The organism is Streptomyces sp. NBC_00038 (assembly GCF_026343635.1).
In the GTDB taxonomy this organism is placed as follows: Bacteria; Actinomycetota; Actinomycetes; order Streptomycetales; family Streptomycetaceae; genus Streptomyces.
Genome location: NZ_JAPELQ010000003.1, coordinates 1 through 109,503 on the forward strand (window position 1 = coordinate 1; position 109,503 = coordinate 109,503).

General features: G+C 71.8%; 94 protein-coding genes and 3 pseudogenes. 23 read left to right on the forward strand and 74 right to left on the reverse strand.

Annotated features, from left to right (window positions below; genetic code table 11):
* Positions 1-608 precede the first annotated feature (608 nt).
* The gene (locus OG219_RS47625; RefSeq protein WP_266838017.1) at positions 609-905 is read left to right on the forward strand and encodes a DUF1778 domain-containing protein; all 297 of its coding nucleotides are present in this window, start codon (positions 609-611) and stop codon (positions 903-905) included.
* Entirely contained in the window at positions 902-1,288 is a 387-nt protein-coding gene (locus tag OG219_RS47630; RefSeq protein ID WP_266838019.1) for a fic family toxin-antitoxin system, toxin component, read from the forward strand. Before OG219_RS47625 ends, OG219_RS47630 begins: the two co-directional genes overlap by 4 nt.
* Positions 1,289-1,505: 217 nt before the next feature.
* Here OG219_RS47630 and OG219_RS47635 read toward each other — a convergent pair whose 3' ends face one another.
* The 19 genes and pseudogenes from OG219_RS47635 to OG219_RS47725 form a co-directional block, all read right to left on the reverse strand.
* Positions 1,506-2,018 carry a DinB family protein gene (locus tag OG219_RS47635; protein ID WP_266838021.1) on the reverse strand — a complete coding sequence of 171 codons (513 nt, stop codon included), beginning with the start codon at positions 2,016-2,018 and terminating at the stop codon, positions 1,506-1,508.
* An 84-nt stretch (positions 2,019-2,102) separates the two neighbouring features.
* Positions 2,103-2,309: pseudogene (locus OG219_RS47640) on the reverse strand (ATP-binding protein); the annotation flags it as partial.
* 178 nt (positions 2,310-2,487) lie between these two features.
* Entirely contained in the window at positions 2,488-4,974 is a 2,487-nt protein-coding gene (locus OG219_RS47645; RefSeq protein WP_266838023.1) for a DEAD/DEAH box helicase, read from the reverse strand.
* Positions 4,975-5,136: 162 nt separating this feature from the next.
* Positions 5,137-5,433, reverse strand: a complete 297-nt coding sequence (locus tag OG219_RS47650; protein ID WP_266838025.1) for a DUF1330 domain-containing protein — start codon at positions 5,431-5,433, stop codon at positions 5,137-5,139.
* A gap of 52 nt (positions 5,434-5,485) precedes the next feature.
* Positions 5,486-6,019: an anthrone oxygenase family protein gene (locus OG219_RS47655; protein ID WP_266838027.1), complete on the reverse strand. Its 534-nt coding sequence runs from the start codon at positions 6,017-6,019 to the stop codon at positions 5,486-5,488.
* Between the two features lie 3 nt (positions 6,020-6,022).
* On the reverse strand, positions 6,023-6,625 hold the full coding sequence (locus OG219_RS47660) for a TetR/AcrR family transcriptional regulator (protein ID WP_266838029.1): 603 nt from the start codon (positions 6,623-6,625) through the stop codon (positions 6,023-6,025).
* 112 nt (positions 6,626-6,737) lie between these two features.
* Entirely contained in the window at positions 6,738-7,229 is a 492-nt protein-coding gene (locus OG219_RS47665; protein ID WP_266838031.1) for a nuclear transport factor 2 family protein, read from the reverse strand.
* Positions 7,230-7,296: 67 nt separating this feature from the next.
* Positions 7,297-7,524, reverse strand: a complete 228-nt coding sequence (locus tag OG219_RS47670; protein ID WP_266838033.1) for an acyl-CoA carboxylase subunit epsilon — start codon at positions 7,522-7,524, stop codon at positions 7,297-7,299.
* A 10-nt stretch (positions 7,525-7,534) separates the two neighbouring features.
* A complete protein-coding gene (locus OG219_RS47675; RefSeq protein WP_323183379.1) occupies positions 7,535-9,049 on the reverse strand; it encodes an acyl-CoA carboxylase subunit beta in 1,515 nt (504 codons plus the stop codon).
* A gap of 89 nt (positions 9,050-9,138) precedes the next feature.
* On the reverse strand, positions 9,139-9,939 hold the full coding sequence (locus OG219_RS47680) for a 4'-phosphopantetheinyl transferase superfamily protein (protein ID WP_266838037.1): 801 nt from the start codon (positions 9,937-9,939) through the stop codon (positions 9,139-9,141).
* On the reverse strand, positions 9,936-10,286 hold the full coding sequence (locus tag OG219_RS47685; RefSeq protein WP_266838039.1) for an acyl carrier protein: 351 nt from the start codon (positions 10,284-10,286) through the stop codon (positions 9,936-9,938). The genes OG219_RS47680 and OG219_RS47685 overlap by 4 nt, the downstream gene beginning before the upstream one ends.
* A gap of 111 nt (positions 10,287-10,397) precedes the next feature.
* Entirely contained in the window at positions 10,398-11,297 is a 900-nt protein-coding gene (locus OG219_RS47690) for an alpha/beta hydrolase (RefSeq protein ID WP_266838041.1), read from the reverse strand.
* Entirely contained in the window at positions 11,294-12,829 is a 1,536-nt protein-coding gene (locus OG219_RS47695; RefSeq protein WP_266838043.1) for an FAD-dependent monooxygenase, read from the reverse strand. The genes OG219_RS47690 and OG219_RS47695 overlap by 4 nt, the downstream gene beginning before the upstream one ends.
* Positions 12,830-12,860: 31 nt before the next feature.
* Positions 12,861-14,471, reverse strand: a complete 1,611-nt coding sequence (locus OG219_RS47700; protein ID WP_266838045.1) for an NAD(P)/FAD-dependent oxidoreductase — start codon at positions 14,469-14,471, stop codon at positions 12,861-12,863.
* Between the two features lie 5 nt (positions 14,472-14,476).
* Positions 14,477-16,030 (reverse strand): FAD-dependent monooxygenase, encoded by a 1,554-nt coding sequence (locus OG219_RS47705; RefSeq protein WP_266838046.1) that lies wholly within the window; start codon positions 16,028-16,030, stop codon positions 14,477-14,479.
* Positions 16,031-16,032: 2 nt separating this feature from the next.
* On the reverse strand, positions 16,033-16,971 hold the full coding sequence (locus tag OG219_RS47710) for an aromatase/cyclase (RefSeq protein WP_266838048.1): 939 nt from the start codon (positions 16,969-16,971) through the stop codon (positions 16,033-16,035).
* A gap of 28 nt (positions 16,972-16,999) precedes the next feature.
* On the reverse strand, positions 17,000-17,782 hold the full coding sequence (gene fabG, locus OG219_RS47715; RefSeq protein ID WP_266838050.1) for a 3-oxoacyl-ACP reductase FabG: 783 nt from the start codon (positions 17,780-17,782) through the stop codon (positions 17,000-17,002).
* A 29-nt stretch (positions 17,783-17,811) separates the two neighbouring features.
* On the reverse strand, positions 17,812-18,084 hold the full coding sequence (locus OG219_RS47720) for an acyl carrier protein (protein WP_266838052.1): 273 nt from the start codon (positions 18,082-18,084) through the stop codon (positions 17,812-17,814).
* A 325-nt stretch (positions 18,085-18,409) separates the two neighbouring features.
* The gene (locus OG219_RS47725) at positions 18,410-19,036 is read right to left on the reverse strand and encodes a hemerythrin domain-containing protein (RefSeq protein ID WP_266838054.1); all 627 of its coding nucleotides are present in this window, start codon (positions 19,034-19,036) and stop codon (positions 18,410-18,412) included.
* 299 nt (positions 19,037-19,335) lie between these two features.
* On the opposite strand from OG219_RS47725, the gene sigJ reads away from it, so the two are divergent.
* Positions 19,336-20,292, forward strand: coding sequence for an RNA polymerase sigma factor SigJ (gene sigJ, locus OG219_RS47730; RefSeq protein WP_266838056.1), 957 nt, complete (start codon positions 19,336-19,338; stop codon positions 20,290-20,292).
* Positions 20,293-20,305: 13 nt separating this feature from the next.
* Here sigJ and OG219_RS47735 read toward each other — a convergent pair whose 3' ends face one another.
* The 15 genes from OG219_RS47735 to OG219_RS47805 form a co-directional block, all read right to left on the reverse strand.
* Positions 20,306-21,658: a cation:proton antiporter gene (locus OG219_RS47735; protein ID WP_266838058.1), complete on the reverse strand. Its 1,353-nt coding sequence runs from the start codon at positions 21,656-21,658 to the stop codon at positions 20,306-20,308.
* A 25-nt stretch (positions 21,659-21,683) separates the two neighbouring features.
* Positions 21,684-22,094 carry a nitroreductase family deazaflavin-dependent oxidoreductase gene (locus tag OG219_RS47740; RefSeq protein WP_266838060.1) on the reverse strand — a complete coding sequence of 137 codons (411 nt, stop codon included), beginning with the start codon at positions 22,092-22,094 and terminating at the stop codon, positions 21,684-21,686.
* Positions 22,095-22,163: 69 nt separating this feature from the next.
* A complete protein-coding gene (locus tag OG219_RS47745; protein ID WP_266838062.1) occupies positions 22,164-22,721 on the reverse strand; it encodes a flavin reductase family protein in 558 nt (185 codons plus the stop codon).
* Positions 22,722-22,842: 121 nt separating this feature from the next.
* Positions 22,843-24,342 (reverse strand): FAD-binding oxidoreductase, encoded by a 1,500-nt coding sequence (locus tag OG219_RS47750; protein WP_266838064.1) that lies wholly within the window; start codon positions 24,340-24,342, stop codon positions 22,843-22,845.
* Between the two features lie 107 nt (positions 24,343-24,449).
* Positions 24,450-26,087, reverse strand: coding sequence for an MFS transporter (locus OG219_RS47755; protein ID WP_266838066.1), 1,638 nt, complete (start codon positions 26,085-26,087; stop codon positions 24,450-24,452).
* 112 nt (positions 26,088-26,199) lie between these two features.
* Positions 26,200-27,012, reverse strand: coding sequence for a dienelactone hydrolase family protein (locus OG219_RS47760; RefSeq protein WP_266838068.1), 813 nt, complete (start codon positions 27,010-27,012; stop codon positions 26,200-26,202).
* A gap of 27 nt (positions 27,013-27,039) precedes the next feature.
* Positions 27,040-27,303, reverse strand: a complete 264-nt coding sequence (locus OG219_RS47765; protein WP_266838070.1) for a hypothetical protein — start codon at positions 27,301-27,303, stop codon at positions 27,040-27,042.
* 233 nt (positions 27,304-27,536) lie between these two features.
* Entirely contained in the window at positions 27,537-27,902 is a 366-nt protein-coding gene (locus OG219_RS47770; protein ID WP_266838072.1) for an antibiotic biosynthesis monooxygenase, read from the reverse strand.
* Between the two features lie 37 nt (positions 27,903-27,939).
* A complete protein-coding gene (locus tag OG219_RS47775) occupies positions 27,940-28,545 on the reverse strand; it encodes a nitroreductase family deazaflavin-dependent oxidoreductase (protein WP_266838074.1) in 606 nt (201 codons plus the stop codon).
* 45 nt (positions 28,546-28,590) lie between these two features.
* On the reverse strand, positions 28,591-30,285 hold the full coding sequence (locus OG219_RS47780) for an NAD(P)/FAD-dependent oxidoreductase (RefSeq protein ID WP_266838076.1): 1,695 nt from the start codon (positions 30,283-30,285) through the stop codon (positions 28,591-28,593).
* Positions 30,286-30,344: 59 nt separating this feature from the next.
* Positions 30,345-31,562, reverse strand: coding sequence for a ketosynthase chain-length factor (locus OG219_RS47785; protein ID WP_266838078.1), 1,218 nt, complete (start codon positions 31,560-31,562; stop codon positions 30,345-30,347).
* Positions 31,559-32,818 carry a beta-ketoacyl-[acyl-carrier-protein] synthase family protein gene (locus tag OG219_RS47790; RefSeq protein ID WP_323183380.1) on the reverse strand — a complete coding sequence of 420 codons (1,260 nt, stop codon included), beginning with the start codon at positions 32,816-32,818 and terminating at the stop codon, positions 31,559-31,561. Before OG219_RS47790 ends, OG219_RS47785 begins: the two co-directional genes overlap by 4 nt.
* A 28-nt stretch (positions 32,819-32,846) precedes the next feature.
* The gene (locus OG219_RS47795; RefSeq protein WP_266838082.1) at positions 32,847-33,176 is read right to left on the reverse strand and encodes a TcmI family type II polyketide cyclase; all 330 of its coding nucleotides are present in this window, start codon (positions 33,174-33,176) and stop codon (positions 32,847-32,849) included.
* Between the two features lie 265 nt (positions 33,177-33,441).
* Positions 33,442-34,362, reverse strand: coding sequence for a hypothetical protein (locus OG219_RS47800; protein WP_266838084.1), 921 nt, complete (start codon positions 34,360-34,362; stop codon positions 33,442-33,444).
* Between the two features lie 175 nt (positions 34,363-34,537).
* The gene (locus OG219_RS47805; protein ID WP_266838086.1) at positions 34,538-35,293 is read right to left on the reverse strand and encodes a response regulator transcription factor; all 756 of its coding nucleotides are present in this window, start codon (positions 35,291-35,293) and stop codon (positions 34,538-34,540) included.
* 330 nt (positions 35,294-35,623) lie between these two features.
* Between OG219_RS47805 and OG219_RS47810 the strand changes: the two genes are divergently transcribed.
* The 3 genes from OG219_RS47810 (at position 35,624) to OG219_RS47820 (ending at position 38,599) form a co-directional block, all read left to right on the forward strand.
* On the forward strand, positions 35,624-36,916 hold the full coding sequence (locus tag OG219_RS47810; RefSeq protein ID WP_266838088.1) for a KR domain-containing protein: 1,293 nt from the start codon (positions 35,624-35,626) through the stop codon (positions 36,914-36,916).
* A 238-nt stretch (positions 36,917-37,154) separates the two neighbouring features.
* On the forward strand, positions 37,155-37,943 hold the full coding sequence (locus OG219_RS47815; RefSeq protein ID WP_266838192.1) for a response regulator transcription factor: 789 nt from the start codon (positions 37,155-37,157) through the stop codon (positions 37,941-37,943).
* Positions 37,940-38,599, forward strand: coding sequence for a sensor histidine kinase KdpD (locus OG219_RS47820; protein ID WP_266838090.1), 660 nt, complete (start codon positions 37,940-37,942; stop codon positions 38,597-38,599). The genes OG219_RS47815 and OG219_RS47820 overlap by 4 nt, the downstream gene beginning before the upstream one ends.
* A 46-nt stretch (positions 38,600-38,645) precedes the next feature.
* Here OG219_RS47820 and tnpB read toward each other — a convergent pair whose 3' ends face one another.
* Both tnpB and OG219_RS47830 read right to left on the reverse strand, forming a co-directional pair.
* Complete coding sequence (gene tnpB, locus OG219_RS47825) at positions 38,646-40,097, reverse strand: IS607 family element RNA-guided endonuclease TnpB (RefSeq protein WP_266838092.1); 1,452 nt, start codon at positions 40,095-40,097, stop codon at positions 38,646-38,648.
* Positions 40,094-40,669, reverse strand: a complete 576-nt coding sequence (locus OG219_RS47830; RefSeq protein ID WP_266838094.1) for an IS607 family transposase — start codon at positions 40,667-40,669, stop codon at positions 40,094-40,096. Before OG219_RS47830 ends, tnpB begins: the two co-directional genes overlap by 4 nt.
* Before the next feature lie 250 nt (positions 40,670-40,919).
* Here OG219_RS47830 and OG219_RS47835 point away from each other — a divergent pair, with 250 nt between their 5' ends.
* The 3 genes from OG219_RS47835 (at position 40,920) to OG219_RS47845 (ending at position 45,510) form a co-directional block, all read left to right on the forward strand.
* Positions 40,920-43,301: a LuxR C-terminal-related transcriptional regulator gene (locus tag OG219_RS47835; RefSeq protein WP_266838096.1), complete on the forward strand. Its 2,382-nt coding sequence runs from the start codon at positions 40,920-40,922 to the stop codon at positions 43,299-43,301.
* Entirely contained in the window at positions 43,298-44,944 is a 1,647-nt protein-coding gene (locus tag OG219_RS47840; RefSeq protein WP_266838098.1) for an AMP-binding protein, read from the forward strand. The genes OG219_RS47835 and OG219_RS47840 overlap by 4 nt, the downstream gene beginning before the upstream one ends.
* A 68-nt stretch (positions 44,945-45,012) precedes the next feature.
* Positions 45,013-45,510, forward strand: a complete 498-nt coding sequence (locus tag OG219_RS47845; protein WP_266838100.1) for an NUDIX hydrolase — start codon at positions 45,013-45,015, stop codon at positions 45,508-45,510.
* Positions 45,511-45,558: 48 nt separating this feature from the next.
* Here OG219_RS47845 and OG219_RS47850 read toward each other — a convergent pair whose 3' ends face one another.
* The 4 genes from OG219_RS47850 to OG219_RS47865 all read right to left on the reverse strand — a co-directional run bounded on the left by OG219_RS47850 (position 45,559) and on the right by OG219_RS47865 (position 51,674).
* Positions 45,559-46,962, reverse strand: coding sequence for an MFS transporter (locus tag OG219_RS47850; protein WP_266838101.1), 1,404 nt, complete (start codon positions 46,960-46,962; stop codon positions 45,559-45,561).
* Between the two features lie 153 nt (positions 46,963-47,115).
* Positions 47,116-48,387, reverse strand: coding sequence for a cation:proton antiporter (locus OG219_RS47855; protein ID WP_266838103.1), 1,272 nt, complete (start codon positions 48,385-48,387; stop codon positions 47,116-47,118).
* Between the two features lie 340 nt (positions 48,388-48,727).
* Positions 48,728-49,783 carry a 2-oxoacid:ferredoxin oxidoreductase subunit beta gene (locus OG219_RS47860; RefSeq protein ID WP_266838105.1) on the reverse strand — a complete coding sequence of 352 codons (1,056 nt, stop codon included), beginning with the start codon at positions 49,781-49,783 and terminating at the stop codon, positions 48,728-48,730.
* Positions 49,773-51,674 carry a 2-oxoacid:acceptor oxidoreductase subunit alpha gene (locus OG219_RS47865; protein ID WP_266838107.1) on the reverse strand — a complete coding sequence of 634 codons (1,902 nt, stop codon included), beginning with the start codon at positions 51,672-51,674 and terminating at the stop codon, positions 49,773-49,775. Before OG219_RS47865 ends, OG219_RS47860 begins: the two co-directional genes overlap by 11 nt.
* Before the next feature lie 277 nt (positions 51,675-51,951).
* Here OG219_RS47865 and OG219_RS47870 point away from each other — a divergent pair, with 277 nt between their 5' ends.
* Positions 51,952-53,229 (forward strand): NAD(P)/FAD-dependent oxidoreductase, encoded by a 1,278-nt coding sequence (locus OG219_RS47870; RefSeq protein WP_266838109.1) that lies wholly within the window; start codon positions 51,952-51,954, stop codon positions 53,227-53,229.
* Between the two features lie 77 nt (positions 53,230-53,306).
* Here the strand turns inward: OG219_RS47870 and OG219_RS47875 are convergent, their stop codons facing one another.
* The 16 genes from OG219_RS47875 to OG219_RS47950 all read right to left on the reverse strand — a co-directional run bounded on the left by OG219_RS47875 (position 53,307) and on the right by OG219_RS47950 (position 71,517).
* Complete coding sequence (locus OG219_RS47875) at positions 53,307-53,984, reverse strand: sigma factor-like helix-turn-helix DNA-binding protein (RefSeq protein ID WP_266838111.1); 678 nt, start codon at positions 53,982-53,984, stop codon at positions 53,307-53,309.
* Between the two features lie 147 nt (positions 53,985-54,131).
* Positions 54,132-55,085 carry an RNA polymerase sigma-70 factor gene (locus OG219_RS47880; protein ID WP_266838194.1) on the reverse strand — a complete coding sequence of 318 codons (954 nt, stop codon included), beginning with the start codon at positions 55,083-55,085 and terminating at the stop codon, positions 54,132-54,134.
* Positions 55,086-55,454: 369 nt separating this feature from the next.
* Entirely contained in the window at positions 55,455-56,969 is a 1,515-nt protein-coding gene (locus tag OG219_RS47885) for an MFS transporter (RefSeq protein WP_266838113.1), read from the reverse strand.
* Between the two features lie 211 nt (positions 56,970-57,180).
* Positions 57,181-58,662, reverse strand: coding sequence for a DUF6851 domain-containing protein (locus OG219_RS47890; RefSeq protein WP_266838115.1), 1,482 nt, complete (start codon positions 58,660-58,662; stop codon positions 57,181-57,183).
* A 145-nt stretch (positions 58,663-58,807) separates the two neighbouring features.
* Positions 58,808-59,947, reverse strand: a complete 1,140-nt coding sequence (ispG, locus tag OG219_RS47895) for a flavodoxin-dependent (E)-4-hydroxy-3-methylbut-2-enyl-diphosphate synthase (protein ID WP_266838116.1) — start codon at positions 59,945-59,947, stop codon at positions 58,808-58,810.
* 14 nt (positions 59,948-59,961) lie between these two features.
* Complete coding sequence (locus OG219_RS47900) at positions 59,962-61,803, reverse strand: 1-deoxy-D-xylulose-5-phosphate synthase (RefSeq protein WP_266838117.1); 1,842 nt, start codon at positions 61,801-61,803, stop codon at positions 59,962-59,964.
* An 86-nt stretch (positions 61,804-61,889) separates the two neighbouring features.
* Positions 61,890-62,798, reverse strand: a complete 909-nt coding sequence (locus tag OG219_RS47905; protein ID WP_266838119.1) for an aromatic prenyltransferase — start codon at positions 62,796-62,798, stop codon at positions 61,890-61,892.
* A 39-nt stretch (positions 62,799-62,837) separates the two neighbouring features.
* Positions 62,838-63,257: a hypothetical protein gene (locus tag OG219_RS47910; protein WP_266838121.1), complete on the reverse strand. Its 420-nt coding sequence runs from the start codon at positions 63,255-63,257 to the stop codon at positions 62,838-62,840.
* 157 nt (positions 63,258-63,414) lie between these two features.
* A complete protein-coding gene (locus OG219_RS47915; RefSeq protein WP_266838123.1) occupies positions 63,415-64,329 on the reverse strand; it encodes an aromatic prenyltransferase in 915 nt (304 codons plus the stop codon).
* A 14-nt stretch (positions 64,330-64,343) separates the two neighbouring features.
* Entirely contained in the window at positions 64,344-64,997 is a 654-nt protein-coding gene (locus OG219_RS47920) for an undecaprenyl diphosphate synthase family protein (RefSeq protein ID WP_266838125.1), read from the reverse strand.
* Between the two features lie 31 nt (positions 64,998-65,028).
* Complete coding sequence (locus OG219_RS47925; RefSeq protein WP_266838196.1) at positions 65,029-66,039, reverse strand: methyltransferase; 1,011 nt, start codon at positions 66,037-66,039, stop codon at positions 65,029-65,031.
* Positions 66,040-66,160: 121 nt separating this feature from the next.
* Entirely contained in the window at positions 66,161-67,759 is a 1,599-nt protein-coding gene (locus tag OG219_RS47930; protein WP_266838127.1) for a class I adenylate-forming enzyme family protein, read from the reverse strand.
* A gap of 96 nt (positions 67,760-67,855) precedes the next feature.
* Positions 67,856-69,013: a DegT/DnrJ/EryC1/StrS aminotransferase family protein gene (locus OG219_RS47935; protein ID WP_266838129.1), complete on the reverse strand. Its 1,158-nt coding sequence runs from the start codon at positions 69,011-69,013 to the stop codon at positions 67,856-67,858.
* A gap of 4 nt (positions 69,014-69,017) precedes the next feature.
* Entirely contained in the window at positions 69,018-69,557 is a 540-nt protein-coding gene (locus OG219_RS47940) for a cupin domain-containing protein (protein ID WP_266838131.1), read from the reverse strand.
* Between the two features lie 66 nt (positions 69,558-69,623).
* Complete coding sequence (locus tag OG219_RS47945) at positions 69,624-70,640, reverse strand: type III polyketide synthase (RefSeq protein WP_323183378.1); 1,017 nt, start codon at positions 70,638-70,640, stop codon at positions 69,624-69,626.
* 112 nt (positions 70,641-70,752) lie between these two features.
* On the reverse strand, positions 70,753-71,517 hold the full coding sequence (locus tag OG219_RS47950; protein ID WP_266838135.1) for an AraC family transcriptional regulator: 765 nt from the start codon (positions 71,515-71,517) through the stop codon (positions 70,753-70,755).
* A 505-nt stretch (positions 71,518-72,022) separates the two neighbouring features.
* On the opposite strand from OG219_RS47950, the gene OG219_RS47955 reads away from it, so the two are divergent.
* Positions 72,023-73,342, forward strand: coding sequence for a multidrug effflux MFS transporter (locus tag OG219_RS47955; protein ID WP_266838137.1), 1,320 nt, complete (start codon positions 72,023-72,025; stop codon positions 73,340-73,342).
* Between the two features lie 67 nt (positions 73,343-73,409).
* Here the strand turns inward: OG219_RS47955 and OG219_RS47960 are convergent, their stop codons facing one another.
* The 5 genes from OG219_RS47960 to OG219_RS47980 all read right to left on the reverse strand — a co-directional run bounded on the left by OG219_RS47960 (position 73,410) and on the right by OG219_RS47980 (position 81,226).
* Positions 73,410-73,769 (reverse strand): DUF3099 domain-containing protein, encoded by a 360-nt coding sequence (locus OG219_RS47960; protein WP_266838139.1) that lies wholly within the window; start codon positions 73,767-73,769, stop codon positions 73,410-73,412.
* 143 nt (positions 73,770-73,912) lie between these two features.
* A complete protein-coding gene (locus OG219_RS47965) occupies positions 73,913-75,673 on the reverse strand; it encodes a ubiquinol-cytochrome c reductase cytochrome b subunit (RefSeq protein WP_266838141.1) in 1,761 nt (586 codons plus the stop codon).
* Positions 75,674-76,007: 334 nt separating this feature from the next.
* Complete coding sequence (locus OG219_RS47970; protein WP_266838198.1) at positions 76,008-77,528, reverse strand: NAD(P)/FAD-dependent oxidoreductase; 1,521 nt, start codon at positions 77,526-77,528, stop codon at positions 76,008-76,010.
* Positions 77,529-77,777: 249 nt separating this feature from the next.
* On the reverse strand, positions 77,778-79,220 hold the full coding sequence (gene pcaB, locus OG219_RS47975; RefSeq protein ID WP_266838143.1) for a 3-carboxy-cis,cis-muconate cycloisomerase: 1,443 nt from the start codon (positions 79,218-79,220) through the stop codon (positions 77,778-77,780).
* Entirely contained in the window at positions 79,217-81,226 is a 2,010-nt protein-coding gene (locus tag OG219_RS47980) for an FAD/NAD(P)-binding domain-containing protein (RefSeq protein ID WP_266838145.1), read from the reverse strand. Before OG219_RS47980 ends, pcaB begins: the two co-directional genes overlap by 4 nt.
* 461 nt (positions 81,227-81,687) lie before the next feature.
* Between OG219_RS47980 and OG219_RS47985 the strand changes: the two genes are divergently transcribed.
* From OG219_RS47985 to OG219_RS48030, 10 genes are all read left to right on the forward strand, one after another.
* On the forward strand, positions 81,688-82,326 hold the full coding sequence (locus OG219_RS47985; RefSeq protein WP_266838147.1) for a hypothetical protein: 639 nt from the start codon (positions 81,688-81,690) through the stop codon (positions 82,324-82,326).
* Positions 82,323-82,508 carry a hypothetical protein gene (locus OG219_RS47990; RefSeq protein WP_266838149.1) on the forward strand — a complete coding sequence of 62 codons (186 nt, stop codon included), beginning with the start codon at positions 82,323-82,325 and terminating at the stop codon, positions 82,506-82,508. Before OG219_RS47985 ends, OG219_RS47990 begins: the two co-directional genes overlap by 4 nt.
* Before the next feature lie 394 nt (positions 82,509-82,902).
* Positions 82,903-83,907, forward strand: a complete 1,005-nt coding sequence (gene mvk / locus OG219_RS47995; protein ID WP_266838151.1) for a mevalonate kinase — start codon at positions 82,903-82,905, stop codon at positions 83,905-83,907.
* Complete coding sequence (gene mvaD, locus OG219_RS48000; RefSeq protein WP_266838153.1) at positions 83,900-84,952, forward strand: diphosphomevalonate decarboxylase; 1,053 nt, start codon at positions 83,900-83,902, stop codon at positions 84,950-84,952. Before mvk ends, mvaD begins: the two co-directional genes overlap by 8 nt.
* On the forward strand, positions 84,949-86,040 hold the full coding sequence (locus OG219_RS48005; protein WP_266838155.1) for a phosphomevalonate kinase: 1,092 nt from the start codon (positions 84,949-84,951) through the stop codon (positions 86,038-86,040). The genes mvaD and OG219_RS48005 overlap by 4 nt, the downstream gene beginning before the upstream one ends.
* Positions 86,033-87,175 (forward strand): type 2 isopentenyl-diphosphate Delta-isomerase, encoded by a 1,143-nt coding sequence (gene fni / locus OG219_RS48010; protein ID WP_266838158.1) that lies wholly within the window; start codon positions 86,033-86,035, stop codon positions 87,173-87,175. The genes OG219_RS48005 and fni overlap by 8 nt, the downstream gene beginning before the upstream one ends.
* Complete coding sequence (locus OG219_RS48015; protein ID WP_266838161.1) at positions 87,172-88,233, forward strand: hydroxymethylglutaryl-CoA reductase; 1,062 nt, start codon at positions 87,172-87,174, stop codon at positions 88,231-88,233. Before fni ends, OG219_RS48015 begins: the two co-directional genes overlap by 4 nt.
* 3 nt (positions 88,234-88,236) lie before the next feature.
* Complete coding sequence (locus OG219_RS48020; RefSeq protein ID WP_266838163.1) at positions 88,237-89,406, forward strand: hydroxymethylglutaryl-CoA synthase; 1,170 nt, start codon at positions 88,237-88,239, stop codon at positions 89,404-89,406.
* Positions 89,407-89,561: 155 nt separating this feature from the next.
* Positions 89,562-90,539 (forward strand): 3-oxoacyl-ACP synthase III family protein, encoded by a 978-nt coding sequence (locus tag OG219_RS48025; RefSeq protein ID WP_266838200.1) that lies wholly within the window; start codon positions 89,562-89,564, stop codon positions 90,537-90,539.
* 69 nt (positions 90,540-90,608) lie between these two features.
* Positions 90,609-91,199, forward strand: coding sequence for a malonic semialdehyde reductase (locus OG219_RS48030; RefSeq protein ID WP_266838165.1), 591 nt, complete (start codon positions 90,609-90,611; stop codon positions 91,197-91,199).
* A 92-nt stretch (positions 91,200-91,291) separates the two neighbouring features.
* On the opposite strand, the gene OG219_RS48035 is transcribed toward OG219_RS48030, so the two are convergent.
* The 12 genes and pseudogenes from OG219_RS48035 to OG219_RS48090 form a co-directional block, all read right to left on the reverse strand.
* The gene (locus OG219_RS48035) at positions 91,292-91,615 is read right to left on the reverse strand and encodes a DUF6059 family protein (RefSeq protein WP_266838202.1); all 324 of its coding nucleotides are present in this window, start codon (positions 91,613-91,615) and stop codon (positions 91,292-91,294) included.
* Positions 91,616-91,886: 271 nt separating this feature from the next.
* Positions 91,887-92,033, reverse strand: a complete 147-nt coding sequence (locus OG219_RS48040; RefSeq protein ID WP_266838204.1) for a surface protein — start codon at positions 92,031-92,033, stop codon at positions 91,887-91,889.
* Positions 92,034-92,185: 152 nt separating this feature from the next.
* A pseudogene (locus OG219_RS48045) lies at positions 92,186-92,390 on the reverse strand (S-adenosylmethionine synthetase N-terminal domain-containing protein); the annotation flags it as partial.
* A gap of 210 nt (positions 92,391-92,600) precedes the next feature.
* A complete protein-coding gene (locus tag OG219_RS48050; RefSeq protein WP_266838167.1) occupies positions 92,601-96,011 on the reverse strand; it encodes a condensation domain-containing protein in 3,411 nt (1,136 codons plus the stop codon).
* A gap of 748 nt (positions 96,012-96,759) precedes the next feature.
* A complete protein-coding gene (locus tag OG219_RS48055) occupies positions 96,760-97,713 on the reverse strand; it encodes an aromatase/cyclase (RefSeq protein ID WP_266838170.1) in 954 nt (317 codons plus the stop codon).
* 204 nt (positions 97,714-97,917) lie between these two features.
* Positions 97,918-98,667: a thioesterase II family protein gene (locus OG219_RS48060; protein WP_266838173.1), complete on the reverse strand. Its 750-nt coding sequence runs from the start codon at positions 98,665-98,667 to the stop codon at positions 97,918-97,920.
* Between the two features lie 509 nt (positions 98,668-99,176).
* Entirely contained in the window at positions 99,177-99,998 is an 822-nt protein-coding gene (locus OG219_RS48065) for an AfsR/SARP family transcriptional regulator (RefSeq protein ID WP_266838174.1), read from the reverse strand.
* A gap of 533 nt (positions 99,999-100,531) precedes the next feature.
* Positions 100,532-100,807 (reverse strand): annotated as a pseudogene (locus tag OG219_RS48070) (transposase); the annotation flags it as partial.
* 369 nt (positions 100,808-101,176) lie between these two features.
* Complete coding sequence (locus OG219_RS48075) at positions 101,177-102,022, reverse strand: AfsR/SARP family transcriptional regulator (protein WP_266838177.1); 846 nt, start codon at positions 102,020-102,022, stop codon at positions 101,177-101,179.
* A gap of 312 nt (positions 102,023-102,334) precedes the next feature.
* A complete protein-coding gene (locus OG219_RS48080; protein ID WP_266838179.1) occupies positions 102,335-102,985 on the reverse strand; it encodes a ScbR family autoregulator-binding transcription factor in 651 nt (216 codons plus the stop codon).
* Positions 102,986-103,057: 72 nt separating this feature from the next.
* Positions 103,058-104,647, reverse strand: a complete 1,590-nt coding sequence (locus OG219_RS48085) for an acyl-CoA carboxylase subunit beta (RefSeq protein ID WP_266838182.1) — start codon at positions 104,645-104,647, stop codon at positions 103,058-103,060.
* A gap of 123 nt (positions 104,648-104,770) precedes the next feature.
* Positions 104,771-104,959 (reverse strand): acyl-CoA carboxylase subunit epsilon, encoded by a 189-nt coding sequence (locus tag OG219_RS48090; RefSeq protein WP_266838184.1) that lies wholly within the window; start codon positions 104,957-104,959, stop codon positions 104,771-104,773.
* A 333-nt stretch (positions 104,960-105,292) separates the two neighbouring features.
* On the opposite strand from OG219_RS48090, the gene OG219_RS48095 reads away from it, so the two are divergent.
* Positions 105,293-106,303 carry a ScbA/BarX family gamma-butyrolactone biosynthesis protein gene (locus tag OG219_RS48095; RefSeq protein ID WP_266838186.1) on the forward strand — a complete coding sequence of 337 codons (1,011 nt, stop codon included), beginning with the start codon at positions 105,293-105,295 and terminating at the stop codon, positions 106,301-106,303.
* A 1,342-nt stretch (positions 106,304-107,645) separates the two neighbouring features.
* Here OG219_RS48095 and OG219_RS48100 read toward each other — a convergent pair.
* Entirely contained in the window at positions 107,646-108,512 is an 867-nt protein-coding gene (locus tag OG219_RS48100; protein WP_266838188.1) for an NAD(P)H-binding protein, read from the reverse strand.
* A gap of 207 nt (positions 108,513-108,719) precedes the next feature.
* Here OG219_RS48100 and OG219_RS48105 point away from each other — a divergent pair, with 207 nt between their 5' ends.
* Entirely contained in the window at positions 108,720-109,385 is a 666-nt protein-coding gene (locus OG219_RS48105; RefSeq protein WP_266838190.1) for a ScbR family autoregulator-binding transcription factor, read from the forward strand.
* Positions 109,386-109,503: the final 118 nt, after the last annotated feature.

Below are 109,503 nucleotides of genomic sequence, written 5' to 3' on the forward strand. Positions count from 1 at the left end.
CCCGCAGGAACGACGCGCCGACGCTACGCGTCGGAACCCGTCTCCGCTCCGCGGAGACGGCTCGGTCCCTCCGGGACCGGGATCCGCTCCGCGGATCAAGTCGGTTTCGTCGGTCCGGTGCCCCGATCGCTCCGCGATCGTGACTCCTCCCCGACTGGCCTGTGCTACCAAGTACAACTTGACTGTTTCTGAGGCTAGTTAGAGAGACGTCCACTCCGTGGCCGACTCTCGCCGGCTGGGAAAGGGGCGGAGAGGCGGCTTCTTGTCTGCGGGAATCGCCTCGCTTACTTTCATTGGACAAGTGATCGAGTATGCAGTCGAAGACTCTGGAGAGTCGAGTGCTTCCTTAGCTACATAACTTTGGAAGATTCGAGTTCTGCCTCTCCCCCGCTCCTCGGCCTTGCGCAGCTTGGTGCCGCGTGCGGTACCAAGCGAGGTCCTGGCGCACCGGGTGGCGCTGCGTCCGTCTCGTCTGGGGGCCCGTTCGTCTCTGCTCCCCTCTGAGGGAGCTACGGATCTTGCGGTGACATGAAGCCGCGCAGCAGGGGGTGCAAGCCGCTCGGGTCTTTGATTCCGGAAGGCGTGGTACCGCTGGTACCTTGGGTGCCATGTCGGAACCCAAGGCGATGAATCTGCGTTTCCCCGACCCCCAGAAGCGGGCCGCCATCGCGGCTGCCGCAAAACAGGAGGGGGTCAGCATGCAGGAGTACATCCTCTCGGCCGCCTACGAACGTGCGACCGCTGTCGAACAGCAGTTCCTGGACGGCTTCAGGGCGTCGATGGCCCGCAGCGGTTCGGCCTTCGCGGCCGAGCCCAGCAGTGTGGACCCCAGCGCCGAGCACCGGGCTGCCGAGCAGCAGGCGCTCCAAGAGCTCGATCGCCAGGAGCGGGGCCACGCCGCGTGACTCAGCCGGAGCCGCTACACCCGCTCGACGTCACGTTCCTGTTGCACGCCGCCGAGTTGCTCAACGGTGATCCTCAGGTCGACGACTACGGACCGCTCTACGCCGCTGTCGCCCGGGTCAACGCCCGGGCGATGGAGCGCGACATCTACGGGTCCCTGTACCTCAAGGCGGCTGCGTTGCTGCAGACGCTGGCGAAACTGCCCTGCCTGGAGCACTCGAACGAGGCTTTCGCCTGGCACGCGGTTGAGGCCTACCTCGCCCTCAACGAGCGTCGGCTCGAGTACCCGCCCAAGGCGGCCGTGGCACTCGTACGCGACACCGCTTCCGGGACGATCGGTGTCGCCCGGATCGCCCGCCAGCTACGCGACTGGACCGCCTCCTGATCTACGCCGCAGCCCGGGCGTGCTGCTGGAGAGGATGCGGGTCGTCCATCGGGCCTCCATGGCCGGCTACCTCACGCAGCGTGCTGAACTCGCCGCCACAGCAGGGCCGTTGCCGGTCTCTTCGGTGAACCCGCTCTTACGTGTCGTTGAGGGAGCAGGCCCTCCGGATGTCTTGAGTCAGAAGCCGATCGGGGCGAAGCCCCGGTTGGTATTGGCGTCAGCCCCAGTTGTGATCTCCGGTGAAGCCGTCGATGGACTCGCGCAGGACGTCGGCATGACCCGCGTGCCGGGAGACTTCTTCAAGCATGTGGATCAGTGCCCAGCGCAGTGAAACGGTGACGCCGTCGAAGAACGCGAAGGCGGTGCCGGTGGCGTCGATGTCGAGGCTCTCGATCGCCTCGTCGGCGGCAGCCCGGGCGCGGGCATAGAAGTCCAGGATGTCTTTGGCCGACTCGTCAGCAGCCACGCGCCAGTCGGACGCCTCGTCGCCTTCGGCTTCGAAGGGAAGGGGATCGCACTCGCGGCCGAACGTCAGGCAGAACCAGCCGAGTTCGGCGCCGGCGAGGTGCTTGAGCAGCCCGATCAGGCTCGTGCCCGACGGAGTCACCGGGCGGCGCAGTTGGTCGTCGTCGAGGCCCTCAAGTTTCCATAGGACCGCGTCGCGGTGTCGGTCCAGGGCGGTGTGCAGGCTTTCCTTCTCGCCTCCGGTGAACGGCACGTGCTTGACCATGCCCAGACCCTAGTGGCTGGGAGGTGCATTGATCCCGGTTCTGTCGCCGCAGGGGAGAGTTTCTGCCATCGTCGTGACGACGATAGCGATGGCGACGCTGCTCTTCTCCGTCAGCACCTGAAACAGCAGCTCAGCGCCCCTGCGGTCCGGCTCCATGTAGCCCAGCTCGTCTATGCAGAGAAGATCGACGCGCCCGTAGCGGGCGATGGTTTTGGTCAGGATCTTCTCGTCCGCAGCTTCGCCCAGCTCGTTGACCAGCTTGGTGGCGAGTGTGTAGCGGACCCGGAAGCCAGCCATCGCTGCCTCATCCCGCAGAGCACGTCAATGCTCCCACTGCAAGCCCCCGGCGTTGTCAGAACCCAGAGACATCGCCCTCCGGTGAAACCGGACGTTCCCCGCTCTGAGCAACAAGTGGTGTCAGCCCCCACGTACAAAACCAACAGTAGGTCCCGTGCATCAAAGTGTCAGGTCAGCGCCCATCACGGCGGTCTGGTCTCGCATCCTGCGGCGTCGGCCGATCCTCTCGTCTCCCGGCACCTGGCAGGAGAGGAGTGGTGCCGTGGTCAGGGGCGGGGCCCGGATCGATGTCGTGCTCGGCGAGAGTGGCGGACAGCAACTCCGCTTGGCTGGTGGGGAGTTGGCTGGCGTTCAGTTTGGTGCGGGCCTTGGCGAGCCACGGGCCGATCATGACGCGCTCGCCGTCGACCTCGATCCACTCGCGGGCGCCGGGAGTGCGTCCCCAGCGCCGGACGAACAGTTGGAGGATCTCGGCGGTCTGCGCGAACGTGCGCCGCCGCGACGTGCCTGCGGTGCCTTCCTGGTCGAGGGTGACGCGGTCGGGGGTGAGACCGATGCGGGCGAGCAGGTCGCGCCGGCCGGGATCGAGGGTGGGCCAGGTCGTGAACTGACGGTGCAGCCAGCTGCCCGCCTTCACCCCATGGATGACCGTGTCGCGGCGCAGCGTGCTGGGGTGGTTGCCGGCTTCGAGGTGGCGGCGTAGCAGGTGGTATTTGCGGTGCCAGTCGGGGCCGTTGGGGAGTTTCCAGTCCGGGTCGAGGGCGGTGAGCTGGGCGTTGCGGTCGGCGGTGAGGCGGTCTTTGCGGGCCAGGGCTCGCTGGTCGACGAGGAACTGTCCGCCGGGTGCTTGTGCGGGGATGGCGAGGTGGCCGTGCTCGGCGTGGTAGGCCTCGACGGTGGCCATGTGTCCCTGCCAGGCGGCTTCGTGGTCATCCCAGATCATGCCGAGGGTGTCGAGTTCGGCGGTCCACGGCTCGTCGAGAGCCCCGGCTTGGTAGGCGGTGCGCTGGCCGGTGATGAACGAGCCCAGGCGGTAGCCGTAGGCGTCCTCGTAGTCGGATGGCACTCGCAGGTGGGCGTGTTCGGTGTGGTAGCGGATGGCGGCGGCGAGGCCTGCGCGGCGGGGGGCTGAGAGGACGGCGCCGTTGGAGGGCCAGGCGAGCAGGTTCAGGGCGCGGGCGATCGCTGATGGGTCGAGGGTGTGGTCGAAGCGGAAGCGGTGGGTGATGTAGGTGTGGGTGTCGTGGGCGGGGTGCTGGTGTTTGCCGCGGGGGGCGCGGGCGGCGATGGTCTGGTCGTGGTGGCGCAGGGCGGCGGTGACGAGCCAGAGTGCTTCGTAGGGGGTGCCGAGGAGGTCGGTGGGGTCGGCGCCGGGCGGGATGTAGGCGGGGATGACGAGGCTGGCTGTCTTCGTCTTGAGGGTGGGGGGTTTGCGCAGGGCGCGGCCGAGGGCTTGGACGATGCGGCGGACGCTGGTGGTGCGGTCGGCGAAGACGATGCCGTCGACGGCGGGGAGGTCGACGCCTTCGCCGAGGACTTTGGCGTTGGCCAGTAGGCCGCGGTCGGCGTTGGTGAAGCGGGCGATGATGTCGGCGCGCTGGTGGGGGTTGTGGGTGCCGTCGATGGACTGTACGACGATTTCGTCCGCCCAGTCGGGGCGCAGTTCGGTGGGGAGGGTGCGCAGGGTGTGGGCGAACTGGGTGGCGAAGTCGGCGGCGTCGGCGATCTGCTGGAAGTAGACGAATACGTGCCGCAGGTCCTGTTCGCGTATGGCTTTGAGGATGGCCAGGTGGAGGGCGGTGGTGCGGCGCGCGGTGGGCCCGGCTTGCGGGTCGGTGAGCGCGGTGCGCAGTTCGGTGTCGGTGATGGTGGGGACGAGGAGCTGGTAGTCGGCCAGGACGCCGTCGTCGATGGCGTCGGCATGGGAGTAGGTGTGCAGGCGGGGGCCGAAGATCTGCGGTTGGTCCATGGTCGCCAGTAGGGATGGGTCGTCCCAGGCTGGGGCGGTGGCGGTGGTGCGTTTGGGCTGTGGGCCGGTGGTGGGCGGTTCGGTCAGGCGTGGGGCTTCCCATACGTAGGGGGTGGCGGTGAGGTAGAGGCGGCGCTCGGCGGGGATGCGGTTGTTGTCGTGGAGTGCGGTCCAGTTCTTCTCCCAGGTGCCGGCCGTGGCGTGGGCTTCGTCCACGATCAGCAGGTTGAAGACGGGGGCGGGGAAGATCGCGGAGTGCTGGGTTTCTTCGATCTTGGACAGTGAGTCGTAGGTGAAGAACACCGTGGCCGTCTTGTGGCGGCCGAGCCAGTAGGCCAGGTACTCCCCCGCGTTGGTCGAGTCGACCTTGGCTTCGGCGAGGAGTGGGTGGGAGGCGGCGTTCAGCGAGGAGACGGTGATCATCGGTTCGTGGCGGCCGTCTGCGCGGGCGGCCGCCGCCCATTGCGCGATCAGGTCCAGGCTGGGTACCGCCACTGCCAGGTGGCGTACGCCGAGTTCCTCGGCGACGCGTAGTGCGAAGAGGGTCTTGCCGGTACCGCAGGCGGAGACGGCGTGTCCGCGGGTGCGTGGGCGGCGGAGGTGGCGGACCGTGCTGGTGAGGCCCTCCTGCTGGTCCGTGCGTAGGACCAGACGCGCGGTGTGTTCTGCGGTGGTGGGGCTGGAGGTCATTGCGCGGATCCTCGGCATGCGGCACGGCGGTCTAGGCGTTCATTCTCGCGTACGGCAGAGGTCCGGCGCGGTGTGGATCTCCGCGCCACGGGGGCGCGCTCCCAGCGGTGCGCGCCCCCTGGGGGGCTCCTGGGGCTGTGGGGGACGGCCGGCCGGCCGGGTTCAGGCGGCGGTCACTCCTTCGAAGATCATGATTCTGCCCTGGGTGTTGTGTATGCGGAGGGGGGCGATCTCCTGGTAGGCGGGTGACTGGTACCACTGTTGGGCTGCTTGGGCGCTGGGGAATTCGATGATGCCGGTGAATGCCTCGCTCTTCCCTTCGAGTACTTGCCAGGGGGCTCCGCGTACGAGGTAGCGGCCGCCGTGGGGTTCGATGGTGGAGATGAGTTTGGCGCTGTAGGTGGCCACCGTCTGCGGGTCGCCGGTGAGTTGGGCTTCGGCTATGACGTATGCGGTCATGTCGTGTCCTTGTCGTCGGTGTGGTGCGGGCGGTGTTCGAGAGGGCGGCGGGTTAGGAGCGGGCGGAGAGCGGGGCCGGGGCGGGTGTGGTGGGGGCTGTGCTGGTGGTCCTGCGGGTCACAGCGGAGTAGGCCAGTAGGCCGAAGGCCAGGAGTGCGGCGAGGGTGCGGACTGCGTGGGAGGTCTGCCAGGTGTCGCGGACGTCTGCCCAGTCGGAGGGTGGGGCGGTGACGGTCCAGTCTTTCTGGTCGGCGTTGATGGGGAGGTTGACGATCACGGTCAGGATGAGGATGAGGAGGAGCAGGGCGAGGGCTGTCAGGGGGATCCACAGGTCGCGGTCCTTGGTCTTGGCCTTGAGTGCGCCTATGACGAGGATCGCTGTGGCGATGATGGTGGGGATGAGGGTGGCGGAGGCGAGGGTGTCCAGGGAGTCGAGTTCGACTTGTCGGACTTGGGTGTAGACCTTGCCGTCGTAGTCGCGCAGGGAGTTCTCCAGGACCATGACGCAGACGAGGAATCCGGTGAAGATGCCGCCGGAGAGCAGGCCGATCCAGCGTGCGGTCGAGAACAGCGGGCCTTGCTTCATTCATCACTCCTGGTTGGTGGCGGTTCGTGTCGGTGTGGAGAGGGTGGCTGCCACGGTGCGGGCCACCGCTGCCGTGAACTCGGGTGGTGGGTGCGGGAGTTGGTGGGGTGTCAGGGCTGCTAGTGCGGCCTGGTGGAAGCAGATGCCGAGGAGGAGGGTGGCTGCGGTGGGTATGTCGGCGTCCGGGGGGATCTGTTCGCGCTCGCGCAGGCGGGTCAGGCTGCGGGTCACTGCCTGGAGGAGGTGGTGCGGCGGTGTTCGCTGGGCGGGGAGCAGGGTGGGGTCTGCGAGGAGGGCGCCGAGCAGGGGCATGGATTGCTGGTAGTAGGTGAGGAGTTGGGCGATCAGGTGGGCGCAGCAGGCTTCCGCGTCTGTGTCGGTGTCGTTTGGCAGTAGGTGCGTTGTGGTGGGGAGGCGTTCGGTGAAGAGGCAGGCCAGGAGGTCGGTCTTGTCGGTGAAGTGTTTGTAGAGGGTGGCTTCGGAGCAGTGGGCGGTGGCTGCGATGGCCTTGGTGGTGGTTTTGGTGAGGCCGGTGGTGGTCAGCAGGTGGAGGGTGGCGTCCAGGATGCGGGTGCGCGTCGGGCGGCCCGGGGCTGTAGTGGGCACTCACTCACCCTTTCGCAGTCGTGTGCGAGTTGTAGGAGTGGCGGTGGGCCGGGGGGTGTGTGTGGTGACGCGCGGCGTCCGGGTTGGCGCTGTGCGTCACCCTACACAGGGCTCAGTGGGCGGTTTTGGCGAGCGGGGCTTGGCCTGACTGCCATACGAGGTCGAAGACGAAGCGGTGGATGCGCCAGCCGTGTGGGGTGCGGCGGGCTTCGGCTTCGTAGTGGCCGCCGATGTCGAAGTGGCCGGCGGGCTCGTCGGCTTGGGGTACGTGTACGGCCATGAGGTGGGCGCGTACGCGGGCGTGGTCGCCGTCGCCGTCGAGGTCGACGGTGTGGTTTGCGCTGATGTGGTGGGTGCGGGCGAAGTTCGTGCGGGCCATCTGCTGGAATGCGGCGAGTCCTTCGATGCCCTTGAACTCGCCGAAGGGGAAGGTGAGATGGACGTCGTCGGTGAAGATCGAGTCGAGCCAGGAGTCGTGGGCGCGGTCTTTGTCGAGGTGCAGGACGTAGCGGTCGCAGAGCTGGGTGACCTCGTGGCGGTCGTTGAGGAGCCGCAGTTGGCGGTGGAGGTTTTCCAAGCCGGATTCGTCCTGGGGTGTGGGCATCTTCGTGCCTTTCTCGAGTGAGGGTGTGGTGTTTGTCGAGGGGTCGGGCCGCGCGTGGGATGAGGGGTCAGGCCGCGCGTTGGAACTGGATGCTGCGCCAGGCGCGGGGCTGGAAGGGGGTGGGCTGTTGCCGGTGCCAGCGGGCTGGGGTGGGTGGCCGGCGGGTTTCGGCGGCGCGGGTGGCGTGGGTGAGGCGCTGGTGCAGGACGGCGATGACGGCGGCGAGTTCCTCGGGGGTGGGGTTGCCGCGTTCGATCTTCAATTCGAGGGCGGGGGTGGGGGGTTGGGTGGTCATGGCCGGCCTCTCACTGGGGGGGTGTGCCGTGTTTGCGGCGGGGCAGGGGTGCGTCCTTGGCGGCGAGCATGGTCAGGGCGCTGATGAGGGACCTGCGGGTGTCGGCGGGGTCGATGACGTCGTCGATGAGGCCGCGTTCGGCGGCGTAGTAGGGGTGGACGAGGTTGCGCTTGTATTCGTCGATCTTGTGGGCGCGCATGGTGTCGGGGTCCTCGGCGGCGGCGATCTCGCGGCGGAAGACGACGTTGGCGGCGCCTTCGGCGCCCATGACGGCGATTTCGTTGGTGGGCCAGGCGAGGGCGACGTCGGCGCCGATGGAGCGCGAGTCCATGACGATGTAGGCGCCGCCGTAGGCCTTGCGCAGGACGACGGAGACGCGGGGGACGGTGGCGTTGCAGTAGGCGTAGAGGAGTTTGGCGCCGCGGCGGATGATGCCTTCGTGTTCCTGGTCGACGCCGGGCAGGAAGCCGGGGACGTCGACGAGGGTGACCAGGGGGATGTTGAAGGCGTCGCAGAACTGGACGAAGCGTGCGGCCTTCTCGCTGGCTTTGATGTCGAGGACGCCGGCCATGGAGGCGGGCTGGTTGGCGACGATGCCGGTGGTGCGGCCGTCCAGGCGGGCGAGGGTGCAGACGATGTTGGGGGCCCAGGCGGTGTGGACTTCCATGTGTTCGCCGTCGTCGACGATTTCCTCGATGACGGTGCGGATGTCGTAGGAGCGGTTGCCGTCGGCGGGGACGGTGTCCAGGAGGGTGGGGCAGGGTCGGTCGGCGGGGTCGTCGGTCAGTGTTTCCGGGGGGAGTTCGCGGTTGTTGGCGGGGAGCAGGGAGAGCAGGTAGCGGACTTCGGTGAGGCAGGTCTCCTCGTCGTCGTAGACGAAGTGGGCCACTCCGGAGGTGGCGGCGTGGACGTCGGCGCCGCCGAGGCCGTTCTGGGTGATTTCCTCGCCGGTGACGGCTTTGACGACGTCGGGGCCGGTGATGAACATCTGTGAGATGTCGCGTACGGCGAAGACGAAGTCGGTGAGGGCGGGGCTGTAGGCGGCGCCGCCGGCGCAGGGGCCGAGCATGACGCTGATCTGCGGGATGACGCCGGAGGCCTGGGTGTTGCGGCGGAAGATGCCGCCGTAGCCGGCCAGCGCGCTGACGCCTTCCTGGATGCGGGCGCCCGCGCCGTCGTTGAGGGAGACCAGGGGTGCGCCGGCGGCGGTGGCCATGTCCATGATTTTGTGGATCTTGGTGGCGTGGGCTTCGCCGAGGGCGCCGCCGAAGATGCGGAAGTCGTGGGCGTAGACGAAGACGGTGCGGCCCTCGACGGTGCCCCAGCCGGTGATGACGCCGTCGGTGTACGGCTTCTTCGCCTCCAGGCCGAAGCCGGTCGCGCGGTGCCGGCGCAGTGCCTCGATCTCGGTGAAGCTTCCCTTGTCGAGGAGGAGGGCGATGCGTTCGTGGGCGGTCAGTTTGCCTTTGGCGTGCTGTCGTTCGGTGGCCGCCGGGTCGGGGCCGAGCAGGATGCGTTCCTTGATCTCTTTGAGTTCTTCGGTGGCGCCGTGGCCTCCTGGCGTCGCGGGCCCGGTGCGGGGCGCCGCGTCTGTCGGTGCGGTGGGCATGGTCGTCACTCCTCCCAGTTCGGGCAGACGTGCTGCTCGGCGGCGATCCGTTCGGTGGCGTCGCCGGTGTAGAGGCATTCCGTGGGCAGTCGCCGGGCGGTGATGTCGAGCGGCGGGGCGTCGGCGGGGGCGGCCACCGCGAGGGCGGCGACGTGTTCGGGGCAGCTGGGTACGGTCTGCACGCGCCAGCCCTTGGGGCGGGCGGGTGCGTCGGGTCCGGTGCGTTCGCCGAGGTAGTCGCAGTGCAGTTCGCGGCCGAGCCCGGTGCCCAGGCCTTTGAAGTAGGCCTCTTTGCGGGTCCACAGCCGGCCGAAGGCGCGGGGGCGTTCGGCATCGGGCAGGGCGTTGAGTTCCTGCTGTTCCGCGGGGTGCATTTCGGGCAGGCACAGGTGGGCGGTCTGGAGGGTCGGTACGCGCTGTACGTCCACGCCGAGGGGGGCGGCGGCGATGCTGATGAGGGCGATGCCGTGGCTGTGGGAGAGGGAGAAGTGCAGCGGGGTGCCGTGCAGGACGGGCCGGCCGTGCGGGCCGCCGCAGCAGGGGCAGGTGTCCCGGCCCAGGGGCAGTTGGGCGGGCGGGATGTCCGTGTAGGCGGTGAGCAGCCGGCGCAGGGCGATGTGTGCCATGAGGTAGGTGAGGCGGTCCAGGGGGCGGACGAAGGCGGCCGCCCGTTCCCGTTCGCGGTCGTCGAGTTCGCTGGTGACCATCTGTTCGGGGTGGTCGCCGGCCCACTGGCTGCCGACCACCCACAGGTGCACCCGGCCCGTCCCGACCGAGAGGCGGGCGGCGGTGTGCGGTGCGCTCATCGGGTCATGCCGTAGGCGGCGGCCTGTGCGGGTTGGGTGACCGACTGGGCGAGCAGTGCGGCGATTTCGCCGACGGTGTCGTCGCGCAGCAGGTCGTGGGCCTTGATGCTCACGCCGAGTTCCAGCTCGAGGCGGCGCTTGAGGCACAGGGCGAGCAGGGAGTCCACGCCGATGCCGCGCAGGGGGCGGTCGGGGTTGACCCGGTGGGCGGGCGGCACGTCGAGGACGTGGCCCAGTTCCCGGCAGAGCCAGGCTTCGATGATCCGGGTGCGGGTGTCGGGGTCCATGGCGCGCAGGGCGGACGGATCGGGTGGCGTGGCGAACAGCGAAGTGGTGGCGGAGTTCATGGACTTCGTCGCTTCCGTCGAGGGGCGCGGGGTGGCGGGCGGGTCGGTGTCCTTTCGCCGGGGCGCGCCGGGTGCGCCGGGGTGTGCGAGGGCGGTGGGGGCGGCGGGTGGTCAGGCGGCTGCGGGCAGGGGGTTGCCGACGACCGCGCGTCCGGCGAGGCATTCCTCCAGGAAGGCGAGGGCGCGCAGGTGGTAGGTGTGGGCGGTCCAGCCGAGGCTGATGTTGTGGCCGGCCTGCGGCTGGCGTTCCACGAGCACGCGCGGGGCGAGGGGCAGGAGTCCTGTCAGTTCGGTCAGGGCGTGTTCGTCGTGGCGCCACCACTTCTCGTACTCGGCGAAGGTGAAGCGGACGGGTACGCGTATTTGGGCGGCGACGTGGGCGAACCGGGCGGGCCAGGCCGGTACTTCGGCGCGTTCGCGGGCGGGCATGGGGGCGATGAGCTCGGGGCAGGTGCGGAAGGTGTCGGGCGGGTACAGGCGCAGGGCGCCCCAGTTGTGCCTCCAGTGGCCGTGGCCCGTGGCCGAGGGCAGTTCGGTTGTGGGGACGGCGAGGCGGTGGCCGAGGCCGGAGATGTCCAGGCCGAGGAGTGGCACGGTGAAGCCGTCGGCGGCGCAGGTGAGGGCGAGTTTGCCGCCGTAGGAGTGGCCCAGGACGAACAGGCCGGCGCCCAAGTGGTGGGTGGCGGCGTACTGGGTGAGGGCGGTGCGTATGCGGGCGGACTGTTCGGTGAGGGTCTGTCCCTGCGGGAGGTGTGCGGCCGAGGCGCCGTAGCCGGGGCGGTCCAGGGCGAGGACCGTGTAGCCCAGGCGGGCGCCCAGGGTGAGCAGGGACTGGCCGGGGTGGGCTTGGGCGTCGAAATAGCCGGCCCTCATGCCGCCGCCGTGCAGGGCGAGGACGGTGGCGCGGGGTGTACCGCCGGGCGGGGCGGAGAGCAGGCCCGACAGCGGGACGCCGGCGGCGTCCAGCGTGAGGGTCTGGGCCCCGCCCCGTGACAACGCGTCCACGGTCACGTGGAACTCCCCGTGGCAACAGCCTCGCCTGCGGTGCCGGCGGTGTTCTGGGGATCTCCGAACCAGCGCTGCAGCGCGGCGCGCAGGTCCTCCGGGTCCGTCCCTGTGCCGGTGTCGGCGGCCCAGGCCACGTATCCGTCGGGGCGGACCAGCAGCGCGGTGGTGGCCGACAGGACGGGCTCGCTGTCCTCAGCCCTCACGGTTGCGGTGACGACCCGGTCCTGCCAGGGTGCGGCCGCCGTCCGCAGTCCGGCATCGTCTGCGAGGTCCAGGAGCAGTCCGCGGGCCGGGTGCAGCAGTTCCATGGTGCTGAGCGGGCCGGTGGCGGCGGTGAGGGTGCGCGGCGGGAGGCGGCGGCCCAGGAGCGGGTGGGTGCCGGGGCCGACGTCGTAGCGCACGTCCAGGCCGGAGACGAGGCCGGCGAGGTGGCGTTTGACGTCGTCGTACTGGATGAGCTCGCCCATCAGTTCGCGCAGCGGGCCCATCTCGGGGCCGCCGACGAACAGCATGCCCTGGGCGTGGGTGTTCATCAGGAGCCGCTTTCCGGCGGCGTGCCGCTCGGTGTGGTAGCTGTCGAGCAGACCGGCCGGTGCACGGCCGGTAACTTCGGCGGCGAGTTTCCAGCCGAGGTTGGCCGCGTCCTGGACGCCGGTGCTCAGGCCCTGTCCGCCGGCCGGGAGGTGGACGTGTGCGGCGTCGCCGGCCAGCAGGATGCGGCCGCGCCGGTACTCGGTGACCTGGCGGGTGGCGTCGGTGAAGGAGCTGACCCAGTGCGCGGTGCCGGCGCTGATGTCCTCGCCGGTGATGTGCTGCCAGGCGTCGGCGATCTCGGTGAAGCCGACCGTGCGTTCGCGTTCCTGGCCGGGTACGGCGTCGGGCACCACGATGATGCGGTCGACGCCGTCGCCCAGCGGTGCGGCCATCACCATGCCGCCGGGCAGGCGTTCGCCCAGGAACCGCGGGCGCAGTTCGCAGCCGGCGACGTCGGCGAGGTACATGGTGCGGGTGGCGTCGGTGCCGGGGAAGGCGAAGCCGGCCGCGCGGCGCACGGGGCTGCTGCCGCCGCCGCAGCCCACCAGGTAGGGGGCGCTCAGGCGCTGGACGCCCTGCGGGGTGGCGACGGTGATCTCCACACGGTCGTCGCTGCCGTCGTCGGGTTCGTCGAGTTCGAGGAACTCCCAGCCGCGCCGGATGTCGGCGCCGAGCGAGAGGGCCCAGCGTTCCAGGACGTCCTCGGTGTGCGACTGCGGAACGCCGCGGGCACCGAAGTGGGCGTCCTCAAGGACCGTGTAGTCGAACTGCACGCCGCCGAAGTGGCCGAGGGGGGCCTTCTCCAGGTCGCCGAACCACGAAAGCAGGCCGCGCTGTTCGAACACCTCCATGGCGCGTGCGGTGAATCCCAGCCCGCGGGACTGGCCGGTGGGCCGCTCCAGGCGCTCCACGACCACGACACGGGCACCGCCCAGGCGCAGTTCTCCGGCGAGCATCAGACCGGTCGGGCCGGCCCCGACCACTATCACGTCGGCATCCATCGTTCCTCCTGTCCCCATCACTGGCCCCCGGTCAGCCGAAGAGCCGGGCGATGTGGGCGGGGGCCTTGGTCCGGCCCCACTCGAGTGCCCGGCGCAGCAGGTCGGGCGTTGCTTCGAAGCACGTGTTGTCCGGGTCGCCGAGCGCGAACGGCTCGGGCAGGAACGCGGACTTGTCCAGCTGCTCGAAGAGCAGAGCGGCGGCCTCGGCCGGCTCCAGTCCGCCTGCCTCCACGGCCTGGCAGGTGGTACGCGTCAGGGTGAGCAGCGCCTGGATGTCGGCGCCGACCGGGTCGGGCAGGCCGGGGGTGGTCCGGTTCTCCAGGTCCTTGAAGACCTGCTCGTCGCGGCCTTCCAGGAAGGCGCGGTAGGCCCGCTCGACGGTCATCGTCGGCATGATGCTGGTCGCCTCCCACACCCGGGTGACGGCGTTCCACAGGTCGTAGTGGCCGAAACCGACGAAGGAGCTGTAGACGAGGTCGTCGTGGACGTCGTACAGGCCCTGCTGGAGGTCGTCGATGTAGGCGAAGTTTTCGGTGGACCAGTCGCCGGTGCGGGCGGCGTCGATCAGGCGCCAGGCAAGGGAGTTGACGACTTCGAGGGTGTTGGTCAGGCCGCGCGAGTAGAGCGCGTCGGTGAATCCGGCGGCGTGCGCGGTCAGGCAGTAGCGTTCGCCGACCGTACGGGAGGAGGAGTACTGCAGCCGGCCGGTGCTCACCCAGGGGCGTACCGCGCGGGCGTGGGTGAACTGCTCGGCGATCTGCGGGAAGCGGGTGAGGAAGGTGTCGAACTCCTGCTGCGGGGACTGCCCCCCGTCCTTGGGGAAGACCCGCTCGTCCAGGGTGAGGCCGACGCTGCACAGGGGGCTGATCGCGCCGTCGTGGTTGTCGAAGGGGATCACCCACAGCCAGCCGCCGGCGAAGACGTGGTGCAGGGTGCCGTGGTGCCAGGGGCTGGGCTGCTTGTGCGCGGCCGCCGAGGGGGCGTCGTCGTAGGGGGTGACGCCGACCATGTGGGTGAACAGGGTGCGGGAGTGGTGGCGGGCGCGGGTGGGGTTCTCCCGCAGGTCGAAGGCGTCGGCGACGGGGGAACGGAAGCCGCTGCCGTCGACGAGGTATTCGGCCCGGTACTCGGCGCCGGCCTGAGAGCGCAGCAGCACTCCGTCCGCGCCGGTCTCGATGCCGGTGATGCGGGTGGCGAGCAGCGGGGTGGCGCCGTAGCGGACGGCGAGGTGGAACAGGTAGGCGTCGGTGTCCTGCCTAAAGAGGTGGCTCTCGGTGCGCTGCCACTCGGGGACGACCAGCTGGTTGATCTCCTGGGGGTTCTGGGGCAGGCCCTCGCGGTGGTAGACGAAGCCGAAGTTCTGCTTGCGGCCGCTCATCGGGGAGACCTTGTCCTGGACGCCGCGGAAGCTGGCCAGGTGCTCGATCTCGGGGACCTGGTAGCGCTCGGCGACGATCCGGGTCATGGCGGAGGTGTAGGGGATGGTGGACTCGCCGACGGCGAACCGGGGGTGGGTGCCCGCGTCGATGAGGAGGACCTTGACGCCGTTGCGGGCGAGGACCGCGCCCAGCATGCCGCCGGCCATGCCCGCGCCGAGGATGGCCACGTCGTAGCGCTCGTGCGCGTGGTCGTTGATGTTCATCGGGTTCACCCTTCGAAGGCGGAAGAGGCGGAAGAGGACGGGAGGAGACGGTGGTCCGCCGGGGCGGGGGTGGTGGATGGGGTTGCGGGCGGCCCGAACCAGCGGGTCAGGGCCGTGCGCAGGGGGGTGTCGCCAGGCTGGGCCCACACCACGTGGCCGTCGGGGCGGACCAGGACAGCACCGGCACCGGCGTGGGTGGCGGGCGGGGTGCCGGGGGCGGGGGTGGCCGCGACGGTGAGGATGCGGTCCGACCAGGGTTCGGCGTCCCGGTGCAGGGCGGCCGCTTCGGGGTGCAGGGTGAGGAGCAGGGGGCGGCCGGAGCGGAGCAGTGCGGTGCTGGTGGCCCGGCGTTGACGGACCGTCAGGTCGAAGTGGGGCAGGCGGGCGCCGAGCAGTGGGGGGCCGGCTCCGTCCTGGGTGTCGTAGCGGATGTCGAGGCCCGCGATCATGGCGGCGAGGTGGCCGCGCACCGTCGTCGAGGCGAGGAGTTCGGTGATGAGTGCGCGCGGTGAGCCGGCTTCCGTACCGCCGAGGAGGAGCTGGGCCTGGACGGTGATGTTGGCCAGGACCCGGCGGCCGACCGCGTGGCGTTCGGTGTGGTAGGTGTCGAGGAGGGTCTCAGGGGTGCGGCCGCCTGCGGTCGCGGCGAGTTTCCAGCCGAGGTTGACGGCGTCCTGCAGGCCGAGGTTGAGGGCCTGTCCGCCGATCGGCATCTGCCGGTGCGCGGCGTCGCCCGCGAACAGGATCCGGCCGTGCCGGTAGTGGGCCAGCTGCCGGCAGGCGTCGCCGAAGGAGTTGACCCACAGCGGGGTGCCGGAGCTGATGTCCTCGCCCGTGACGTGCTGCCAGACCTCGCACACCTCGGCGAAGTCCGGCTCGGTGGTGCGCGCCGCGGCGTCGCGGCCGAACTCGTGCACCATGACGCGGGTGACGCCGTCGCCGCGCCGTGCGGCCACCGCCAGACCTTGTGGAAGGCGCTGGAAGCGGCGGTCGGGTACGTCGATGCCGGCGACGTCGGCGCGCAGCAGTTCGCGCCGCGCGTCCTGGCCGGGGAAGTGGGCGCCGAGCAGGCGGCGGACGGTGGAGTTCTCGCCGTCGCAGCCCACCAGGTACCGGGCCCGGATCCGCACCGGGCCGTGCGGGCCGGCGGCCACCGCCTGAACGCCCTGCTGCGAGGTGCGCAGGGCGCGCAGGGTGTGCCGCCTGGTGATGCGGGCGCCCAGGGACTGCGCCCAGTCCTGCAGGACGCGCTCGGTCTGGGTCTGCGGCACCTTCCACTGCCCGAAGTGGGCGCTGGGCAGGGTCAGATCCAGCGGGATGCCGCCGAAGTGCCCGCGGACCTCCCGCGGCGGGCTGGCGAAGGCGGTGAGCAGGCCCCGGCTGTCGAGGATCTCCATGGTGCGGGCGTGCAGGGTCGAGGCCCTCGACTCGGTGGTCGGGCTCTGGCGTGTCTCCAGGACGGCCACGTCGGCGCCGCCGAGGCGCAGTTCGGCGGCGAGCATCAGCCCGACCGGTCCTGCGCCCACGACGACGACGTCGGCCTCCAGCTCGGCCGTCACGCTCAGCGCCGTTTCTCGGCGTGGTCCTTGGCGTGGCCCAGGGTGGCGCGGCTGTTGGTGCTCAGCGCGCCGTGCACGTACTCCCTGGCGTCCGCGACGGTGGCGTCCTCGCCCAGGATCCGGGCGATGTTCGCGGTGTTGAGGACCACCGTGTGCTGCGAGGACGCGGTGCTCGTGCCGTCGGCGTTCTCGGTGAACGTCCAGTAGCCGGTGTGCAGCGTCATCAGCGCGGGCAGCGTGATCTGCTTGTAGGCGATCCGGTGGTGCGGGAACGCCACCCGGTAGGACTTGGTGGTGTGCGTGGAGCCGTCCTTGGCGCGGGTGTCCATCTCCAGCACCTGCAGGCCGGGGGCGGGTTCCTCGAAGCGGACGGTCGCCACGTGCGGCAGCCGCTCGGGCCACTTGCCGGCCTCGTTGACGAAGTCGTAGGCGTCCTTGGCCGGTCCGGCGATCGTGACCGAGTCCTCGAAGGAGAACGTCACATCCTCGGCGGCGTGGGCGAGTTCGACGTTGGACTTGAGCGCGGCGAGCTCGGCGCGCGAGTTGCCGTCGACGGCCTTCTCGATCCAGGCCAGGCCCTGGGGGTCGTCGTCGATCGCCCGGTAGTCGTGCAGCAGCCGTACCCGGGAGGTGGCATCGGTGAGCGGCTCGATGATCCAGGTGCCGCCCATCGCGGCGACCGGCGGTGTGGAGACCTCCTGGCGGAAGGTGATGCGGAGGCCTTCAGGGTCGAGGGTGCGGCGTGAGGTCCAGTTCTTCGGCTCGCCGTTGGCGGTGGCCCAGATACGGATGCGTTCGCTGTCGCCGTCCTGCTCGACCTGGTCGACGTAGAGGGTGGGCGGGAAGATCCGCGGCCAGTTCTCCACCTCGGCGATCAGGCGGTAGACGGCGGTTGCGGGGGCGTCGATGTCGATGGTGTGCTCGACCTCGCTGAGCGTCATGGATGAACTCCCTTCAAAGGCTCGGGTGTCAGAAGTTGCCGAGGCCGCCGCAGACGTTCAGGGCCTGCGCGGTGATGGAGGCGGCGGTGTCGGAGGCGAGGTAGCCGACCAGGCCCGCGACCTCTTCGGGGGTCGAGTAGCGGCCCAGGGGGATCTTGGCCTGGAACTTCTCGAGGATGGCCTCCTCGGAGGTGTCGTAGGCGGCCGCGTAGCCCTGGCGCACGCGCTGCGCCATCGGTGTCTCCACGTAGCCGGGGCAGACCGCGTTGACGGTGATACCGGTCGGTGCGAGTTCGTTGCCGAGTGCCTTGGTGAAGCCGACGACGCCGTGCTTGGACGCCGAGTAGGGGGCGCCCAGGACCACGCCCTGCTTGCCCGCGGTGGAGGCGATGTTGATGATCCGGCCCCGGTCCTTGGTGCGCATGCCGCCGGTGTTGAGGACCTCGCGGGTCAGCCGGAAGACGCTGTTGAGGTTGGTGTCGATGACGTCGTCCCACAGCTCGTCGGCGATGTCGGCGGTGACGCCGCCGCCGCTGCGGCCCGCGTTGTTGACCAGTACGTCGATGGGGCCGAACCGGTCGACTGCGGCGGCGACGAAGGCGGCGACACTGCTCGCGGACCGCACGTCGAGGGCGGCGCCGTCGACGTCGAGGCCTTCCTCGCGCAGCTGCTTGACGGTGCTGGTCACGTTCTCGGCGGTGCGGGCGCCGAGGAAGACCCGGTGGCCGCCGGCGGCCAGGAGCCGGGCGACGGCGAGGCCGATTCCGCTGGTCGCGCCGGTGACGAGGGCGACGCGCTTGTCCTGCTGCATGGTGGCTTCTCCCTGGAGGCGGGGGCGGGTCAGGCGGCGGTGGAGACGGACGGCAGAAGGCCGTTGACGGCCGCGATGAGCGTGCGGGGGGTGCGGTTGTCGGTGAAGACGTCGTCGTCGAGGGCGATGTGGTATTCGCGCTCGATGCGGCCGCCCGTCTCGAGCAGGGCCAGCGACTCGTAGCCGAGCGCCTCGAAGTCGAGGTCGAGGATGTCGCCGTCCAGGTCGATGCCGTCGTCGGCGCCGGCGCCCTCCAGGAGGATGCGCTTGAGGTCGGCGAGGGTGAACACAGCGGAGCTCATGACGGTCCCTTTCAGGGAGATGGGTGCGGGAAAAAAGGCGGGTGCGGGTGCGGGATATGTCGACGCCCCTGCCGCGGTACACGGCAGGGGCGTCGACGGGGCGTGCCCGGTCCGCAGGAGGGGTGCGGGCCGGGCAGGAGTGCGCCCCTGCCGGGGCGGGGGATGTCGCCGGCAGGGGCACGTCGGGGGCGGCCGGTCGCACGGGCCGCAGGAGACGGAACTCGGGAGGCGGAACTAGAGGGGCCCAGAAGGGGCTGCCTGGAGGGGCTCGGAGGGCGGAGCTCAGGAGGTCGAGCTCAACGGGGCTCGGATCAGGGGGCGGGGATCAGATCCCCCACATCCCGCGCTTGCGGTAGCTCGACTCCCAGAACAGCTTGTTGAGGGCCTTCACCGGGGCGGGCATGGTGTCCAGGAACGCCTTGCGCTCGGTGGCGTTCTGCCCGTCCGTGATCCAGGGGAAGTAGACGGCCGCGCCCTTGGGGCCCTGCTTGCGGGCCATCGCGCCGCGGAAGGCGTCCCAGTCCTTGCCGGTGAGCACGTCCTGGATGAGCGGCAGCGCCTCGTTCTCCTCGTGCGCCATGTGGTCGTTTAGGACCCGCGCGAGCTCGGCGACCCGGGCGGGCAGGTCGGCCGCTCCCCGGGCCATGCCGTCGTCGACCGAGGCGAGCACCGGGTCGAGCTGGGCGTGCTCGGCCTCCATCTCGTCCAGGAGCTTCTGGTCGGCCGGCCGGCCACTGACGGCGCCCGCGACCCGCGGCCACAGGTCCGAGTCCTCGACCGTGTGGTGCAGGTGCAGCTGGAACTTGAAGTTCTCCCAGCCGTCGCGTACTTCCGGGGCTCCGGCGCGGCCCGCGGCCACCGCCGCGGCAAGTCGCTGGAGGTCGCGCCGGAAGGCGTCGTGCGTCGCGTACATGACGGCGAAGTTGATCGGGGCCTGCTGTGCGACTGCCATGGTGTGCCATGCCTTTCGTGGGTGGACCGGCCCGGGGCCGGCCGGCTGTGGGAAGAACTCGCTGTCACGAGCGGGGCGTTGGGGAATTGCGGTCTCTTGTGCCGGGCTCCCCCGCACCCCGCGGCCCGCGGCCCGGGATGCCTTCGCCCATTGAGAGGGAGGGGCCATGGCCGGATGTGACATGGCAAGCCGCGGTTGTGAGGTGAATCACTTCGGCGGCGCGGATGTCACATTTCGCGGGCGCAACCCGTCTCGGGTCTGAGCGCATCACACGGGGCGCATCACACGGGAGGTGCACGATGTCCGACAGTCCTGCGGGCGACTACGCGGCCGACTCCGTCGAAGCCTCGACCGAGGTCTTCGTCGGCTACCGCGAGCTGCTCTTCTCGATCGTCTACAACCTGCTCGGCACGGTCGCCGACACGGAGGACGTGCTGCAGGAGACCTGGCTGTCGTGGTCGGCGAAGAAGAGCCGCTCCCCCGACCAGGAGATCGACAACCCGCGGGCCTACCTCGTGAGGATCGCGGTCAACCACGCCCTGGGCCGCAAGGCCGCCATCAAGCGGCGCCGCGAAACCTATGTGGGCCCCTGGCTGCCGGAACCGCTGGTCGGCCGGGTCGCCGCCGACCAGCCGCCCGCCGACGCCGCCCACCGGACACTGCAGGGCGAGTCGGTGTCCATGGCGCTGATGGTGGTGCTGGAGACCCTCTCCCCGCTGGAGCGGGCGGTGTTCGTCCTGCACGACGTGTTCGGCTACGAGCACGCCGAGATCGCGGGCATCCTCGACCGCAACCCCACCTCGGTGCGCCAGCTCGCCCACCGGGCCCGCGCCCACGTACAGGCGCGCCGCCCCCGCTACCAGGCCGACCCCCAGGTGCAGCAGCAGGTCACCGAGCGGTTCATCGACGCCGCTCTCGGCGGCGACCTGAACGCCCTGATGCAGATGCTGGCACCCGATGTGACCATGTGGACCGACGGCGGCGGCAAGGTCCCCACCGCGGGCCTGCGCCCGGTCATCGGCCGGGAGAAGGTGTGCCGGCTGCTCGCCGGCTACGCCGGCCGGGCACCGAAGGACATCGACATCCACTACCGGCACGTCAACGGCGACCCGTCGGCGGTGGTGTTCTCCGAGGACTCGCCGTACGCGGTCCTCGTCATGGACCTCACCCCCGAGAGCGACCAGGTGCGGGGCATCTACGCCGTGATCAACCCGGACAAGCTGGCCAGTGTGCGGTCCGGACAGGACGAGGAGTGACCTGCCGTGGGCGTCAGCCCGCGCCGTGACCGTGGCCGGCAGCCGCCCCGGCGACATCGGGGCGACTGCCCGCGGCCGTCCCGGCGCCGTCTGCGCCGTGGTCCGCGGTCGCCACCAGGGGCGTGTCGGCACGGTCCCGGTCCTTGAGCAGCAGGTTGAGGACGGGCGCCGCGATGCCGGTGGTGACCAGCGCCATCAGCACCATCGCGGAGAACAGCTGCACGGTCAGCAGCCCCAGGCTCAGCCCGACGTTCAGCAGGACCAGTTCGGTCAGCCCGCGGGTGTTCATCAGCACGCCGAGCACCGTGGCGTCCTTCCAGCCCATGCCGGTCAGACGGGCCGACAGGGCGACACCGCCCAGCTTGCCCAGGCAGGCCACCACGATGATGGCCACCATCTGCAGGACACCGCCGGCGGTGAGCGTGGTGAGGTCCACGGACAGGCCGGTGACCACGAAGAAGACCGGCAGCAGCAGCTTGCCGGCCGACTCCAGGGGCGGCAGCGCCACCCGGTGCAGCAGGCTGTCGCGGCGCCGGGGCATCACCAGGCCGAACATGAACGCCCCGAAGATGGCGTGGATGCCGATGTGGGAGGTGACGAACGCCGACGTGAACGCGCCCGCGGTGACGAGGACGGCGACGTACGGCGTGTGGGCGACCTTCAGCCGGTCGCCGACCGTGGCGAGCGCGGGGCGCACCAGCCACAGCATGACGGCGACGTAGACCGCCGACCAGGCCATCACCGTCAGGAACCCGGCGGTGCCGGTGGCGGTGGTCAGGGCGACCACGACGGCCAGCATGCACCAGGCCAGCAGGTCGTCCGCGGCCGCCAGGCCGAGGGCCAGGGTGCCGGTCCGCGTCGACTGCAGGCCCTGTTCGGCGATGATCCGGGCCAGCACCGGGAACGCGGTGATCGACATGGCGACGCCGAGGTAGAGGGCGAACTCGGTGAACGGCACGGTGTGGCCGTCGACGACGTCGTGCGAGCCGTAGATCAGCCAGGCGAGCCCGACACCGAGGGCCATGGGCAGGGCCAGCGAGCTGATCCAGATGGTGCCGGTGGAGCGGAAGCGGCCCTTGAGAGCGCCGCTGTTGAACTCCCAGCCGATGATGAACATGAACAGGAGCAGGCCCACCTGGGAGACGACTCCCAGGTGCGGGCGTATCTCGGCGGGGAAGAACCGATCGGGCAGGTCGCCCGGCAACAGGCCGAGCAGGCTCGGCCCCAGGCAGATGCCGACGGTGATCTCACCGATGACGGCGGGTTGCCGGATGCGGCGGCAGAGCGCGGTGACGACGGCCGTCAGGGCGAGGATCAGGGCTATGCCGCCGATCGCCGTGACGGTGATCCACTCGGAGTGGGGCACAGCAGTCTCCTGTCAGCGGGCAGGGTCATGGCCGCACCGGCGCGGTGGCCGGCGTGTCCAGGGGACGCAGTTCGATGAAGTCGAAGGCCTTGAACCGGCGCAGCAGGGGCCTGAGCGGAGCCGGTACGACGGCCTGCTGCGGGTCGGTGAACACCTGCGGCTGGTGCAGGCGGATGTGCCGGCCCCGGGTGTGCAGTTCGCAGCCGCCGGCGGCGACGGTGTTGCGCACCCAGTCGGACTGGGGGCCGTACGGCAGGGACATGACGTAGTGCGGGCCGCGTTTGAACACCTTGACCGGGGTGCGGTAGGCGCGCCCGGACTTGCGTCCCGTGTGGACGACGGCGCCGAACCCGGGCATCCGGGTCAGGACGGGGCCGACGAATCGGTTGGCGAAGGTGCGGTTGAAACGGGCCAGACGCCTTTGGACGGCGGACATCCATGACTCCTTCATGCCGGTCTGGACGTGAGGTGGGCTGGGGTCGAGGAAACGGGGGGCAGGGCGGGCTCAGCCGTCGAAGATGGGGTGGGTGCCGAGCTGTTCCTCCTCCAGGGAGCCCATCGACCCGCGGAAGAAGATCAGCGGTTCCTGGTCCGCGCACGGCACGCCGAGCTCCACCACCTCGCCGACGAAGATCGTGTGGTCGCCGCCCTCGAAGGCGTTGACCAGGCGGCAGGACAGAAAGGCCATCGCCTGGCTGAGGACGGGGACGCCGGTGGCCGACAGGTGGTGGTCCACGCTCTGCAGCGTGGCGGTCTGCCGGCCCGCGAACGCCCAGGCCACCTGCTCCTGACGGCCGGTCAGGAAGTTCACGGTGTAGGCCCCGGTCTCCTCCACGACCTGGCGCAGCCGGGAGTCCTTGTGCAGGCAGAACAGGACCAGTGACGGGTCCAGGGAGACCGAGGTGAAGGAGTTGACGGTGGCGCCGGACGCCTGTTCACCGGTGCCGCTGGTGATCACGGTCACCCCGGTGACGAACAGGCCGCACACATTGCGCAGCAGTTTGCCGTCCACGGGCCCGCCGGCCCGCTGGGGTCGTCGGGTCTGTGGCTGTGTCGCAGTCATGGGCGCCCCCTGGGCCGTGAAAGAGAGAGAGGGAAGAGAGATAACGGGTGGTGCCGCCGTCGCCCCGGGGAGCAGGGCCAGCGGATGGTCCGGCGTGGCCGGCGAATGCTTTCCGGCGTGGCTAGCGGATGCTCTGGGCGTAGCTGAAGAGGCCGTACGGGTCGCAGGCGGCCTTGGTGGCGGCGAGCCGCGGGTAGTTCTCGGCGTAGTAGGACCGCTTCCAGTCCTTGAGGGCCGGGTCGATGAAGTTCTGGTAGGTCTCGCCGCTGGAGTAGGGGTCGATCGCGGCGAACCCGCGGTCCACCCACAGGCGGGCGGCCGCCTTGCCCTCGTCGGTGGCCGAAGCCGGGATGGTGGCCAGGTAGTTGGTGGTGCAGAGGCTGTCGCGGTGCACGTAGGCGGTCGCCCGGCGGCCGAGGTCGGAGTCGGCTCCGCCCAGCGGCAGCACCTGCAGCTGGTGGATCTGGCCCGCCTGGCGGTCCGCGTCGAACACGGCGAGCGCCGAGGCCCAGCCGCTGCGCGCCATCGGGGCCTTGAACATGCGGCTGCGTTCCAGGCCGAACGCGGGCCGGCTCAGCTGCCCTTCGGGATAGCTCTCCGCCGCCCGGTGGCACTGCTCGGTGGTCCGGGTGGCGCAGCCGTACACGCCCATCATCAGCGTGCGGTAGGGCAGGACCGCATCCGTGCGGGCGGCCGCCGGCCCGGTCAGGGTGAGCAGCCGGCCCACCTCGCCGGCCAGTTCGGCGGCCGTGCCGGTGGAGACCAGCCGGATCGCGGGCACCGGGGTGCTGCCGACCGCCGCGTCGGCGAGGGTGACCACGCAGGCGCCGCCGATGGTGCGGGGTGCGCCGGCCAGCCACTGGGCGTATCCGTCGACCATGTCGAGCGCCCTGTCGTAGGCGAAGACGAGGGTCGAGGTGGCCACGTCGGTGACCGCGTGGGGGGTGGCGGTGTAGGAGGTGACGACGCCGAAGTTGCCGCCGCCACCGCCTCGTATCGCCCAGAACAGGTCGCTGTTTCGGCTCGCCGAGACGGTCACCGTGCGGCCGTCGGCGAGGACCACCTGTGCACTGGTCAGGGCGTCGCAGGCCATGCCGAGCGGGCGGGTCAGGAAGCCGAGGCCGCCGCCCTGGACGAATCCGCCGGCCGCGACCGTGGGGCAGGCGCCGCCGGCCACGGCGAGTCCCGCGGGGGCCAGTGTGTTGAGCAGGTCGACGTTCTGGGCGCCGGGTCCGAAGGTCACCGAGCCGGTGCCCAGGGCGATGGAGTTCAGCCGGGACACGTCGACGACCAGGCCCGTGGTGGTGGAGTATCCGCCGAGGCTGTGGCCGCCGCTGCGGACGGATATCGGGATGTCGTGGTTCTGGGCGAAGGCCAGGCACAGCGCGACGTCGGCCGCGCCCGCGCAGTAGGCGACGGCCTGCGGTGCGATGGCGTCGAACTGCTGGAGTTCCAGCTGCTTCGCACTCGCGTAGGAGGAGTCGCCGGGCAGGACGAGGGTTCCGGCCAGGTGCCCGCGCAGCTGCTCCCAGGGGGCGTCGGCGTAGGCGGACACCGGGTGCAGGGCGGTGAGGGCGAGGGCGCCGGTGGAGGCCCCGAGGAGTGTTCTTCGACTGATCATGTTTTTTCAAGTCCCAGCAGAGCGCCCCCGGTCCCAAGGGACCGGGGGCGGAGGTTGGTTGACTGTGCGGACGGGGGCGGTGCGGACGGGGGCGGGTGCCCCGCGGGTCAGTGGGCGGCGGTGGCGTCCTTGGCGGGTTCGGCCGTCTCCGGCTGGGCGGGCGGTGCGCCGTGTCCCATGCCGGACGGGGTCGGTCCGCCCTTGAGGGCCAGGCACAGGGCCGCGCCGGCGAACATCGTGACGGCGGGCACCAGCATGGTGGGCTGCAGCGCGTCCACGAAGCCGTTGCCGAAGACCTTGCCGGCCAGCTCCTGGATGCTGGCGGCGACGTCCTGCGGGATGCCCGACGGCAGTGCGGCGGACTGTTCCGTGCCCACCCCCACGTTCTGCGCCCCGTTGGCGAATCCGTCGATGAAGTCCGCCCGGTACTCCTGCGGCAGCGACTGGGCGCCCGTCTGGGCCTCCTCGCGCATCGCGGAGACCAGCTTGGCCTGCAGCACCGCGCCGATGACCGCGCCGGCGAGCACCGAACCGACCTGCCGCAGCGCGTTGTTGACGCCGGAGGCGGCACCGGTCAGGCGCGGCGGCACATTGCGCATCACCTCGGAGCCCATCGGGGCGAAGGTGCATCCGGCGCCGAGTCCGGCGACGAACAGCGGGCCGACGAACGCGGTCCAGGAGCTGTTGGTGTCGGCGACCAGGAAGATCCAGGTGATGCCGGCGCCGAACATCGACAGACCGGCCGTCAGGATGTACTTGCCGCCGAACTTCTCCGACAGGATGCCGGCGGGGCCGGCCGTGAACATGGAGCCCAGCGCGAGGGGCACCAGGACCAGACCGGTCTTCAGAGCGCTGAAGCCGAGCACGGACTGCAGGTAGATCGTCGTCGGCAGCAGGATGCCCAGGACACCGAAGGAGACCGCGATGCCGACGAGGTTGACGACGGTGAAGTTGCGGTCCTTGAACAGGGAGAACGGCAGCAGCGGTTCATTGTCCTGCTGGCCGCGCTCGTACATGAGGAAGACGGCGAGCAGGACGCCGGAGGCCGCGATCAGCGCCCAGATCCAGCCGTTCCACTCGTAGCGCTCCCCCTCGATGAGGCCGAAGGCCAGGCAGAACAGGGTCGCCGAGACGAGCAGGGTGCCCGGCAGGTCGAAGCGGTGCTTGACCACCCGTACGTGCTTGGGCATGAGCCGCATCCCGAACAGCAGCACCAGCGCGCCGACCGGGATGTTGACGAAGAACACCCACCGCCAGTCCAGGTGCGTGACCAGCAGGCCGCCGACCGTCGGGCCGATCGCTCCGGAGACACCCGCGACCCCGCCCCACACGCCGTAGGCGACGCCGCGCTTCTCCGGCGGGAACACATCGGTGATGATCGACAGCGTCTGCGGGATCAGCATCGCCGCACCCACGCCCTGCAGCGCGCGGAACGCGATGAGCTGGGAGGGGTCCTGGGCCAGGCCGCAGGCCAGCGAGGCGAGGGTGAACACGGCCACGCCGGAGAGGAACAGGTTCCCCTTGCCCCGGATGTCACCCAGGCGCCCGGCGGTGATGATCAGTGTGGCGAGGACCAGGGTGTAGGCGTTCACGACCCAGAGGATCTTGTCGAGCGAGGCCCCCAGATCGTCGGTCATGTCCGGGATGGCGATGTTCACGATCGTCAGGTCGACCAGGGTCATCACGAACCCCAGGCACAGGACGCTCAGAACCGCCCACGGATTTGTCTGCCGTTCTCGAGTCATTTTCCTCTCCTTGTCGCGGCGTCAGGCGCGCACGTTGTGTGGCGGTGCACCCAAGAGGGCGGAGCACGCTCGGGTGTGACATGCAGAACCAGCGGTGAGACGCACGTCACAGTCACGCTGCGGGGGTGAGCCGTTCCCGCAGGAAGGCGACGACGCGGGCACGGGCGGCAAGGGCCTGGTGTCCGGGCCTCTCGCGCACCTCGACGGTCAGCACCGAGTGGGCGCTCTTGGCGAAACCGCCGTCGTTGCCCGGGGCGGAGTCGAGTTCGATCACCTCGAAGGCGTCCCCGAGCCGCTCACGCAGCGTGCTGAACCGCCGCGCCGGAGACATCCCGTCCCCGCTGAACCTCAGGCCGAGCACGCACAGCCCCTCGTCGCGGGTCCGTGCGGCGACGGCGTCGAGCTCGCCGGCCGCGAGCCCCGCATCCGCGCGCCGGGCCCGGCTCGTCGGGAACGGCACCGCGGGCTGGCTGACGACGGGCGCGAGTACGGCGGGGTCGACGGCCGCGGCCAGCGCGAAGGCGCCGGTGAAGCACATGCCGATGACGCCGACGCCGCGGCCCGGGGTGCGGGCGGCCAACTCACGGGCCAGCGCCCGCAGATGGTCCGCGACGGGGCGGCGGGCATCCGTGGCGAAGGCCCGGAACTCCGCCGACACGCACAGCCGGGCGACGACGCCCAGCGTGTAGGGCGTGGAGTCCACCCGGCCGGGTGTGCCGAACAGGGAGGGCACCGCGACCGTGAACCCCTCCTCGACGAGGTGTTCGGCCAGGCCCAGCACCTCGGGTGTGATGCCGGGGATCTCCGGGACCAGGATCACCCCGGGCCCGGTCCCCTTCTCGTACACGTCGTGGGTGGCCCCGCCGCCGGTGAAGGGGCGCCGGCTCCATCCGGTGAGGTCCGATGTCGGTGCGGTGCCGGTCACGGCGCTCTCCTTGGGAAGAAGGGGGTGTCAGCGGGCGGCCGGGTGCTGCCGCGCGCGCAGCAGCAGGACGACGAGGGAGGCGGCGGCCGCGATCACGTCGGCGTGGTCGAGGGCCCGGCTCGAGCCCCTGGCGCGCACGGCCTTGCGTGCCAGGGACACGGTGCTCACCGCCAGCGCGGCACGGGACAGCAGCAGGCGCCCGGATCCGGGTGCCAGTGCCGGTGCCGGGGCGGGGGCGAGGGCAGAGGCAGAGGCGGAGGCAGGGGCAGGGGCAGGGCGTGGGTCACTCATGTCGGTGGTCTCCTGCGGGAAGGGACGGACCGGGCAGCTGCCCGGGGCCGGTGACGCCGGCCCCGGCGGCGCGCCACTCCCCCGCACGCCGCGGCGTGGGGCCGGGAGCGTGTCCGGCGGCCGCGCGGCGGGAGCAGTGGCTGCGCGGTGGCCGGGCCGTCCGGCGGGCCGGGGGCTGCCTCGCCAGGCTGCCGTTGCGGTGGGCGCGGCAGCCCGGCCGGCGGTGGCGGGCGTCAGGCGACGCAGATCCCCTCGACGGCGATCTTCTCGTAGACGTGCGGGTAGGCCGTGATCCCGTCCGGGTACTTGGCCGCCGACTGCTGGAACTCCGGCTTGCTGAACGCGGCGAGGAGGGATTCGGTGGACTCCCAGACCGCCACGTTCACCAGCAGGCGGCTGCCCGCGGTGCCCTTGTGCAGCTGGGTCTGGATGCAGCCCGGGCTGCCCTTCATGTACGCGGCGTCCTCCTGCCAGATCTTGAGGAACTCCTCGTACAGTTCCGGGGGCACGTCGAAGACGTTGACCAGGGTGATGGGCCCCGTCTTCTCCTGGAACTGCCGCATCAGCGGGGTGGACGGATCCAGGGCTTCGATCTTCATGTGCGTCCTTCCGTGGGGTGCAGGAGTGCGGGGGTGCTCACAGCTGCTGCGGGTCGAGGTCGTCGGGGGTGATCTCGATGACCGGGATGGGGCGGCTGGCGCGCTTTTGGAACTCGGCGATGAACGGGAAGACCTCGGTGAACTCCTGCCACCTGCGGTCGCGTTCGTCGCCGGTGAGGATCCGTGCGGTGGCCGGGAACTGCTCGGGGCCGATGTCGACACTCACCTGCGGGGTGGCCCGTACGTTGTGGTACCAGGCGGGGTGGGTGGCCTGCGGGCCGCCGGGCACGTCGAAGTGGCCGGGGGCGGCGCACACGATGTAGCGCCCGTTGTCGTAGACGTAGCCGATGGGCAGTGTGCGCGGCAGGCGCGTCTTGCGGCCGGTGGTGGTCAGCAGCATGGCGTCCAGGCGCCCGAAGTGCCCCATGATCTTTCCGCGGGACGTGCGGTACAGGAACAGGTGCAGGTGCAGGAAGGACTTGTTGACCTTCTTGACGTACTTGTTCGGGGGCTTGGAGTACAGGTAGACGTTGAGGCGGGTGAAGGCCTGTACCAGGGGGTTGGTGTTCTCCATCTGCGGCCGGGTGGAGGACCACGAGGACAGGGCGGCCTTGTCCTCGGTCTCCGGCAGGGTCTGCGTCATGGACCGGTCCCTTCTTCTGGGGTCGGGGGGAGGGGGCTGGCCGGCCTAGAGGGGCTTCTTGCCCTTGAGGGCGGAGCGCACGGAGCTGCTCACCAGGGAGCGGGCGATGTCGCGCATCTCGCCCTGGGGGGCCTTGCGCAGCGACCAGTTCATGAACTTGGCGACCATCGCGGTGGTCGGGTAGACGAACCGGGTGGACTCCTCGTCCTTCCAGCCGAACACCGGGTTCAGGCCCTCGCACTCGCGCAGCGCGGCGAAGATGGTGTCCGCGGCGGTGTCCCCGTCCAGTTCGCCGACCTCGTACTTCTCGCAGGTCTCCGCGGTCAGTTCGAGGATCTTCTTGAACTCGTCCTGGGGCCACCACAGGCCCGGGTAGGGGGTGTTCTCCAGGTTCTTCAGGTGCTGCTCGTCGCCGTCGAGCTCGTACTGGACGCGGGCCCGGTGCAGCCGCATGACGCCGGGGGTGAGGAATCCGCCCCACACCCGGAACACCGCGTTCCACAGCCGGAAGTGGGAGAAGGCGATGTAGGAGGCGTTGACGAGGTCGTCGTTGTGCTGGAGCAGGCCGCGCTCGAGCTGCTCGACGTACTCGAACCGCTCCACCGACCAGTCGTCGTCCTTGACCGACTCGAGGATGCGGGTGCACAGCGAGTACACCACCTCGAAGGTGTTGGACAGGCCGCGCGAGTACAGCGGGTCGAGGAAGCCGGCGGCGTGCGACATCAGGCACCAGCGGGGGCCGATCGAGCGGCTGGAGGAGTACTGCAGCCGGTCGGTGGAGATCCATTCGCGGACCCGTTTGGCGCCCACGAACTGCCGTTTGACCGCCGGGTACCTGTCGAGGAAGGAGCGCCATTCCTCGTCGGGTGTCTGGTCCTTGGGCTTGGGGTAGGTGCGTTCGTCCATGGTGATGCCGACGGAGCACATCGGGTTCTTGGAGCCCTTGACGTTGTCGAACGGGATGATCCAGAACCAGCCGCGTTCGATGAGGTGGTGCAGGGTGCCGCCGTGCCACTGCGCGGGGGGCCGCCTGCTCACCGGGTGGTGGGAGACGTCGTCGAAGGGTTTGACGCCGATGTAGTGGGTGAACATGGAGCGGGCGTGGTGCTTGAAGCGGGTGGGCTGCTCGCGCAGGGCGAACTTCTCCGCCAGCGGGGAGCGGAAGCCGCTCGCGTCGATCAGGTACTTGGCGCGGAACACCTCGCCGTTGCGGCCGGTGATGGTGACGCCGTCGTCGTCGAAGTCGAGGTCGGTGGCGAACCAGTTCTGCCGGGTGGTGCAGCCGTACTTGGCGGCGACGTTGAAGTAGTACTGGTCGCTGTCCTGGCGGAACAGGTGGCTGGCGTCGGTGAGGACCTTGGGGATGACGAACATCGTCGCCTCGTCCGGGTCCGGTTCCTTGCCCGCGTCGTGCTTGATGAACCCGAAGTTCTGCTTCTTGCCGTGGTGCGGTCCGATGTGGTCGGCGACCGCCTTCACGTTCAGCAGATGGCCGATCTCCGGTACGTCGAAGCGGGACTTGAGGATGTGCAGCCACTCGATGAGCTGGGGCGTCATGGACTCGCCGACGGCGAAGCGGGGATGCTGGCCGGCGTCGACGAGGACCACCTTGGCGCCCTGGCGGGCCAGGATCGCTCCGCTGACCGAGCCGGCCAGGCCCGATCCCAGGATGAACACGTCGCAGTGCTGGACGTTGTCGGACTTCTTGGCCGGGCCCTTGGCCATGACCTTGCTGGGCATACGCGCCACCTTCTCTGAGGGCGATGTCTGTGCCGTGTCTGTCGGGGCGCGGCCGGCGTTCACGAGGCGCTCCGGCGCACGACCATGGCGGAGTTGAAGCCGCCGTATCCGCGGGCGAGGACCAGTGCGGTGTCCACCCGGGCGGGGCGCTCGGCGCCCGTGACCAGGTCCAGGCGGTAGGCGGGGTCCGCGGTGACGTGGGCGGTGGGCGGGATCACGCCGTCCCTGATGGACAGCAGGGCCGTGGCCACGTCCAGTGAGGCGGCGCCGGACAGCAGGCGCCCGGTCATCGTCTTGGGGGCGGTCACCGCGACTCCTTGGGGGCCGAAGACCTCGGTGAGGGCGTCCGCCTCGGTGCGGTCGAGTCCGGGGATCGCGGCGGCGTCCGCGAACACCACGTCGACGTCGCCCGGTTCGGTGCGGGCCTCGGCGAGCGCGAGGCGTATCGCCCGGGTGAGGCCGGGCGGGCGGCCGGTGTGGGCCGGCGGGTCGAAGGTGGCCGCGTATCCGGCGATCTCGCCGTAGACGTGTGCTCCGCGTTCTTGTGCGGCCGCCGCGTCCTCCAGGACGAGGAGGGCGCCGCCCTCGCCGGGGACGTGGCCGGCCGCCTCGCGGTCGAAGGGCAGGTAGCAGCGGGTGGGGTCGTCGCCGGTGCTGAGGCGGCCGCCGGCGATCTGGGCGACATGGCCCCAGGGGCAGATCGAGCCGTCGACGCCGCCGGAGACGATCAGCTTGCTGCCCTTGCGGATCTGGCGGCGGCCCTGCGCGAGGGCGTCCAGGCCGCCGGCCTGGTCGGAGACGACGACGCCGCTGGGGCCGCGCATGCCGTGCCGGATGGAGATCTGGCCGGTGTTGACGGCGTAGAACCAGGCGAAGGACTGGTAGGCGCTGACGTACTGGCCGCCCTTGCTCCACAGCGCCTGCAGTTCGCGCTGGCCGAACTCGAAGCCGCCCGAGGAGCTCGCGGTGACGACGCCCATGTCGAAGGGGTTCCACTCGTCGGGCCGCACGCCCGCGTCGGCGAGTGCCCAGTCGGCGGCGACGAGCGCGAGCCGGGTCATGTGGTCGGTCTGCGGCAGCAGCCGGCCCGGCAGATGGTCCTCGGCGCGGAAGCCGGGGACCTCCCCGGCCAGGCGGGCCGGGTAGCCGGAGGCGTCGAACCGTTTGATCTTGCCGATGCCGCTGAGGCCCTTGCGGGTGGCGGCCCAGAAATCGTCGGTGCCCAGCCCGTTGGGGGCGGTGACGCCGAGTCCGGTGATGACGACGGGGGTGTTCATGCCGCCCTCCGCAACACCATCGCGCTCTGGAACCCGCCGAATCCGCTGCCCACGCTGAGCACCGTGTCCGTCCGCTGTTCGCGGGCGTGCACGGGCACGTAGTCCAGGTCGCACTCGGGGTCGGGCTCGTGCAGGTTGGCCGTGGGCGGCACCATGTTGTTCTCGATGGCCAGGACCGAGGCGGCGATCTCCAGGGAGCCGATCGCGCCGAGCGAGTGCCCGACCATCGACTTGATGGAGCTGACCGGGGTGCGGTAGGCGTGTGCGCCCAGGCTGTGCTTGAACGCGGCGGTCTCGTGCCGGTCGTTCTGCTTGGTGCCCGAGCCGTGGGCGTTGATGTAGTCGACCTGTTCGGGGTTGATGCGCGCCTCGTCCATGGCGAGGCGGATCGCCTCGGCCATCTCCAGGCCGTCGGGCCGCAGCCCGGTCATGTGGAAGGCGTTGCAGCGCGTCGCGAAGCCCGCGATCTCGGCGTAGATGTACGCGCCGCGCCGCTCGGCCCGTTCGCGCTCTTCGAGGACGAACATGGCGGCGCCCTCGCCGAGGACGAAGCCGTTGCGGGTCCGGTCGAAGGGCCTGGAGGCGTGGGCGGGGTCGTCGTTGCGGGGGGTGGTGGCCTTGATGGCGTCGAAGCAGGCCACCGTGATGGGTGAGATGGGGGCGGCGGCCGCGCCGGCGAACATCACATCGGCGCTGCCCTCGCGGATCAGTTCGGTGGCGTATCCCACCGAGTCCAGGCCCGAGGTGCAGCCGGTGGAGACGACGGCGGCCGGGCCCTCGGCGCCGACCTTCCACGCCACTTCGCTCGCGAAGGAGCTGGGGACGAAGTAGTCGTACAGGTGCGGCACCGCGTAGCGGTGGTCGACCAGGTCGAGGCGGCCGCCGTCGCTGACGATGCGGTACTCGCGGTCCAGGGCCATGGTCGCGCCGACGCCGCTGCCCACCGTCACTCCGGTGCGGTGGGGGTCCAGGTCGGTGAGGGCCAGGCCGCTGTCGGCGAGTGCCTCGGCGGTGGTGACGACCGCGAACTGGGCGGCCCGGTCCATGCGCCGGACCTCCTGCGGGCTCAGCCCGTGCAGTTCGGGGTCGAAGTCGACTTCGGCGGCGACCCGTGAGCGGAACGGTGTCGCGTCGAAGGAGGTGATGGTGCGGGTGGCGGTCCTGCCGTGGCTGAGCAGGTTCCAGAAGTCCTTGGTGCCGACACCGGCGGGTGCCACCACGCCGATGCCGGTGATCACTACTTGGCGTCCCATCAGGACGTCGCTCCCTTCCGGGGAAAGTGCGTCACGAGGTGGGGGTCCAGTCGTAGAAGCGCTGGGCCATCGCGTCGGCCGGCGAGCGCCAGGTCGCCGGGTCGTAGGCCTCGATGTACGGCTTGAGGTCGTCGCTGATCCTCACGAACCGCGGGTGGGTCTTGGCCTCCTCGATCGCCTCGCCGCCCTGGGCGGAGTCGAAGTCCTGGAGGTGGAAGTACAGGCCCCGGTAGGCGAAGAGCTGCCGTCGCCGGGTCCCCATGAGGTGCGGCATCCGGGTGCCGTCGAACTCCTGGAAGATCCGGGCGACGTCACCGCTGGACCCCGGGTCCATCCGCGCCACGATCAAAGTGCTGTGCATATGGGCTCTCTCCCTGGCTGGAAGGGGCGGTGACAGCCGCCGAGGGGAAAATTTCCTGGTCCATTTCCGAACACGAACTCCGCGGCTCCTGTGGCAACGCGGGTCGGTGGTCGGGAAGGGCGGTGACGGGAATTCTCTGAATTCGCGGCGTTGCGCCGACAGTTCACCGGATCCTTGCTCATAGCTTCTTCGGTTCCTGTCCGAATAACAATGCGCATTCGTGCAGATCCGTGTCAGGAAAACTTCAGGACTATGCGGCGGACGTTCAGGTTCCGGGGGCGGCGCGGCGTGTGAAGCACGCGTGCACATCGGACTCCGCGTAGTACGTCCGCCCGGCCCGGGTCCGCCGGCGCCAGCGCTGCTCGCTGGCCAGCCGGTAGACGGTGCCGGTGGGCGTGGACCAGAGCCGGGCGACGTCACCGGCCGTCAGCCAGCGCTCCCGCGGAGCATCCCCGCCGCCCGCATTCCCGCCGTCGGCGTCCGTGTCGGCGCCCGAGTCGGCGTCCGTGGCCGTGCCGGCGTCCCGCAGGGCGCGGCGCAGCTCGGTCCACTGCCGGCCCGGCCAGTTGTGCGCGGGGTCGGCGTCGCACTGGATGGCGGCACCGGAGCCGGCGCCGCCGCGCACCACCGTGACCAGGCGTCCTGTGCAGCCGGGCGCCACGCAGTCCCCGACGCTGACCCGGCGCAGCGTCTCGCGGCGTGCCACCCGGTGCGCGGCCCGCTCCAGGCGCGCCACCTCACGGGTGGCGTCCGCGGCGGCGGGGTGGGCGGCGAGCCAGCCGGCGTGCCGTACCAGGAGGCCGGCCAGGGCGCCCACCGTCCGCTCGGGCGCGGGCAGGCCGCGCTGGGTGCGGACGAGGCCGCTCCACGAGCCGAGGGTGGCGATGATCTCCGCCCGCACATCGGCGGCCGCGGCGTTGAAGGGGAGGCCCGAGGGCACCGGCCCGCCCGTCGTCCGCTCCCGCCCCTCGGCGGTGGGGGCGGCGCTGAGCACCTCCTCCAGTTCGGCGTAGAGGCCGGGCAGTTGCCGCAGCCGTGCGGTGAACAGGTGCAGGCACCCCGGGCACAGGCGCAGGCGCGGCGCCGCGAGCTCGGCAGGTCCTGCGGTCCTCTTCCGGCAGTCGGCGCCGTCGCACCGGGTGCGGGCGGCGGCTGACGTGATTCCTGGCTCGTTCATTCGGTTCATTTCCGGATCCCCCGTTGGCTGTTGGCTGGGAACTGCGTGTTTGCCGCCTTGCGACAGGAAAGGGAGTGCGTCGTGGATGTGCGCTGCCCGGCGCGGGCGATGGGTGCGTGAAATCGCTGTGCCGAATGCAGAGGAAGGCAAAAAGAATGGAAAGAACGGAAAAGATGAGGGGTTGTCAGGCCCGCCCGATGCGGAAGCCCACCCCGTGCACCGTGATGATCCAGTCGCGGGACCCCAGCTTGGTGCGCAGGCTGCTCACATGCGTGTCCACGGTGCGCCGGGACCAGGAGTCCGCCCACACCTCCCGCATGAGCTGCTCCCGGGTGACGACCGTCTCGGGCCGGGAGGCCAGCAGGTACAGCAGGTCGAACTCCTTGCGGGTCACCGCGATGGTGCGGCCGCCCAGGCGGACCTCGCGCAGCGCCGCGTCGATGCGCAGCGCCCCGATCGCCAGGACCTGACGGGTCGTGCGGGGCTGCACGCGGCGCATCACGGCCTCGATGCGGGCCAGCAGCTCCCTGAGCCCGCAGGGCTTGACCAGGTAGTCGTCGGCGCCGGCCTGCAGGCCGAGCACGACGTCCAGTTCGCCGCCGCGGGCGGTGAGCGCGATGACCGCGGTGCGGCCGGAGGCGGTGAGCTGCCGGCACACCTGGAGGCCGTCGACGTCGGGCAGGTCGATGTCGAGGAGCACGATGTCGACGTCGGCCTCGCCGTAGGTCTCCAGCGCGGCATAGCCGTTGCGCGCACGGTCGACGTGGTGGCCGTGCCGGCGCAGCGCCTCGGCCAGCGGCTGGGAGTCCTCGGCGCGGGCGTCGACGATCAGGACACGCCAGGCCGTGTGCGGCGCAGGTGCGGCGCGGACCTCCATCTCGAGCATCTCGCGGCGCAGTGGCGAGAGGGGATTGAGCAGGTCGGCTGACGCCTGACGCATGACTCACCTCCAGAACGGCCGGCATTCAACACTCGTACGGATTCGGCCACCGTAGGAAATGGCGTGCCAACTCCCGGTCAGCGCAAGGGCAGGAGAGGTACAGCGCCGGGCACGCAGTTGGGCAGGGGTGCGGGCGGCCCGGCCGCGCACACCTGCCCAATGTTGGCCTTGCGGTGCGGCGCACCTGGCACGGCCGTGCCCTCACGCTGTCGTGGCACCGCCGATGCTGACAGCAGCATCCGATCCCGATCACCGCACCCACCACACACATCACATACGCCGGGTACTCGGGTACGCCGCATCCACCGGCCACGACGACGGGGTGAAGCCATGGACACGAACACCGCAGCGGTGGACCGGCCGCCCCGGCACGGCGGGGTGGAGTCCGCCCGCAGTTCCGGGGCGCTGGGGCACTCCCCCGTGTGGGTACCGTCGGCCGTCCACCGGCTGAGTCCCCCGGCCCTCCCCGCGGAGGGGATGCTGCTGGTGGTCGACGGCCGGGACACCGGCCGCGCCTGGGTGCCCGGCACGGTGCGCACGGTCCGGGTCGGCCGCGACGTCACGGGCAGCGCCCTGTCCTGGTCCTCCTACCTGGGCGCGCTGCGGGACGCGGGGCGCGGTCCGCGCGGCATCGTCTTCGACCTGCCCGCCACCGTCAGCGCCGAACGCGCCGTGGACCTGGTGCTGCCCGTGCTGCGCGCGGCCTGCTGCTCGACCGGCCCCGACCCGCTGCACCTCGCGTTCCTCACGACCGGACGCGGCCGGCCCGAACTGGCCGCCGCCCTCGGCGCGGTGGCGCAGGCCGCCGAGGCCGAGGACGGCCGGCTGCACGCGGTCTCAGTGCGGGTGGAGATCCTGCCCCCCTGGGCCCGGGACCCCTTCCATGTCGCGTGCGCCGAACTCGCCCTGCCCCGCCCGGGCCTGGCCGAGGTCCGCCACACCACCGCCGGACGCGAGATCCGGGTGCTGCGCGCGCACCGCCGCCTCTGCGGCACGGCCGCGCCGGGCGGGCTGCGCGAGGGCGGCCGGTACCTGGTCGGTGGCGGCGGCGACGGCCTGGGCGAGCGGCTCGCCCTGCGCCTGGTGCGGGAACTGGGCGCCCGTGTCGTCCTGTTCGGGGCCGCTCCCGGTGCCGGGCCGGGCGAAGGCCGTCTGCTGCGGGTGCCCGGCCGCCCCTGCCGGTACACGGACGCCCGCGGCGCCGTGCAGGTGGCCCGGCACGCCCTCGGCGGCCTGGACGGGGTGCTGCACTGCCCCGGCGGCGGCGAACTGCGCCTGCTGGCCCGGCAGTCCGCCGCGGTGGCGCGGGAGAGGGTCGCCGACGCCGTCAGCGGCGCCGCCCACCTGGACCGCGCCACCGCGGCACTGCCCCTGGACTTCTTCGCGCTCGTCACCGACGCCGCCCCCTACCAGGCCCCCGCCGGCGCGGCGGTGCCCGCCGCCGTCGCCCGCGCACTCGGCTCGATCGCCGCGACCCGGGCCCGCCTGGCCGCGGCCGGTTCCCGCTGCGGCGCCTCGGTCGCCGTCTGCCGGCCCGGCGACGCCGACCCTCTGGGGGCGCTCGCCGACGCGCTGGGCGGCGCCCGCCGCGCGGCAGCCGCCCCCGCGCCGCGAGCCGCCTGACCTGGCGTGCGGCGGTGATCTTCCCAGTCGTATGACAAGGTCCGGGCCCGGGGACGCACCGCCGCTGACAGGAAGAGGGCCGGCGCCGGCCGCCATGGCAGGGCTCAGTCACGAAACATCCGGCCGTGCCCGCGGTTTGGGCCGCCGGCCGGCGGAACGTTGACGTCCGGCGCGCCCGCTCCGCAACCTCGCAGGAACCGGTCATGTGTACGGATTCCCTGAGAGGAGCGTGAGCGTGATGGACGTACTGGTCGTCGAGGACGATGACGGAATGGCCGAGGCACTGCAGCAGATGCTCGGTCTGCACGGCTACGGCACCCGCCGCAGCAACACCGGCACCGCGGCCCTGGCGGACCTGCCCGGCACGTCCCTCGTCCTGCTCGACCTGAGCCTGCCCGACCTGGCCGGCCACGAGGTGTGCCGGCGGATCCGAGAGGACTCCTGCGTGCCCATCGTCGTGCTCAGCGGGAGCGACCACGAACTGGACCGGGTGACGGCCCTGTACGCGGGGGCCGACGACTTCGTGCCCAAACCCTTCAACCACCATGAACTGCTCGCCCGGATCGGGGCGGTGCTGCGGCGCAGTGCCTGCTGCGGACGCCCCCCGCAGGGCGCGGCCACCGGCTCCGCGTCCGCCGCCGTGCGGGTGCCGCGCCCGCGCCGCACCGCGCCGGAGCCGGCCCCGGACGGGTCCGCGGCCGCCCAGGAGAGCAGGCTGCGCGCGGGCCCGCTGCGGCTCGAGGCGCGGACCCGCAGGGTGTTCCTCGACGAGGAGGAGATCCGCGTCACCCGCAAGGAGTTCGACCTGCTCGCCATGCTCCTGGAGGAGCCCGGTGCCGTCATGCAGCGCGAGGACATCATGGCCCGGGTGTGGGACGAGAACTGGTTCGGCTCCACCCGCACGCTCGACGTCCACGTCGGGTCGCTGCGCACGAAACTCGGCAGCACGCGGTGGATCGAGACGGTACGCGGTGTGGGGTACCGGCTGACCGTGCCCGCGGTCCTGGGCGCCGGGTCCCAGCGGTGACCGCCCGCCCGGCCGAACTCGCGGCGAGCGCCGCCCACCAGCTGCGCGGCCCGCTGTCCTCGATCCGGCTGCGGCTGCAGCTGCTCCGGGACAGCCGGCCCGACCTCGCCGAACTCCCGGCCGTGCTGCGGGAGGTGGACCGCCTCTTCGCGCTGCTGAACCAGATCCTCGCCTGGGGCGCCGCCGGGCAGAGTCCGCCCGCACCCGAACCCGTCGAGGTCCTCGACGTCGCCGCCGCCCGGGTGGACGCCTGGAGCGTGCTCGCCGAGGACCGGGACGTCCGCCTCGACCTCACCGGGACCGCCGCCACGGCCCTGCAGGTGCACGGCGCTCTGGAACACGCCCTGGACGTCCTGCTCGACAACGCGGTCAAGGCGGGCCCGCCCGGGTCCACCGTCACCTGCACCGTGCACGTCACCGGGCAGCACGTCCAGGTGGCCGTCACGGACGAGGGCCCCGGCATGACGGACGGGGAACTCGCCCACGCCGGGCGCCCGTTCTGGCGCGGGGCATCGGCGGCCGGACGCCAGGGCTCCGGGCTCGGCCTGTCGATCGCCACGTCCCTGCTCGACGCCTCCGGCGGCCGCCTCGGCCTGCACCGGTCCCCTTCAGGCGGCCTCACCGCCACCGCCGTACTCCCGTTGCCAATGCTCTAGTCGGGCATCAGTAATCTGCACATTTCGGTACAGAGGGTCCGTCTCGTCACCAGAGCGTGAGGGCTTCGGTTTGAGTACGGTCTCTCGTTTCTGTCTGCCGCTGGTGCGGCAGGGTTGCGCCACCTGCCCGCCCCGTCCCCGTCTTGCGGCGGGGGCGGGTGGCGCGGGTCTTCTGGCCGGCTCCACGAGGCTTCGGCTCCGCCTTGGCGGAACCCAGGTCTCCGGCCACTCCGGTACCTGTGTTGAGGGCCGCGAGTGCGGCCAGGTTGAGCGCGGCGTTGTCGTCCCGGTCCAGGACCAGGCCGCAGCGGTCGCACTCGAAGACGCGGACGCTGAGGGGCAGCTTGGCTTTCGCCACTCCACAGCGCGAGCATGTCTTGGACGACGGGTACCAGCGGTCGGCCACCACGAGGCGGCTGCCACGCTGGGCGGTCTTGTAGGTGAGCTGGCGTCGGATCTCTCCGAACGCGGCATCGGCGACGCGTCGGGACAGGCGGCGGTTGCGGCCCATCCCGGCGACGCTGAGGTCTTCGACGACGACTGTGCCGTACTCGGCGGCGAGGCGGGTCGTCATCTTGTGGATCGTGTCCGCGCGGAGGTTCGCCACCCGGTGGTGGATCCGGTTCCGGGCGGCGTTGGCCTTCTCCCACCGCTTTGACGCCTTCTGTCCGGTCCTGCGGTCGGGGCCCTGTCGGCGGGATACGGTCCGGCTGGTCCGGCGGAGCTGGTTGAGCGCGGCGTCCAGGTGGCGCGGGTTGGGCTCCTCGCCGATGGTGCCGTCGCTGTCCGCGTACACGGCGAGCGTCTTGATTCCGAGGTCGATGCCGACAGCGGCGTCCGGGCGGCGGGCAGGCCCGGCCGGAAGGCGCTGTTCGACCTGGAAGGACACGAACCAGCGCTCGTGCTCCAGGCGGACGGTCGCGGACAGGATCCGCAGCTCGCCCGCCTCGATGAGCGCGACCAGATCGGGGCGGTGCTCGTGCAGGCGGATCATGCCGAGGCGGGGCAGAGTGATGTGCCGGCCGTCGGGCTCGATCCGGATGACGCCGGTGGTGAAGCGGCAGGTGCGGCGGGCACGGCGCAGCGTCTTGAAGCGGGGGATGCCCATCTTGCGGCCCTTGCGTTTCCCGGACTTCGACTTCGCGTAGTTGGTGAAGGCGGCCGAAGCGCCCGCGAGTCCGGTGTTGTACGCCTCCTTGGAGTTCTCCTCCCACCAGGAGGAGAACCTGGGGTCGGTGTGCTTCTCCTCGTTGAACGCCTTCCGCAGCGCGTACAGGGAGAAGTCCCGCCACGGCGTCAGGTCGTCCTCGCCGATGCCGTAGGACTGCTCGGCCCTGCGCTGCCACCACGTGGCGGTGACCCAGCCCACAGCCCAGTTGTAGGCCGCGCGGGAGGCTCCGGTGTGCGACATCAGACGGCGGGACGCTCCGGCGCCCGGGTCCAGGGCCAGCTTGTGTGCGACGAGCTGGAAGCCGGGCTGCGCCTGGAACTTCTTCACTCGTCGGCCTCACCGGTCGCCACGGCCACCGCACGGGCGGCACGGTTCTTCGCCGCGCGCCGCCCGTACAGGCGGGCACACATCGAGGTGAGTACCTCGGTGACGTCCCGCACCAGGTCGTCAGCAGTCTCGGCGGGATCAAGGACGACCAGGCGCCGACCGGAAGCTGACAGCGCGGCCTCCAGGTACTCGACGCCGAACCGGGCCAACCGGTCACGGTGCTCGACCACGATCACGGCAGCCTTGGGATCGGCGAGCAGCCTGTGCAGCTTGCGACGCCGCCCATCCAGCCCCGACCCGACCTCGGTCACGACCCCGGCCACGGCCAGGCCGCGTTTCCCGGACTCGGTGACCACACGCGCCACCTGCCGGTCAAGGTCCGCCTTCTGGTCATCGGACGACACACGGCAGTACGCCACCACCCGCCCGGACAGCTGGACAACGGGCTCGTCGACCAGCCATGTCCCAGACGGCGCCTGGTGGACCGGGACGGGCATCTTCCCGTCCTTCACCCACCGCCAGGCGGTCTGGTAGCTCACACCCTGCTGACGCGCCCATTCCGAAAGCTTCACACGACCAAGATACGCGACTAGAGATGACTATAGATGAATAGACAATCTGTAGCAGCTGTCACCCCCTTCGGGCTGCACTGGATGTCCTCTCAGCCCCGTCTTGAGCGGCATTCGAGGCTTTCGAGCGATTCTCGAACCCCGGCTCGGCGCGACTGATGGGAAAAGCGGTCCGCGGAGTCCGGGCGCACACACCGTGGGATGTCCTGAGTGATGGCGCAAGACGGCGCCGGGCGGAGGTGCAGGGGGAAGCATGTCAGCGGATCCGTGGGCGTACCGTCCGGCGGCCGACCTGGTGGGCCGGGAACTCGATCTGATCGCCGTCCAGGGCAGGCTCCAGGATCCCGCCGTCCGGCTGATCACCCTGACCGGCGCCGGAGGGGTGGGCAAGAGCCGGCTGGCGGCCGAGGCCGCCCTCGGTGTGGGTGAGCTGTTCCCGGGCGGCATCCACACCCTCGACCTGCCCGCCTGCGTGGACCTGGAGTCGGTGCTGAAGAGCATCGACAAGACCGTGCGGGACATGACGGACCGCACGCTGCTCCTGCTCGACGGGGTCGAGCACGTCGCGGACGCCCTCGCGGTGGCGCTCGCGGGTCATCTCACGGCCACTCCCCTGCTCACCGTCCTGGCCACCGGGCAGGAGATCCTGCGGATCTACGGCGAGAACGTCGTCCCCGTGACAGCGCTGCCGCCCCCGGGACCGCTGCTCGAACCCGACGTCGCCGAAGTGCAGGACAATCCGGCCGTCCGGCTCTTCACCCGCTGCGCCCGCGAGGCCGCCCCCGGATTCGCCCTCACCGCCGAGAACGTCGAGGCGGTCGTCGACATCTGCAACCTGATCGAGGGCGTCCCGCTCGTCCTGGAGCTCGCCGCACGCCGGCTGCGCCTCTACCCGCCGCAGGAGCTGTGCGCATGGCTGCGGCGCGGCGGCGACAGCCATCTTCCGGGGCCCGTCGACGTGCCGCCGCGCCAGCGTTCCGTCCTCGCGATCGCCGAGTGGAGCTGCCGCGGTCTGAGCGCGGGGCAACGGTCGCTGCTCGCCCGGCTCGCCCTGTTCCAGGGGGGTGTCACCGTCGCGACCGCCGAGAAGGTCTCGCCGCTCACCGCGGCGGAGACCGCCGTCGCCCTGGAGACCCTGCTCGACCGCGGCCTGCTCACCCTGGCGGAGAACCCGCACACCGACAGCCGGCTGATGATGCCGCGCACCGTCCGCGCCTACGGTCTCGCCCTGCTCGAGGAGGCGGGCGGACAGCGGGCCCTGGCGGCCCGGCAGGCACACGCCCGGTTCTACCAAAGGCTGCTGCCCGCCCTGGAGGGCCGCTTCCAGGGCTCCGAGCAGCAGCGCTGGCTCCGGGTCGCGGTCGCCGAGCACGACAACATCCTCGCCGCCCTGCACCACCTCGAGAACAGGGACAGAGACAGGGACAGAGACGGGGATGGGGACGGGGACGGCGCGGACGAAGGAGACGGCGAGGGGAGCAGGGCGCGCGGCCGGGGCGGTCCGGTGCGGCCCGGCCGGCCCGCGGCGCTGCTCGACCGGGCCGCGCTGGTCACCGCCTGTCTGCAGCCCTGGCTCGTGCGCGGTGAACTCAGGGAAGGGCTGCGCTGGTTCGACTCCACCGGACAGGCCCTGCAGGCGGGCGACCACGCGGAGGACGAGGAGGGGCTGCGTACGCGTGCCCGCCTGTACTCCGGCGCCGGCGTGCTGGCCACGGCCCTGGGCGAGAACGACGGGGCGGCGCACCGCCACCGCCGTGCCGTCGCCCTGTACAAGCGGCTGCGCGATCCGGGGGCGGGTGCCCTCGCCACCGCCCGTATGGGGCACGTGCTGTTCCGCTGCGGCGACCGGTCCGCGGGCCGGTCCCTGCTGTCCGCCGCCCGTGCCACCCTCGACGCCCAGGGCGACACCGCCGGATCCGCCGAGGCCGCCGCCGCACTGGCCGAAGTCCTCCTCGCGAGCGGCGAGTCGGAGCAGGCGCGCGTCCTGCTGGAACGGGCCGGCCGCATCCAGCGGCACAGCGGCGCCATCCGCGATCTGGCCCGCACCGTCCGCGTCGGCGCCCAGCTCTCCCTGCACGAGGGTGACGAGGACGCCGCCCGGTCGGCGCTCAGGGAGAGCATCGGACTGTACGAGTCGATCGGCGAGCGCACCGAACTGCCCGCCGCCCTCGACACGTTCGCCCTGGCCGTCCTGGAGCCGACAGGCCAGCTCCAGCGCGCCGTCCGGCTGCTCGCCGCCTCCCAGGCGCTGCGGACCCGCACCGGGGTGGGCGTCCCGGGCGAGTGCAAGGACCGGCTGCGGGCCGCCGTCGACGAACTGCGCCGCCGGCTCGGCGGGACGGTCTTCGCCACCGCGTGGGTCGAGGGCCTGCGGCTGCGCCCGGAGGCGATGGCCGCCGAAGCGCTCGCCGCGGCCGAGCCGGGCCGCTCCGACGAGCGCGGTGACAGCACCGCGCTCACCCCGCGCCAGCTGCAGGTGGCGCTGCTCGTGGCCGAAGGACTGACGAACCGGCAGATCGCCGACCGGCTGGACATCGCCGAGTGGACGGTGGTGAACCACGTCCGCAGCGTGATGCGCAAGCTGGGCTGCGGCTCCCGGATCCATATCGCCTGGGCCATCGGCAGGAGGCAGTGAGGGCGGCCCCGCTGTACCGGTCCCCGGGCGCGCCGCCCCCGCCGCGGCGGCCCTCCCCGGCCGACGGCGAGCTGCCGCTCGCGGGCCGGACCGGCGCCCTGCGTCCGCCGGCCGAGGTCACGCGGGCCTTTGTGGAGCGGGGCTGGTGGCGGACCGAGACCGTGCTGCACGACCTGTACCGCGGTGCGGCACGGCACCCGCACCGCACCGCGGTCGTCTCCCACCGGGCGCACCGGCCCGCCGCGAACCGCGTGATCCGCATCTCGTACGGCCAACTCGCCGCCTGCACCGACCGTTTCGCGCACGCCCTGGACGCGCTCGGCGTGCGCCCCGGTGACCCGGTCGCCTTCCAGCTGCCCAACCGCTGGGAGGCGGTGGCGCTGCTGCTGGCCTGTCTGCGCACCGGCGCCGTGGCCGTCCCCGTCCTGCCCGGATACGGTGCCCGCGATCTGGAGGCCGTGCTCCGTGCGGCCGCTCCCCGGCTGTGCGTCGTACCGGACCGGTGGGAGGGCACCGCACCCGCCCGGATCCTCGCCGAGCTCGTGCCCCGGCTGCCCTGGCTGCGCCACCGGGCCGTGCTCGGTGACACGGTGGACCGCGGTGCCGTCGATTTCGTCACCCACTTCGTGCACACCCCGCACGAGCGCCACCGGCCCACCGGGTGGCTGCCGCTGCCGCCCGCTGCCGCCGACCGGATCTGTCTGGCGGTCACCTCCCTCGGTCTGCGCGCCGCGCACAGCATGGCCCTGCACACGCCCAACTCGCTGTACGCGGGCCTGCCTGCCTCCGGCGGGCCCGGGCAGGCCGACTTCTCGGCGCTGCCGCTGGCCTCGTTGCCTTCGCTGCTGCACGCGGTGATCGGACCGCTCTCCCGCGGGGGCACGATCGTGCTCCAGGACCTCTGGGACCCCGAGGCCGCTCTCGCTCTGATGGCCGCGGCAGGGGTGCGCCGTATGTACGCGACGCCCGCCCAGTGGGCGGAGCTCGTCACCGTGCAGCACCACCGGCCGCGGCCGGTGGGCGAGCTGAGCGGCGCCTTCACCTCCGATCCGGCGGGCACCTCCGCCGCACTCGTCCAGCAGGTCCGGGCGACGCTGGGGGTGGAGCTGCGGGCCCTGCCCCAGCCCGCCGCCCACGCCGGGCGGGAGGGTGCCTTGGGCGCGGACGGGCCGCACCGGCTGTGGCCGCGCGGGCCCGCCTCACCGCTCGCCGTGTGGCGGCGCGGGGGCGGCGGTCTCGGCCTGACCTGGGAGCAGGACGGCGGATCCGGAACCGGTGACGGGGTGGATCTGGACGAGGGCGGGCATCCGCGGCTGCGCACCGAGGAGGTCGGCGGGGTGTTCCTGGTGCCGGTCACCGAGATCGAGGAGCTGCTGCTGGGCCATCCCCGGGTGGCGGAGGTCGCGGTCGTCGCGTGCACCGATGCCCAGCACGGCGAACTGGCCTGTGCCGTGGTGGTCCCGGACGGGACCCCGCCCACGCTCCGCGAACTGCGCGACCATCTGCTCGGCCGGGGCGTGCCGCCCGCGCATCTGCCCGCCGAGCTGGTCCTCATGGGCGGCCTGCCCCGCACCGAGACCGGCGAGCCGCACCGCAGGAGCCTGCAGGACACCCTCGCCCGCCGGCCGGCCCAGGCGGCGTGAACGAGCGGGCCCGGGGGCGCCGACGCTCCTGGAGCCCGGCTCTAGTTCGCCCTGCGATCGTGTGGCCCATGGGAGAATTGGTCGAACGCGTTGACGAACGCGATGAAGTGCTGGCCGTGGTGGACCGGGACGACGCGATGCTGCACGGCTGGCGGCACCGGGTGGCGGGCATCCTGTGCCGTGACACCGAGGGGCGGGTTCTCGTGCACCGCCGTCCCGACGACGTGCCGCGCTTCCCGGGACAGTTCAACTGGCTGCTGGGCGGCGCCGCGAAGGTCGGCGAGTCGTACGAGGACGCCGCCGCGCGGGAACTGTCGGAGGAGCTGGGTGTCCGGGGCCGGCCGCAGCTGGTGCTCAAGTACCGGTGCACGGGCCCGTACTGGCTCGCTCTGCACGAGATAGTCGTGAGGGGCCCCTCGCGGCCCGATCCCTCGGAGATTGCCTGGCACGACTGGCTGACGGAGCACGAACTGGCCGAGCTGGTGGATCACGAGGCGTTCATCCCGGAGGCCCGTGAGGCGTTCGACCGGTACAACTTCCCGCCCCGGCCGCCGAAACCCCGGTGAGCCGCCCGCTGGTTGGCGTCCCGGGACGCCAACCAGCGGGCGGCACGGTCACGCCTGCTCGGAGGCCAGGGCCGGAGCCGGCTGCTCGTGCGCCGGGGCCGGCCGGGGAGCGGGGTACGACTCGCTCGGGCGCACCTGGCTGCGGGCGCTCAGCCGCACCGCGGCCAGGATGCAGATCCCGACCGGCACGATGAGGACGAGCAGGACGGTGCCCAAACTCCAGCCCGCGTCGACCATCAGGCCGCCGCACAGACCGCTGGCCACGGGCCCCAGCTTGCCCGCGGTGTTCGCCCAGCTCACTCCCGTGGCGCGGGCGGACGGCGGGTAGGCCACCGCGGCGATCGTCTGGAGCACGGAGGCGGCCGCCGGAAGGCAGAGCCCGAGGACGAACGTCACGGCGAGCAGCGCGGTGAACTCCTGGGCCCACAGGGCGGCCGCCGTGAAGCTGAGGGCGGTCGCCGCCCACAGCGCCGACAGCACCCGGAACCGGTCGACGTGCTTGAGGACGAAGGACACGGAGATCTGTCCCGTCAGGCCGCCCCAGCCGAACGCCGCGACGGCCATGGCGGCCTGTGCGGCCGTCAGGCCCATCCGCTCGACCAGCAGCGGAAGGTAGGTGATGATCAGGGCGCCCATGCCCTGCGCCAGGAAGAAGCTCAGCCACAGCAGGGCGGTGGTGCGCGCGAAGTCACCGGACACGACGACCTTCGACGCGGGCTTCGGCTGCCGCCGCACCGTGCGCCGGCCGCAGTCCACATGGGACACGTCCCGGCCCGCGACGGCGGAGAGGGCCTCGCGCACCTCGGCCGCGGACCGCCCGCGGGCGGCGAGCACACTGACGGACTCCGGGACGAACCGCAGGACCGCCGGGATCAGCAGCAGCGGAGCGAGCCCGCACACCGCCATCAGCACGGGCCAGCCGGACACGGGGATGAGGGTCGAGGCGAGGACGCCGCCGACGGTGATACCGGCCGTCACCCCGGCGAACGCCAGCGCGACCATCTGCACCCTGCGCTGGGCGGGTATCCAGTCCGCGACCAGGGCGATCACGGTCGGCAGGATCGCGCCGAGCCCCAGGCAGGCCACGACCCGCAGCGCGGCGAAGGCGACGACGTCGTGGGTGAGTGCCATGCATGCCGTGCCCAGTCCGAAGACGGCGATGCCCGTAACGGTGACGCCCCTGCGCCCGTAGCGGTCGGCGAGCGGGCCGGCGGTCGCACTGCCGACGATCATCGCCAGAACACTGACCGTCGCGATGACGGTCACGGTGCTCAGCTCGGTGCCCCAGTCGTCCACGATCCGGGGGTAGACGAAGGCGACGACGGTGGAGTCGAGTCCGTCGGCAAGCATCATCAGCAGGCCCAGCACCACGATGAGCCACTGCCTGCGGCTCATCGGGTGCTGGTCGATGAACTCCTGCGGACTGGGGGACGGCGGAGCGTCCGTGGCCATGAGCGGCCCCTTTCGTTGGGAAGGTACGGGGAAGAACCGCAGGCGCGGGCACCGCACGGGAACGCGTGGGGCGTCTGCGCGAGGGGACGATCGACGGACGGATGGAGCGGGACGCAGGGGCCACGGCGCGGCGCCGGGGCCGGTCCGCGAGGTCTAGGCGGCCTTGCCCGCGGTGCCTGCCAGGCGTGCGGGGACGTCGCGGTCGTGGGGGCGGTCGCCGTCCGTGGGCCGGCCGATGATCCACGTCAGCAGCGGGCCCGCCATCGCGGTCGTGACCACGGCCATCACCACCATGAGCGAGTAGAGGTCCTGTTCGAGGAAGCCGAGTTGCAGGCCGACGTTCAGGACGATGAGTTCGGTCAGGCCGCGGGTGTTCATCAGGGTGGCGAGCGCGGCGGACTGCCGGACCGGCATCCGGTTGAGGCGGGCGGCGACGTACGCGCCGGTGAACTTGCCGCCGATGGCCACCAGGAGGATCAGCACCAGCGCGCCCAGCCCGGCCGTGCCCACTTCGGAGAGGTCGACCTTCAGGCCGGCGACCAGGAAGAACACCGGCAGCAGCAGCATGCCGTTCATCTGCCCGAGGCGGTCGTGCACTTCGGTGCGCAGCTGCTCGCTGCCGGTGCGCGGGAGGATCAGGCCGAAGAGGAACGCGCCGAAGATGTAGTGCAGGCCGACCCACTCGGTGGCGGCGGCGGACAGCAGCAGGCCCGCCAGGATGCACGCGAACACGGTCGGGGTGAGCCGCAGCGTCGGCCGGCCGGCGGCGAAGCGGTGCAGCAGGGGGCGTACGACGTACAACATGCCCACCAGGAAGGGGATGGCGAGCAGGATGCGCCACTGGTCCGGGCCGGCCGAGCCGCTGAGGGCGACGACCGTGGCGAGCAGGGTCCAGGCGAGGACGTCGTCGATCGAGGCGCAGGCCAGGGCCACCACGCCCAGCGGGGTGCGGTTCATGCGCCGGTCGGTGAGGATGCGCGCCAGCACCGGGAACGCCGTGATCGACATGGCGATGCCCATGAAGAGCATGAACGCCGTCCGGTCGCCGGTGCCGTAGTCGTCCATCAGGTAGAGCGCGAGGAGCGCGCCGAGACCGAACGGCAGCAGGACGGAGCTGAACGACACGGACGCGGCCAGGCTTCCGCTGCCCCGGATCATCGCGGCGTCCCACTCCAGGCCGACGATGAACATGAAGACCGCGACACCGACCGCGGCCAGGGCGGCGAGCAGGGGCCGGATGTCGCCCGGGAAGAGCGTGTCGGCGATGGCCCCGTGGAACAGGGTCGGTCCCAGCGCGATACCGGCGAGGACTTCACCGATCACCGCCGGCTGGCCCAGGCGCCGGGCCAGCGCGCCCAGCAGGCGGGCCAGGAGCACCATGACGGCGAGGCCGACGAGTAGTGACGTGGTCTGATGCGTATCCATGACATCCGTCTCCGTGAGATGCGGTCCGTCCCGCGCCCCGGTGCGGTGCACGGGGGCGCGGGCGGGCAGGCCCGCAGGCGGCATGAGAGGGAAACCCGGACGGCGGAGCGTCATGTGTGGTGCCGGCCCGCTGCCGGGCGCCGACCGCGGTCCGGAGCGCCGCGAGTGCGGGCTTCCGGCTGCGCTGCGGTGCCGTGGGCCCCTGGATGGGGCCCCGAACAGCATTTTTCTGCCACCGGCTCGAGGGAGAGCAGCGTCCGCTTCGAGTGAGTACTGAGCGAGTACTGAGGGCCTCTCAGCCGCCCCTGGACGTCGTGTGCGGCCGCCGTGGATACGGCGGTTACAGGCCCTGCCGATCCCGTCGGGCCCTGTGGCCGGCGACGGTCCAGGTGTCGCCGCCCGCGAGCAGTGCTGCCAGATCGCCCTTGCCGCTGTGTTCGGTCGCGGCGTCGAGCTGGTCGGCCATCTGGGTGTCGTAGACGGGCCGGCCGACGGAGCGCAGGACGCCGATGGGGGTGTGGTGCAGGGTGTCGGGGTCGGCGAGGCGGGAGAGGGCGAAGGCGGTGGCCGGGGACGGGGCGTGGGCGTCGTGGACGAGGATGTCGGCCTCGTTGCCGGGGGTGACGCCGACGACCTCGAGGTCGCCGGTGGACCGGTCGCGTACGACGCCCTTGGCCAGGTCGGTGCCGAAGCGGATCGGCTTGCCGTGCTCCAGGCGGATCACGGCTTCCTGGGCCTGTTGCCGGTCCTTGAGGACCTCGAAGGCGCCGTCGTTGAAGATGTTGCAGTTCTGGTAGATCTCGACGAGGGCGGTGCCGGGGTGGGCGGCGGCCTGGCGCAGTACTTCGGTGAGGTGCTTGCGGTCGGAGTCGACCGTGCGCGCGACGAAGGAGGCCTCGGCGCCGATGGCGAGGGACACCGGGTTGAAGGGCGCGTCCAGGGAGCCCATCGGCGTCGACTTGGTGATCTTCCCGACCTCGGAGGTGGGCGAGTACTGGCCCTTGGTGAGGCCGTAGATACGGTTGTTGAAGAGCAGGATCTTCAGGTTGACGTTGCGGCGCAGGGCGTGGATGAGGTGGTTGCCGCCGATGGACAGCGCGTCGCCGTCACCGGTGACCACCCACACGCTCAGGTCCCGTCGGCTGGTGGCCAGTCCGGTGGCGATGGCGGGGGCGCGGCCGTGGATGGAGTGCATGCCGTACGTGTTCATGTAGTACGGGAAGCGGGAGGAGCAGCCGATCCCGGAGACGAAGACGATGTTCTCCTTCGCCAGGCCCAGTTCCGGCATGAAGCCCTGGACCGCGGCGAGGACCGCGTAGTCACCGCAGCCGGGGCACCAGCGCACTTCCTGATCGGACTTGAAGTCCTTCGGCAGGAGCTTGAGTTCAGTTGCCATGCTGTGCCTCCTCCAGCGCGCGGGCCAGCTGTTCGGCCTTGAACGGCATTCCGTCGACCTGAGTGAAGGGCACCACGTCGACCAGGTACTTCGCGCGCAGCAGCATCGCCAGCTGGCCCAGGTTCATCTCCGGTACGACGACCCGCTCATAGCGCTTCAGGACGGTGCCGAGGTTGGGGGGGAAGGGGTTGAGGTGGCGCAGATGGGCCTGCGCGATGGACTCCCCGGCCGCCCGCAGCCGGCGCACGGCGGCGGTGATGGGGCCGTACGTCGATCCCCAGCCCAGCACCAGGGTGCGTGCCTCGTGCGGGTCGTCGACCTCGACATCCGGCACGTCGATGCCGTCGATCTTCGCCTGCCGGGTACGGACCATGAAGTCGTGGTTGGCGGGGTCGTAGGAGATGTTGCCGGTGCCGTCCTGCTTCTCGATGCCGCCGATGCGGTGCTCGAGGCCCGGTGTTCCCGGGATCGCCCACGGGCGGGCCAGCGTCTGCGGATCCCGCTTGTACGGCCAGAACACCTCGCTGCCGTCCTCCAGGGTGTGGTTGGGCCCCTGCGCGAACTGCACCGTCAGATCCGGCAGTTCGTCGGCCTCCGGGATCTGCCACGGCTCGCTGCCGTTGGCCAGATAACCGTCCGACAGCAGCATCACCGGCGTCCGGTACGTCAGCGCGATCCTCGCCGCCTCCAGCGCCGCGTCGAAGCAGTCCGCCGGCGTACACGGGGCGATCACCGGTACCGGCGCCTCACCGTTGCGTCCGAACATCGCCTGCAGCAGATCCGCCTGCTCGGTCTTGGTCGGCAACCCCGTCGACGGGCCACCCCGCTGAATATCGATCACCAGCAGCGGCAGCTCCAGCGACACCGCCAGCCCGATCGTCTCCGACTTCAGCGCCACCCCCGGACCGGACGTGGTCGTCACCGCCAGCGACCCGCCGAACGCCGCGCCCAGCGCGGCACCGATGCCGGCGATCTCGTCCTCGGCCTGGAAGGTGCGGACGCCGAAGTTCTTGTGCCTGCTCAGCTCGTGCAGGATGTCGGACGCCGGCGTGATCGGGTACGAGCCCAGGAACAGCGGGAGGTCCGCCTGCCGGGACGCGGTGACCAGCCCGTAGGACAGGGCCAGGTTCCCGGAGATGTTGCGGTAGGTGCCGGCCGGGAACGCCTGCGCGGCCGGCGCGACCTCGTAGGAGACCGCGAAGTCCTCCGTGGTCTCACCGAAGTTCCAGCCCGCCCGGAACGCCGCGACGTTCGCCGCCGCGATTTCCGGCTTCTTCGCGAACTTGGTCGTCAGGAACTTCTCGGTGCCCTCGGTGGGCCGGTGGTACATCCACGACAACAGGCCGAGCGCGAACATGTTCTTGCTGCGCTCGGCCTCCTTGCGGGACAGGTCGAAATCCTTCAGCGCCTCGACGGCGAGAGTGGTCAGGGGGACACGGTGGAGGCGGTAGGCGTCCAGCGAGCCGTCCTCCAGCGGGTTCGTGGCGTAACCGACCTTCTGCATCGCCCGTTTGGTGAACTCGTCCGTGTTGACGATGATCTCCGCGCCGCGCGGCAGATCGCCGGCGTTGGCCTTCAGCGCCGCCGGGTTCATCGCGACCAGGACGTCGGGGGCGTCGCCGGGGGTGAGGATGTCGTGGTCGGCGAAGTGCAGCTGGAAGGACGAAACGCCCGGCAGGGTGCCTGCGGGCGCCCGGATCTCGGCGGGGAAGTCCGGAAGGGTCGACAGATCGTTGCCGAAGGACGCCGTCTCGGAGGTGAAACGGTCACCGGTGAGCTGCATGCCGTCGCCCGAGTCGCCCGCGAACCGGATGACCACCCGGTCCAGCCGGCGGACGTCCTTGGCGGGGGTGGCGCCGCTTCCCGCGGGCGCGATGGATTCCACAGACATACGTGTCGGCTCCTGCCGGTCCGGCGATCGGTGCACGCGGTGCTGGGCGCATCGCGGCTGTGGCCGGAGGCTAACGGGGCACGGTGGAGGGCCACTTGTGCCGGACGGCGGTGTACTGCCGGCCGGCCCCGACGTTCAACAGCGACCCGGATTACTGAGCAATCTCGGCGATGACACGGCCTGATCAAAACCTGCACTCTGGTCCGAAAGCGCGCTTTGCGGGAGCGGGGGAAATCTGCACGCGACGCGCGGAAGCCGAAACTGGGGAAGGTAACGGATGTCGTCCACTCTGCTTGGGATTTCTGACGATTACGACGTCATCGTCATCGGCGGCGGGCCCGCCGGTGCGACCACCGCGGCGCTTCTCGCCCAGCGCGGCCGCCGCGTTCTCGTGTTCGACCGTGAGCGATTCCCCCGGTATCACGTCGGGGAATCCCTCATCCCCGGATTCATGATCCCCATGGAGGAACTCGGTCTGACCGAGCGCATGGAGACGAGGGGATTCGAGCGCAAATACGGCGGCACTCTGGTCTGGGGCAACAACGAGATCCCGTGGAACTTCTCGTTCAGCACGGGCGGGCGTATCCCGTACGCCTATCACACGCGCCGTGCCGACCTGGACACGATGATTCTGGACCGGGCGCGCGAACTGGGTGCCACCGTCGTGGAAGAGGCGACGGTGAAGGACACCATCGAGGAGAACGGCCGCGTCGTCGGCGTCAAGTACGCCGTGCGCGGGCTCGACGGAACCCATGAGACCAGGGCGTCCCTGGTCATCGACGCCTCCGGCCAGGCCCGGGTGATCGGCCGGAAGTACTCCGACGTCAACTGGCACGACCAGCTGCAGAACGTCGCGGTGTGGACGTACTTCGACAACTGCCACCGGCTGCCCGGCGACGAGTGGAGCAACATCCTCATCGAGGGCATCCAGGAAGGATGGTTCTGGGGGATTCCGCTCGACAAGGGCGTGTTCAGCGTCGGTTATGTGACGCGTTCGGCCACCGCGAAGGCGACCGACCAGTCCCTGGAAGAGCTCTTCCACTCGGAGATGGCGCAGACCAGCAAGCTCAAGGAACTCCTCAAGGACGCGCACCAGACCGCCGGTTTCCGCACCGCGCGCGACTGGTCGTACACCAATGAGCGTTTCTACGGAAACGGCTGGGCGCTGGTCGGCGACGCCGCCGCTTTCGTGGACCCGCTGTTCTCCACCGGAGTCGCACTCGCGACGATGGCGGGCAGCGCGCTGTCGAAGATAGTCGACACGATCATCGAGCACCCGGAGATCGAGGAGAAGGCACTCGACCGGTACGCCACCGCCTACCAGGACTTCTTCAGCGACATCCGGGTATTCGTGGAACACTTCTACGACCGCTCGAAGACCAAGGGCTTCTACTTCAATCTGGCGCAGGAAATCACCGACCCGGAGAAGAAGAACGACGCCCAGGTGGATTTCGTCAAGCTGGTCTCCGGACTCACCGGAAATCACCAGCTGTTCAACCTGACCTTCGACGACCTCATCGCGGACGCCACGGCCCCGGCCACCGCCGGCAACTGACGGCCGGAACGGGAACACGGGAACGAGGATGCGGCAGTCGCCGGGAGACGGCGGCTGCCGCACTGCGTGGGCCGGGTTCAGCCGGCCGCGGGAGCGTCCGCCGCCGGACCCCGGGATTCGTCCGGCGGGGTCAGCCAGCGGATCGTCTGGATCCGCCCGTCGAAGACGTCGAGCGACAGCTCACTGAGGACCCTGCCCGTACGGTCGCGGAAGATCGCGCCCGGGCGGCGGTTCACCTGCTGCGACTCCATCGTGACGCCGATACGGAGCAGCGCCGGGACGATCGCGACGAGTGCCCGGGCCACCTGCTCCGCGCCGTCGATGCGCCGGGGCCACGGCAGGGCCCTACCGCCGCCGCTCATCATCGACACGGCGGCGGCGAGCCGGCGGCACGCCGCCGGCGAGCACCCCACGGCCGACGCGATCTCCGGCAGGCCGCATCCGAAGATCTCCCGCAGCACGAAAACGGCACGCTCCAGCGGGAACAGACGCTCCAGCAGGAGCACGGCGGCCGTCGACAGCGGCTCGGGAAGCTTCTCGGGCCGCATGCGGTCCGCGCGCAGCGCGTCGACCGCGATCCACGTCACCGTGGACGTCAGGAACTCCTTGTCCGGGGCGGGTTTCGCGGGTTGGGCCGCGTAGCGCAGCCAGGTCTCCTGCACCGCGGCCGCGGCCTCGGCCTCGCTGCCCAGGATCCGGTGGGCGATCGAGAACAGCAGGGGCCGCAGCTCCTCGAACTCCTCAGTCCGGCCCACGCCAGCTCCTCCCTGAGTCCAGAGCGCCGCGGCGGGCAGCGCGATGCCGGCCGGGCTCCGGCTCGCCGTGGGTGAGGTTTCCCCGTGGTCCTGGGCAGGCGGTCGCCATGTCGCGACCACGGGGGGCCGCTGCCTGGTCTCTCCTGGTCAGTCCGCGGACCGTCGCGCCCGGTTCGCCTCGCGGTTGACCGCCCAGGCGTCGGCGACCGGACCCAGGTGTCCGAGCTTGTCCGGATTGCTCACGGAGCGGATCGTCTGGATCTGTCCGTCGAGTACGTCGAGCGCCCAGGTGTTGAGCACTTTGTCGTCCCGGTCGCGGAAGATCGCGCCGGGCTGGCCGTTCACCTGGTGCGGCTCCACGGTCACGTCGACCCGCATGAGCATGGGGAGGATCGTGGCGAGCAGCCGTGCCACGGTGTCGCCGCCGGTGACGACCTTGGCCAGCATCGGGACCTTTCCGCCGTCGTCCCCGATCAACTGCACGTCGGCGGCGAGCAGTTCCCGCAGCCCCTCGACGTCGCCCTCCTTGAGGGCGTCGAAGAAGCGTCCGGCGAGTTCCTGCCGTTCCTGCAGGTCGGCCTCGAACCGGGGCCGGCCCTCGTCCATGTGCCGGCGGGCCCGCACCGCGAGCTGGCGGCAGGCCGCCTCCGAGCGGCCCACGGCCGAGGCGATCTCCGGGAAGCCGAAGAGGAACACCTCCCGCAGCACGAAGACCGCGCGCTCCAGCGGGGACAGCCGCTCCAGTAGCAGCAGGGCCGCCATCGACAGCGAGTCGGCCAGTTCCGCCGACCGGGCCGGGTCCTCGTAAGGGTCGGTGAGCAGCGGTTCGGGGAACCAGTGGCCGACGTACTCCTCGCGCTGGACACGGGCCGAGCGCAGCGTGTCGATGGAGATCCGGGTCACCGTGGCCGACAGGAAGGCCTTGAGGGACCGGGGTTGCGTCGAGCTGGTCTGGTAGCGCAGCCAGGTCTCCTGCACCGCGTCCTCGGCCTCGCTCACGCTGCCCAGGATCCGGTAGGCGATCGAGAACAGCAGGGGCCGCAGGTCCTCGAACTCCTCGGTCCGGCCCGCGCCGGTTCCTCCTGGGAGCCTTGGCCCCACCGGGCCGGCCGCGCGGGGGGTCGTTTGGGCCGTGGTGCTCCCCGGGGAGGCGGCCCGCTCGCCGGCCGGGGCCTCTTCGTCGTCGACGACGTCGACCACGCTCAACCGGCGTGCCGTCGTCCGCTCTTCCGGATCCAGCGGGTCCTCCTCGGTCTGCGCCCATCCGCCGTCGCGGATGCCGTGTGTGGTCCCGTCGCTGTGACACGGGCCGGTCGTTCCCCGTCGGTGGTGTCCTGGTGGACGCGGCGTGCACGGCCCGGGCGGCGCGAGGAGAGGGAAGCGGGGAGGACGGGACGGGGGGTGACCGCCCTCCCCGCCGGCTGGTGCGCCGGGGTGTCCCCCGGCCGCCTGCGGTCCGGGGGACGCCCGTCAGGACAGGGCCGCTTCGCTCTGCTCGGACGGCTGGGCGGGTGCGTGCGCGGGCCCGGGCAGCGGGCCGGGGCGCAGCACCAGGGCGGCGATGACGGCGCCGGCGGCGAAGATGGCGGTGCACCACCAGAACACCGTGATGTAGCCGTCGATCGAGGCGAGGCCGAGCTGCTCGGGGGTCGGCTGCCCTTCCGCGTGGCCGGCCAGCCAGCCGGCCGCGGCGGTGGAGGCGATCGTGTTGAGCAGTGCGGTGCCGATGGCGCCGCCGAGCTGCTGGCCGGTGTTGACGCACGCCGAGGCGATGCCCGCGTCCTGGGGTGCCACGTTGGAGGTGCCGGTGCCCAGGGCCGCGGAGTAGACCAGGCCGAGGCCGACGCCGACCACCATGAGCGGGCCGAGCAGGTGCGAGGCATAGCCCGAGTCCACGCCGATCCTGGTCAGCCAGGCCATGCCGGCGGCGCTGATGACCATGCCGGCGGTGATGAGCGGCCTGGGACCGTGGTGCGGCAGCAGTTTGGCGGCGCCGGCGCCGGCCGCCACGGTGGTGCACACGATCATCGGCAGCAGTGCGACGCCCGACTTGATCGCCGAGAAGCCGAGGTTGATCTGCATGAAGTAGATGAGGAAGAGCATGATGCCGAACATGCCGACCCCGCTCACCAGCACGGTGAGGTACGCGCCGGCGCGGTTGCGGTCGAGGACGATCCGGGGCGGTACCAGCGGGTGCGGGGCGCGCGTCTGCCAGTACGCGAAGGCGAGCAGCAGTACGGCGGCGGCCGCGAGGACACCCCATGTCGAGGGTGTGCTCCAGCTGTCGTCCGCGGCGTTGGAGAACCCGTAGACCACGCCGAACATGCCGGCCGATGCCAGGATCACACCGGGGATGTCCATCTGCGCGACCGTCTTGGGCTGCTTCTGGATCAGCAGCAGGCCCCCGACGACGGCGGCCGCGGCGAAGAACAGGTTGACGTACATGCACCACCGCCAGTCCAGGCCGGAGGTGAGCGCGCCGCCGATGATCAGCCCCAGGCCCGCGCTGGTGGCCGCGACCCCGCTGAAGATGCCGAAGGCCTTGCCCTTCTCCTTCGGGTCGGTGAACGTGGTGGCCAGCAGGGCCAGGCAGGACGGCGCCAGCATCGCGGCGAACGCGCCCTGGAAGGCGCGGGCCGTCACCAGCATTCCGAAGCTGCTCGCGGCGCCGCCGACGGCGGAGGCGACCGCGAAGCCGCCCACCCCGAGGAGGAAGCTCTCCTTGCGGCCGATCAGGTCGGACAGCCGCCCGCAGAACAGCAGCAGGCCGCCGAAGGGCAGCGCGTACGCGGTCACGATCCACTGCCGGTCGGCGTCGGTGAAGCCGAGGTCCTCCTGCGCGGACGGCAGGGCGAGGTTCATCACGGTCAGGTCCAGGCCCACCATGAGGTAGGCGGTGCAGATGACGGCAAGGACCAGCCATCGCCTGGGGTCAGCGGCTGCCTGCGAGCTCGGCCCGGGTGCAGGGGCTGCCTGTGTTGCCATGAAGAACATCTCCCATCGAAAGAAATCTCGAGCGAAAGCACTCGAGGCGTCACCCATATGACGATCACGGCGGCCGTCCTGTGACATGCCGGCCGCGTCGCAGGGGCAGCACCGCCAAACGCGCCCCCCGCTGACCCCCGTGGTGGGTCTTCCCGGTCTGGGCCGGGCGCGGCGGCGGGCTGGGGGGCGGTGCCCGCCGCCGGTGGGAGGGTCAGTCCTCGACGTCGCCCTTGATGTGCCGCTGCACGAAGTCGTAGGCGCGGTCGCCGAACTGGGTGCCGAACTCCAGGGACCGCTCGGACGTCTCCTTGAAGTGCAGGCCCGCCCACACCCGGCTCGAGGCGCAGTCCTGCTCGAAGTCGGTCCAGGTGGCGTAGTGCAGTTCGAGGGCCTGGGCGGGGACGGCCCCGGGCTCCGTCATCGTCGAGCCGGCGTCGACGGCGTGCGTCCAGCCGAGGACGTCGTCGCCGAGGAAGCGCCTGGCCGCCTGTGCCTCGGCGGCTATGACCGCGGTGGAGCCGCACGGGTAGTCGGGGTGGTTCGCCACCGGCAGGTAGCCGGTCCATTCGTCGGCGGGCAGGTCCTCGACCGTGCCCTTGCCGGGTCCGCCCCAGGCGGTCACGTGGCGGTCGCCGTAGACGTGCCGGACCGCGCTGAACGGCCGGACGGCGTCGTAGGCGCGCTTGTGGTGCCAGGCGGCGATCAGGCTGTCGAGCTTGGCGACGGAGCTCGCGAAGAGCAGGTGGACCCAGTCGTCCAGGTCCAGGTCCGCGTTGTGCGCGAGGGCCGCGTGCTTGGTCGACTGGAGGATGCCCAGGTAGGCGTTGTCGAAGAACTCCGCCTTGACCTTCTGCTCGTCGGTCAGTCCGGCCGACGCCGCCAGGATCTCGTCCACCGAGCGCTGGTAGGCGCGGTGGTCGGTGTGGTCGGTGTGGTCGGGCGGGGTGAGCTTGAACTCGCGCGCGTCCTGGAAGGTGTGGGCCGTGACCTGCCCCAGGTACGGGGTGAGGAACTGCTGGACGGCGAAGACGCCCTTGTCGCCGTGGCCGCCGTCGAGGCGGCGGGGGTGCGGTCCCAGCGCCGGCTGCCAGCGCGAGGGGTCGGCCAGTTCGTAGGCGGTGTTCACGGGCCGGTAGCCGGTGTAGTCGCCGAACTGCCCGCCGTGGTACTTGCGGCCCTCGTCGCCGAGGAAGTTCATCCCGTCCCGCACCCGGGCCTCGATGACGGCCCTGCCGGTGATGTTGCCGATGCCGACCGCGGTGGCCGGGTCCACCGAGGCGTCGTCGGCGTTCAGGCCGACCATGCCCAGCACCTGCCGCATCACCGCGTCCCGGTCCGGGTACAGGGCGCGCACCACCTGGTTCGCGGCGTGCAGGGCGGCGATGTTCTTGTTCCGGTTGGTGGCGGACTCACCGGCGGGACGGCGCCCGATCCGGGAGTGCACGCCGACCGCGGTCGGATGGTAGGGCGCCAGCGCGTCGAACCACGCGGTCTGCAGGACGTCCTCGATCCAGACGATGAGGGGGATGTCCGCGGGCGCGATGGACTGCGTCCTGCCGGAGGCGTCGCCCGCCTTGCCGAGCAGGTCCCGGTAGAAGTTGCCGTTGTCGAGGTCGAAGCCGCCCGGCGCCGCGGCCGCCGAAGCGGCGGGCCGGTCGGCGGCCGAGACCGGAGAGGGTCCGGACGTCGTCATGGTGGTGTTCCTTCAGTCTCTTTACGGGGGTGCGCGTCCAAGTCCAGCAACCACCAGCTAAGAACAGCACAAGCGGTCTGTCAATATCAAACCGCATGCGCTGTTTTTATTCTGTCCTGGACTTCGAGCGGCTTAAGAACCTCTGTCATGCCGCTTCGGCGAGCGGGTCGATGCCCATCTCCTCGGCGAGGCGCATGGCCTCTTCGATCAGCGTCTCGACGATCTGCGACTCGGGCACGGTCTTGACGACCTCTCCCCTGACGAAGATCTGGCCCTTGCCGTTGCCGGACGCCACGCCCAGATCGGCTTCGCGGGCTTCGCCGGGCCCGTTGACCACACACCCCATGACCGCCACCCGCAGCGGAGCGGGGAAGCCCTCCAGGGCGGCGTTGACCTCGTCGGCCAGCTTGTACACATCCACCTGGGCCCGCCCGCACGACGGACAGGAGACGATCTCCAGCCCCCGCTCGCACAGGCCGAGCGACTCCAGGATCTTGATGCCGACCTTGACCTCCTCCACCGGCGAGGCGGACAGGGAGACCCGGATGGTGTCGCCGATGCCCTGGGACAGCAGCGCGCCGAAGGCCACCGCGGACTTGACGGTGCCCTGGAAGGCGGGCCCGGCCTCGGTGACGCCGAGGTGCAGGGGGTAGTCGCACTGGGCGGCCAGCTGCCGGTAGGCCTCGATCATCACGACCGGGTCGTTGTGCTTGACGGAGATCTTGATGTCCCGGAAGCCGTGCTCCTCGAAGAGGGACGCCTCCCACAGCGCGGACTCGACCAGCGCCTCCGGAGTGGCCTTGCCGTACTTGGCGAGCAGCCGCTTGTCGAGCGAGCCGGCGTTGACGCCGATCCGGATGGGGGTGCCGGTGGCGGAGGCGGCCTGGGCGATCTCCCCGACCCGGTCGTCGAACTTCTTGATGTTGCCGGGGTTGACGCGTACGGCCGCGCAGCCGGCCTCGATCGCCGCGAAGACGTACTTGGGCTGGAAGTGGATGTCGGCGATGACCGGGATCATCGACTTGCGGGCTATCTGCGGCAGGGCGTCGGCGTCGTCCTGGGAGGGCACGGCGACGCGGACGATCTGGCAGCCGGCGGCGGTGAGTTCGGCGATCTGCTGCAGGGTCGCGTTGACGTCGGACGTCACCGTGGTGGTCATCGACTGCACCGATACGGGGTGGTCCCCGCCCACGCCGACGGCTCCCACCGAGAACGAACGGGAGCGTCGCCGCGTCGTGATCGCCCGCTGGGGGAACTTCGGTATGCCTAGATCGACGTTCGGCACGAGCAGGTCTCCTCTCAGGCGTGCAGGGGCATGGTCCGGTCGTCGCCGTGGACGGCGACGGAACTCTGGACGAGATGGGTGAGGGTGCGGGCGAGATCCTGGGCGTTGAGCCCGGTGTCGGCCAGGATCTCGGACCGGCCGGCGTGCTCCAGGAACTCCTGGGGGATGCCGAAGGTCCGCACCGGGGTGGCGATGCCGGCGTCGCGCAGCAGCCGGGCGACCGCGTCGCCGACGGCGCCCACCCGGCCGTTGTCCTCGACGACGGCCACCAGGCGGTGCCAGCGGGCCGCGTCGGCGAGAGCGGGGTCCAGGGGCGCGGCCCACCGGGGGTCGACCACCGTGACGCCCAGGCCCTGGGCGGAGATCAGGCGTCCGGCGTCCACGCACACGGGGGCCATCGCGCCGACGCCGATGAGCAGGACGTCCTCGACGCCGTAGTCGGTGTGCTCCAGGCCGGCGGAGCGGGACAGCACGTCCATGCCGCCGAGCTTGCCGACGGCCTCGAGGTCCGCGGCCGCCGTGCCCTTCGGGTACCGCAGGGCCGTGGGCGCGTCGGACACGTCCACCGCCTCGCGGAGCAGTTCCCGCAGCCGGGCCCCGTCGCGCGGGGCGGCGATGCGCAGCCCCGGCACCATGTGGAGGAGCGACAGGTCCCACATGCCGTTGTGGCTGGGCCCGTCGCTGCCCGTGACGCCCGCCCGGTCCAGGACGAAGGTGACCGGCAGCCGGTGCAGCGCGACGTCCAGCAGGACCTGGTCGAAGGCGCGGTTGAGGAAGGTGGCGTACACCGCCACCACCGGGTGGAGTCCGCCGAGCGCGAGGCCGGCCGCGGACGTCACCGCGTGCTGCTCGGCGATGCCGACGTCGAAGACGCGGTCGGGGTGGGCCTCGGCGAACTCGGTGAGCCCGGTGGGGTGCAGCATGGCCGCCGTGAGGGCCACGACGTCGCAGCGCTCGGTGCCGATCTTCGCCAGCTCGGAGCCGAACACCTCCGTCCAGGAGGCGGCGCCGGCGGGCTTCGACTCGCCGGTCACCGGGTCGAAGGCGCCGACGCCGTGGAAGCAGTCCTGCGCGTGGTTCTCCGCGGGGGCGTAGCCGTGGCCCTTCTTCGTGACGCAGTGCACGACCACCGGGCGTCCCAGGGCGCGGGCCGCGCCGAGGGTCTCCTCCAGGACGCGGGTGTCGTGTCCGTCCACCGGCCCGATGTAGGCGAGGCCGAGGCTTTCGAACAGCGCCTGCGGGGAGCACGCCGTGTCCTGGCCGCCGGAGCCGAGCCTCAGCGACGCCAGATGGCTGGCGAAGCCGCCGACGGTCGGGGAGTAGGACCGGCCGTTGTCGTTGAGCACGATCACCACCGGCAGGTCCTGGCACCCGGCGATGTTGTTCAGCGCCTCCCAGGCCATGCCGCCGGTGACCGCGCCGTCCCCGATGACCGCGACGACACTGCCGCCGACACCCTGGAGCTGCCTGGCCCGGGCCAGCCCGTCGGCGTAGGAGAGCGCGGTCGAGGCATGGGAGTTCTCGATGACGTCGTGCTCGGACTCGGCCTGGCTGGGATATCCGGACAGGCCGCCGCGCTGGCGCAGTCTGTCGAATCCGGCGCGGCGCCCGGTCAGCAGCTTGTGGACGTAGGTCTGGTGGCCGGTGTCGAAGAGCAGCCGGTCCTGCGGGGACTCGAACACCCGGTGCAGCGCCAGGGTCAGCTCGACGATCCCGAGGTTCGAGCCGACATGGCCGCCCGTCCTGGACACCGCGGCCACCAGGAAATCGCGGATCTCTGCCGCGAGTTCCGGCAGCTGCGAAGAGTCCAGCCTCCGCACGTCTTCTGGACTTTTGATCTTCTCAAGAAGGCCCATGAACGTCTCCTCAGCGGGGATTGATCCGAAACGGTAGGTGTTCTGGCTGATGAATCTCTGCGTGGGTGAACGGAGTTGCGCGGACGCTACCGGCCGGATTCGGACACGCTCGTGTGCATGTGGTTCACCAGCCGGGGCCGCCACTGGTAGTACGACTGGATCTTGTAGTACTCCCCGTCCTTCTGGGAGGTCGCGGCGTAGACGGCCTTGGGGCTGTCGGCGCCGTACGGAACGGTCTTCAGGAAGTGCTCGATCTCCGGCTCGACCCGGTCCAGGAGTGTCCTGGGGTCCGGGGAGATCGCGGCGTAGCAGAAACGCTCGATCCGCGGGGAGTCCCAGCTCAGCGTGGTGTAGAAGCCGAACGACTGGCGGGCGAAGTTGAGCAGTTGCTCGCTGGGCTCCGGCATGCCGAGCTCACCGAGCATCGACTTGACGGCCTCCGGCTCGGTGCATGCGTCCACCTCGCCGAAGTACACGTTCACCGTCCGGTGCGCGAAGTCGATCCCGAGCAGGGTGACGTTCTCGTCCAGGCCGTGGCGGGCGAAGAAGCCGAGGTTCTCGGCCAGGCTGCGCGGCATGGACGGAACGTCGGCGAGCTTCGACAGACTCTGCATCCGGTTCCCGGGGAAGCACGACCAGGTCTTCTGGAAGCCGCCCACGACCCCGAAATCGATGCCGTAGGTTTCGACGGGGAACCGTTGCGCGATGTCCGCGAGCAGGCTGCCGACGGGGTGGTCCGTCTTTTCCGCCAGGCCCTTCGACAGAGCGAGGGCATAGGGGTCGACGTCGCCCGGAAGCATCATCAGGTGACAGTTGAGCTCTCCCGCGTGACGCTTGTCCGTCGCTCCCCTGAAGAGGATCGCGGCCTGCGGGAGCATGTCCTCGAAGGCGGTCAGGATGGGCCAGACATTGTCCCGCGAGTAGGTCACCTCCAGCAGGCCGGCTGTTTTCTCGATGGCCGAGTAGAGCCTTTCCGCGGCGTTTTCGGCGGACATTCATCCTCCATGCGTCGATCTGGGAAATCTGTGGTGGGCCTATGCATCCAGCCAGCGCTGGATGGTGGGGGCGAAGGTGTCGACGAGCTGATCCACCGACGCCGAGGCGATCGGCTCCATCCGCATCACGTAGCGCAGCATGATCACGCCCACGATCTGCGTCACCACCGCGTTGAGAGCGAGCCGCGGCGCCTTCACCACCTCTCCCACCCGCACGACGAGCAGGGCGGAGAAGTGGTCACGCAGCTGTGCCGCGCCCGCGTCGCTGGTGGTCGCGGCCCGGATCTTCTCCAGGAGCTGCGGCCTGAGCCGGGGGTTCTCCCAGGCCGTCAGGGACATCCGGAAGAGGCGTTCGCCGAGCTGTTCGCGCGGCCCGGCGAGGGCCTCCTCGAAAAGTGTGTTCGCGTACGCGGCCAGGTTCTCCGGGCTCGCGTTCCGCGCCTGGGCGGCCGCGGACATGTGTCCTCCGTAGGTCGGTGTCGGCGCCGGCGGCCGACGGGCAGGGCCGGGAAAGCCAACGGGGCTCCCGTGCCGCCGGGCCGGGGCGTCGCACGCCCCGCCCGGCGGCACGGGAGCCCCGTGCGTCCTGCGGCTGTCGTCTCCGCTCCTGGCGCCGCTACCCCGGTGTCCCGGGGGCCTGCGTGAGGAGCTTCTGCTGCAGCGCCGCGAGCTGGTAGTAGGAGCAGATCTCGAGGAACTCCTCGCCGCGCATCCATTTGACGGCGAACATGTTGACCTGCTCGCCGTCGTACACGCGCGGGGCGATGCGCGCGAACTTCTCTATGTGCGGCCCGATGCGGCCGGGGATCGCCGACGGGTCCAGTCCGCGGACCGGCGGCGGGGCGAAGGCGATCCGGATGACCTGCGGAGAGTCCCAGCCGAGGGTGACATTGGTCCGCAGCGACCGGTGGGCGTACTCCAGCACCCGCTCCTGCGGGTCCGGCATCCCGAGGTCGCTCAGCAGCGCGCGGATGGTGCTCGGCGCGGGCCGGCCGTCAGGGCCGAAGTGGAAGTACAGGCTCACTGTCCGGTGCCGGTAGTCGACCCCGATCATCGCCACCCGGTCCAGGCCGTGGCGGGCGAAGAGGTCCGCGTTCGCGGCCACGGCGGGCGGTATCGACGGGAGGGCGGCGAGTTCCGCCACCGTCTTCATGTCGTCCGGGAAGTGCGCGTAGATCTTCTTGAAGCCGCCGCAGACACCGGCGTCGACGAAGTGCTCCTTGACGGCCCAGCGCTCCTGGACGTCCGAGAGCACGGAGGAGACGGGGTGGGCCGTCGCGGCGACGAGTCCCTTCGACAGCGCGTGGGCATACGGTTCACCGATCGTCGCCGGCACCGTGAAGCTGTAGTCGAGCTCCCCCGCGTGGCGGTCGCCGGCCTGCGCGCCGAAAACGATCATTGCTTCCGGGAGGGCGTCCCCGAAGGCGTCCAGAACCGGCCAGACCTTCTCGCGTGCGCAGGTCGCACCCACCAGCTGGGCCGATTCCTCGATGGCCGCGTACACCTTCTCGATTTCGGCGGTCCTGGACATGGGTCCGTGGTCGTTCATGCCGGGTAGCCGCCGAATCGCCGGTCCCGTGCCCGCAGGTCCTCGAGGGCGGCGGAGAGATCGGCTCGCGTCATGTCGGGGAACAGGACCGGGGAGAAGTACAGCTCCGCGTAGGGGGACGTCAGCGGGAAGAAGGACGACATACGGGTCGCGCCGCCGGTGCGGATGAGGTAGTCGACCTGCGTGGGCACATACGCGTGGGCGGCGAGGATGTCCTCGGTCAGGGCCGGGATCCTCCCGTTGAGCTTGTTGAAGATGCCGATCACCTCATGGGTGAGGGACATCCCCAGGATGTAGTGGAAAGTGAACCCCGACTCCTTGTTCGATTTGTCCCGCAGTGCCTCCAACTCGGTGAGGTACTCGTCGGACACGAGGTCGAGCGACCCGGAGAAGTCGAAGGCGATGTCGGGGTGGCAGCGCCGCACCAGATCGGTGAACGCCTCCATGAACGTGGTCACCGCAGCTTCGGGACGGCTGTGGTTCGCGGCGGAGGAGGCCGTGATGTAGAGGGTCGTGACGCCCTCCTCCTTGGCCCAGGCGATGACCTCGATCAGTTTGTCCGCCATCGCCGCGTAACCGTCGTCGAGGGAGACGCCGTTCGCCTTGGACCAGCGGCGCATGCCGTCCGGCAGCAGCATCAGGGTGGTCACCGTGATCTCCTTTCGTTGGGGGTCCGGTCGCTCACGCGACCTTCGTCGCGGACAGGAGGGCCTGTACGGGGATGACGTCCGGCGGGATCTCGGCGGCGTCCTTGGTGATCGCCTTCGTCACCTTGAAGCCCGCCTCCTCCAGCAGGTGCTGATAGACCGTCAGCTTCTGCGGGCCGCCCTGGCCCATGGCGGCGCCGATGAAGAAGGCCGGGAAGAAGTCGACGTTGTAGTTGTCGGTCTCCTTGATGTCCTCGGGATACACCGGCACCAGGATGTTGACCTGCCCGCCGATCTCCAGCGACTTGTTGACGCCGGTGAGGATCCGGAGCACGTCGTCCTTGTCGAACATGTCCAGGAAGTGCTTGATCAGCACGACGTCGAAGCCCTTGGGGATCACGTCGAAGACGTTGCCGCCGATGAAGGAGAGGTGCTCGTCCAGGCCCTGGGCCCGGAAGTTGGCCAGCGCCTCGGCCTCCTTGTCCGGCAGGTCGAAGGTGGTCACCCTCAGCCCGGGAGAGGTCTTGTGCCGGTAGGTGTGGATCGCCCCGAGGCCGGTGTTGCCGGCGAGGTCGAGCACCTGGGCGCCGGAGGGGACATCGATGTTGTCGAAGAACCAGGGATCGATGTTGGCGGTGACGGAGTTCATCAGCCGGAGCCAGGAGTCGTTCAGGTCGTCGTGGTCGGCCACGGCGTCGTAGAGGGTGCCCTCGGCGCCGTACAGCTCCTTCAGGCCGACGATCGTGCCGGTCCGTGCGCTCTCGGTGAGGTAGAACAGCTGCCGCAGTGCCGTGACCTTGATCAGGTTCATATAGGCGAGGGCACGGTTCAGGTCGCTCTCGGCGACGTCCGCGAGCGCGTCGAGGCGGTAGCCGCCGGTCTCCTCGTCGTAGGCGATGAACCCCTCCTTGACCAGCAGGAAGAGGAGCTGTTCCACGGCGTCCGGCTTGGCGCCGACGGCATCGCCGAGCTCGGCGGCGGTCTGGCCCGGGGTGGCCCGGAGCCGGTCGACGATGCCGAGTTCGAAAACAGACACCAGGGTCATGAACCGTGAGGGCCCGACCATGTATTCGCGAAATCGCGCAAGCGTGGCGTCCGACGTCATTGCAGTGGTCCCTTTCGAGTGGGGGTGGATTCCCTCGGGCGTTGCGGCCGGCCCGGCACGCCTACGCCGGCTCCTGGAGCGGCGCCCGGAGCGGCTCCTTGAACCGGCGGGCCAGCGCGAGCCGCTGCACCTTCAGCGTCGCGGTCCGGGGCAGTTCGGCCTGCGGAATCTGGACGGGGTCGGCCAGCTGGGGGAAGCCGGCGACGGCCGCGCGCCAGCGCTCCCGGTCCAGCGGCTCGTCGTCGACGGTGCAGATCACCGGGACCGGCTCGGAGTTCGGTCCCTGCACCACGACCAGTTCGCTCAGTTCGCTCAGCTTGCCCAGCACGACGTCCTCGATCTCCAGGGAGCTGCGCACCCCGGGGATCATGTCGACCTCCCGGTCGAGCATGTGCAGACAGCCGAACCGGGTGCGGTAACCGACGTCCCCGGTGCGCCACCAGTCGCCGTCGCGGTTGGTGTCGTAGCGCTCCTGCTCGCCGAAGTAGGTCTTCGCCAGGCCGTCCCAGGCGACCTCGATGTAGCCGGGGGTCGTCTCGGACGGCGGCCGGCCCTCCCGGCCCACCACGCGGATCCGCGCGGCGCCCTTGGGCATGGCCCAGCCGACGCAGCGGCCGTTCGCCTTGTGGGCGGAATGGCGGAAGTAGGCGCGGCCGACGGCCGGGCCGACCTCGCTCTGCCCGTAGATCTGGAAGAACAGGGCGCCCCGCCGGTGGGACGCCTTGAGCAGCTTGCTCATCGTCCCGGGGTGGATCGCGTCGAACGTGCTGCTGAAGACCTTCACCGTGCCGAACGGCGCCCGCGGGTCCTCGGCGAGACCCTCCCACTCCATCAGCGAGTTGGGGAGCGCCTCGACGAACGCCGGCCGGTGCTCGATGAACTGCTCGGCGACGTCGGCGGGATCCGTCTCCCGCATGAGCAGGACCGGGTATTCCTTGAGCAGGGCCAGGGACATGGCCGCGACCATCCGCGAGTGCACGAAGGGCACGTTGATCGCGACGGTCTCCTTCTTCCGCATCAGGGAGAGCAGCCGCCACTGCGGTACGAGGCGGATGCCCTGGGTGCGGGGCGTGTGCACCACGAGCTTGGGAATGCCGGTGGTGCCGGACGTGTGGGTGATGACGGCGGCCTCGTCGATCGGCCGGACCACCGGCTTGACCCGCGGCGATCCGGCGAGAGCGGCGAGAGCGAGAGCGCCCGGCCGGTCGCCGGCCGAGGTGATCACCCGCCGGGTCAGGTCGGCGAGCGGCACCTCGGCGAGGAGGTCGAACTTGACCCCGTCGGTGAGCAGGGTCGGCCGGCCGACGCGCTCCAGCAGGACGCCCACGGTCGTGGGGTCCAGGGCCGGCGACAGGTTCACGACGACCCCGCCGATACGGGACACCGCGGCGGCGAGCATCCAGTGGTCGGCGTTGGCAGTCTTGTACAGCACGACGCGCTCGTCGGGCCGCACCCCGGCCGCCCACAGGCGGCCCGCCAGGTCGTCGACGTGCTCGGCGTACTGAGCCACCGTCAGACTCCGCCCCGCCTCGGGCAGGACGTCCAGGTCGTGGTCGAGAGTGATCGGCGTCGACGGGTTCACGGCCGCGGCCATCTCCGGCAGCAGGCCGATGTGAAGACCGCGCTTCTGTATCGATTTGTAGGCTGTGGAGCCCTTCATGGGCAGCTTCTCCTTCGGGGGCACGCTGCTGCGAGGTCGACGCCCATCTGGGGTCGTCGGAGCCGTGCGGGTGACTCCTCGGTGGCCGTAACTGCGCTACGCGGCGCGCCCGACGGGCCTCGCGTGGGTGCGCACCGCGGTGCGCACCGCGTCCACGACACGCTCGACCTGGTCCATGGTCAGCTCGGCGTGCATGGGGATGCCGAGGTTGCGCCGGAAGAGATCCGCCGAGACCGGGCACACCTGCTTCGCCTCGAACGCGGGCTGCAGATGGCTCGCCCACGTGCCGTGCAGGCAGCCGATGCCCCGGGCCCGCAGGTCGGTGGCGACCGCCGCGCGGTCCACCCGCGGATCCAGCGTCACCAGGTAGGACTGCCAGGCGTGGGTACGGTCCAGCGGCACGTGCGGCACCGTCAGGAGCTCCTCGTCGGCGAAGAGTTCGGCGTACCGCGCGGCGACCGCACGCCGCCGCTCCAGCAGCTCCTCGATCCGGCCCAGCTGCACCTGCAGGATCGCCGCGGCGATGTCGGACAGCTTGAAGTTGTAGCCGATCTCGGTGAACTCCGGGATCGGCAGGCCGATGATCTGCGCCTGGTCGTAGATGCTGCCGATACCGAACGACGACCGCTGCCGCGCGTCCGCCCCGATGGCCGGGTCGACGGCGATCAGGGCCCCGCCCTCACCACTGGTCGCGCCCTTGCGACCGTGGAAGGACAGACAGGCCGCCTCGGCGAGCGCACCCGCCTCGCGCCCCTGGTACGTGGCGCCCACCGCGCAGGCGGCGTCCTCGACCAGGAACAGTCCACGGCGGTCCGCGATCGCCTGCAGCTCGGTGTAGTCCGCGGGCAGGCCGACCGTGTCGACGGCGATGATGCCGACGGTGCGCGGACCGACCAGATCCGCCACCGCCTGCGGGTCCACCGTGCCGGTGTCGGCGCGCACGTCGGCGAAGACCGGGGTCGCGCCCACGTACCGCACCGCATGGGCGGGTGCCGGGAACGTGTAGTCGGCGACGATCACCTCGTCGCCCGGCCTGACGCCGAACGCGAGCATCGCCAGATGGAGGGCGGCGCCGCAGTTGCTCACCGCGACCGCGTCGCCGGCCCCGTAGCGTTCCTTCAGCTGGGCCTCGAGCGCCTTGCCCCGGGGGCCCTGGCCGGCCGGCCAGCCCGAGGCGAACACCTCGGCGACGGCGGCCAGTTCCTGCTCCCCCAGGCTCGCGAACACCAGGGGAATCCTGTCCGGCGTGGTCATGTCGCTACACCTCGCCCTCTGCGGCCGGCCGGGGCACGAAGCTCATCGGCGTGATCTGGCTGACGTCGTAGCGCTGCCGCATCGCCTCCACCGACTCGGGGTCCACCGCCCGGCCACTCGACCAGATCTGCGTGATCTCCTCGAAGTAGCGCTCGTGCTCGGGAGAGGGATAGCTCTGGAACAGCATGGTCGTCGGCTTGTCCGTGGGGTTGCGGAACGCGTGCGGCGTTCCCGGCGGGACGAACATGCAACTGCCCGCGCCCACCCGCACGACCCGGTCTCCTGCCGCGGACTCCCAGTGGTGCCAGGTGTCGCCGGTACGCTCGGTCGGCTCGAAGCAGAGGAGCTCCAGCTCGCCCTCGAGAACGTAGAAGAACTCCTGCGACTCGTTGTGGACGTGCGCCCCGACGTCGAACCCGGGCGGAACGACGACTTCGAAGATGGATATGGAGGAGCCCTGCTCCTTGGTGGCCTTGAATGTCACCTCCTGCGCCTTGGTGACCAGCTTTCGCCCCTCGCCGGCGGGGGTGATCAGGCTACTCATGCGATTCGCTTCCTTTGTCCGTGCGAAATCCTGCTCGGGGGAGGATCCCGAAGCGCCCGTCGGAGCTCAGTCGAGGGGCTGCGGTCCGTCGGCGCTCCAGCTGCCCAGCGCCATCTCGGCGGTGATACCGGGGCCGAAGCCCGCGATCAGCCCGGTGGCGCCGGCGGCCGGGGCGGCCTCTTCGAAGAGGCGGCGGGCCGCGTCGAACACGACCGCGCTGGCGATGTTCCCGTACTCGGTCAGGGTCGCCCAGCTGTGCCGGAACACCTGGCGGTCGACGTCGAGGAACTTGGCGAGGTCGTCCAGGATCCGCGGACCGCCGGCGTGCACGATGTAGAAATCGAGGCTGCCGATGTCCCAGCTGTGGTCCTTGGCGAACTCCCGCAGCACCGGGGCCAGCGGCTCCATCGTGCCGGGCACCCGGCGGTCCAGCTGGAAGTGGAAGCCGGTGTCCTTGACCGCGTAGGAGATCCAGTCCTCGGTGTGCGGGATGAGGTAGGAGGCGTTGCGCTCCAGCTCGATGCCGACTCCGCCGTTGCCGCGCACCACGGCGGCCGCGACCGCGTCGCCGAACAGCCCGTCGGACAGCAGGGAACCGATGTCGTCCGCGTCGGGCTGGTAGCACAGCGAGCACAGCTCGCAGCTGACGATCAGGACGTTGCTGGCGGGGTGGGCCAGGCAGAAGTCGTGTGCACGGTTGACCGCCGCGCCGCCCGCCGCGCACCCCAGCTGGGCGATGGGTATCTGCCGGGTGTCCGGCCTGAAGCCCATCTTGTTGATCAGCCATGCGGTCAGCGACGGCATCATGAAGCCGGTGCACGACACGTAGATGATCGCGTCGATGTCACGCGCCGACACATCGGCGTTCTTCAGGGCCTCTTCGATGACCGGCGGGGTCCACTTCTTGGACTCGGCCTCATAGATGCGGTTGCGTTCCGTCAGGCCCGGGTGCCGAAGTGTTTTCTCGATGGGCTGGACGATATGCCGCTTCAGTACTCCGGTGTTCCGGATCAGCCGGAGCGCCAAGGGAAGCTGCGGTTTTCCCGCATGGGCTTTCTCGGCGAACTCGAGAGTCTCTTCCATCGTGATGATGTGTTCCGGCGCGCTCACCGCGGGCTTGCATAGCCTTGGCATATCTGGGCTCTACTTTCTCTGGAGTCTGCCTTCTGTACGGGACGGGTCTTTTGCGCAGCGGTCAGGCCGCCAGCGGCTGCGGGTCGATGCCCGGCAGGGCGGAGAGGACCGGCGGACAGGTCCAGTCCGGCGGGCACAGAGTGATGTCGAGACGGTGCGCCGTGTCGGCCCCCACCCGCACCGGGCCCACGGTGGCCATCAGCAGGGCGAGTTCCGGATCGGCGGTGCTGCCGCCACGGCTGCCCTGGGCCACCGCGTGGATGTACCAGGTGCCCTGGGGGACGCGGGCCAGCGTGAAGCGGCCCGGCGCGGACGTGCTGCTCCAGGACACCGGGGCGCCCTGGAGGATCGGGCTGTCGAAGGCGCCGACGTAGATGGGCGAGAGCGCGGCCTCGGCGGTGCGCAGCGCCCCCGTCACGGACCCGGCGCACCGGCCGGCCGGCGCCGGCACGGACGCGGCCGGCGCCGCTGCGTCCGTCGCGGGCTCCCCCGTGTCGTCGCGGGCTGCCAGCGACAACTTCCGGTACTGCGTGGGCGAGAGGCCGACCGACTCGGTGAACCGGCGGGTGAAACTCCCCGTGCTGCTGTATCCGACCTGCGCCGAGACGTCGGCGACATTGAGCGAGGTGCTCAGCAGCAGGCGCTTGGCCTCCTGGAGCCGTACCGCACTCAGGAACCGTCCCGGGGTGACACCGGTGACCCGGCTGAACACGCGCAGGAAGTGGAACTTGCTGACCATCGCGCTCCGCGCGAGCTCGTCGAGGTTCAGCGGCTCCCCGTAGCGTTCGCGGATCGTGGTGACGGCATGCTGCACGAGGTGCTCCATGAAGGGCTCCTGATGGCGGTCATTTGGCCGGTGGGCCGCTGATGGGCGGCAGGGGCGGGCGTCACCCTGGTCCGGTGCGGTGGTGGACGTCCCCGTCGATGCGCGGTGCGGCGGACGGCTGCGACCGGTGGGCTGTCCCACGGGCCGTCACACCCGGTCCCGCCCACGTGAGTTGATGAACTCGGCGCTCAACCCGCCCTCGTGCAACGGATATTGGGCAGGGGAGGCGTGCCGAAATAGTGACACGGTTGGCATCTCCGCGCCAAGGGCCGTCCTAAAGGAGCCGGGCTCACTCGAGGAAGGCCCAAGTGATGCACTGGCGGACCGATAGCGGAAATCCCCTCGAATTCCACCGCGGTGATCTCGTCGATGGCGTTCGACTCCAGCAGATCACAGGCCTGTCGGCGGATAGGGGAAAAACCGGCGCCACCCGTTGTCTGCCGTTTCTGTAGGGCCCTGCTGCAAGCATCGGCCAAGTCACATAACGACAGGATGCGGAGGGCGCATGTCTCAGCATGCCGAGGAGGCCGTTGCCGGCAGCAAACGGTCGCAGGGAGCGCTGTCCGCGGCGAGGGGCAGACCCGGCGGGGCCCCCGGGGACAAGGCTCCGCGCCGGACCGGGCTCCTGGTCACCTTCATCCTCGGCGCCCTCGCAGCGGTGCCGCCGATGTCGATGGACATGTATCTGCCGGCCCTCCCGGAGGTCACCCGCACCCTGGGCTCGACCGCCACGGCCGTCCAGCTGACCCTGACCGCCTGCCTCACCGGCATGGCACTGGGGCAGCTCGTGGTCGGCCCGATGAGCGACCGGTGGGGGCGGCGCAGGCCACTGCTGACCGGGCTGGTCGTCTATATCGTCGCCGCCACGATCTGCGCCTTCGCACCCACCGCCGAGGTGCTCATCGCCTTCCGGCTGCTGCAGGGCCTGGCCGGATCCGCCGGGATCGTCATCGCCCGGGCCGTGGTCCGCGACCTCTACGACGGCCTGGCCATGGCCCGGTTCTTCTCCACGCTGCTGCTGATATCCAGCATCGCTCCGATCGCCGCACCCGTCATCGGCGGACAGGTCCTGCACCTCACCGACTGGCGGGGCATCTTCCTCGTCCTCGCCGCGATCGGCGTCGCGCTCACCGTGCTCGTCTGGCGCCGGCTGCCGGAGACCCTGCCGTCCGAGAGGCGGCAGAGCGGCGGAGTGCGCCAAGCCCTGTGGATCATGCGGGGGCTGTTCGCCGACCGGGTCTTCTCCGGGTACCTGCTGGTGAACGGCTTCGCCTACGGAGCGCTGTTCTCCTACATCGCCGCGTCGCCGTTCGTGATCCAGGAGGTCTACGGGGCGTCCCCGCAGACCTTCTCGCTGCTCTTCGGCCTCAACTCGTTCGGTCTGATGATCGTCGGCCAGATCAACGGCAAGATCCTCGTCGGCCGGGTCAGCCTGGACAAGGCGCTCGGGTGCGGACTGGCGATGCTCGTGCTCGCCGGGGCGGGGCTGCTGCTGGTGACGGGAGGCGCCCTCGGCGACCTCCGTACGGTTCCGCTCGCGGCCTGCCTGTTCGTCATGATCTCCGCGCTGGGCCTGATCCTGCCCAACACCAACGCGCTCGCCATGATGCGCACCCCGCACGCCGCGGGCAGCGCCTCCGCGCTGGTCGGCACGTCCTGCTTCGTCATGGGGGCCATCGCCTCGTCGGTCGTCGGGTTCGCGGGGAAGACGACGGCGGTGCCGATGGCCGTGGTCCAGCTGGGCAGCGCGCTGGCCGCGATGCTCTGCTTCCTGCTCGTGTGCCGTCCCTGGCAGAACAGGGCCACGGAGAAGACGGAGCGCTGAGCACACGCCACGGCCGAGCCCGGTCCGCGCTGCGGACCGGGCTCGGCCGTGGTGTGTCCCGCGGAGGTCAGCCCGCCGTGTTCCGTTCCGGCGGCAGGACCAGGGTGGGTTCGAGGACCACGCGGGCAGCGGGCTGCTCATCGGCGGGGCGGGCCAACTCGGCGCGCACGCCCCGCTGTTGGCGCCATCCGGCCTGGGCGACGACGACGGCGACGTAGGGGATGACGACCCCGCCGGCCAGGGCGCAGACGGCGACGGCGGGCCAGCGGTTCCAGGTGACGGCCATCAGGACCACGCAGGCGCTGCGCACCAGCATGGCCACGATGTAGCGGCGCTGGCGGCCGCGCAGATCCTGCGTCAGGCCGGTGCGTGCCCGGGTGATGGACTCGGCCCGGGGTCCGTCCCGGTGCCATGGCGTGCGGTTCATCGGGCCTCCGTGGATGCTCGGCCGTTCAAGGCGCCGGGTGCGGTGACGGCCGGCGGTGGAACGGCGGCGGCGCGGGTGACCGTCCCCCGATCACCCGCGCCGCCGTATCCGGCCCGGTCCTCCTGCGTCGTGCCGCCGCCGGGTCAGCGCACTTCCTGGTCCGGCTCCCGTCCCTCGACGGCGGCGGATTCCAGGTGCCCGTTGGACAGGGCGTGTCCGTCGGACGAGGCGTGTCCGTCGGGCGAGGCGTGTCCGTTGGGCGAGTGGTGTCCGTTGGGCGAGTGGTGTTCCAGGGCGTGCCGCAGTTCCGCACGGGTCGGCCGCGCGATCTGGCCGCCGTGCAGCCAGCGGCTGAGCCGGTGGCGCAGCATCTCCTTGCGGGCGTTCGGGTTCGGCACGCCGTCGTCGTCGGCCGTGGCGGGGGCCGGCAGGATCTCGGGGGGCTGCCGGGACAGCAGGGTGTACGCCTGGTCGCGGTCCAGGGGTGCGTGGACCTCGACGAACTCGCCGTGCGGCAGCCGCTTGATGCGGCCGGTCTCGCGGCCGTGCAGGAGCTTGTCGCGGTCCCGCAGCTGCAGGCCGAGGCAGATCCGCCGGGTGATGACGTACGTCAGCGCCGGGACGGCGAACACCCCGATCCGGACGGTCCAGGTGATCGCGTTCAGGGACAGGTGGAAGCGCTCGGCCAGCAGGTCGTTGGCGCCGCCGAAGAACAGCACCAGATACAGGGAGACGAAGGCGCAGGCGAACGCGGTGCGGGCGGGCGCCTCGCGGGGCCGGTCCAGGAGGTGGTGTTCGCGCTTGTCGCCGGTGACCCAGGCCTCCAGGAACGGCCACAGGGCGAACACGGCCATCATGACGGTGGGCAGGACGACGGCCGGCAGCAGGACGCCCATGTTGACGGTGTAGCCGCCCGGGACGACGAACTCCCAGGCGGGCATGGCCCGCAGGGCGCCTTCCAGGAAGCCCATGTACCAGTCGGGCTGGGAGCCCTGGGAGATCTGGTCGGCACGGTAGGGGCCGTAGGTCCACACGGGGTTGATCTGGGCGATGCCGGCCAGCAGCGCGAGGACGCCGAAGACGAGGAAGAAGAACCCGCCGGCCTTGGCCGTGTACACCGGCATCAGGGGCTGGCCGACGACGTTGTTCTCGGTGCGGCCCGGGCCCCGGAACTGGGTGTGCTTGTGGTAGAAGACGTAGATCAGGTGGACGGTGACCAGAGCCAGCACGATGCCCGGGATCAGCAGGATGTGGAAGCTGTAGAACCGGGGGATGACGTCGTGCCCCGGGTATTCGCCGCCGAACAAAAACAGCGTCAGATAGGTGCCGACCACCGGGATGGCGAGCGTGACGCCCTCGGCGATGCGCAGGCCGGTGCCGGAGAGCAGGTCGTCGGGGAGCGAGTACCCGACGAAGCCTTCCAGGGTGACCAGCACCAGCAGCGTGAAGCCGATCAGCCAGTTGACCTCGCGCGGCCTGCGGAACGATCCGGTGAGGAAGTGCCGCAGCGTGTGGATCATCAGCGCGGCGATCATGATCAGGGCCGACCAGTGGTGCAGCTGGCGGATGAGCAGGCCGCCGCGGACATCGAAGCTGATGCGGAGGGTGGAGGCGTAGGCCTGGGACATCGGGATGCCGTGCATCGGCTCGTGCGATCCGTTGTAGACGGTCTCGGTCATGCTCGGGTCGAAGAACATGGTGAGCCACACGCCGGTGATGATCAGCACGATGAAGCTGTAGAGCGCTATCTCACCGAACATGAACGTCCAGTGGTCCGGAAAGACCTTCCGGACCAGAAAACGGAATTGGTAGATCCCCAGCCGCCCGTCCGCCCAGTCGGCGATGCGTTCGCCCCTGGGCGGTACGGTGCGCGCACTCTGTGGCGCCTTTTCGGTCGTGCTCATATCCGCGCGCCCTCCCCTCGCCGCTCGGTCGTCACAGGCAGACCCGGGCCGGCCGGTGGGCGGTCGGTGACGGGGTGGCCTGCCGCGGCGCAAGCGGGCCGGTGCCGTGGAGCGGGTGAAACGCTATCCAGGCGTCGGTGAACGGAACAACCGCGCTCAAGCGATACTCAAGCGTGAACTCGAGTGGTTCTCCAGTGAGTTGTGGGTCGCGGGCACACAAGTGGGTTTCCCTGTCGGCTGGTTGATCCACTCCCGTCATGACCTCGAGCGTATGGCGGTGCAATTGGGGCCGCGACGGGGTATATCGCGCCACGCGGCCGAAAAGCAGGGGTGCTCACGGTCGTTGCCGGTCGAGGGCCGGTGCCGCGGCCGGCCACTGGGCCGAGGAGCCGGCGGGCCGGGGCCGGGCGGAGCCGGTGGCGACCCCGATGACGGGCGGGGCCGGCGCGAGGGGCCGGCGCCGGCGGGCCTGGGGGCCGTGGGTGACGCTGGGGGGCGCCGTCGCGGGGGCCGTGCGCTGCCCGGGGTGCAGGGCGGCCCGCAGGGCGCGTTGCCGCAGCGCGGCGGGCGGGGCGAGGGTCTGCTGCAGGTGGAGCAGGAGGGCCGCCGCGTGCGGGTCGGTGGTCGCGGCGGCCGCGATCCGGGACGCGTAGCGGCCGGCGAGCTCGGCCCGCAGTCCGTTGGCCGGGACCGCGGTGCGGGTGCTCGACTGCCAGGCCGGGGCGAGGCGGTGGGCGAGAGCCCGGCGCAGCCGGTGGCTGATGCCGACCGCGGTGCCGTGGGCGGTGAGCAGGTGGTCCAGGACGAGGGCGCACTGCACGGCAACGGTCATGCCGTGGCCGTGGGCCGGGTCGAGGGCGGCCAGGGCGTCACCGACGACGAGGAACTGGTCGGGCCAGCGGCGCAGCTTCTCGTAGTGGCGCCGGCGGTTCCCGGTGCCGCCGCAGCTGTAGACGGGGCCCAGCGGGGTGGCGCTCTCGATGAGGTCGCGCAGCAGCGGGTGGCGCAGGGCGCCGGCGGCGCGCAGCAGTTCCGCGTGGTCGGCGGGCGGCGGTGTGCCGTCGCCGGTGGCGAGCGACACCGACCAGCGGCCGCCCTCGACGGGGTTGAGCACGGCCTGGCGCGGATCGCCGGGCGCGGCCATGAGCAACAGGCTCTTGAAGTCGGCGACATGGCCGACGGGCGGCGCGTACAGGGTGGTGGCGTACGCGGTGCGGGTGTCGGCGACGGTTTCCGCCGGTGGCTCGTAGCCGAGTTCGGCGAGCCACTTCGGGGCGCGGGAGCCGCGTCCGGAGGCGTCCACCACGAACTCGGCGGACAGCAGCCGCCGGGGGGTCCAGCCGTCGGGTGCCTTGCGGTCCCGGCCGCGCGCCCAGACGCCGGTGACGGTGTCCTGGGGGCCGCCCTGCAGGGCGACGACCTCGTGCTCCTGCAGGAAGGTCACCTGGGGGGCGGCGCGCAGCCGGTCCCGTATCACCGCGTCCAGGAGGTCGCGGCCGGCGCTGAGCATCGACAGACCGGCGTCGAAACGGGGCAGCCAGCCGGCCGGGCCGAGCAGCAGCATGTCCTCGGGGATGCGGACATGGACGGCTCCGGCACGGGTGAGGTCCTCGCGGATGCCGGGGAACAGCTGCTCCAGGCCCTGGTGGGCGGCGGTCATGAGGCTGTGGGTGTGCCGTGCCTGGGGCAGACCGCGGCGGCGGCCGGGTCCGCGGGGCAGCCGGTCGCGCTCGATCACGGTGACCCGGTCCATGAAGTTGGCCAGGGCCCGCGCCGCGGTGAGCCCGGCGATGCTCGAGCCGATCACCACGGCGTGACCGTGGCCGCCGCCCCCGTCGGCAACACGTGCGTCCACACTCAACTCGGCCGCCCTCCCCTTGTGTTGTGGTTGCATCATGCGGGGCCGGGCCGGTCGACGGCGGTGGCTCGAGCGGGGTTCCAGGCGGCCGCGAGGAGGGCTCCGGCGGGAATCGAGCGGGCGGGGTGCGCAGAGCAGCGGGCCCCGGGGAGACCGGGCCCGCAGGCACCCGCGGGCCACCAGGACCGCTTCCGGGACCGGCCGGCGGTACGGCCGCGACACCGCCGTACGCGCCGGCCGTCACCGTCACCGCCCCGCGGTCCGTGCCTGCCCCGGTGCCGCGGTGAGTGCGCGGTCCACCAGCGGGCCGGCGAGGCCCGTGTAAGCGGCCGGGTCGAGCAGGGCGGCCGCCTCCTCGCGGTCCAGCACACCGGCCAGTTGCGGGAGTTGGGCCAGCACCTCGGCCAGCGGCAGGCCGGTGCGGGAGGCGAGCTGCGAGGCCTGCGTGAGCAGTTCCTTTGCGGCCGTCCTGCCGATGCGCGGCGCCAGGTGGGCCGAGACCCGCTCGGAGACGAGCCGGCCGCCGGTGGCCTGGAGGTTGGCGCGCATCCGCTCCGGGTGGACGGTGAGGTTCCGGGTGAGTTCGACGGCCGTGTGGGCGGCGCCGCCGGTGAGCCGCAAAGCCTCGCGCAGCGGCTGCCACTCCGCGTGCCACATGCCGGCGGAGCGCTCGTCCTCGGTGGGCAGACACTGCATCAGTACGGTGGCCAGCGCGGGCACTTGGAGGGCGGCGGAGCGGATCAGGGTGGCGAGCACGGGGTTGCGTTTGTGCGGCATCGCGGACGAGGCGCCCCGTCCGGCGACCGCGCCCTCGGCCACCTCGCCGACCTCGGTGCGGGTGAGGACCAGCACATCCGCGGCGATCTTGCCGAGGGCGCCGGTGGCGTGGGCGAGCGCGGCCCCCAGGTCGGCGACGGGGGTGCGCAGGGCGTGCCAGGGCAGTACGGGGACGGCCAGGCCCGTCTCGTCGGCGAACGCGGCGCCGAGTCCGTCGAGTACGGCCGCGGGGTCCGCTTCCCGGCCCGCGTACTGCAGGTAGCCGGCCAGGGTTCCGGCGGCGCCGCCGAGCGCCGCCGGGAGTCCGCCGTCGGCGACCTTCTCCAGGCGCTCGGCGGCGTCCAGGACGAGCTGGCGCCAGCCGGCCGCCTTGAGCCCGAAGGTGGTGGGCACGGCGTGCAGGGCGAGGGTGCGGCCCGCCATCACGGTGTCCCGGTGCGCGGCCGCGAGGCCGGCCAGCGCCTCGGCGACGTCCCGCAGATCGGCGACGATCAGACGCAGCGCGCGCTGGGCGACCAGCATCGCGCCGGTGTCGAAGACGTCCTGGCTGGTCGAGCCGCGGTGCACGTACTCGGCGGCCTGCGGGGAGCGTTCCGCGACCAGCGCGGTCAGCGCCTTGACCAGGCCCACGACCGGGTTCGCGGTCTCCCGCGCGGCCAGCGCCAGTTCGCGTACGTCCAGCAGGTCCGCGCGGGCGGCCGCGGTGATGGCCGCGGCCGCCCGGGCGGGGACGGTGCCGCAGCGGGCCTGGGCGCGGGCCAGGCCTGCCTCCGCGTCGAGCATCGCCTGCAGCCAGGCGCTGTCGCCGACGGCCGCCTCGACGGGGGTGCCCGCCCGGACCGGGGAGAGCAGCCCGGCGTCGAGGTGGGCGGGCAGGGCTCCCGTCGGCGGGGATGCGTCCACGGAGGTCATGCGCCCGCCCCCGCACTGGAGGCCGCGGGCGTGCGGTCCAACTGCCCGGGCAGAGAAGGCAGTTCGGGCAGGGCGAGGACCGCCGCCGCGATGGCGTCGGAGTCCTCCAGGGTGACCGAGCCGACGCCGGGCCTGATGCCCGCGGCGGTCACCCAGTGCACGGACTCGGTGGGCACCCCGTAGGCGAAGCGCCGCGGATGCGGTACCCCCCGGGCGTCGATCACGTGGTAGGGCCGCTCGGACACGGCGAGGCCGCCGGTCTCGTGGTCCGCGCCGCCCGTGCCGTCCGCGCCGTCCGGGCCGGGAATCCGGTACGGATGGCACTGCCCGGTGCGCAGCAGACCGCTCATCAGCGGGTCCGCGGTGCGCCTGAGGTCGATCTCGGGCAGGCGGGCCTCGATGAGGACGGTGGCCCGCACCCGCACGTCCGCTATCTCGCTCGACGTACCGGTGAAACAGGGGCCGAGCGGGTCGAGCGGGTCGGCGGTGACGCGCATGCCGGGGCCGGTCACATCGAGGATGCCCGCGTCGATGAGCGCGGCCATCTCCTCGATGCGGGACGCCGGGGGGCCGATGGACAGATAGGCGTTGAGCGGTGTGTACCAGTGGTCGAGGTCGTCGCGGTGGGACGCCGCGGTCAGCCCGGCGTGGTCGACGGCGAGCCGCAGCTCGTTGCGCAGGTCCCGCAGGACGTCGAGGGCGGCCTTGACCGGTCCGCTGACGTTGCCCTGGCGGGCCAGGCGGACGTCGTCGTCGAGGTGGCCGCGCAGCCAGCCGCGGAACGCGGCCTGATCGGCGAAGACGCGGTCGCCGTAGGGGCGCGCGACGCGCTTCCAGTCCCAGCGTTCGGCGGCGCCGATCCCCCGCGCGTCCAGGAGCACGTCCTCCTCCCGTCCGGGTTCGGCCTCCAGGTAGGCCTCGGTGAACTCCTCGACGAGGCCGGGGAGTTCACCGCGTGCCGCGAGCAGGGCGGCGTAGTGGACGCTGCACACCTCCTTGGAGATGAGCGGCCACAGGTCGGCGGCGAAGTCGATGCCTGGGCGATCAGGGGTCCGGGCGCGCAGCTTCGCCATGTACCCGGCGGTGAGGAGCCGGGGGTGGTAGCGGCCGTGGGCGCCCTTCTCGTTCTCGCCGCGCGCCTGGTAGGGCACGCCGCGCCGCGATCCCGCGTGCAGGCGCGGTTCGCGGCCGGAGGACCGGTAGAGGAGACGGCCGTCGACGCGGGTGAAGACGCCGCCCCTGCCGTGGGTGAACAGGGCCAGGTAGTCGAAGAAGTTGAGCCCGAGTCCGCGCAGCAGCACGTGCTCGCCGGGCCGGATGTCCGACAGGTCCACGTCGGCCGGGTTGGACGGGGCCAGATAGGTCAGCCCCTCCTGCTCGGCGTACTGGGCCAGCTCCCGCTCGGTGTCGGAGTGCTGGGCCGGCACATGGCCCTGGGCGAGGACGACCGCGGACAGGCCGGCCAGCCGGGTGCCGTCCTCGAGCACCACGGTCTGCTCCCCCGCCCGCCCCTCGTCCTCGAGGGCGACGGCGCGTACGGGGTGCGTGCGCACCGTCACGTGCGCGGCGGCGTTGGCGAGGACCTGCTGGAACGCCCAGGTGAGATAGCAGCCGTAGAGGGCGCGGGTGGGGTAGACGTCGGGTCCCAGACGGCGCGCTTCGGCGAGCACGCCGTCGTCGTATCCGGCCTCCGGGAGGGTCTCGAGCGTGTCCGAGACCAGCGCCCTGGCCCACTCATGCAGGCTCGGCCCCTCCTCCAGCGGTCCCTCGATGCGGACGCTGGCGTCGGTGTAGACCGTGACCTGCGAGGACACCGTGTTCATCAGCAGGTGCCGGGACTGCGTGGGGCGCCACACCCGTCCCGAACCCGGCGGATCCGGGTCGACGACGTGCACGGTGACGGTGTCCCAGCGGGGCGACTTCCGTTCCTGCGCGCAGAGCCGTTCCAGTACGGAAAGGCCCCGCGGTCCTGCGCCGACGAGGCAGACCTCCAAGTGCGCCGCCACGCCGCCCCCGGGAGTCGGTCCGGGTCTCTGGGCGACGGGGTGGTCCAAGGGGACCGGGTCCCCCGGGGCAAACTGAACGGCCGCCGTCACCGGCGGCCCTGCGGTGAGCCCGACGCGTACTGCGCGTCGGCCTCGGTGCGTTCCGTCCACAGCGCCTCCTTCCTCGGCAACCGTCGGTGCAGGCGCTCAACCAAGCGTCGGATCCTGGTGGAAGTCGGCTTGAGAAGCCGGAATACCGTGGTCGGCCGCGGCCGAGTCCCGGTACAGCCGCACGCGTTCCGGGCTGCATCGGGACTCGAGAACCACTCGTTAGATTCTGCGACAGACATATCCCGGGGAATTGGACTTACCGCCGCATCATCGTGTGCGGGGTGATCCCGGGGAAAAGTTCGGGACATCACCGGGGGAACAGAACTCACATGACTGCCGAATCTGCCGAGTCACCTCATGCAGGAGATTCAATGAAGGTTCACCCGTGCCCCAGAAACCACCCCCAGGAGATCCCCGAGATCCCCGCCGCCGCCGGATTCACCCTGTGCGTCCTGTGCATCAAGCAGGTGGAGAACAATCTGCGCATCATCCCCGCACTCCACCAGGAAAGCCTGCACCACGTGTCACCGGCGCCCAGGCGAACCAACCCGACGAAGGTCTCGGGGAGCCGTAAGCGGGATCACCTGGATATCGCCGTGCTCGATGTCCGGCACAACATCCTCGTCATTCTCGAATCCTGGTCGGGGGTCGTCGTGCAGAAGACCGGCACCATCGCCCCGCATCGCTCCGTCCCCCCACTGGCACGGTTTCTGACGGCGAACCTGGAATGGATCACCGCGCAGCCCCCGGCCGGCGACTTCGCGGACGAGATCGAAAGCATCGCCACCGAGCTGCGCCGCACCATCGACCCCGACCCCGGCGGCCTGAACAGGCTCACCAGGCAGTGCGTCGTGGACGACTGCGCAGGAACGATCACGGCCGCACCGCACAGGGCCGGGAACACCGGCCGGAGCAACATCGGGTGCTCGGCCGGACATTCATGGGAGCTGCGGGAATGGCTCACCCTGCGACAGCTCATCGAACGGCAGCGAAAGAGTGTCGGCGCATGACCAAACCACCACGCCACCGGCTCGTCCCGACGAATGTGGCAGCCCTCGCCGTGGGCGTCACCGAAGCCACCATCCGAAAGTGGGTGAGCCGGGGGAAGATAACCCGCTACGGCGCACCGGGCCGCCGCTCGGAGTTCGACATCGAAGAGCTCACGACGATCGCTCTGCAGCGCAGCCATTGACCCGCCGGCATCCTCGAGCACGCTAGAGGAACACTTGAGCCGCCGCCTCTCCCCTTCACAAGCCATCCGTACCGGCCCCGCGCCCGCAAAAGGGCTCGGGGCCTGCTTGCGCTCGGGATCCCACCCGTGTCACTATTTTTGTACGTCTCCCCTGCCCAAAAACCGTTGCGGGGAAGGGACTTCAGCCCCGCATCCACAGTCCGCATCCACAGTCCGCGGACGCGAGACGCAGTCCACGCCGGATGCGGAACCCGTCCGGACGCCCCTGGCCCATGAGAGCCCCGGCAGTGACCACACTGCCGGGGTTTCTCTGTGCCTGATTTCCTTCTCAACCATTCCTGGAAATCCGGATGACGCGATCGCATTGCACACACGACAAGGGGAGCTGAGTGCGTTGACCCTACCGATCTCAGCGGCAGGAATATCAGAAAGCCACTGGGCTCGCTCAGTCGGTACCGGCCGCGCCCACGCCAAGTCCATTCTGCTGGGGGAGCATGCGGTCGTGTACGGCGCGCCGGCGCTCGCCCTTCCGGTTCCGCAGCTGGCGGTCACGGCAAGCGCCGGATGGTCCTCCCGCAACCCCCGTGAACCGGGCGGCGTGTCCTACACGCTGACCGGTTCCGCCGCGCGGCGGCTGGCGATGCAGGGCCCCGAGGGCCTGCACCGGCTGGCCATCGGGTTCAGGGCGGCCCTGGGCATCACGGGCGGCCCGCACATCGACGTGATCATCGACGGCTCGGTCCCGCCCGGCCGGGGGCTCGGCTCCAGCGCGGCCTGTGCCCGCGCGGTCGTCCTCGCCCTCGCCGACCTCTTCGGCCGCGAGATCAGCGAGCAGACGACGTTCGACCTGGTCCAGGCGGCCGAGAACGTGACACACGGCAAGTCCAGCGGTGTCGACGCCGTGACCGTCGGCGCGCCCGGCCCGCTGCTGTTCCAGGCGGGCCGGGCCAAGGAGTTGAGCGTCGGCTGCGACAGCCTGTTCATCATCGCGGACAGCGGCGTCATCGGCAGCACCAAGAAGGCCGTCGGCCTGCTGCACGAGGGATTCCAACGCCACCCCGGAGCACAGGAACGCTTCGTCCGCCGCGCCTCGGAGCTGACCGAGGAGGCCAGGCTCGCCCTCGCCGACGGCAAGCCGGAGGAACTCGGCACGCGGCTGACGGAGTACCACGGCCTGCTCCGCGCGGCCGGCCTGAGCACCGACCGGATCGAGGCGATGGCCGGGGCCGCGCTCACGGCGGGCAGCCTCGGCGCCAAGATCACCGGAGGTGGCCTGGGCGGCTGCGTGCTCGCGCTGACCCAGCCGGAGCGGGCCCGGGAGGTCGCCCGGCAGCTGCACGAAGCCGGCGCCGTACAGACGTGGGTCGTGCCCCTGAGGAGGTCCGTCCGCCATGCCTGAGCAGCACACCGCCCCCGTCCGGGCGCAGGAGCGGGCCGGTGCGGCACGGGCCGGCGCCGTCGCGCACCCCAACATCGCGCTGATCAAGTACTGGGGCAAGAGCGACGAGCGGCTCGTCCTCCCCCGCACCGACAGCCTGTCGATGACCCTGGACATCTTCCCCACGACCACGCACGTCCGGCTCGACGCCGAGGCCGGGCACGACACGGTGACACTCAACGGCGCGCCCGCGACCGGCGAGGCGAGGCGCCGCATCGTCGCCTTCCTCGACCTGGTCCGGGACATGGCCAAACGCCCGCAGCGCGCCGTCGTGGACACCGAGAACACCGTCCCCACCGGGGCCGGCCTGGCGTCCTCCGCCAGCGGGTTCGCCGCCCTCGCCGTCGCCGCCGCCGCCGCGTACGGCCTCGATCCCGACGCCACCGCGCTGTCCCGCCTGGCCCGGCGCGGATCCGGATCGGCGTCACGGTCCATCTTCGGCGGCTTCGCCCTGTGGCACGCCGGCCGGCACACCGGCACGGCCGCGGACGCGGACCTCAGCTCCTACGCCGAGCCGGTGCCCACCGCGGAACTCGACCCCGCTCTGGTCATCGCGGTCCTCAACGCCGGACCCAAGGCCGTGTCCAGCCGTACGGCCATGCGCCGCACCGTCGACACCTCGCCGCTCTACGAGTCGTGGGCCGCCTCCAGCCGGGACGACCTGGCCGGCATGCGGGTGGCGCTCGCGCACGGAGACCTCGAAGCCGTGGGAGAGATCGCGGAGCGCAACGCACTCGGCATGCACGCGACCATGCTGGCGGCGCGCCCCGCGGTGCGCTACATGTCGCCGGCCACGCTCACCGTGCTCGACAGCGTGCTCCAGCTCAGACGGGACGGCATACCGGCCTACGCGACCATGGACGCCGGACCGAACGTCAAGGTGCTGTGCCGGCGCGCGGACGCGGACCGGGTGGCCGGCGTCGTACGCGGCGCCGCCCCGGGAGGCTCGGTGCACATCGCCGGGCCGGGGCGGGGCGCCCGTCTGCTGCCCGGGGGCGGACGATGACCTCCCCGCCGACGGTGGTCCGGCGCGCGCCGGGCAAGCTGTTCGTCGCGGGCGAGTACGCGGTGGTGGAGAGCGGCAACACGGCGATCCTGGTCGCGGTCGACCGGTACGTCACCGTCACCGTGTCCGGCGGCGACCGTGCCGGCGTGCTGATCTCCTCCGACCTCGCCGCGCGAGCGGTGCACCGGCACTGGCAGGACGGCCGGCTGACCGGCGGCGGCGGGGCGGTCCATGTGGCGGCCGCGGTCGAGACCGTGGCCGGCCTGCTGGCCGAACGCCACCTGCCGGTGCCCCCGTTGCGCGTGTCGGTCACCAGCACGCTGCACGCGGACGGCAGGAAGTACGGCCTGGGCTCCAGCGGCGCGGTGACCGTGGCGACGGTCGCCGCCGTGGCGTCGTACTGCGGACTGCAGCTGTCGGCGCAGGCCCGGTTCCGTCTCGCCCTGCTCGCGGCGGCCCGCATCGACCCCAAGGGCTCCGGCGGTGATCTCGCCGCCAGCACCTGGGGCGGCTGGATCGCGTATCAGGCGCCCGACCGGGCCTTCGTGCTCGACCTGGCCCGCCGCCAGGGCCTCGAGGCGGCACTGCGCGCCCCCTGGCCGGGTTTCGCCGTGCGCCGGCTGCCGCCGCCCGACGGCCTGTGCCTGGAGGTCGGCTGGACCACAACCCCGGCCTCCACCACGGCCCTGGTGTCCGACCTGCACCGGCGGACCTGGCGGGGCAGCCCCTCGCACCACACGTTCATGCAGGCCACCGCCGACCTCGTCACCGCCTCGGTCGCCGCCCTCGAGGCCGGCGACGGCGCGGGCCTGCTGCACCAGATCCGGCGGGCCCGCCAGGAACTGGCCCGCCTCGACGACGAGGTCGGCCTCGGCATCTTCACGCCCGCGCTGACCACGCTGTGCGACGCCGCCGAGGCGTCCGGCGGCGCGGCCAAACCCTCGGGGGCAGGGGGCGGCGACTGCGGCATCGCCCTGCTCGACGCCGAAGCCCCGCACCACATCGCGCAGTTACGGCAGCGGTGGGCCGCGGCCGGGGTGCTGCCCCTGCCGGTCGGTCCCGCCCCGGAAGGGACCATCAATGAGTAGCGCTCAGCGCAAGGACGACCACGTCCGGCTCGCCATGGAGCAGCAGCACGCGCACCACGGACGCAACCAGTTCGACGAGGTGTCGTTCGTCCACCACGCCCTGGCCGGCATCGACCGGCCCGACGTGTCGCTGGCCACCGCCTTCGCCGGCCTCACCTGGCAGGCGCCGCTCTACATCAACGCGATGACCGGCGGCAGCGCCAAGACCGGGGCCATCAACCGGGATCTGGCCATCGCCGCCCGCGAGACCGGCGTCGCCATCGCCTCGGGCTCCATGCACGCCTACTTCAAGGACCCCTCGTGCGCGGACACCTTCCGGGTGCTGCGCGCACAGAACCCGGACGGGTTCGTCCTGGCGAACGTCAACGCGACGGCGTCGGCCGAGAACGCGCGCCGCGCCGTCGGCCTGATCGGGGCGAACGCCCTGCAGATCCATCTCAACACCGCGCAGGAGACGCCCATGCCGGAGGGCGACCGGTCGTTCGCGTCCTGGGCCGCGCAGATCGAGCGCATCGCGGCGGCCGTCGACGTCCCCGTGATCGTCAAGGAGGTCGGCAACGGGCTGAGCCGGCAGACAGTCCTGGCGCTGGCGGGCCTGGGCGTGGCGGCGGCCGACGTCAGCGGCCGGGGCGGCACCGACTTCGCCCGCATCGAGAACGGCCGGCGCGAACACGCCGACTACGCCTACCTGCACGACTGGGGGCAGTCCACGGCCGCCTGCCTGCTGGACGCGCAGGACACCGGCCTCCCCCTGCTGGCCTCCGGCGGCGTCCGCACCCCGCTCGACGTGGCCCGCGCCCTCGCGCTGGGCGCCGCCGCCGTCGGCTCCTCGGGGGGATTCCTGCGCACCCTGCTGGACGGCGGCGTGCCGGCACTGGTCGCGAAGATCTCCGCCTGGCTCGACCAGCTGGCCGCCCTGCAGACCATGCTCGGCGCCCGCACCCCCGCCCACCTCACCCGCTGCGACCTGCTGATCCACGGCGACCTGCGGTCCTTCTGCGCCGACCGGGGCATCGACACCCGCCGGCTCGCCCAGCGCTCCAGCCCCAGCCCCAGTTCCAGTTCCGGTTCCAGTTCCGGTTCCGGTTCCGGTTCTGCCGATGTCCTCCACGAGTTGACGGGAAGCCCACGATGACCGAAGCCCACGCGATCGCCCAGATCCCCATGAGGTGGGTGGGCCCCCTGCGCATCTCGGGGAACGTCGCCACCACCGAGACCCCGGTACCGCTCGCCACCTACGAGTCGCCGCTGTGGCCCTCGGTGGGCCGCGGGGCGAAGGTCTCCCGGCTGGCCGAGAAGGGCATCGTCGCCACCCTCGTCGACGAGCGGATGACGCGCTCGGTGCTCGTCGAGGCGACCGACGCGCAGGCCGCGCTCACCGCCGCACGGACCGTCCAGGCGCGCATCGAGGAACTGCGCGAAGTGGTGCGCGGCTGCAGCCGGTTCGCCCAGCTGATCGGCGTCCGGCACGAGATCAACGCCCACCTGCTGTTCATCCGCTTCGAGTTCTCCACCGGCGACGCGTCCGGCCACAACATGGCCACCCTCGCCTCCGACGCGCTCCTGGCCCACCTGCTGGAGACCGTCCCGGGCATCTCCTACGGGTCGATCTCCGGCAACTACTGCTCGGACAAGAAGGCCACCGCGATCAACGGCATCCTGGGGCGCGGCAAGAACGTCGTCACCGAACTCCTCGTGCCGCGCCAGGTGGTGTCCGACGTCCTGCACACCAGCGCCGCGAAGATCGTCGAGCTGAACATCCGCAAGAACCTGCTCGGGACCCTGCTGGCCGGCGGGATCCGCTCGGCGAACGCCCACTACGCGAACATGCTGCTCGCGTTCTACCTGGCGACCGGCCAGGACGCGGCCAACATCGTCGAAGGCTCGCAGGGCGTCGTGATGGCCGAGGACCGCGACGGCGACCTCTACTTCGCCTGCACGCTGCCGAACCTGATCGTCGGCTCGGTCGGCAACGGCAAGGGCCTGGGCTTCGTCGAGACGAACCTGACCCGGCTCGGCTGCCGGGCCGACCGCGCGCCCGGCGAGAACGCCCGCCGGCTCGCCGTCCTCGCCGCGGCCACCGTGCTGTGCGGCGAACTCTCCCTGCTCGCCGCGCAGACCAACCCGGGTGAACTGATGCGCGCACACGTCCAGCTGGAACGCGACACCACGACGGAAAAGGTTGGTGTATGAGGCATGTCCATATCCATCGGAATCCACGACCTGTCGTTCGCGACGAGCGAGTTCGTCCTGCCGCACACGGCACTCGCCGCGCACAACGGCACCGAGATCGGCAAGTACCACCTGGGCATCGGCCAGGAGTCGATGAGTGTGCCCGCCGCCGACGAGGACATCGTGACCCTGGCCGCGGCGGCCGCCGCGCCGATCATCGCCCGGCACGGCACGGAGGCGATCCGCACCGTCGTGTTCGCCACCGAGTCCTCGATCGACCAGGCCAAGGCGGCCGGCGTGTACGTCCATTCACTGATCGGGCTGGGGTCGGCCACCCGCGTCGTCGAGCTGAAGCAGGCCTGCTACGGGGCAACAGCCGCCCTGCAGTTCGCCATCGGCCTGGTACGGCGTGACCCGGCCCAGCAGGTCCTGGTGATCGCGAGCGACGTGTCCAAGTACGAGCTGGACAGCCCGGGCGAGGCCACCCAGGGCGCGGCGGCGGTGGCCATGCTGGTCGCCACGAACCCCGCGCTGGTACGCATCGAGGACCCCTCGGGCCTGTTCACCGCCGACGTCATGGACTTCTGGCGGCCCAACTACCGCGACGCCGCCCTGGTCGACGGGCAGGAGTCCATCGGCGCCTACCTGCAGGCGGTGGAGGGCACCTGGAAGGACTACGCGGAGCAGGACGGCCGCAGGCTCGAGGAGTTCGCCGCGTTCTGCTACCACCAGCCGTTCACGAAGATGGCCACCAAGGCCCACCGCCACCTGCTGAACTACTGCGGCTACGACACCGACACCGCCGACATCGCCCGCGCCGTCGGAGCGACCACGGCCTACAACACCGTGATCGGCAACAGCTACACCGCCTCGGTGTATTTGGGCCTGGCCGCGCTCCTGGACCAGTCCCCCGACCTGGCCGGCCGGCCCGTCGCCTTCCTCAGCTACGGCTCGGGCAGCGTCGCGGAGTTCTTCGCCGGGACCGTGGTCGCCGGCTACCGCGAGCACCTGCGGACACGAGCGAACCACGAGGCGATCACCCGGCGCACGCCGGTCGACTACGCCGGCTACCGCGCCCTGCACGAGTGGAAGTTCCCCACCGACGGCGGCGACCACGCCACCCCGGAGCAGACCACCGGGCCGTTCCGGCTGGCCGGGATCAGCGGCCACAAGCGCATCTACCAGACACGCTGACCCGCCCCCCGGCGGGCACGGGGGCGGCCTCCGCCGCCCCCGTGCGGGCCGGCGCGGCGCCCCGCCCGCCGGCCCCGCCGTACAGCCATCCACCGACCACTTGAGAGGAGGGCAGCCCCATGAACGGCACCACGATCCGCGGCCCCGGCAGCCCCATGAAGGACATCAGGATCCTCGGCACGGGCGCCTACGTGCCCGAGAGGATCGTCTCCAACGACGAGGTCGGCGCACCGGCCGGGGTCGACGACGCCTGGATCACCCGCAAGACCGCGATCCGGGAACGGCGCTGGGCCGCCCCCGGCCAGGCCACGTCCGACCTGGCGACGGCCGCGGCACGGGCCGCGATGGCATCGGCCGGCATCACCGCCGAGCAACTGTCCATGATCGCGGTCGCCACGTCCACGCCGGACCGGCCGCAGCCGCCGACGGCGGCCTACGTGCAGCACAACCTCGGCGCGACCGGCACCGCGGCGTTCGATGTCAACGCGGTGTGTTCCGGCACCGTGTTCGCGCTCTCCGCGGTCGGCAGCGTGATCCTGCGGCGGGGCGGCTGCGCGCTGGTCATCGGCGCGGACGTGTACTCGCGCATCCTGAACCCGGCCGACCGCAGGACGGTCGTGCTGTTCGGGGACGGCGCCGGTGCCATGGTCCTGGGCCCCACCACCCGGGGGCCGGTCGTCCGGCACGTCGCCCTGCACACGTTCGGCGCCCTCTCCGGCCTGATCCAGGTGCCCGCGGGCGGCAGCCGGCAGCCCCTGGACCGGGCCGGCCTGGAGGCCGGGCTGCAGTACTTCGCGATGGACGGGCGAGAGGTACGCCGCTTCGTCGTGGAGCAACTGCCGCAGCTGACCAAGGGGTTCCTCCACGAGGCCGGCGTCGAGGCCGCTGACATCAGCCACTTCGTCCCGCACCAGGCCAACGGCGTCATGCTCGACGACGTCTTCGCGGACCTGGCGCTGCCCCGCGCCACCCTGCACCGCACCCTCACGCACTACGGCAACACCGGAGCCGCCTCCATCCCGATCACCCTGGACGCGGCCGCCCGCGAGGGCGCCTTCCGCCCCGGCGAGCTGATCCTGCTGGCCGGATTCGGCGGCGGCATGTCCGCCAGCTTCGCCCTGATCGAGTGGTGAGCGGCGCCCCCTCACCCCCCGCCCCGCTTCAGCGTTCCTGTCGGACATCCCTGCCGGAAGGTTGCACCCATGTCGCTCGTGCTCGACGCCGCTGCCCAGGACCTCCTCTTCCGTGAGGCCCGCACGGCCCACACCTTCACCGCCGAGCCGGTGACCGACGGGCAGATCGAGGCGGTCTACGACCTGGTCAAGTACGGTCCGACCTCCTCCAACCAGACCCCGCTGCGCATCACCCTGGTCCGCTCCCCCCAAGCCCGCGAGCGCCTCGTGCAGCACATGGCCGAGCCCAACCGCCACAAGACCGCCACCGCCCCGCTGGCCGCGATCCTCTCCACGGACAACGAGTTCCACGAGGAACTGCACAAGCTGGTCCCGCACTTCCCCCAGGTCAAGGACCTGCTCTATGCCGAGCGCCCGGTCCGTGAGGCGTCCGCCGTCCTCAACGGCGCCCTGCAGGCCGCGTACTTCATCATCGGCATCCGCGCCGCCGGCCTCGCCGCGGGCCCGATGAGCGGCTTCGACGCGGCCGGCCTGCAGAAGGAGTTCCTGGACGACGACCACACCCCGCTGATGGTCGTCAACATCGGCAGGCCCGGCCCCGACGCCTGGTTCCCGCGCGCCCCACGCCTGGACGCCGGCGAGGTCATCACCACCGTCTGAACCCGGCCGGCGCCACGGCCGGAGGCCGGGTGCAGCAAGGCAGTTGCCTGCCGCACCCGGCCTCCGGCCGTGCGCTGCCGGTGTCCGCGGGGTCAGCCGGGGTCGCGGGCGCGGCGTTCGTAGGCGGGCCACACCTCGCGGACGAGCAGCAGCTCCTGCTCGGACAGCGGGACGTCCTCACGCAGCCGCTCGGGGTGTGCGGGCGGCGGTCCTCCCACCCCCGGCGGCAGCACCAGGAACCTGCCCCGGGCGTAGCGCACCAGGCGGCTCGGGGGGCGTGCGGCGGAGCGGGGCGGGTCCAGGGCCCAAAACGCCTCGGGACCGATGTAGATGGCCCCGTAGGAGGCCAGGGCCCGCCACACGGGCCGCACGCAGCCCTTGATCATCCGCAGGCCGCCGCGCAGTATCCGGATCATGTCTGCACCTCCACACCTCCGCTCGTCCCCATCCTCTAGAGACTGGCAAGGTTCACTCGGGGACCGGTCGAGAAGGCGCGGCGCACAGCGGTGCTGTTTCCGCCCACCCCACGCCCCCGCCCCGGGCAGGGCGCCGTGCGGGCGCCACGGCCAGGCGCACTGCACAGGTGTGCAGCGCGCCAAGTCGGTGCGGGGGGACAGGGGCACGGGGGGACGGGGTGCCGTGACGCTCCCCGGGGGGCGGCGTGTTTCCGGCCGCCCCCGAGGAGCGTCAGTCGATACCGCGTACGACGTGCGGCTCCCAGGTGTCGTCCTCGTCGATGCCGGCGAGCCGGAGCGGCGGGGCCGGGTCCGGGGCGGGGGCAGGGGCGTGGGCGTGGGGTGGCCGGGTGCGGTCCTCCTCCAGAGTGGCGTACATCTGGTCCTCCTGCTCTGTCGGTTCAGCAGCGGTAGTGGTCCGGCTGGTACGGGCGGCCTTCTCGTCCGGGTGTGGGCCTGCGGCGTGACCTCGTCCTTGACGATGCCCTCGGTCTGCGCCGGGCCGGCCATGGCGATCTCGTCGCCGAAGTGGCGCACGATCTGCGCGATGCCGGCGTACGCGCCGGCCGTCGCCTCGCCGGCGATGCGCCCGGCCGGTGGTCGGCGTCTGGACCGCGGCCCGCGGGGCGGGATCCTGGCGCGGCAGCCCGTCGGGAACCGCGTCACCGATCCGGTCGGCGGTCTTGTCGGGGTGCACCTCGGTCACGGACTCCGGGGTGGAACGACGACGGGACATCACTCTCCAGACGACGGGTGCGGTCCACGGCACGAACGGCGCGGAGACCGGGCGAGGGCACCGGTGTCACAGCCACGATGAACGGCTTCGAAGGAGAAGCGCTCGAACCGTGGCGGAACAGGAGCGGAGAGAGGCGTTCCGGCGGTTGCGCCCGGCACGCCGGGTACGCCGGTGCCGTGGTGGCGGGATCCGTCCCCCGGGCGACCGGTGTCAGGCGTTCGGCGCGGCGGCGTCCTGAAGGGCACGGGCGAGATCGCGGGCCCGTTCCTGCTCGTCCGCGCCCGCGCCGGCGAGCACCACGCGCGGCGGCCGGCCGCCGGCTGCCGCGATGCGCCCTGCGATGTCGCAGGCCAGGGCGCCGGCCCCGGAGAACCCCCCGAGCAGCAGGGAGGGGCCTGCCGCACGGGCGGCCAGCGCGGGCTGGACGCCGTCGGCATCGGCACCGGCGGTGAGCACCAGCAGCTCCTGGGGGCCCGGATAGGTGTGGGCCAGCAGGTCGTAGCAGGCCGCGGGCGAGCCCGGCGGCGGGACCAGACAGATCGTGCCCGCCTGCTCGCGCGCCGCGGCGCGCAGGGTGACCAGCGGTGTGCGGGGGCCGGCCCCGGAAGTCCCGGCCATGCGGGGGACGGCCCTGCCGTCCAGAAGCTTCAGCACCTGGGCGACGGTGGTGGACTCCCCTGCCCGCAGGGGGAGTTCGCACAGCAGCAGGGCGCTCTGCACCAGCAGCTCGGCAGCCGCTTCCTCGTCGAGCACGTCACGGTCGTGCACCCCGGTGAGGACCAGGCCGCCCGCGTGGTCGTGGTGGGCGAGCAGAGCGACGGGCAGTACCGAGCGGGCGGGTACGGTGCCGGGGAACTCGGCCCGGATGCCCTGCGCGGCGAGTTCGCCCTGAAGGCCTTCCACCGGGTGCGGCGGATCCTCGAACACGATGACGGTGCCGGGGCCGGGGCCGGTGCCGGGGCCGGGGCCGGGGCCGGGGCCGGGGCCGGTGTCCGGCCCGGGGCGGCCCGGGGCAGGGATCCAGTCGGCGGGGACCCATTCGTAGGCGGCCATGTCCAGGGCGTGGTCCCGCAGTTGCCGCATCAGGTCCGCCAGCGTCCCCGCCGGGTCCACCTCGACGGACAGCGGCAGCGCGTTGCGCAGCGGCCCCAGCATCCGGGCCGCGCCGTCGAGCGGTATGCCGCGCCCCGGGACGGTCACCGCGAAAGCGACCGGGGCCGGTCCGGCGGCGCCGCAGGCACGGTAGATCAGCACCGCCCAGACGGCCTGCAGCACGCTGCTCTCCGCGATGCCCCAGCTGCCTGCCCAGCGCGCGAGGCGAACGGTTTCCGCGGGGTCCAGACGCAGCCGGGAACGGCCGACACCGGTCAGGCCGGTGGCTGTGGCGGGCCGTGCCGGCCGCGACGCCGCGCCGGCGGGCGGCGCGGAGCGCGCCCAGAGCTCCCGTACGGGCTCCAGGTCCTGGGCCGCGATCCATGCGGTGTAGTCACGCAGGTCGGGGCGGCGCTCGCCGCCGGGCAGGGTGCCGCCCGCGAGATAGGCCCGGTAGAACTCGCGCAGCGCGATGTGCGCGCTGGCGTTGTCGAGCAGGGCCCGGTGGTAGGTGAGCACGATCCGGGTGGGTGAGGCGGCGGGGCGGGGCGGGCTCTGCTCCGTTCCCAGCACGGTGAGGCGCAGCGGTCCGGGACAGCGCAGGTCGAAGCCGCGCAGCCGGTCGCGCTCCAGGAGGGAGGGCAGGTCGTCGTCGCGCTGGATCCGGACGGTGATCTCGGGAGTGACCCGGCCGTGCACCATGAGCTGCGGTTCGGGGCCGCCGGTGAACGCGGTACGCAGCACCGCTTCGCAGTCGAGGACCGACTGCCAGGCCGCGGTGAACCGTTCGATGTCGAGGGGGCCGTGCCAGACCCAGAGAAGCTGTTCGACGTGACGGCCGGTGCCGGGCCGTGCGTCGCCCCCCGTGTACAGCGCCGTCTGCTGGGGCGTGGCCCGGAACACGGACGGGATCGGGGCGGTGGCCGCGTCGGCCAGTTCCCCCAGCACCTCTTGCAGCAGGTTCCCGAGGGCGGCCACGGAGGTGTCGGTGATGCCGTGTGCGGGGTCGGGCACCCAGTCGAGGCCGAGGTGCAGCCTGCCGCCGGCGGCCTGGACACGCACCTCGAGACGGTGGGCGGGCCGGCCCGGTGCGCCGGCGGGCACGGGGCGGGCGGAGCCGGGCAGCAGCTCGCCGGGGCCGTGCAGGATCAGGCAGGCCGGGGCGGGCGCCAGTGCACGCAGGGCGTCGCGCAGCAGCGGATCGGGGCTCCACTCCCGGCAGGCCCCGAAGCCGGCGCCGCCCGCCGCCCGCCCGGCGCCGGCCGCCAGGGCGCCTGCCGCGGCGGCCAGTTGGCGCAGCGGGTCGGGGCCGGGGTCGAGGGTGAGGTGGACGGGGTGCACGTCGGTGAGCCGGCCCACGTGGCGCCGTAGCGGCGGGTGGCCCGCCCGGGGGTCGCTGCGTACGTCGAAGGCGACCTCCTCGACGCGCTGCCAGCGGGCGAGGGCCAGGGCGAACGCGCCGGTCAGCACCTGCCCGGCGGTCAGCGCGAGGCGTCGGGCCAGGGTCTGGGTGATCCGCCCGGTCCGGTCCTCGTCCACGGCGAGGTCGAGGTGGCGGCGTTCCTTTCCGGGCCCGCTGTGCCGGGTGTGGGCCCCGGCGGTGCGGGCCCCGTCGCCCGAGGGGGTCACCGGGGCGGAGCGGCGGGCGCCCGGCGCCCGCGACCTGCGGTCGGCGACGAGCGCCCAGTGCCGGACCTCGTCGGGGTCGCGGGCCAGTTCCCGCAGTTCGCCGGCCCAGCCGGCCAGGGCGTGGGGCTGGTGCCCGGGCCGTCCGGGGACGGCGGGCGCGGCCGTGCCGAGGGCGGCGGCCAGGTCCTCGAGCAGGATCTGCCAGGACGCGGCGTCCACGGCGAGTTGATGGACGATGACAGCGAGCCGGTCGGCCCGCGGCCCCGCCGGACGGCGGTCGCGGGCGAGATGGGCCCGCAGCTGGACGCCGAGGTCCGCGTCGAGGGTGCCCCCGATCGAGGCGACCGTCGCGGCGAAACCGGCCTCGTCGGTGAACTCCCCCTGCGTCAACAGGTCCTGGTCCTCCCCCCTGGCAGCCTGTCCGGTCAGCCGGCCGCCCCTCGTGTCCAGGCGGGAGCGCAGTTGGGGGTGGGCGGCCACGACGGTGCGCAGCGCCGCACGCACCGCGCCCGCGTCCAGCGCGGCAGCCGTTTCGATGTACACCGCCTCATAGCGGTGCCGGGCGGGACGGGCGAGGACCGCGTACTGGGCAGGGACGAGCGGACGGTCGGCACGGGGCGGGCCGGTGAGCAGATCGGCGATGCGGCCCGCCGCGGACGCCGCCGACGCGCCGTCGCCCCGCAGGAAGCGGAGCGTGTGGTGGCCGGGGCCGTGCCGCAGCAGCCGGTGCTGGTGCCCGGGCCGGCCCGCCCCGGGCCGGGCGAGTTCGCCCAGGACGTCGTGGAGCGTGGCGGGGTCGAGCGGTCCGCGGAGTTCGAGGTCCCACGGGGCCGTGTGCGGAGGAGGCCCTGGGTCGACGACCACGGAGATGGCCGCGTGGGAGGAGCGGGAACGTGTCATGCGTGTCGGGGGACGTGCGGTCCGCTGTGACCGGCGCGGTCCCCTCCCTCCTCTCCTGTACAGGCGCTGGATGAGCTGCGGTACGGCGCTCGCCGGGCCCCTGCCGGGACCGTGGCGGCACGCTTGCGGGCCACCGGGCGGGTCCGGCCCTGACGGCGTGGTGGACGGTTCTGGCCCGGTTGCGCCGTACCGGGCGATGGCCCGGGCAGGACAACGCCCCAAGGCGGGGGGCCGGCGGGGCGGACGGACCGCGCGGGTGCCCGGTGGGGCCCGGACGCGCGGAGCGGATGCGGCGCGGGCGGCGCACCGCGGGACATGGGGGTGCGCTGGGGCTCTGTCCCGCCTGCGTCCCCGGTCCTGCAAGGGAGTTCCGGCCTTGGGGCCGGGCGGGAAACACCGCCTGGCCGGCCAAGCCGCGCAGCGGCGTACGGCGCTGCCCGGCTGCTTGGGCGGCGGCCGGGGCCCGGCCGCCGCGGGACTTCCCGCAGCCGGGTGGGAAGCCCCCTTGTCCGCGAGGGGGAGGAGTCACGGCGCCTCCTGGTCGGCAGATGTCCACAACGGTCCGGCTCAGCACGCTAACGGCCCCCGCGCCCGCCGTCCGATTTCCCAAGCGGGTGTACAGCGGTGCCCAAGCCCGCCACGGGCCGTCCCGGAGCGGCGCCAGGGGTGCCCGTCCGCCTCCCGGACCCCTTGCCCCTGCCCCGCCCCTGCCACCTGCCCCTGCCATCTGGCGCCGGCGCCGGCGCTGTCACAGCATGCGGACGGCGCTCTCCGCGTGCTGCTTGGCATGGGCGAGCAGGACCCGGCAGTTGCGGCCGAGTGCCTCGCGCACATGCCGGCGCGCGTCCGCCAGGCCCGCCTGCCCGCCCAGCTCGGCGGCGATGCCCTCCTCGCGCAGGACGACGGTGTGCTGTGCGGTGACGGTCACGCCCCGCTCGTCGGGGACGACGGACCATTCGCCGGTGTGGGCCTCCAGCAGGGCGGAGGGCGCGGTCTGCTTGTAGATGATGCGCTCCGCGTGCGGGAAGCAGATCCGCACCCAGTCCGTGGTGTGCGTGCCGTACTCGGTCAGCGTCTCCATGGTCATGCGCTGCACTCCGGGGACGTCCTCGGTGAGGTCGGCCCGGGTGACGTGCGGCACCGTCTGCGGCCAGTCCCCGGCCCGGTGGAGGAAGTCGTAGACCAGCTCGGCGGGGCCGTTGACGTGGACGGACTCCTCGAAGGACAGGACCAGTTCGTCCAGGCGCGTCCAGCGCTCGGCGACCGCCTTCAGGCCGGCGAGCTGGATGCGGCGGTGCCCGTCGGTGGCCCGCTCCGCCCACGCCACGTCGTCGGGCAGGCCGCCGGTGACGCTGAAGTCGTACAGCAGCTCGAGCTCGGAGCTGTGCGGTCCCCGGGGATGTACGCTCACGATGCCGCCCAGCCCGCTCAGCGGGGGCGCGGGCAGTTCCTGCCGGAATTCCACACGGCGTTTCACCGGGTCCAGGTGCCGCCACGAAGTCCACGACTTCAGCAGGCCGTCCAGGAGGCACCACGTCCGCAGCCGCTCCCGTTCGCCGTCGAACTCCAGCCGTTCCACATGGATACTCGGGGCGAAATGCAGTGGCCAGCTCACCGCGTCGGCAATCAGTGCGTAGACCACACCGGCGGGTGCGGACACCTGGACCTTGTACGTCGTATTGTCCGCGAGCTCAACAGACATCTGAACACCTCTCCTACATTGCGCCGACGAGTACGCGAACAGAATTCAGACGGCCGGATGAAAACCGCTGAAAAACCGCTCAAGAATGAGCGGAAAGCAGATCGGACGGCGCGGGGCCTGCGGGCCGCCGGCTGCCGCACCGCGCGGGGATCCACCGGCGCGCGGGCCTCGCGCGCCGGTGCCGGGTGAGTGGGGGCTTCGGGCTCATCCGGCGGGCACGCGCTGCCCGGCGAGGCGGCGGGTGACACGGCAGGCCCGGCCCAGGAGAGCGGGCAGTTCACGGCCGGCTGCGAAGAAGTGACGGCCGGGGACGGTACGCAGCCGCGTGGGCCCCTGGGTGCACTGCCGCCAGCCGTCGGCGATGGTCGGCGGCGCCAGCGGGTTCTCCTGCGAGGCGATGACGAGGACGGCCGTGGTGAGCGGCCCCGCGGACAAGGGCCTGCGGGCCGCCTCCTCCAGGGCCTGGGCGAGCTCCAGGTCGGCGCGGAGCACCGGCAGCATGGCCCGCAGCCAGATCCCTTCGTCGCTGCGGGGCGGCACGGCGCCCTCACCGCCCAGGACGTGCAGCAGTTCGGCGTCCGTCGCGGCGCGGGCGTCCGGCAGCTGCGAGGGAGTGCGGGGCGGCGGGCAGGCGCCGACGGCCAGGAGCGCGGGGCCGGGCAGGCCCGCCTCGTGCAGGGCGCGCGTCACGGTGAAGGCGACCATGGCGCCGAGACCGTGCCCGTACAGGACATACGGGCCGGGGGGCGGGTCCGCGAACAGGGGCAGCACATCGGCGAGCAGGGCCTGCTGTGTGGTCACCCGGGGCTCGGAGCTCCGCCGCCGGGGGCCCGGCAGGGCAACCGGAAGCACCTCGACACCGCCTCCGGCGCTCGCGGCCCAGCCGTCGAAGAGCGAGAGGCCCCCCTCGGAGTGTGCGAAACAGTGCAGTCGCACCGACCGTCCGTCCGACATGGCATCCTCCTCTCCCTGCGCCCCTGGTCACGCGGGGCGGGGTTCGAGAATCGCCGGACAGCCTCAAGGACCACTGGAGAGCGGGCAGAGGCCCTGCCCTGCCCTACCCTGCCTGGCCTGGCCTGGCCTGGCCTGGCCTGGCGCCGGAGCGGGGGATCGGGGCTCCTCCCCCTCGTGGGCACGGGGGCCTCTCACCCGGGGCCGGCAGGCGCCCGTGGCGGCCGGGCCCCGAGCGCTGCCGGGGCGGAGGTGCAGTGCGATACGCCGCTTCGCGGCTCGCCGGCCGGGCGGTGTTTCCCGCCCGGTCCCAAGGCCGGGATTCCCGCGCACGATGAGGGACGGCCCCTCCGGTGACCCGGCCGTTGTCCGGCGGGCCCCTCTCCCGGCACCGCCGGCACCGCCCGGCACCGCCGGCACCGCCCGGCACCACGGAATCGGACGGGTTCCAGGGGGGGAAGCGGCCGGGGAAACGGCCTCTGAGTACGGCTGAGCCCCCGCTCCGGCCGGTCTCAGGCGGCGTAGAGATCGAAGGTCGAGGTGCGCCGCGCATTGGCGGCGACGTCCAGCTGCGGGTCGACGGCCAGCATGGCCTGGTGCAGGCGCTGCACCTGCGGCGAGGGCTCCACGCCCAGCTCCTCGATGAGCCGGATGCGCAGCTTGCGGTAGACGGCGAGGGCGGACGCCTGCCGCCCGGACCGGTACAGCGCCACCATGGCCTGCGAGTACAGGCCTTCGTGCTGCGGGTAGCGCGCCGTCAGCTCGGCGAGTTCCGCGATGAGTTCGGAGTGCCGTCCCAGCCGCAGGTCGGCGTCGATCCGCCGCTCCACGGTGCCGAGCCGGCTCTCCTCCAGACGCATGACCTCGATCCCGAGGATCGGTCCGACCCGTACGTCGACCAGCGCGGGGCCGCGCCACAGGTCCAGCGCCCTGCGGAAGCAGCCGGCGGAGGTCTCGTCGTCCCCGGCCTCGAACGCCGACCGCCCTTCGGTGACCATGCGTTCGTACTCGTGGACGTCGACGCTCTCGGGCGGTATCTGCAGCAGGTAGCCGCCGTGCCGGGTGGCGAGCACTTCCTTGGCCGCGCCGGGGGCATCGGGCCCCATGGCGGTGCCCAGGCGCCGGCGCAGTTGCAGGATGTAGGTCTGCAGCGTGGTGAGCGCGCTCTGCGGCGACTCGGTTCCCCAGATTTCTTCCATGAGCGTGGGGACAGGCATCACCCGTCCGGGATAGAGAGCGAGCAGGGAAAGAATCTGCCGCGGCTTACCGGCCGTCGGGACAATCGATCCCCCGTTGACCTCGGCACTCAAAGGACCCAGAACTTGAATCTTCACTGCGTTCCTCCGCACCTCGTCGAGTTCCCCTCGTGGCTGAATTCCGTCACCGTCAGCACACTAGCCGGATTCACGTCGCACCCGACCTCCCTCGACCAGGGCTTGAGAGTGTTTCAACTGAGGCCCGCAGTACGGAAATTGATCCACTCAAGAGCACGTGAACGACGGCTGGAAGAAAGCGTGCCCGCCGTGTCGCAGAATGCTCTGCCGCGTTACCTTTTCCATTGAATTCGGTTGCAGGGAAACCGGATTACGGAATGTACGGCACCGTTTGACGGACGGGCCGTACCCGGCCCGGTGCCGCCCCTCCCCCCGGCACCGGGCCGCAGCCGTCGCGGCAGGGGCGCCACGCTCCGGCGGGGTCGGTGCCGGGCGGGGAGGGCGCCTGGCACTGTGGCTGTCATGCGTGTGGAAGCACCTGTTGAGGAGTCGGCCGATGAGGGGCTGCGTCCGTGTGACCACTGCGGCCACCCGGTCTTGATCGACTCGGTCGATGAGTACGACTGCCCGGCCTGTGGCGAGCGTGACGAGGATCAGCCTGATGCTGCGGGCCGGGGTTCGCGGAAGGTTCCGTCGCGGAGCCTGGCGAAGAGGACGTCTGCCCGTCGTCCGGCGAGGCGGAGCAGGGCTGGGGTGTGGTGCTTGCCCTGGGCGGTCTTCTTGTCGTGGCAGGTCCGCGGTGCCGGGTCGCCCGAGGCGGCGAACGCGGAGAGGAGGAAGGCCCGTTCGAGCTGCTTGCTTCCTCTCCGGGAAGGCTGTTCGCCGCGGGTCGGGGATCCGGAACTGCGGGTCGCGGGGGCGAGTGCGGCGCAGGCGGCGGGCGGACCGCCGGCGGCGCGGCGCAGCCCCGTGCCGGGGACCGCACGCCCGGCGGGTGCGGGCACGGCGGCCGCCACGCGGACGGGGCGACGCGGCTCGCCCCCTCTCGTGGGCAAGGGGGGGCTTCCCGCCCCGCTCCGGGGAGTTGTGCGGCGGCCGGGCCCCGGCGCCGCACACGCAGCCGTGCGGTGCCGCACGCCGGGCTGCGCCTCCCCGCCCGGCCGAAGCACCGCCACTCCCCTGCAGGGCCGGGGACGGACTCCTGCGCGCCCCGCGGGCGGCGGACATGCCGCTTCCCGGGGCGCCGGCGGACCGGGGGACCCGGCCGCGCCAAAGCCCCGGGAAGCGGGGGCGGTCACTCAACTGGTGGGAACCAGGCGCTCCTTGGCGGCCCCCGGCGCCGGCGCCGGGGTCTCGGGGCCGGCGGTGAGGATGGACCGCTGCAGGCGCCGCAGCCCCGCCGACGGCTCCAGACCGAGGTCCCGGACGAGCGCGGCGCGCAGCCGCTGGTAGACCTCCAGGGCCTCGCCGCGCCGCCCCGAGCGGTACAGCGCGAGCATGAACTGGCCGTGCAGGCTCTCGTGGGCGCGGTACCGGTTCACCAGGACGGTCAGCTCGGCCAGCAGCTCACGGTGGCGTCCCAGCCGCAGATCGGCCTCGATGCGCTGGTCGAGCGCGCACAGCCGGCTCTCCTCCAGGCGCCTGGTCTCCATGTCCAGCTGCACCCCCGCCTGCACGTCCGCGAAGGCGGTCCCCGACCACAGCGCCAGCGCCTGGCGCAGCTGCCGCGCGGCGCCGGGGAAGTCACCGGCGTCCATGGCCCGGTACCCCGTGCCCGCCAGGCGCTCGAAGGCGCGGACGTCGCTCTCGCCGCCGCCGGCGGCCAGCAGATAGCCGCTGGGCATCGTCACCAGCACGTCCTTGGCGGTACGCCGCCCGCTCCCGCCCTGCGCACCGTCCTGCCCGTCCCTGCGCAGGGCCACGGCGATGAGTTCGCGCAGCTGCAGGACGTAGGTCTGCAGGGTGGTGCGGGCGCTGCGCGGCGGGGTGGTGCCCCACAGCTCCTCGATCAGCGCGGCGACGGGCACCACCTTGTCGGCGTGCAGTGCCAGCAGCGCCAGCACCTGCCGCGGCTTGGGGGCCGTCGGTGTGACGGAGATTCCGTTCTCCTGTACGGCCAGTGCGCCCAGTACCTCGATGTCCACGCGATCTCCCCTGTTGTGTGCCCGAGTGCTCCGGTCGGTCCGCGGCCGTCGACAGATGCCAGTCCGGCGCCGTGACCAGACTAAAAACAGCACATCCGGTCTGTCAATATCAAACCGCATATCCTGTATTTTCTTAGCGGATCCCCAGGAGCGCGCAGCCACTGGCCAGCAGTTCCCTGCGGTCTCCAGCGCGGCTCAAGGCATCCCGGAGCCGCCCTCCAGGGGCTAACGGGGCGGGGCGGGCGAAGATCACCCGCTAAACAGACCTGAAGGTCTGTTCTTGTCCGGGGGCGGCCGGCTCACGGGGGCGGCTCAGGCGGGCGGCCCGGGCGGGGGGACCGCGGCCGGCGGCCGCGAGCCGGCGCTCACCAGGTGCTCCAGGCCGCTCCGGCCGGCGAGCCGGGGCAGCATCACCTCCCAGAAGCGGGTGACGTTCTGCCGCGACAGCCAGGAGGTGTCGCCGCCGCCCAGGACCTCGAAACCCGCGGTCGCGGCGACGATGACGCGGGCGCCGTCCGCCCAGGACACGCCCTCCGCCAGGGCCCCGCTGCGCTCGGCCCGGCGCAGGCTGTCCTCGACCCAGTGCTGCCACTGGGTGCGCAGCGAGGGCTCCGCGCGGTGCGCGATGGCGCCCGCGAGCTCGAAGCCGCCGCGGACCACCACGTCGTGGGCGAGGCTGCCCATCAGCTCGTGCGTGGCGTCCACCACCGCCTGCAGGGAGTCGCCCTGCCAGGCCCGCGCCGACTCGGTGATCGCCCGCACGGCCTCGGCGGCCTCCGCCTCGACCGCGTCGGCGAGCGTGCTCTTGTTGGCGAAGTGGAAGTGCAGCGCGCCGTTGCTGACCCCGGCCCGCCTGCTGATGGTGCTCAGCGAGGCGGTGACGAAGCCCTCCTCGGCGAACACCGCGGCCGCCGCCTGGATCAGTGCGTGCCGGGTGCGGGCCGCCCGCTCCTGTTTGACCATGTGCCTCTCCTGGGACGGGGGACGCCGGAAGCCGGCACCGCACCGACGTCCCCGGTCCCGTGGAACGTACTGCTACTGCGGGGGATTGCCGTGCTTGCGGGACGGCAGGTCGGCGTGCTTCCTGCGGAGCATGGCCAGCGAGCGGATGAGGACCTCGCGGGTCCGGGCCGGGTCGATCACGTCGTCCACCAGGCCGCGCTCGGCCGCGTAGTAGGGGTGCATGAGCTCGGCCCGGTACTCCTTGACCATCTTCTGCCGCATCGTCCCGGGATCCTCGGCCTCGGCGATCTGCCGGCGGAAGATGACGTTGGCCGCGCCCTCCGCTCCCATCACGGCGATCTCGTTCGTCGGCCACGCGTAGGTGAGGTCCGCGCCGATGGACTGGGAGTCCATGACGATGTACGCGCCGCCGTAGGCCTTGCGCAGGACCAGCGAGACCCTGGGCACCGTCGCGTTGCAGTAGGCGTACAGCAGCTTCGCGCCGTGCCGGATGATCCCGCCGTGCTCCTGGTCCACGCCCGGCAGGAAGCCGGGCACGTCCAGGAAGGTCACGACCGGGATGCTGAACGCGTCGCACATCTGGACGAAGCGTGCGGCCTTCTCGCTGGCCCCGATGTCCAGCACGCCGGCCAGCACCCGGGGCTGGTTGGCGACCATGCCCACCACCTGCCCGTCCAGCCGGGCCAGCGCACAGATGATGTTGGGCGCCCAGCGCTCGTGGACCTCCAGGTACTCGCCGTCGTCGGCGACCTCCTCGATGACCCGCGCCATGTCGTAGGGCCGGCTGCCGTCGGCCGGCACCAGGTCCAGCAGCACCTCGGAGCGCCGGTCGACCCGGTCGCCGCCGCGGAGGCGGGGCGGGGCCTCCCGGTTGTTCTGCGGCAGCAGCGACAGGAGGTAGCGCACCTCCGCCAGGCACGTCTCCTCGTCGTCGTAGGCGAAGTGCGCCACGCCGGAGGTCTCCGCGTGCACGTCGGCGCCGCCCAGGCCGTTCTGCGAGATCTCCTCACCGGTCACCGCCCTGACCACGTCCGGGCCGGTGATGAACATCTGCGAGGTCCCGCGGACCATGAACACGAAATCGGTCAGCGCGGGACTGTAGGCCGCGCCGCCCGCACACGGCCCCAGCATCACGCTGATCTGCGGGATGACGCCCGACGCGCGGGTGTTGCGCCGGAAGATGCCGCCGTACCCGGCGAGCGCGGAGACGCCCTCCTGGATGCGGGCGCCGGCGCCGTCGTTCAGCGACACCAGCGGAGCCCCGGTAGCGATGGCCATGTCCATGATCTTGTGGATCTTCTCGGCGTGGGCCTCGCCCAGCGCACCGCCGAAGATCCTGAAGTCGTGCGCGTACACGAAGACGGTACGCCCCTGAACCGTCCCCCAGCCGGTGACCACACCATCCGTGTACGGCTTCTTCACCTCCAGCCCGAAACCGCTCGCCCGGTGCCGGCGCAGCTGCTCGACCTCCTGGAACGAGCCCGCATCCAGCAGCAGGGCGATCCGCTCCCGGGCGGTCAGCTTGCCCCTGGCGTGCTGCGCCTCGGTCGCCCGCCGGCCGGGGCCGGCCACCGCCTGCGCACGGATGCCGTCCAGCTCCGCCACACGCCCGCGCACACCGGCGGGCCCCGGCTGCGCCGACGCCCCCTTCGTCATAGCCATGTCAGGTGCCCTCCTGGGACGGGGCCGAGGAGGTCCCGCCCCGGGTCCGTGAAGCCATCATAACAAACCACTTGCGCGGTTTCTTGTTGGGGAGTGAAGGAACGCGGGAGCTGCGCCCCGGCATCAGCGCCAGCCCCCGGGCGCCGCGTAGCCGTCCGGTCCCCGCCACCAGCGGACCGGGGCCTCCGGCAGCCGCCCGGGCGGCTGCCGCGCGCCCGGGCGCCGGGTGAGCAGCACCGCGACCACGGCGGCCAGCTCCGTCTCACTGGGCCGCCCCCGCTCCACCCTGATCAGGGCTTCTGCCCTCTCCATGCGACCGGTCCCCTTCCTGTCGGGCCTGCAGACACGGTCGGGGAGGCCGCTCAAGGACGGCTCCGGAACCGCTGGAGGCGGACGGCGGGCCGCGCCCCACGCGCACCGGGCTACACCCCGCGCCCCGCGCGGCCGGCAGCCCGGGAGACCTGCGGGAGATGCGCCGGCCCGGGGCCCGCCCGGCGGCCGTCCGCCCGCCCGGGAACACATCGCTCCATTTGTCGCGGGCTGGAGTGCGGCATTCCTTCTAGAAATTAAACCGGATGGTATGTATCTTCGCTCTCCTGAGGGATGCACCACTCACATTCAAGCCACGGCGGCTCAGGGGGAACCATGTCCGTAAGCACGTTCCGCATGCACCGCGCGATACCCGGCACAGCAGGCGCATCGAGCGGGGGAGGCCCGGACCCGGAGGGGGCCTGCACCCTCCCCTTCGCCTCTCTGACCACCACCGTTCCCAAGGAACTGGTCCACCGCGCGAGCCTTGCCGAGGTCATGCTGACCGACTGGGCGCGCCGGGAGGAGCACCGCTTCAGCGTCGCCGCCCAGTGGCCCCGCGGGCACAGCTTCTTCGCCACCGTGGACGGCTGCCACGACCCGCTGATCGCCGCCGAAACGATCCGGCAGGCCGGCATCCTCCTGGCACACGCCGAGTACGGGGTCCCCCTCGGCCACCACTTCCTGGTCAGCGACCTCGCCGTGGCCGTCCGCCCCGAGCACGTGCGCGTCGGCTGGGCCCCCGCCTCGCTCGAGCTCGACGTCCGCTGCTCCGGCGTCAAGCAGCGCGGCGGCGCGGTGACGGGGTTCCGCACCGAGGTCGCCATCCACCGCGACGGCGCCCTCGCCGCGACCGGCGGCGGCACGCTGGCCTGCATCACCCCCCGCGTCTACCAGCGGCTGCGCGCCGCCCGCCGCCCCGCGGGCGACGGCACCCAGGGGCCGGCGGTCATCGCGCTGACCGCCCCGGAGCCCCCGCAGCGGGTCGGGCGCATGTCGCCCACCGACGTGGTCCTCTCCCCCACCGGCACACCGCACCACTGGCAGCTGCGGGTGGACACCCGCCACCCCGTCCTCTTCGACCACCAGGTCGACCACGTCCCCGGCATGGTGCTCCTCGAAGCCGCCCGCCAGGCCGCCACCGCCACCCTGGGACACGCCTCCCTGCCCCTGGCGGTCACCAGCCAGTTCCAGCGCTACGTCGAACTCGACGCACCCTGCCTCATCGAGGCACACCCCCTCCCCCCGGCCGGCCCCGACGCAGCACAGAGCGTCCAGGTCACCGCCCACCAGGACCACACCCCCGTCTTCCGCTGCACCGTCACCATGGCCCCACCCGCCACCTGACCCGCCCCTCCCCCGGACCAGGCCTGCCCGGGACGGCCCCCGACGTCCCGGGCAGACCTGCCCGCCCCCACCCCGGCCCCCCGGCCCGGCGCAGCCCACCCGCGACCGGGCCGGGACAGGCCCGGCCGGGACAGGCCGGGCCACAGCCGGGCCGGGCCGCAGCCGCCGCCCCGCGACTGCGCCCCGGCCCCTCCACGACCGGCACGAACACCACCGGACAGCCCCCGGCCCGGCTCCTTCCGGGAACCGGCGCGAAGGCCGCGAGACGGTCCCCGGCCCAGGCCGCGAAGACACCGGCCCGGCAGCCACGTCCCGTTCCCTTCCCGCCCCCCTCCCGGGGACCGGGAACGAACACGGCGAGACGGCCCCCGGCCCCGCGGCTCCGTCCCGGCTCCTTCCAGGACCGGTGCGAAGGCCGCGAGACGGCCCTGGGCCCACACCCGGCGAAGACACCCGGCGGCCCGGCGGCCACGCCCCCGCCCCGCCCGGGACCGGCGCGAAGGCGCGGGACAGCGCCCGGCCCACGCGGTGAAGACACCCCGCCCGGCGGCCACGTCCCCTTCTTCCCTTCCCGGGGACCGGCCCGAACACCGCGAGACGGCCCCGGCCCCGCGGGCTCCGTCCCGGCTCCTTCCAGGACCGGCGCGAAGCCCGCGGGACAGCCCTGGGCCCAGGCGGCGAAACCACCCCGCCCGGCGGCCACGCCCCCGCCACACCCGGAACCGGTCCGAACACCGCGAGACGGCCCTGGGCCCACCCCGGCGAAGACACCCGCCCCGGCGGCCACGCCCCGGCCCCCCGCCCGGGGACCGGCGCGAACACCGCGCGACAGTCCTGGCCCCACCCCGGCGAAGACACCCGGCAGGCCACGTCCCGGCCCCGCCCGGGACCGGCACCGAACACCTCGGGACGGCCCCCCGGCCCGGCTCCTTCCGCGACCGGGCGCGAACGCCGCGAGACACTCCCCGGCCCGCGCGGCGAAGACACCCGCCCCCGCAGCCATGCCCCGCCCGGGAACCGGCCCGAACACCGCCCCGGCCCCGCGGCTGCGTCCCGGCTCCTTCCGCAACCGGCGCGAACACCGCGGGACGGCCCTGGGCCCACCCGGCGAAGACGCCCGGCGGCCACGTCCCCGTCCCGCCCGGGGCCGGCACCGAACACCGCGGGACAGTTCCCCGCCCGGCTCCTTCCGCGACCGGGCGCGGAAGGCCGCGAGACACTCCCCGGCCCAGGCCGCGAAGACGCCCGGCGGCCACGTCCCCGCCCCGCCCCGGGGACCGGCGCGAAGGCGCCGCCGGGGCGGTCGTGGGCCCGGGCGGGCGAAGACACCCCGGCCCCCCGGCTACGTCCCGGCCTCTTCCGGGACCGGTGCGAAGGCCGCGAGATGGTCCCGGGCCCAGGCGGCGAAGGTGCCCGCCGGGCGGCCCGTCAGCACGGTGACCCCATCCCCCACCCCGGCCTTGGCACCCGCGCGCTGACGCTCCGCGCTCTGCAGCAGCGCCTCGACCACCGGCGCCGGATAACGCCCCGCCAGCACCGCCCGCGCCCGGCCCACGCCCAGCTCCTCGAAACGCAGGTCCACCCCCAGCAGCCGGCCCAGCTGCTCCGTCTGCCCCACCGCGGTGACGGCCTCCGGCCCGGTCAGCGTGTAGGCGCGCGAGGCATGCCCCTCCCCGGTCAGCACCCGCACGGCGGCCTCCGCGACATCCCGCGGATCCACACAGGCATTGCCCGACCTCCCATACAGCGCACGCACCGTCCGCTCCGACCGGACAGAATCCGCCCAGGACAGCGAGTTCGACATGAACGCACGCGGCCGCAGCAGCGTCCACTCCATCCCCGAGGCCCGCAGCAGCTCCTCACCCTCACGCTGCCACCGCGTGATCACATCACCGGCCCCCGCATCCAGCACACCGGCCGCGGACAGCTTCACCACCCGCCGCACTCCGGCCAATGACGCCGCCCGCACGAACGCCGCATCATCCCCCCCGCCGACCCGCGCGGTGACAAGGAACGCCGTCCGCACCCCCGCCAGAGCCCGCGCCAGCGACCCCGCATCCCCGTACTCCCCGGCCACCTTCTCCACCCACGGCGCCGCCCCCGTGATCCTCCCCGGATCCCTGGCCATCAGACGAACCCCCAGCCCGGCGGGCAGCCGCTCCACCACCAAACGCCCCACCGTCCCCGTCGCCCCCGTCACCAGAATCACCGCACCCCCTCCCCCACACAGCCACCAACCCCGCACCCGCCCCACCCCAGCCCCTCCACCACACTCCCCACTCCCGCAGCAACGGTTTTACGCAATTCCTTGAATCCGGTACCACCCAGGGGGCTGCGCCGAACACAAACAGCTGTAATATACAAACTGGACGGTTTTTTATGGGTCTCCGGGCTCATCAACCTCAGGAGGCCCCACGTGGTGAAGCAGGACCGGGCGATCCGGACCCGACAGACGATCCTGCTGGCAGCAGCCAAGGTCTTCGAGGAAAACGGCTACCAGGCCGCAACCATCAGCGAGATCCTCGCCGCCGCCGGAGTGACCAAAGGCGCCCTCTACTTCCACTTCCCCTCCAAGGAACACCTCGCCGAAGGCGTCCTGCACCAACAGGACCAACGCCTGCCCATCCCCGACCGCGCCTGCAAAATGCAGCAACTCGTCGACACCGTCGTCCTGCACGCCCACCGCCTCCAGACCGACCCCATGGTCCGCGCAGGCGTCCGACTCTCCCTCGACCAACAAGCCCAGGGACTCGACCGCAGCGGCCCCTTCCTCCACTGGAGCGCCGTAGGCATCGAACTCCTCGAAAAAGCCCAGACCCAAGGAGAACTCCTCCCCCACGTCAACCCCACCGAGACCGCCGACGTCGTCGTCGGCGCCTTCGCCGGCGTCCAGGCCATGTCCCAAGCCCTCCACAACTACCAAGACCTCCCCCACCGCGTCAGCACCCTCCTCAAACACCTCCTCCCCAGCATCGTCATCCCCTCCGTCCTCGCCGCCATCGACCTCACCGAACACCGAGGCCCCGCCGTCCACACCGAACTCCAAACCCACCCCACACCCACACCCACACCCACCAACTAACCCCACACCCAGCCGCCGGCACCCCAACCCGCCGACACCGCCAACCCGCCACCCCCACACCGCCGCCGGCGGCCGGCCCCCTCACAAACACCCCCGCACCGCGGCCCTCACCGCGGCC

Bases quoted from the DNA above. Each gene is read 5' to 3' on its own strand.
- OG219_RS47625 (WP_266838017.1), top strand. From the start codon at position 609: ATGTCGGAACCCAAGGCGATGAATCTGCGTTTCCCCGACCCCCAGAAG.
- OG219_RS47635 (WP_266838021.1), bottom strand. From the start codon at position 2,018: ATGGTCAAGCACGTGCCGTTCACCGGAGGCGAGAAGGAAAGCCTGCAC.
- OG219_RS47645 (WP_266838023.1), bottom strand. From the start codon at position 4,974: ATGACCTCCAGCCCCACCACCGCAGAACACACCGCGCGTCTGGTCCTA.
- OG219_RS47650 (WP_266838025.1), bottom strand. From the start codon at position 5,433: ATGACCGCATACGTCATAGCCGAAGCCCAACTCACCGGCGACCCGCAG.
- OG219_RS47655 (WP_266838027.1), bottom strand. From the start codon at position 6,019: ATGAAGCAAGGCCCGCTGTTCTCGACCGCACGCTGGATCGGCCTGCTC.
- OG219_RS47665 (WP_266838031.1), bottom strand. From the start codon at position 7,229: ATGCCCACACCCCAGGACGAATCCGGCTTGGAAAACCTCCACCGCCAA.
- OG219_RS47670 (WP_266838033.1), bottom strand. From the start codon at position 7,524: ATGACCACCCAACCCCCCACCCCCGCCCTCGAATTGAAGATCGAACGC.
- OG219_RS47680 (WP_266838037.1), bottom strand. From the start codon at position 9,939: ATGAGCGCACCGCACACCGCCGCCCGCCTCTCGGTCGGGACGGGCCGG.
- OG219_RS47685 (WP_266838039.1), bottom strand. From the start codon at position 10,286: ATGAACTCCGCCACCACTTCGCTGTTCGCCACGCCACCCGATCCGTCC.
- OG219_RS47695 (WP_266838043.1), bottom strand. From the start codon at position 12,829: ATGGATGCCGACGTGATAGTGGTCGGGGCCGGCCCGACCGGTCTGATG.
- OG219_RS47700 (WP_266838045.1), bottom strand. From the start codon at position 14,471: ATGAACATCAACGACCACGCGCACGAGCGCTACGACGTGGCCATCCTC.
- OG219_RS47710 (WP_266838048.1), bottom strand. From the start codon at position 16,971: ATGACGCTCAGCGAGGTCGAGCACACCATCGACATCGACGCCCCCGCA.
- fabG (WP_266838050.1), bottom strand. From the start codon at position 17,782: ATGCAGCAGGACAAGCGCGTCGCCCTCGTCACCGGCGCGACCAGCGGA.
- OG219_RS47720 (WP_266838052.1), bottom strand. From the start codon at position 18,084: ATGAGCTCCGCTGTGTTCACCCTCGCCGACCTCAAGCGCATCCTCCTG.
- OG219_RS47725 (WP_266838054.1), bottom strand. From the start codon at position 19,036: ATGGCAGTCGCACAGCAGGCCCCGATCAACTTCGCCGTCATGTACGCG.
- sigJ (WP_266838056.1), top strand. From the start codon at position 19,336: ATGTCCGACAGTCCTGCGGGCGACTACGCGGCCGACTCCGTCGAAGCC.
- OG219_RS47740 (WP_266838060.1), bottom strand. From the start codon at position 22,094: ATGTCCGCCGTCCAAAGGCGTCTGGCCCGTTTCAACCGCACCTTCGCC.
- OG219_RS47745 (WP_266838062.1), bottom strand. From the start codon at position 22,721: ATGACTGCGACACAGCCACAGACCCGACGACCCCAGCGGGCCGGCGGG.
- OG219_RS47750 (WP_266838064.1), bottom strand. From the start codon at position 24,342: ATGATCAGTCGAAGAACACTCCTCGGGGCCTCCACCGGCGCCCTCGCC.
- OG219_RS47755 (WP_266838066.1), bottom strand. From the start codon at position 26,087: ATGACTCGAGAACGGCAGACAAATCCGTGGGCGGTTCTGAGCGTCCTG.
- OG219_RS47765 (WP_266838070.1), bottom strand. From the start codon at position 27,303: ATGAGTGACCCACGCCCTGCCCCTGCCCCTGCCTCCGCCTCTGCCTCT.
- OG219_RS47770 (WP_266838072.1), bottom strand. From the start codon at position 27,902: ATGAAGATCGAAGCCCTGGATCCGTCCACCCCGCTGATGCGGCAGTTC.
- OG219_RS47775 (WP_266838074.1), bottom strand. From the start codon at position 28,545: ATGACGCAGACCCTGCCGGAGACCGAGGACAAGGCCGCCCTGTCCTCG.
- OG219_RS47780 (WP_266838076.1), bottom strand. From the start codon at position 30,285: ATGCCCAGCAAGGTCATGGCCAAGGGCCCGGCCAAGAAGTCCGACAAC.
- OG219_RS47785 (WP_266838078.1), bottom strand. From the start codon at position 31,562: ATGAACACCCCCGTCGTCATCACCGGACTCGGCGTCACCGCCCCCAAC.
- OG219_RS47795 (WP_266838082.1), bottom strand. From the start codon at position 33,176: ATGCACAGCACTTTGATCGTGGCGCGGATGGACCCGGGGTCCAGCGGT.
- OG219_RS47800 (WP_266838084.1), bottom strand. From the start codon at position 34,362: ATGAACCGAATGAACGAGCCAGGAATCACGTCAGCCGCCGCCCGCACC.
- OG219_RS47805 (WP_266838086.1), bottom strand. From the start codon at position 35,293: ATGCGTCAGGCGTCAGCCGACCTGCTCAATCCCCTCTCGCCACTGCGC.
- OG219_RS47810 (WP_266838088.1), top strand. From the start codon at position 35,624: ATGGACACGAACACCGCAGCGGTGGACCGGCCGCCCCGGCACGGCGGG.
- OG219_RS47815 (WP_266838192.1), top strand. From the start codon at position 37,155: ATGGACGTACTGGTCGTCGAGGACGATGACGGAATGGCCGAGGCACTG.
- OG219_RS47835 (WP_266838096.1), top strand. From the start codon at position 40,920: ATGTCAGCGGATCCGTGGGCGTACCGTCCGGCGGCCGACCTGGTGGGC.
- OG219_RS47845 (WP_266838100.1), top strand. From the start codon at position 45,013: ATGGGAGAATTGGTCGAACGCGTTGACGAACGCGATGAAGTGCTGGCC.
- OG219_RS47850 (WP_266838101.1), bottom strand. From the start codon at position 46,962: ATGGCCACGGACGCTCCGCCGTCCCCCAGTCCGCAGGAGTTCATCGAC.
- OG219_RS47855 (WP_266838103.1), bottom strand. From the start codon at position 48,387: ATGGATACGCATCAGACCACGTCACTACTCGTCGGCCTCGCCGTCATG.
- OG219_RS47860 (WP_266838105.1), bottom strand. From the start codon at position 49,783: ATGGCAACTGAACTCAAGCTCCTGCCGAAGGACTTCAAGTCCGATCAG.
- OG219_RS47865 (WP_266838107.1), bottom strand. From the start codon at position 51,674: ATGTCTGTGGAATCCATCGCGCCCGCGGGAAGCGGCGCCACCCCCGCC.
- OG219_RS47870 (WP_266838109.1), top strand. From the start codon at position 51,952: ATGTCGTCCACTCTGCTTGGGATTTCTGACGATTACGACGTCATCGTC.
- OG219_RS47885 (WP_266838113.1), bottom strand. From the start codon at position 56,969: ATGGCAACACAGGCAGCCCCTGCACCCGGGCCGAGCTCGCAGGCAGCC.
- OG219_RS47890 (WP_266838115.1), bottom strand. From the start codon at position 58,662: ATGACGACGTCCGGACCCTCTCCGGTCTCGGCCGCCGACCGGCCCGCC.
- OG219_RS47900 (WP_266838117.1), bottom strand. From the start codon at position 61,803: ATGGGCCTTCTTGAGAAGATCAAAAGTCCAGAAGACGTGCGGAGGCTG.
- OG219_RS47905 (WP_266838119.1), bottom strand. From the start codon at position 62,798: ATGTCCGCCGAAAACGCCGCGGAAAGGCTCTACTCGGCCATCGAGAAA.
- OG219_RS47910 (WP_266838121.1), bottom strand. From the start codon at position 63,257: ATGTCCGCGGCCGCCCAGGCGCGGAACGCGAGCCCGGAGAACCTGGCC.
- OG219_RS47915 (WP_266838123.1), bottom strand. From the start codon at position 64,329: ATGTCCAGGACCGCCGAAATCGAGAAGGTGTACGCGGCCATCGAGGAA.
- OG219_RS47925 (WP_266838196.1), bottom strand. From the start codon at position 66,039: ATGACCCTGGTGTCTGTTTTCGAACTCGGCATCGTCGACCGGCTCCGG.
- OG219_RS47930 (WP_266838127.1), bottom strand. From the start codon at position 67,759: ATGAAGGGCTCCACAGCCTACAAATCGATACAGAAGCGCGGTCTTCAC.
- OG219_RS47935 (WP_266838129.1), bottom strand. From the start codon at position 69,013: ATGACCACGCCGGACAGGATTCCCCTGGTGTTCGCGAGCCTGGGGGAG.
- OG219_RS47940 (WP_266838131.1), bottom strand. From the start codon at position 69,557: ATGAGTAGCCTGATCACCCCCGCCGGCGAGGGGCGAAAGCTGGTCACC.
- OG219_RS47945 (WP_323183378.1), bottom strand. From the start codon at position 70,640: ATGGAAGAGACTCTCGAGTTCGCCGAGAAAGCCCATGCGGGAAAACCG.
- OG219_RS47950 (WP_266838135.1), bottom strand. From the start codon at position 71,517: ATGGAGCACCTCGTGCAGCATGCCGTCACCACGATCCGCGAACGCTAC.
- OG219_RS47955 (WP_266838137.1), top strand. From the start codon at position 72,023: ATGTCTCAGCATGCCGAGGAGGCCGTTGCCGGCAGCAAACGGTCGCAG.
- OG219_RS47960 (WP_266838139.1), bottom strand. From the start codon at position 73,769: ATGAACCGCACGCCATGGCACCGGGACGGACCCCGGGCCGAGTCCATC.
- OG219_RS47965 (WP_266838141.1), bottom strand. From the start codon at position 75,673: ATGAGCACGACCGAAAAGGCGCCACAGAGTGCGCGCACCGTACCGCCC.
- pcaB (WP_266838143.1), bottom strand. From the start codon at position 79,220: ATGACCTCCGTGGACGCATCCCCGCCGACGGGAGCCCTGCCCGCCCAC.
- OG219_RS47985 (WP_266838147.1), top strand. From the start codon at position 81,688: ATGAAGGTTCACCCGTGCCCCAGAAACCACCCCCAGGAGATCCCCGAG.
- OG219_RS47990 (WP_266838149.1), top strand. From the start codon at position 82,323: ATGACCAAACCACCACGCCACCGGCTCGTCCCGACGAATGTGGCAGCC.
- mvaD (WP_266838153.1), top strand. From the start codon at position 83,900: ATGCCTGAGCAGCACACCGCCCCCGTCCGGGCGCAGGAGCGGGCCGGT.
- OG219_RS48005 (WP_266838155.1), top strand. From the start codon at position 84,949: ATGACCTCCCCGCCGACGGTGGTCCGGCGCGCGCCGGGCAAGCTGTTC.
- fni (WP_266838158.1), top strand. From the start codon at position 86,033: ATGAGTAGCGCTCAGCGCAAGGACGACCACGTCCGGCTCGCCATGGAG.
- OG219_RS48015 (WP_266838161.1), top strand. From the start codon at position 87,172: ATGACCGAAGCCCACGCGATCGCCCAGATCCCCATGAGGTGGGTGGGC.
- OG219_RS48020 (WP_266838163.1), top strand. From the start codon at position 88,237: ATGTCCATATCCATCGGAATCCACGACCTGTCGTTCGCGACGAGCGAG.
- OG219_RS48025 (WP_266838200.1), top strand. From the start codon at position 89,562: ATGAAGGACATCAGGATCCTCGGCACGGGCGCCTACGTGCCCGAGAGG.
- OG219_RS48030 (WP_266838165.1), top strand. From the start codon at position 90,609: ATGTCGCTCGTGCTCGACGCCGCTGCCCAGGACCTCCTCTTCCGTGAG.
- OG219_RS48035 (WP_266838202.1), bottom strand. From the start codon at position 91,615: ATGATCCGGATACTGCGCGGCGGCCTGCGGATGATCAAGGGCTGCGTG.
- OG219_RS48040 (WP_266838204.1), bottom strand. From the start codon at position 92,033: ATGTACGCCACTCTGGAGGAGGACCGCACCCGGCCACCCCACGCCCAC.
- OG219_RS48050 (WP_266838167.1), bottom strand. From the start codon at position 96,011: ATGACACGTTCCCGCTCCTCCCACGCGGCCATCTCCGTGGTCGTCGAC.
- OG219_RS48055 (WP_266838170.1), bottom strand. From the start codon at position 97,713: ATGTCTGTTGAGCTCGCGGACAATACGACGTACAAGGTCCAGGTGTCC.
- OG219_RS48060 (WP_266838173.1), bottom strand. From the start codon at position 98,667: ATGTCGGACGGACGGTCGGTGCGACTGCACTGTTTCGCACACTCCGAG.
- OG219_RS48080 (WP_266838179.1), bottom strand. From the start codon at position 102,985: ATGGTCAAACAGGAGCGGGCGGCCCGCACCCGGCACGCACTGATCCAG.
- OG219_RS48085 (WP_266838182.1), bottom strand. From the start codon at position 104,647: ATGGCTATGACGAAGGGGGCGTCGGCGCAGCCGGGGCCCGCCGGTGTG.
- OG219_RS48090 (WP_266838184.1), bottom strand. From the start codon at position 104,959: ATGGAGAGGGCAGAAGCCCTGATCAGGGTGGAGCGGGGGCGGCCCAGT.
- OG219_RS48095 (WP_266838186.1), top strand. From the start codon at position 105,293: ATGTCCGTAAGCACGTTCCGCATGCACCGCGCGATACCCGGCACAGCA.